This is a genomic window from Bradyrhizobium sp. LTSP885 (genome assembly GCF_000938305.1).
Lineage (GTDB): Bacteria > Pseudomonadota > Alphaproteobacteria > Rhizobiales > Xanthobacteraceae > Bradyrhizobium.
This window is the reverse complement of sequence record NZ_JYMT01000034.1, coordinates 57350-150394: the sequence shown is the minus strand read 5'-3', so window position 1 is coordinate 150394 and position 93045 is coordinate 57350. Positions and strand designations below refer to the sequence as shown.

Below are 93045 nucleotides of genomic sequence, written 5' to 3'. Positions count from 1 at the left end.
CGAGAGCCTCGACACGGTCGACAACCAGTTGGTTCGGTTCGAGCAGGACCCCAACAACGCGAAGATTCTCGATAATATCTTCCGCCTGGTCCACACCATCAAGGGGACCTGCGGCTTCCTCGGCCTGCCGCGGCTGGAAGCGCTGGCGCATGCCGGCGAGACCCTGATGGGCAAATTCCGCGACGGCATGCCGGTCAAGGCTGAGGCCGTGACGCTGATCCTGTCCTCGATCGACCGCATCAAGGAGATTTTGGCAGGGCTCGAGGCCACCGAGGCCGAGCCTGAAGGCGACGACCGCGATCTGATCGATCAATTGGAAGCCATGGTTGAGCGCGGCATGGCCGCTATGGCTGCTGCTGCAGCTGCTGAAGAAACTCCTGTTGTCGCCGCACCTCCGGTGCAACCGGCGATGCCCGAAGGCACGCTGGTGGTGCAGACCCTGGAGCGCCCGTTGCGCCCCGGCGAGGTCTCGCTCGACGAACTCGAACGCGCCTTCCGCGAGACCGCGCCCGAAGTGGTCGCGCCCGCGCCTGTTGCCAAACCCGCAGCGCCCGTGGTTGCTGCGGTTGCCGCAGCGGAGCCCGCCGAGGTCGCGAAGAAGCCGGCCCGCAAGGCGGCTGCCGCCGAGGGCGACGTCCCGGAAGGCGACAAGATCGCCAACCAGTCGATCCGGGTCAACGTCGACACCCTCGAGCACCTCATGACCATGGTCTCCGAGCTGGTCCTGACCCGCAACCAGCTGCTGGAGATATCAAGGCGCAACGAGGACACCGAGTTCAAGGTGCCGCTGCAGCGGCTGTCGAACGTCACCGCCGAGCTGCAGGAGGGCGTCATGAAGACGCGGATGCAGCCGATTGGTAACGCCTGGCAGAAGCTGCCCCGCATCGTCCGCGATCTCTCCGGCGAACTCGGCAAGCAGATCGAGCTGGAGATGCACGGCGCCGACACCGAGCTCGACCGCCAGGTGCTCGACCTGATCAAGGATCCGTTGACGCACATGGTGCGCAACTCCGCCGACCATGGCCTGGAGACCACGGCCGAGCGGGTCGCCGCCGGCAAGGGCGAGCAGGGCACCATCAGGCTCTCTGCCTATCACGAGGGCGGCCACATCATCATCTGCATCGCCGACAATGGCCGCGGGCTCAACACCGAGCGGATCAAGGCCAAGGCAGTCCAGAACGGTCTCGTCACCGAGGCTGAACTGGACAAGATGACCGAAGCGCAGATCCACAAGTTCATCTTCGCGCCGGGCTTCTCGACCGCAGCCGCCATCACCTCGGTCTCCGGCCGCGGCGTCGGCATGGACGTGGTGCGCACCAATATCGACCAGATCGGCGGCACCATCGACATCAAGAGCGTGGCCGGCGAGGGCGCCTCCGTCACCATCAAGATCCCGCTGACGCTGGCGATCGTCTCGGCCCTGATCGTGGAAGCCGGCGGTGATCGCTTTGCGATCCCCCAATTGGCCGTGGTCGAGCTGGTGCGGGCGCGGGCCAACTCCGAGCACCGCATCGAGCGGATCAAGGACACGGCGGTCCTGCGGCTGCGCAACAAGCTGTTGCCGCTGATCCACCTCAAGAAGCTCTTGAAGATCGACGACGGCGCGACCTCCGATCCCGAGAACGGCTTCATCGTGGTGACGCAGGTCGGCAGCCAGACCTTTGGCATCGTGGTCGACGGCGTGTTCCACACCGAGGAGATCGTGGTCAAGCCGATGTCCACGAAGCTGCGCCACATCGACATGTTCTCCGGCAACACCATCCTGGGCGATGGCGCCGTGATCATGATCATCGACCCCAACGGCATCGCCAAGGCGCTCGGCGCCTCCGGCTCCTCGGCCCATGACATGGCCGACGACAGTGCTTCGGCCCATGCCTCGTCCGGCGAGCAACTGACCTCGCTGCTGGTGTTCCGTGCCGGCTCCAGCCAGCCCAAGGCGGTGCCGCTCGGCCTCGTCACCCGGCTGGAGGAGATCGCAACCGACAAGATCGAGCTCTCGAACGGCCGCTACATGGTGCAGTACCGCGAGCAGCTGATGCCGCTGGTGCAGATGGCCGGCGTCAATGTGCAGACGCAAGGCGCCCAGCCGATCCTGGTGTTCGCCGACGACGGCCGCTCGATGGGGCTGGTGGTCGACGAGATCATCGACATCGTCGAGGAGCGGCTCAACATCGAGGTCGCCGGCTCGCAGGAGGGCATCCTCGGCTCGGCCGTGATCAAGGGCCAGGCCACCGAGGTGATCGACGTCGGCCACTTCCTGCCGATGGCGTTTGCCGACTGGTTCTCGCGCAAGGAGATGCGCCCCTCGGCAAGCTCGCAATCCGTGCTGCTGGTCGATGACAGTGCCTTCTTCCGCAACATGCTGGCGCCGGTGCTGAAGGCTGCCGGTTACAAGGTGCGGACCGCGCCGAACGCGCAGGAGGGGCTTGCCGTGTTGCGTTCGGGGCAGGCCTTCGACGTCGTGCTGACCGACATCGAGATGCCCGAGATGAACGGCTTCGAGTTCGCCGAGAGCATTCGTTCCGACAACAATCTGACCGGGCTGCCGATCATCGCACTGTCGGCGATGGTGTCGCCGGCGGCGATCGAGCGCGGCCGGCAGGCCGGCTTCCACGATTATGTCGCCAAGTTCGACCGTCCCGGCCTGATCGCGGCGCTGAAGGAACAGACCGCCGAACTGCGCCGGGCGGCTTAAGGAACTGTCATGATGACCAGCAAGACCGAGACAAGCGAAGGCGCCATGGTCGAATACGTCACCGCCGTGATCGGCGGGCAGCTGTTCGGGCTGCCGATCTCGCGGGTGCAGGACGTGTTCATGCCGGAGCGGCTGACGCGGGTGCCGCTGTCGTCAGCGGAGATCGCCGGTGTGCTCAATCTGCGCGGCCGCATCGTCACCGTGGTCGACATGCGCGCTCGCCTGGGGCTGCCGAAGGCCGATGACGGCAAGCCGCCGATGGCGGTCGGTGTCGACCTGCGCGGGGAATCCTATGGCCTCCTGATCGACCAGATCGGCGAGGTGCTGCGGCTGCCCGACGACGGCTGCGAGGAAAACCCCGTCAACCTCGATCCCCGCATGGCCAAGCTCGCCGGCGGGGTCCACCGCCTCGATGGCCAGCTCATGGTCGTCCTCGACGTCGATCGCGTACTCGAATTGATGCCCGACGCCAAAGCAGCCTGAGAGGGCGGCGTGAGATCAGGGCGAATTGAACTGAAGAACCGAAACATCCCCGTGGGGATGAGGAAGTAGAGGTCGCAAATGAGAACGTGTCTTGTTGTCGATGACTCAAGCGTCATTCGCAAGGTCGCCCGCCGCATCCTGGAAGGTCTCGATTTCCAGATCACCGAAGCCGAAGATGGTGAGAAGGCGCTCGAGGTTTGCAAGCGCGGGCTGCCCGATGCGGTGCTGCTCGACTGGAACATGCCCGTCATGGACGGCTACGAGTTCCTCGGCAATTTGCGCCGCATGCCCGGCGGCGATGTGCCGAAAGTGGTGTTCTGCACCACCGAGAACGACGTCGCGCATATCGCGCGTGCGCTGCATGCCGGTGCCAACGAATACATCATGAAGCCGTTCGACAAGGACATCGTCACCGCGAAGTTCCAGGAAGTCGGACTCCTCTAGAGATTGATCCCTCGCGACAAACGCGTCGTGTTTGCGCGAAGATCATGCTCAAAGCCTGCGTTCGATCCGGCGGCGGAAGCCTCCGGCTCAACGTTCGTAATCTGTGCCGTTGCGTCGCTGGTGAAGTTATGAGTGTTGCGTTGACAAGTGCTACGGCCCCGACATCGACCCGGACCGACAAGGTCCGGGTGATGGTCGTCGACGATTCCGTGGTGATCCGCGGGATGATCTCGCGCTGGATCGGCGCCGAGCCCGACATGGAGGTCACGGCTTCCCTGCGCACCGGCCTCGACGCCGTCAACCAGCTCGAGCGCATCAACCCCGATGTCGCGGTGCTCGATATCGAAATGCCGGATCTCGACGGCATCTCGGCGCTGCCGCAGCTGTTGGCCAAGAAGCGCGACCTTGTCGTGATCATGGCGTCGACGCTGACCCGCCGCAACGCGGAGATCAGCCTCAAGGCGCTGTCGCTCGGCGCATCCGATTACATTCCAAAGCCGGAAAGCACCCGCGAGGCGACCGCCGCGGAAACCTTCCGCCACGATCTGATCCAGAAGATCCGTCATCTCGGCGCCAAGGCGCGGCGCGGTGCGGGTCACAATTCGGCGAGCCCGCCGCTCGCGCCGAGCCAGGACAGGTCGCGTGCGGCGGCTCCGGGCGCTGCACCGGCGCCGGCTGCGGCAGCACCAATCGCCCGCCGCGCGTACGGCCTGCTGTCGCCGAAGGTGCTCCTGATCGGCGCGTCGACCGGCGGCCCGCAGGCGCTGATGTCGCTGGTCGCCGAGATCGGGCCGCTGATCGATCGTTTCCCGGTGCTGATCACCCAGCACATGCCGCCGACCTTCACCACCATTCTCGCCGAGCACCTTGCGCGCACCAGCAAGCGCCCGGCGCATGAGGCTGTTGACGGCGAGACCGTCAAGCCCGGCCAGATCTATCTTGCGCCGGGCGGCCGCCACATGCGCGTGGTCCGCCATGGCATCGATGCCGTGATCGCGCTCGACGACGGCCCCCCGATCAATTTCTGCAAGCCCGCGGTCGATCCGATGTTCACGTCCGCGATCGACGTCTGGCAGGGCAGTATCATGTCGGTGATCCTGACCGGCATGGGCTCCGACGGCATGCGTGGCGGCAAGGACATCGTCGCGGCCGGCGGCAGCGTGATCGCCCAGGACGAAGCCTCGAGCGTGGTGTGGGGCATGCCCGGTGCGGCCGCCAACGCCGGCATCTGCGCCGCCGTGCTGCCGCTCAATCAGATCGCGCCGAAACTTGTTCGTGCGTTTTCGGGAGACCGTTCGTGACGCCCCTGGACTATGAGTATTTGCGTAAGCTCCTGAAAGAGCGTTCCGGCCTCGATCTCTCCGCCGACAAGCAATATCTGGTGGAGAGCCGGCTGGTGCCGCTGGCGCGCCGGTCGAACCTCGCCGGCATCCCCGAGCTGGTCCAGAAGATGAAGGGCGGCGCCGAGGCGCTGACATCAGACGTGGTCGAGGCGATGACCACCAACGAGACGTTCTTCTTCCGCGACAAGATTCCGTTCGATCATTTGAAGGAAGCGGTGCTGCCGGCGCTGGCGCAAGCGCGCGCCGCGCGGCGCAGCCTGCGCATCTGGTGCGCGGCCGGCTCGACCGGACAGGAGCCCTATTCGATCGCGATGCTGGTGAAGGAAATGACCGCGCTGTTCACCGGCTGGCGCGTCGAGATTATCGCCACCGATCTGTCGCAGGCGGTGCTGGAAAAGGCCAGGGCCGGCCTGTTCAGCCAGTTCGAGGTGCAGCGCGGCCTGCCGATCCAGATGCTGGTGAAGTATTTCACACAGAAGGGCGAGCTCTGGCAGCTCAACGCCGATATCCGCGGCATGGTGCAGCACCGCCAGCTCAATCTGCTGCAGGACATCTCCCATCTCGGCACCTTCGACGTGATCTTCTGCCGCAACGTGCTGATCTATTTCGACCAGAACACCAAGGCCGGCATCTTCGCCAAGCTCGTCCGGATGCTCGAGCCCGACGGCGTGCTGGCGCTCGGCGCCGCCGAATCCGTCGTCGGCATCACCAGCGCCTTCAGACCCTATCCCGACAGGCGCGGGCTCTATCAGCCGAACACCGCGCCGGTGGCACGCGCCGGTGGCGCGCCGCATGTGCTGAAGGCCGTGGCCTCGGCTGCGCGCTGAGTTGAAGCGAGGCGATCGCGGTTCTTTCCACGTCATTGCGAGCGAAGCGAAGCAATCCATCTTTCCGCAAGCGGAGGCATGGATTGCTTCGTCGCTTCGCTCCTCGCAATGACGGGCGCGGAAGCGTTCGCCTCTCTCCAGTTACAAGATCGCGTGCGGCAGAAAACGCGACGTGTTTCCCGTGATCGGGTTCTCGTCCTCGCGGATCGACAGGCCGCACGGCGTGTGATCGACCAGCCAGCTGCCGAGCACCGGATACTGTCCTGAAAAATTCGGCAACGGCGCCAGCGCCTGGCGGATGAAGCCCTCGGCGCCGTAGGGCCCATCCTGCGCGGCCAGCGTCGTACCGGCGCTGACCAGCTCGATATTGGCACCTTCGCGCGAATAGATCGGCTTGCGCACAAAGGACGTGCCCAGCTGTGCGGCCTGCGGGTCGTCCTCGAAATAGGCCGGCAGCAAATTGGGATGGTTGGGAAACATCTCCCACAACAGCGGCAGGATGCCCTTGTTCGACAGAATTGCCTTCCACGGCGGCTCGATCCAGCGCGTCGGCGCCTTTGCGAGATCCTTGCCGAACGCGTCGTGGAACATCCATTCCCAGGGATAGAGCTTGAACGCGAGCTCCATTGCGCGGTCGTCGAGGTCGACGAATTGTCCGTCGTCACGCAGCCCGATCTCCTCGATGTCGAGCAGCGTGGTTGTCAGACCGGCCTGGGCCGCGGTGTCTGCGAGATAGGCGAGCGTGCCGGCGTCCTCGGCATTTCCGGTCATGCCGGTGAGATGCAGCGGATGCGAACCACCGAGCTTCTTCCAGGCCTCGATCAGGTGCTCGTGGATCGAGTTGAACTGGTCGGCGCGCTTCGGGATGATGTTGCGTTCGATCGCCTGTTCGAGCCAGGTCCATTGAAACACCGCCGCCTCGAAGATCGAGGTCGGCGTGTCGGCGTTGTATTCGAGCAGCTTGGCCGGGCCTTTGCCGTCGAATTTGAGATCGAGCCGGCCGTAGAGGCTGAGCTGATCGCGATGCCAGCTCTCCGAGATCAGGTTCCAGAAGGCTTCCGGAATTTTCAGCCGGCGCAGATAGGCCTCGTCGTCGACCGCGCGGCCGGCGAGCTCGAGGCACATCGCGTCGATCTCTCCGGTCGGCGCCTCGATGCCGCGTTCGATTTCATCGAGCGTGAAGGCGTAGTAGGCGCGCTCGTCCCAGTAGCGTTCGCCGTCGATGGTGTGAAAATCGAAGCCGGCGCGCTCCGCCGTCTCACGCCAGTCGTCGCGTTCGGAGCATTCAATGCGTTGCATGGGTCATCGCGTTTGCGTCAGACAAGGCGTACGTCAACCGCCGCCATGCGGGTGACCGCCATGGGGGTGGCCGCCGAAGCGACGCGGGGCGGCGCCGAAGCCGCCATAGGCGGGCCGGCAATAGGGCCGGCCGTCGGGACCGGGGATCAGGACGTTGCCGGGACCGCAACCACGCCGCGGCGCAAATCCCATCGAGACTGCGCCAATGGCTGAAGTCCCAATCATTGTCAGCACGACACGTCGTGAGCGTTTCATGGATGCGATCCTCCCCCGGTAAGCGGCCTTAAGTGTCCATCACATGCGACGGCCGGGCAAGCGAAAGCATGCGGTCACACAGCAACGTGCAGCAACGATGTCAGCCACCGCCAAAACCGAACGCGTGCGCGAACGAGCCGAAGCCGCCGCGGCTCACCGAGCTTGCACTGGCGGCCGATGACGATGACGAGCCGCCGCCGGATGAGGAATCGCTGCTGAAGAAGCTGCTGCGCGACGACCAACTGCTGCCGCTACCGCCATGGCCGCCGTATCCGGATGACGAACTGCGCGGCGCGCAGTCGACGCCGGGTTGCGGCACCGCAGGCGCGGTCATGCCCGGCGGCGGTGGCTGCGGGGGCTGGCAAGTCTGGCGCGGCATCAGTGCATAGGCGCTGCCGCCGACCGCGAGCGTGCCCATCACCAATAGCGCAACGTGGTTGGAGCGCTTGACCGGCGGACCCGGCTGCGGCGGCGCAGCGGGCCGGCGCCTGCCGAATTCCGGATTCGGTTTGGTTGCCATGGTCAGTAGATCATGCAGGCCGCGTTCAGCGCGCCTGCGGCCAGCGAGGACAGCCCGAGCCAGATCGCTGCGGCCATCTCTCCGGAGGCGATCCGCGCCGACAGGTTCGGCACCGGGATCTTCACGATGTAGTAGACGATGATCTGCACGATCAGCGCGATCATGCTCCAGATCAGGCAGTCCACGACATTGGCGGAGTGGGCGATGGCGCTGACGACGGGCAGCACGAAGCCGAGCAGGCTCAGGCCCAGCGCAATCGCTGCCGCCGGATCGTTGTCGCGGATCAGCTGAAACTCGTCGTGCGGCGTGACACGCGTGTAGACGAAGAGATAGGCGACCACGGCGATCAGCGCCGTGCAGAAATAGACCAGGAATGCCGGCAGGCCGGCGAGGGATTGCAGGATCATGTCGTGGCGCGCCCCGTGGATCCTCAAGAATCGTGTGCCGGAAGGATGACACGATCTGTTGGTCGGTGCACGTCCGTATCAGGTTCAGGGGACATCGTGTGGAATGCCATGGCGACAAACAGCGCCCGCCGCCAGGCGAGGCGCTGCTCGTTTTATCGCTGTGCGAAATCGTGGCCGCGCGCGGTCATTTTCCGGTCTTGGCTTTCAGCTCGGCAACCTCGCTCGCGAGCTGGTCGACGGTGGCCTGCAACTGACTGATCTGCGCGGCCGGATCGACTCCGATCATGGTTGGATCGGGCGGCAGTTCGGGGGTGTTCTTGAACGCGTCAACGGAAACCTTTGTGAGCTCCGCGAGTGGCTTGTCGATTTCCTTGTCCTTGTGCACCTTGTCGGGGTGGACTTTATCCGGATGCAACTTTTCCGGATGGACTTTCTCCGGCTGAAACTTCTCCAAATGTTGCTTTTCGATATGCTTCGGATGATTGAGCGTCTCGAAGATCTCCTTGTGGGGTTTGTCGGGGTGGGTCTTGTCGAGGTCCTTGTGGATCTTTTCCAGCTCCTTGTCCTTGTGGGCCTTGAGCAGCGCGTTGTGCGTGGCGTTCGCGAGGATCGTGTGCAGGTCGCGCACGCGCAACTCGCTGACGGGCGTGTCGGCGCCGACGGCGGGTCTATCCTGCTGGGACACGAATGGTTCGGAAGATTTGGGGTCTTTGGCCATAATCAATTCTCCAAATGTCGAATGATGAAATTGCCACCCCCGCGAATATCACTATAGCAGCATTGCATGAAAATGCAACCTTAACGAGTTTTGCTGGAAAGCGGTTTGCCGGCAAGGAGATGCGCAAGCGCGGTGCTGATCGGCTGGCCCGTGGCACGCTCGAAGAACAAAAAGCCCGGCGAGGGATTGGCCTCGAAACAGAAATATTCGCCGTCTTGTGTCTCCTTCAAATCGATGCCGGCAAACAACAGGCCCAATCGTTTCGTCAACGCGACGCATCTGTGCGCGACCTCGCAAGGCAGTTCGGTTGGTTGCATCAGGATCGGCTCGCCATCGCCCGCGGCATAGCGGTAGTCGATCGATGGCGTCTCGATGCGGGTGGCAAAGATCCGATCGGCAACGACGTGGACCCGAACATCCGCGCCCTGGATTCGCTGCTGGAACTGCGCCGGGCCGTGACGCAGCAGCGGCAGGCGCTCGGCCTGCTGCGAACCGAAACGGCGAACGATGGAGCGAACCCCGCTGATGGATTTGTAGATCACGTCGTCATTGTGCTCGGCGGCGAACGCAAGCGCCGCGGCGGCATCGTTGGTGATCAGCGTCGCAGGCACCTGGAACCCGCACGCGCGGATCAGCATCGCCTGGTGCGGCTTGCTGCTGTTCGACATTCCGGCGAGCACCGGGTTGACGACCGGGCAGGGCAGGGTGTCGATAATTGCGCTGAGCGCGGCCATCCGCTGTGCCTGAAGCGCCTGCGCCACCGCGGCCGGAATTCCGGGAAAATCCGCTGCCAGCGCCTGCAGCGGCCTGAAATACACGCCGGTCAGGTCATCGACGTCGAGACGCCAATCCGGACCGGAAAAATATCCGCCGTGGAATTCGCCGTTGGTCCATTGTGTGTGCACGGTCGATTGCACAGCGGAGTCGGTCGAGATGTTTGGGCTCAGCACCCGATAGGCGAGCTCCTCCGCCTCAAGGCGCGCGCACACCAGCTCGGTCACGGGTTCGCTGACATTGCCGCACACCAGAATCATGACAATACCCATGACAATGGCTTGGCGTGGCCGGATGGCTCACCGCTCTGTGTCAGCGTATCGGCCACGCCCTCCGCGATGGCCTCTCGTGCGACGGGACCGAACAATTCGAAGCGCGGACGATGTTCGATATCCAGCACACGCGGCCTCTGGTCCGACGTGACGATGAATTCCGCGAACCCAAGGCCTGCTGCGGCGGCGAATGCGCAAAGCCGCGCGGAGACGTCTTTCGCCGTATCCGGCGTTCCGTCATCCCAGACCAAATGCGGTCCGGCCAAGCAGGCGCGCCACGCGCCGTGATGGAGTTCCGTCAGTCGCGCGGGCGCCAGTGGCGCGTGCTCCGCAACCTTCGCTGCATCTGTCTCGGGCACGAGTTGGCGCGCCCCGTGGCCTGTCACGTGCTCAATGGCGGCTCCGCCCTGACGCGCCAGAAACCGCGAAATCTCCCCGGCGTCTCCGGTGATGACGCTGTCGAGCGGCGGCAGGCCATGTCGCCGCAGCAAGGCGCCCCAGACCAGGATGGGCCGCCGCATGCCGTACCACGACCATGCGGGCGGCCGATCGACCACCGGGCATGGCAGGCCCCATAGCCAGCCGAGCAGGGCGGCTTCGGCCTCGGCCTGATTGTAGAACAGGTCCTCCTGCGACCATTCCTCCGATGGCCGGACGGGCCGGGCGACGCGTCGTGCCGCCAGCACGCCGTCAATCGCAACGGTCTCGCCTCCGATCGTCAGGGCGGTGTCCGACCGGTTGCTGTCGAAGCGCCAGGCGGTGCACGCGGGATCCATAAAGGGATCGCTGATCGTCCGCGTTTCGTGCGACCGCCCGGCCAGCGCGCGGCTGACCGCCGCGAGGCATGGATCGTCGGAGGCTCCAAGCAGGATGAACATCGGCGTTCCCTTCGTTCAGCGAACGAAGCCCGGATCAGTTCCCGCCAAAATTGTGCACTAGATATCGATCACTCACAGGTGATATGGCTCACAATGCCCCAAACAAAAACTCCGCCATTTGTGGCGAGCTTGTTGCGCAGCATCGGGGGACGAATTGCCATGTCAGGTTGTGATCCACTTCACAACGGGCTCTGCAATAGCGGTCTATATGACACACAACCTGAAGTATATTGCTGAACGAGATCGGTGATCGCTATGACGACGAGCTATGGCACGGACATCCTGCCGATGTTCCGATCGGGCGACATCGGTTGCATGACTCCGAAAGATGTCCATCTCGGCGACGCCACCTGGATGTGCGACCCGGCCGCCAATGACGATTTTGCCGACCACGCCAACGCGCGCCGCGTATTCGCCGCGCTTTCATCCGGATTCATGCCGCCGGGTCACAAATGGTCGCAGGACCGGCTCGATATCTATTCGAGCTGGATGATGGACGGATTCCAAACCTGAACCCGAGTGGAGAGCAAGATGAGGAGATCGATCAAGACGGCGCTCGCCTGTGGTGTGCTTTTGCTTCCCGGCCTTCCGGTCGCGGCGCAGACGACGCCGAATCCAGCGATGAATTCGCCCGATCAGCTGGCCTGGCAATTCTTCATCCAGGTCAACACCCGCGCCGGCGGCAGCAATGCCCTGTTCGAGACCTGGGCCAGCGATAGCGACACCTTCAAGGTGAATCCGCAGTTCCCGACGACGCCGGCGCCGCTCGCGCTGCATGAACCTGCGGTGCCGGATGCGGGCCGGGTGGCGCTGCAGAGAGCCGGTAAGCTGCTCCCGGCGATTCCGCCCGGCAAGGGCGCGCTGGAGGAATCGCGGCGCAACAAGGAATCGTTCGACTTCATCGTGCAGAACAATTTGTACAAGGTGTCCGGCCTTCGCGCCGCGTTCGGCAAGACCATTTCGTTTCCGGTCGGCGCGATGGAGGTCAAGGCGAACTGGATGCTGGTGACGGATATTCCGGACTTCAGCGGCGGCAAGGTGACGCTCGCCGATGTACCCAAGCTGTATCATGTCAACACCGGCGCCGACGGCAAGCAATATGCCTTCGTGTCGATGCACATCATCTCCAAGGCCGTTCCGAACTGGACCTGGGCGACGTTCGAGCACCAGTTCAATCCGTCGCGATGCGACATCATCGGATGCAGGGACTCCTTCGGTGCGCAAACCAGTCCGGTGGGCCCCAATTCGCAGGCAAAACAGGGATACCCGGATTGCGCGAAGACGCCGGCGTTGAAGGCCATGATCGCGGCCGCCGATTGGGATCCGGCATTTGCCAATTATTGCCTGAAGGGGTCGCAGACGGATTTCACTGATGCCACCGGTCTCGACGTCCGTCTCGGCAATTCGGTCACCGAAGACGGCTTCGTCGATCAATCATCCTGCATTACCTGCCACGGCCGGGCGGCCTGGGACAGCAAGGGGGCCGCCACCTCCCAGGCAGGCTTTGACGACAATGGCGCACCGCTCGGCCCGATCCAGCCCAGCTGGTACTGGAGCTTCTCCAGCCAGCCGCCGATCTTCCAAGGCATGAGCGGCCTCGCGCAGATCGCGACGTCGGCGGACTTCGTCTGGTCCATCCCGTTCTGTGCGCTCGACGACACCCAGACCCCGCCGAAGGTCAACCGGAACTGCAAGGGAAAATGAGCCGGCGGGCGCATCGGTGACCGACCAAAAGGTACAACTCGCCGGCAGTTATCGCGCCGCTCCGCCGGATGCGACATATGTCGGCGAGGTCGATCCGGACGAACTTATCGTCATCACGGTCTATCTGAAGCGGCGCACGCCCGATGCGTTTCAAGCGGGCAGTGCCGGAGACCTCGCCCGGCTGTCGAAGCCGATCACGCGGCGCGCGCTCGCGGCGCAACGCAAACGCACCCATGGCCGCGCCGCCGAGCGCATCAAGAAGCTGGCCGCCAGGTTTCATGTCGCGGTGCTCGATATCGATCTGTCCCAGCGCATCGTCGTGCTGGAAGCCACGGCACGCCTGCTGACCGGGATCCTCGGTGCGACGCTGCGTATCTACGACGACGGTCACAGCCGCTTCCGCGCCCGCGTCGGCGCAATGGCGGTGCCGAAGGAAATCGCGCCATGGGTGCGCGCCATCCTTGGCTTCGATCAGCGGCCGGTGTCGAGGCCGGTGCCGCGGTTGACCGCGCTCGCCGGTGCCGGAGCGGGCGCCGGACTCTGGCCGACGGACGTTGCCGCGCTCTACGGGATTCCGCTTGATCGCGACGTATCGAAGGTCTGCGTCGGCATCATCGCGCTGGGTGGCGGTTACCTCGCAACCGATCTGGCCCAGGCGCTCGCCGCGATGGAACGTGAGGCTCCCAAAGTCATCGACCAGGCCGTTACGATCAAGCCCACCGTGCCCGCCGGCGCCGCGACGTCCGGGGCCGGCAATCAGTTCGGGGGCGGCACGGTGCCCGACGAGGAGATCGCGCTCGATCTCCAGATCCTGGCGAGCCTGCTGCCCAAGGCGCGGATCGTGATCTATTTCGCAGGCAACACCATTCAGAGCATGGTCGGTGCGATCAACCAGGCGATCTTCGACGACGTCAACCGGCCGCAGGTGCTGTCGGTCAGTTGGGGCAGCGCGGAGACGTTCTGGAGTTCTTCGGCCCGCGACGCGATGCAGGGGGTGTTGGCCGACGCCAAGCGATTGAACGTCACGGTCTTGTTCGCGGCCGGCGACCAACTCGCGACCGGCGGATTGAACGACGGTAACGCGCATGTCTGGTTTCCCGCGTCGAGCCCCTATGCGCTGAGCTGTGGCGGAACACAGCCCGCCAGCGGCAACGCCGGCGCGGCGGGCAATGAGGAGATTGTCTGGAACGACGGCACCAGTGGGACCGGCGGCGGGATCAGCGATGTGTTTTCGGTGCCGGCTTTTCAAACCGGTCTGGCGCTGCCGCCATCCGTCAATGACGGCGCCTTGCGGCGCGGCGTTCCCGATGTCGCCGCCGCCGCGTCCGGTACGCCAGGCTACCGTATTGTTCTCAACGGCGCCGTGGTGATCAAGGACGGCACCAGCGCGGCCGCTCCGCTCTGGGCCGGACTGATCGCGATCGCCAATGCAGCGCGCGACAAGCCGCTCGGCTTCGTCAATTCCGCGCTCTATTCCAATGCGGCCCTGTTCAGGCCGATCGAGCACGGCAACAACCGTGTCGACGGCATGGGCTACGATGCGGGCGCCGGCTGGAATGCCTGCACCGGATTGGGTGTTCCGAAAGGCGCCGATCTCGTCACGGCCCTTGTCGCAATCCTGGCGGCGTAAACACCCCAAACAAAAACCCCGCCATTTACGGCGGGGTCCAGTCGGGAGGAGTGAACCCTGAGGTTCGCTGCACGAAGCCCGTAAAGTCTTAGGCCGGAATTCGCTCTTCGACTTCGTGCGGCTCGCGCAGCACATAGCCGCGGCCCCACACGGTTTCGATGAAGTTGCGGCCTTCGGAGGCGTTGGCGAGCTTCTTGCGCAGCTTGCAGATGAAGACGTCGATGATCTTCAGCTCCGGCTCGTCCATGCCGCCATAGAGGTGGTTGAGGAACATTTCCTTGGTGAGCGTGGTGCCCTTGCGGAGCGAGAGCAGCTCCAGCATCTGGTATTCCTTGCCCGTCAGATGCACGCGCTGGCCGCCGACCTCGACCGTCTTGGTGTCGAGATTGACCACCAGATCGCCGGTCTGGATGACCGACTGGGCGTGGCCCTTGGAGCGGCGCACGATCGCGTGGATGCGGGCGACCAGTTCGTCCTTGTGGAAGGGTTTGGTCATGTAGTCGTCGGCGCCGACGCCGAGACCCTTGACCTTGTCCTCGATGCCGGCGAGGCCGGAGAGGATCAGAATTGGTGTCTTGATCTTCGACACCCGCAGCTGCTTCAGCACGTCGTAGCCGGACATGTCGGGCAGGTTGAGGTCGAGAAGGATAATGTCGTAATCGTAGAGCTTGCCGAGATCGACGCCTTCTTCCCCGAGATCCGTCGTATAGACGTTGAAACTCTCGGACTTGAGCATCAGCTCGATCGACTGCGCGACGGCGCTGTCATCTTCAATCAGCAAAACGCGCATGCCAAGTTCCCCATCGTCGCCGCTCCGGGCGTCAGGTCGGCCGCATTCGCGGCACTTACAAAACGCCTTTGAACAACTGATTCGGATCCTGACAAGATATGGTTAACAAAAAATGATTCTGCTTCGCAAGCTCTAACCGTGCAATTTTTGTCGAATCGCCCTAAGATATTGCGTAGAAGAACCTTTTGCTATCCGTTCTCGTTCAGATTCCACATTAAGAGACGGGTCTAACCGACTCTCGTGACTCGCCCTTCCTCAGAACGGGCGAGCAACCCCAGTCACCAAAGACAGTGACGCAATGATTAACGATGCGGGTAAACACGAGGTTAAGCGGCCAGGGCAAAATCTCGGAAACTTAAGGTTTTCGCAATGAAGGCCCTCGCGGAACAGATCGGTGACATCGACGGCGTCAACATTTATGGCCGTGTGGTCGGTGTCCGCGGGCTGATGGTCGAGATCGCGGGGCCGATCCACGCGATGTCGGTTGGCGCCCGCATCGTGATCGACGTCGGCGGTGGCCGCTTCATCGCGGCCGAGGTGATCGGCTTCTCCGGCAGCAATGCCGTGGTGATGCCGTTCGGCGGGCTCGAGGGTGTCAGGCGCGGCTGCCGTGCCGTCATTGCCAATGCTGCAAGTCAGGTGCGGCCGTCGCCGGCCTGGCTCGGCCGCGTCCTCAACGCGATGGGCGAGCCGATCGACGGCAAGGGGCCGCTGGTGCAAGGCGCCTCGCCGATGCCCTATCGAAACTCGCCGCCGCCGGCGCATTCGCGCCAGCGGGTCGGCGCGCCGCTCGATCTCGGGGTGCGCGGACTCAATACATTCCTGACCTGTTGCCGCGGCCAGCGGCTCGGCATCTTCGCCGGTTCCGGCGTCGGCAAGTCGGTGCTGCTGTCGATGCTGGCGCGCAACGTCGACGCCGATATCACCGTGATCGGGCTGGTCGGCGAACGCGGCCGCGAGGTGCAGGAATTCTTGCAGGAAGACCTCGGCGACGAGGGCCTGGCGCGTTCGGTCGTGGTGGTCGCGACATCGGACGAGCCGGCGCTGATGCGGCGCCAAGCGGCGTATCTGACGCTTTCAATCGCGGAATATTTCCGCGACGAGGACAAGGACGTGCTCTGCCTGATGGACTCGGTGACGCGCTTTGCGATGGCGCAACGCGAGATCGGCCTGTCCGCCGGCGAGCCGCCGACCGCCAAGGGCTATACGCCGACGGTGTTCACCGAACTGCCGAAGCTGCTGGAGCGGGCAGGGCCGGGCACTGGCGTCGGCACCATCACCGCGATCTTCACGGTGCTGGTCGACGGCGACGATCATAATGAGCCGATCGCGGATGCGGTGCGCGGCATCCTCGACGGCCATATCGTGATGCAGCGGGCGATCGCCGAGCGTGGCCGCTATCCGGCGGTCAACATCCTCAAGTCGGTCTCGCGTACCATGCCGCGGTCCGCCGATCCCGACTTCCTGTCCTTCATTACGAAGGCGCGGCAGGTGATGGCGACCTATGCCGACATGGAGGAACTGATCCGGCTTGGCGCCTACCGGCCGGGTTCCAGCCCTGAGGTCGACGAGGCGATCCGGCTGCACGAGCCGCTCGAGGCATTCCTGCGCCAGGCCAAGGATGAGGCCACCAGCCTCGGCGATGGCTATCGCCAACTGGCTCAAATCCTTTCGGGTTTGGAAACGGAACGCTAACTTTGTCGGGCCATCATCCGCGGCAGACTAGTAGCGATGCCGGCGGGGCCCAGCCGGGAGCCGGCTTTGTCCCGCGTTCAAAATAGGGACTTCTGGGGAGTATGAGTCGATGAAGTCACGTGAAACGCTGATCCGCCTGAAGAAGTTTCAGGTCGATGAGAAGCGCCGCCGGGTTACCCAGATCGAAGGCATGATCGCCGACTTCCAGCGCATGTCGGTGGAGCTCGAGCGCGAGATCCAGGTCGAGCAGGAACGCGCCGGGATCAACGATCCCACCCATTTCGCCTATCCGACCTACGCCAAGGCGGCGATCCAGCGCCGGGAGAATTTGACCCGCTCGGCCGACGAACTGCGCACCCAGCTCGATGATGCCAAGGCACTGCTGTCGGAGGCATTCGAGGAGCTGAAGAAGGTCGAGTTGCTCGACGAGCGCGACCAGGCGCGCGAGCGCGCCGAAGAGAGCGCCCGCGAGCAGGCCGACATGGACTCGATCGGCCTGATGCGCGCCCGTCTCGGCGTCATCGCCTGACGCATTTCATCCACGTCGAAAGACGGAAAAACCCGGGCCTTCGGCCCGGGTTTTTGTTTGATAATGTCCACAGCCGGCCCACTGGTGGACCGTGTCGTCAGAAACTATGCTACGACCGTCCCGGGCACACGTGACAAGACGATTGACAACGAGACGACGGACGGCGACGCGATGGGGGAAACGGGCTTTGGGGGCGCTGAATGCTGACGCCGGCTGAGCTGGTCGGGCTGATCGCTGCCGTCGCGAAGGGGGATCAAGCCGCCTTCGAGCGCCTTTACGCTGCCACACGCGCGAAACTCTTCGGCGTGGTGCTCCGTATCTTGCGGCGTCAGGACCTCGCAGAGGAGGTCATTCAGGAGGCTTACGTCAAGATCTGGAACAGCGCCGGACAATTCAATCCGGCCCTGTCCTCCCCGATCACGTGGATGGCGTCGATTGCGCGGAACCGCGCCATCGATGTCGTGCGCAAGCGAACCGAGCTCTCGCTGGAAGACGAGCCGGCCGCCATGGAAGCGGCTGCCGACACGCCCGATCCACTGGCGCGCCGGGAGATGACGGAAGAGTTGAAGCGTTTGTTGGAGTGCATTGGTCGTCTGGAGCCCGATCGGCAGAAGCTCGTGCTGCTGGCCTATTACAATGGCTGGAGCCGCGAGCAGCTCGCCGCGAAGTTCGAGACGCCGGTGAATACCGTGAAGACATGGCTGCGCCGCAGCATGATTGATATCCGGGAGTGTCTTGGACTCTAGCGATGGCCTATAGCGAAGACCATATCGCGCTCGCCGCGGAATATGCGCTCGGTACACTCGATGCCGATGAGCGCGCGCAGGTCGACACCATGATGGCTGTCGACAAGGAGTTCGCAGCTGTCGTGCAGGCGTGGGAGTTCAGGCTCGGTTCGCTCAATCAGATGGTCGGTTCGGTCGAGCCGCGCCCGATCGTCTGGGAAAACATCAGGGCGGCGATCGGGCTCTCCGCCGAACCGCAGGCGCCGCTGTTGCTGCCCGAGTCTGCGCCACCACCGCAGGTCGCGCCAGTCGAGATGCGGCAAGTGCGTGTCGTCGATCAAGTGCCCGTCGTCGATAACGACAACGACAACATCGTTGATCTGGCAAGCCGCGTGAAGCGCTGGCGCAGCCTCGCCTCCGTTGCGAGTGCGATCGCGGCCGCGCTGCTCGTGATGTTCGGTCTGCAGATCTACCAGCCCGATGCGCTCCCGCAGGCGATCCGGCCAAAGCCGCGCATCCAAACCGTGGAAGTGAAGGTGCCAGCGCCCGCGCTCACGCCCTCAGCGCAATATGTCGCGCTGCTGCAGGGCCAAGGCGGCGGACCCGCCTTCATCATGACGATCGACGGCGCCACCAGGAATTTCACGGTCCGCAAAGTCGGTGCAACCGCAGAGCCGGGCAAGAGCTTCGAGCTCTGGCTGATTTCCGACAAGCTGCCGCAACCGCGCTCGCTCGGGGTGATCGGGACGGGCGACTTTACGGCACGCCCGGTGTTGTCATCCTATGCTTCTGACGTCGTCGATGGCGCCACCTACGCGGTGACGGTTGAGCAGGCCGGTGGTTCACCCAGCGGCCAGCCGACCTCGACGCCGCTCTTCACCGGCAAGTTGATCGAGACGGTGCCGGGCGCCGCGTCGGCGCCGCGGTAAGTTCGCGCCTTATCTTGTTGTCGTGAGCCTGTGAGTCGTTGTGGCTCCGTCATTGCGAGGAGCGATAGCGACGAAGCAATCCATCTTTCCGGACGGGCGGCGGCAATGGATTGCTTCGCGGAGCCTGTCATCGGGCGCGCATTCGCGCGACCCGTTGGCTCGCAATGACGTGGATGGAGCTATGCTCAATCTTGATCGTCGTCGCGCTCATGCACGACGATGCGGTCTGTTCGTGTGCCCGCACAAAAAGAAAACGCCCGTGGGGAGCGGGCGTTTTCAACAGTCAACTTGGGGGTAGTTGGGGGTCTTAATATCCACGTAGCGACTTTGGGGGGCTGTAAAGAGCCACGTGAATTCGTGAATTCTCCTTTAGCGGACGACCGAGGTGCCCGAGCTGGTGATCGTCACCGGCTTGCCGGCCTTCATCACCCGCGCCGTCTGGGTGTAACCCTCGTCCGACGAATTGTGTGCCGTGATGCCGAAACCCGCGACCAGGATACCCGCGACCAAGGCGACGACCACGATCTTCAGGTGGGTCGTACGGTCTGCGCTGTAGATCGAGTGGTTCATGGAAGTCTCCTGCCGCCTTCCTGCTCTCAGCGGATTTGTCGGGCCGGTCCGCCACCCGGTTCAACGTCTCTCGCCCCACCAACGTAGGATGTGCTGATTCCGTTCCCCAGAGGCGATCACAAGGCAGTGAAAAGACTTGATCGGCCGCGATCGAAAACCGCCGATGGAACCGAAAATTCTACATAATCACAAGTATTTTCAATAGTTTGATTGCACATAGCGTGTCGGCTGCCAAGATCCACCCGTTTCGGCTGATTCCACACAAATCTGTTGCCTGTGGCGCAAAAACACAGCGCGAACGGTCACTGATTTGTGTTCTGCCAGAGCGTTTCGAGCGAAGTGGAAACCAGTTCGCGTCAAGAAAACGCGTCAAAACAAGAATCTAGAGGTCCATTCCGCTTCCATCGGAATCGGCCTCTCTAGACGCTACCGACCGTCTTCAGCCTGGCCCGGGGATGGATTTCGGCTTGCGACAGCACGGTGGTCTGCGAGCGGAACCGCTCGACCAGCGAGCGGACGAACGGCCGGATCGCCGCCGAGGTCACCAGCACGGGCGCCTCGCCTTCACGCGCCGCCTGCTCGAAGGCGTTGCGGACGGCGGTCATGAACTCCGAGAGTTTGGAGGGTTGCATCGCAAGGCTGCGCTCGTCGCCAGTGCCTATGATCGACTCGGCGAACGCCTGCTCCCACCGCGCCGACAGCGCGATCAGCGGCAGGTACCCGTTCGGCGAGGTGTTCTGGGCGCAGATCTGCCGCGCCAGCCGGGCACGGACGTGCTCGACCATGGTGCTCGGGTTGCGCGAGAACGCCAGCGCATCGGCGATGCCTTCGAGGATGGTCGAGAGATCGCGGATCGAGATGCGTTCGGCGAGCAAGAGCTGCAGCACGCGCTGGATACCCGACACCGTGACCTGGCCCGGCACGATGTCCTTGATCAGCTCGGCCTGCTCCTTCGGCAGGTCCTTGAGCAGCTTCTGCACCTCGCCGTAGGACAGCAAGTCCGACATGTTGGTCTTGAGCAGCTCGGTCAGATGCGTCGACAGCACTGTGGCCGCGTCGACGACGGTGTAGCCTTTCAGCGCGGCCTCTTCCTTCAGGCCGGCGTCGACCCAGGTCGCCGGCAGGCCGAAGGTCGGCTCGATGGTGTGGATGCCGGGTACCTGGACCTGGTTGCCGCCGGGGTCCATGACCATGAACTGGTTCGGCCAGATCTTGCCGGTGCCGGCGTCGACCTCCTTGATCTTGATGACGTAGCTGTTGGCCTCGAGCTGCACGTTGTCGAGGATGCGCACCGCCGGCATCACAAATCCCATCTCGACGGCGAGCTGGCGGCGCAGCGCCTTGATCTGCTCGGTCAAGCGGTCGGTGCCGTCGGGGCCGTTGACCAGCGGCAGCAGCGCGTAGCCGAGCTCGATCTTGAGGTCGTCGATCTTCAGCGCGCTGGAGATCGGCTCGTCCGCGGCCGCAGCGGCGGCGGCCGCAGCGGCGGGGGCCGCAGCAGCGGCGGCTTCGGCGGCCACAGCCGCCCTTTTGCGGTTGCGTGCGCTCCAGGCCAGCGCCGCGGCGCCGGAGCCCAGCAGCATGAACGGGAGCATCGGAATGCCCGGCAGCAGCGACAGCACCAGCATGACGCCGGCCGACATGCCGAGCGCCTGCGGATAGCCGGAGAGCTGGCGCATCAGCGCCTTGTCGGCGGCGCCGGTGATGCCGGCCTTGGAGACCAGAAGGCCTGCGGCGGTCGAGACGATCAGGGCGGGCACCTGGGTGACGAGGCCGTCGCCGACGGTCAGCACGGTGTAGGTGCGGGCGGCTTCGCCGAAGCCCAGTCCTTGCTGGGCGACGCCGATGATGATGCCGCCGACGATGTTGATGAAGACGATCAAGAGGCCCGCGATCGCATCGCCGCGGACGAATTTCGAAGCACCGTCCATGGCGCCGAAGAAGCCGCTTTCATCCTCCAGCGCCTTGCGGCGATCCTTGGCGGCCTTCTCGTCGATCAGGCCGGCGGACAGGTCGGCGTCGATCGCCATCTGCTTGCCGGGCATCGAGTCGAGCTGGAAGCGCGCCGCGACTTCGGCGATGCGGCCCGAACCCTTGGTGATGACCACGAAGTTCACGATCACCAGGATCGCGAACACGATGATGCCGATCACGAAGTTGCCGCCCATCACGAAGTTGCCGAACGCCTCGATGACGTGGCCCGCGGCGGCGGTGCCCTCGTGACCATGGCTCAGGATCAGCCGGGTCGAGGCCATGTTCAGCGACAGCCGCATCATGGTCGAGATCAGGAGGATGGTCGGGAACGACGAGAATTCCAGCGGCGCCTGGATGAACAGCGAGGTCATCAGGATCAGGATCGAGATCGTGATCGAAACTGCCAGGAACAGGTCGAGCACGATCGAGGGCAGCGGCAGGATCAGCACCACCAGGATGGTGATGACGCCGAGCGCCAGCGCGAGATCGCCGCGCCTTAAGGTATCAACGATCTCACTGAGGCTCGGCAGTCCGCTCTTGCCTGCCGTACCCTGACCCGCCGTGACGTCGACCATGGTAGCCGCTTTCCCTCGCGATTGACGGCTGCGGCCGCCAAGCGTCTGCGCGACGGCCGCTGGGCCGCCGTTCCGAAAGTGAGGCACCGCACTGGCGTCCACGGGGGATCTCCTCCCGTTATACGCAATCGACGACACTCGACTTCACTCGGCAATTCTTGCCGGGTGTATGGTTAGCAAAGGGTTAATAAAGGCCTTAAGGGCCCGTCATTCCCGGCGTTTTCGGTCGCGACAAGGTGTCAGCGTGGCCGCCAGTCGACGCGAGGGGCCATGGCTGCCCGCGCCGCCGTCGACGCGACGGCCTGAACTTCCGGAACCCGGCGTCAGACGAAACGCTGAAACATCCTCTTGAGGGGATCCATGTCGAACAGAACAGATCGAGTCATGGTCATCGGTCTTGCCGCGGCCCTGACACTTTTGTCCGCGTCAGCGGAGACGGCAACGCTTCCCGACGACAAAGCGTGGATGATCCGCATGCTGGCTTGTGAAGGCGACGGCGTACGCATGGAGGTCTATCTTCCGCAATCGGTTGTCTTTGCCGATCCCGGCATGCGCGCGGGCCAGACGGTGGCCGGCTACTACACGCTCGACCTGACAGCAGCGAACAAGGGCAAGGGTCTCGAGCCGGCGCGCATCACGATGAGTGCGGACAAGAAGACGGTGATCGTCGACCAGTTCACGCGGGGCCTGCCGCCGACACACATTCCCGTTGGCGGAGGTACGGTTGATTTCGACAAGCGGTTCGGAACCGGCGCCAAGTGCGGTCCATTCCAGGCGCAGGATCCGAATTTCGGGAATTGATCTTCCGCGTCGACACACGGCTTGGCGCGGAGCGACGTCCCCTCGCTCCTGCATGCCTAATCCCGCGGCAATGTGGCTTGACCCGGAGGCAATTGCCGACGAAGTTGCGCCCGCCGTGGAAATTTCTTCTCAATTCCTCCCCAAATCAGATCAGTTCATTCCCGACTCTCGCCGGGCATGGCTGCGGCTTGCTGTTGCCGTGATCATCGGCTCGCTCGGCAGCGTCGGCATGTGGTCGGTGGTGGTGGCGCTGCCAGCGGTGCAGTCCGACTTCGGCACAACGCGCGGGACCGCCTCGCTCGCTTACACCATGGTGATGCTCGGCTTCGGCCTCGGCCAGGTGGTGACCGGCAAGATCAGCGACCGCTACGGCATCGTTGCAGCGATCGGCGCCGGGATCGGTATTCTCGGCCTCGGCTACATCCTGGTCGGTTACGCGCCGTCGATCTGGGCCTTCATCTTCCTGCATTTCGCCATCGGCCTGTCGTCGGCGGCGACTTTCGGGCCGCTGATGGCGGAGGCCTCGCACTGGTTCGAGCGCTATCGCGGGCTTGCGGTCGCGATCGCGGCGAGCGGCAACTACATCGGCGGCGCGGTCTGGCCGCCGCTGGTCAATTTCGGCATGCAGAGTTTTGGCTGGCGCACCACCCACGTTGCGATCGGCATCTTCACCGCTGTTACGATGGTGCTCGCGCTTCTGGTGCTGCGCCTGTTGATGGGCGCGGCTGTCAGGCGCAGCCATGTCAACGCGCCGCCGCCGCGGGTCGATCTCAAGCTCTCCACCAATGCGTTGACCGGGATCCTGGCGCTGGCCTCGATCTCGTGTTGCGTGGCGATGTCGATGCCGCAGGTCCACATCGTCGCCTATTGCGGCGATCTCGGCTATGGCGTGGCGCGCGGCGCCGAGATGCTGTCGCTGATGCTTGGCTTCGGCATCATCAGCCGGATCGGATCGGGCTTCCTTGCCGACAGGATCGGCGGCATCCGCACGCTGCTGATCGGCTCGATCGCGCAGGGCTCCGCGCTGCTGTTCTACCTGTTCTTCGACAGCCTGAGTTCGCTCTACCTCATCTCGGCGATGTTCGGCCTGTTCCAGGGCGGCATCGTGCCGAGCTACGCGATCATCGTGCGCGAGGCGATGCCGGCCTCGGAGGCAGCGACCCGCATCGGCATCGTGATCTTCGCCTCGGTGTTCGGCATGTCGTTCGGCGGCTGGATCTCCGGCGTGATCTTCGACGCCACCGGCTCCTACGCCGCGGCCTTCGTCAATGGGCTGGCCTGGAACCTGCTCAACGTCGCCATCATGCTGCTGCTCCTGATGCGCGCGCGGCAGCGGCTGGCGCTCGCCTAGAGCTGCTGGAACGCGGCGAACGCGTCGATCAGGCCGGCGCCGGTTGCGCCGGTGTCGCTGGTCGAGGCCGGTTCGCCGACATTGTCGTCGCTGCTGGTGGGATTGGCCGCTCCCTTGGTCACGCTGCGCGCGGTGCGTCGCAGGATCGCCTTGGCGTCCGCCGGCGACAATTTTGGATTCTTCTCCAGCAGCAGCGCGCAGACGCCGGCGAGTTGCGGCGCCGCCGCGGAGGTCCCGCTGAAGACGCCCCAGCCGTCGTCGGGCGCGGTGCCGTCGCCGGGGCCGTCGTCGGGCGCAGCCTGTTCGCGATCGGTCTCGGAGCCGGGCGGCACCGGCAGCTCGATATAGCTTGCATTCGGCAACATGCCGACCAGCCCGCTGAAATCCGGCACCGCGCGTCCCGGATAGATCTTGCTCTGGAACGCGCTTGCATAGTCGGACGCCTGCATGCTGCCGGTTTGGTCGACGAACACGCCGCCGGCCGAGATCACGTTCGGCATCATGCCGGGGAACGAGAAATGCCCGTTGCCGGCCGAGAACACCACGATGATGCCACGCGCGATCGCGGCCTGGATCTCGGCCTCGAGCGCCGCCATGTTGTTCGGCAACTCGCTCATCTGCGTGCCGTCGGTGTTGCGCAGATCGAAGCCCATGCTGAGCGAGATGATTTGCGGATCGTGCAGCAGCGCCTGCTGGAATCCCTCCAGCATGCTGGCGCCGCCGCGCGGATCGCCGTCGTTGTCGACCTTGATGCCGATGAAGGTGATGCCAGGCGCGACCGCGAGCATGTTGGCGGATTCGCCGGTGCCGTGGCCGTTGACATCGGTTGCGTCATTGCTGGCATGCGGCGCCAGATCGACCGACGTTGTGTAGCCCTTGCCGGCGAAATAGGGATGGCTGTGCGCAAAGCCGGTGTCGACCATCACGACGCGGACGCCCTTTCCCGTGGTGCCGGCCTTGTGGACCTTGTCGGCGTTCAACTGGCCGGCGACGCCGTCGGGCACCGAGAGATGGAAGTAGTTCAGTGTCGGCGGCTTCAGCGACGGGAGCCGCGCCGCGGCGGCGTCTGCCATCGTGTCGGCGCGCCTGGCGCTGCCACGCGCTTTCGCCGCCACCTTCGCGCTGCCGGTGCTGCGGACCTTCGTCTTGCGGCCCATATAGATATGCGGCCATTGGATATAGGCGTCGTCGATCAGACGGCCGAGGTCCGGCGGCATCGACCAGGGCGCGCCCTCGGCGGGGTAATAGAGCGAGGGGAACGCGTAGTCGACCTTGCGGTCGAGCTGCACCGCCGACAATTGGGTGCTGAAGGTCTGCTCGAACAGCGCGCGGCTGCAACGCACCGATGCGGTGAAATTGCCGCGCCGGGTCGGACGGAAGCCGAGACGGCTGAGATGGTACAAGGCCTCGTCGACGGCCATCGGATCAGGCTTGAATTCGGCGACCGTCGACAGCGAGAGCGGCGGCATGAATTTCGTCGGTCCATCATGGCCGCCCGGGCGCTTGAAGGTCACGGCCAGACGAAGCTCTTCGGAGGGAGACGCGAATTTTTCGTCGCGCGGCGACGCGGTGGCGTGCTTGTAGGCATACATGGCTCAAATCCCTTTTCACGACGGGCAAATGATGTCCAAAAGCAATGCGTGACGGCGAAAGCGAAACGACCTTCAATAGTAGGAATGTGATGGCGCTGCCGAAATGCTGTCGACGCATGCGGCGAGCGGGTCTGGGACTTTCAAATCCGGCGAGACGTATCCGCCGGACCGGCCAAAGTCCGCTCGATCAGGCGGCTGTGGCGCGACTTGCGTCGCCTTGACCCCGAACATCTGCTCAAATCTGTCCACCGGGATCGTGGCCGAGATCGTGGCCGCGCCCGAGCCGGTCGGCGTCAGCCCGTTCGCGCGGAGCACATCGAGCGCCTTCGCGACGCCGTCCGGCGTTCGCCATTCGCGGCGCAGCAGGATCTGCAGGGTGATCGATGTGTCGGGCGTTGCGGCCTCCTCCGCCGGAGCAGGGTCCATTGCGCCGCGCGCAGAGCGCGCCGGCGTCCGGTCTAACGATAATGATGCGGCAACCTAGGCGCGAATCACGAATTGTTTTCGCCGGCGCGGCAATCGGCCGTAGCCGGATGTGAAGCAGGTCATACCGACTGACCTGCCTTCAGCAGCGAACAGCCGGTGATCTTCAGGCTGCCGTCGGCTTGCCGCTCCAGCGTATAGAGCGCCTCCCATGCCTCGCCATTGGCGTCGACGATGTGGACCTGCTGTGCGATCCGGTCGCCGTCGGCGCGCGTCTCGCCGAACTCGAAGCTCTTGTGGCGATAGACCGGTGGGTAGGCTTTCTGCACCATCGACATGAAGATGTCGGCCTGCGGAAAGATCGCCTGGACCCCGGGCGAGGCATAGGAATAGGCCGCCGCGGCATCGTCCTGGCCGAGCGCTCGCTCCTGGGCGCGGATCACGCCCCGCGCGGCGGCCGTGAGGTCGTCAGCCGTGGCTTGCGAGGCAAAAGCGAACAGGATGGCGGCGATGAGAGCGATGGCGCGCATGAGGGGCTCCATATCGGATGCAAGCTGTTACGCATGACATCCTAGGCCGGTTTCCGGCACGAGCAACGAAGTTTGCCGCCGGCATCGGCGCCGGATGCGTTGCTGCGCTCACTTTGACGTCAGTGCCGCATGCCGCGCAGGTTCTGCTTCGCCTGGGGATTGCCGAGCGCGGCTGATTTCTCGAACCATTCGCGCGCAAGCTTGGTGTCGCGCGGAACGCCGCGGGCTTCGTTGTAGACCACCCCGAGCCCGTTCATGCAGGCGGCATTGTTGAGCGCGGCGCCCTGTTCGAACAGGCGGTGCGCCTCGGCATAGTCGCGGCGGACGCACTGCCCATCCAGGTAGAGCAGGCCGAGATTGTTCATGGCGTCGGGATTGCCGGTCTGGATCGCGGCGTCGTTCAGCCGGATCGCCTCCGCACAATCCTTGGCCACGCCTTCGCCGGTCTGGTACAGCCAGGCCAGATCGACCATCGCAATTGGCTCGCCGAGTGCCACCGCCTTCTTGTACCAGCGCGCGGCTTCGGCGTTGTTCAGCGCCACGCCGTCGCCGCTCTCATACATCACGCCGATATTATGCAGTGCCAGCGGATAGCCCGACGCAACGGCCTTGTCGAACAGCCGGCGCGCCTCTGCATAATCCTTCCGCGCGGAGGCCACGCGGCCGGCTTCGAAGGCAAAGCGTCCGACATCCGGATAGGTCTGCATCGCCGCGTTGCAGGCCGCTGTCGCCTCAGGGATATTGATCTTGTCGAGATCGACGCCGGGCAGGCTCGCGTCGTGCCCGAGGTCGTAGGGCTGAGCTGCGAGGCGGTCGCAGTCGGTGATGAGGTCGCGGCGTAGCGCCTCGTCCGAGGGCCGTGCCGGCGACGCATTCGTTTCCGGCGTCAGCGCGGCCTGCACGGTTTGCGCTCGTGCCGGTTTGCCGGCGAAGTAAAAGCTGGACGCGATCGGGGAGGATGCGACCCATGGCAACTGGTCGCCATGCGTCGCCTTCTCGACCGCCAGCCCGACCTCGTTGAAGGTCTTGAACAGGCCATAGCCCTGGTGCTGCATGGTGGCGGCAAGCGCGCGCGTGTAGGGGCTGTGGCCGTTGTCGCCGTCGAGGGCGACGCTGCGCGGCTGGGTGGCGAACGAGATCAGCGTGCCGGGCGGTGCCTGCATCTGTGCGAGGCCGCCGGTCGTCGAGCGGACGCCGCGACCGCGAAACGGATTGTTGCGGCAGGCATCGAGCAGCACGAGATTGACCTTGGCGCCGGATTTCTCCATCTGGTCGAGTACGCCGGCCATGCCGATCGCCTGCATGAAGACGTCGCCTTCGTCGGTCGGATTGGCGTCGACTGGCACGAGATAATTCAGGCCGTGCGTCTCGACGCCGTGGCCGGCATAATAGAACAGCGCCACGTCGGCGCCGATCAATTCACGGCCGAAGGCCTGCAGCGCATGGTCGAAGCCGGCCTTGTCGAGATCGGTCTGGGCGCCGCCGCCGACCACGAAGAAGCCGAGCGACAACAGTGTGTCCGACATCAGCCTGGCGTCGCCGGCCGGGTTCGGCAGTTTCGGCGCGGCCTGATAGGCGGAATTGCCGACCACCAGCGCCACGCGTTTTTCCGCATGAGCCGCAGTGCCGGCGCACAGCACAAATGCCGCGACGATCAGGCGCGACAGGATGCCGTTTCGGCCGAACATGGCAATGCGCTCCGCGAGGGGGATTTGGCGATCGTAAGATTGGTCTCGGCGTCGTCGTGCAAGGTTCGAAGGCGCACGCCCGGTTCAAAACGTCGGCGGCGTGCAGGCCGAGATCACCTCGCAGGGTTTTGCGCCGATGCAGCGGAAGCGGTGCGGGCGGCGGCTTTCGAAATAATAGGCGTCGCCCGCGCTCAGCACGCGCCGCTCGTCGTCGACCGTGACCTCGATCCGGCCCGACACCACGATACCGCCTTCCTCGCCCTCATGCACTAGCGGCACCCGTCCGGTGTCGCTGCCGGGCTCGTAGCGCTCCTTGAGGATTTGCAGGCTCCGGCCAAACAAATTGTCGCCGACCTGGCGATAGGAGATCGGCTTCTTGCCGATCTCGGTCAGCTCTTCGGCGCGGTAGAATGCCTTGCGCGGCCGTTCCGGCTCGATCGCGAAGAACTCCGCAAGCCCCATCGGGATGCCGTCGAGGATGCGCTTGAGCGCACCCACCGACGGGTTCATCTGGTTGGATTCGATCAGCGAGATGGTCGAATTGGTGACGCCGGAGCGCTTGGCGAGCTCCCGCTGCGACAGCTTGTGGCGCGCGCGGATGAATCGCAGCCGTCCACCGATATCGACGCTCATGGCCCAATCCCTGTTGCAGGTGTTGCGGATCGCGCAAATATGCGCAGACCGCCCCAATGAGATCAATGGGTTGCGGCACCGCAGAAAAGGACTTGTTGAGTGTCTGGAAGCGTGGTCCGACTAGCTCAGTCAGCAATGGAGCTCCGCCGTGACCGTTCATCAGATTCCGAACACGATCAAGACCGATTCGTTCTGGATGCCGTTCACGGCCAACCGGCAGTTCAAGAAAGCGCCGCGGCTGTTCTCCTCCGCGAAGGGCATGTATTACACCTCCGTCGATGGCCGGCAGGTGATCGACGGCTCCGCCGGCCTCTGGTGCGTCAATGCCGGTCACGGACGTTCGCAGATCGCCGCCGCCGTCGAGCGCCAGCTGACGACGCTGGACTTCGCGCCCTCGTTCAATATGGGCCATCCGCTGGCGTTCGATTTCGCCGAGCGGCTTGCCGAGATCGCGCCCAAGGGCCTCGACCGGATCTTCTTCACCAATTCCGGCTCCGAGTCGGTCGACACCGCACTGAAGATCGCGCTGGCCTATCATCGTGCCAACGGGCAGGGCACCCGCACCCGCCTGATCGGCCGTGAGCGCGGCTATCATGGCGTCGGCTTCGGCGGCCTGTCGGTCGGCGGCATGGTCGCCAACCGCCGCCAGTTCGCGACCCATCTGCCGGGGGTCGACCACATCCGCCACACCCATGATCTTGCCCGCAACGCCTTCGCCAAGGATCAGCCGGAGCATGGCGCCGAACTCGCCGACGACGTCGAGCGGATGGTGGCGCTGCATGGCGCCGACACCATCGCCGCCGTGATCGTCGAGCCGGTGCCCGGTTCGACCGCCGTGCTGCCGCCGCCGAAGGGCTATCTGCAGCGCTTGCGCGAACTCTGCACCAAGCACGGCATCCTCTTGATCTTCGACGAGGTCATCACCGGCTTCGGCCGTCTCGGCACGCCATTCGCGGCCAATTTCTTCGGCGTCACCCCCGACATGATGACGACTGCCAAGGGCATCACCAACGGTACCGTGCCCTGCGGTGCGGTGTTCGCGAGCCGCCAGGTCCATGACGGGCTGATGACCGGCCCGGACAACGCCATGGAGCTGTTCCATGGCTACACCTATTCGGCGCATCCGGTGGCCTGCGCCGCCGGCATTGCCACGCTCGACATCTACAAGGACGAGGGCCTGCTGACGCGCGGCGCCTCGCTCGCCGACTACTGGCGCGATGGCCTGCATTCACTGAAGGGCCTGCCGAACGTCGTCGACATCCGCAATATCGGCCTGATGGGCGCGGTCGAGCTCTCGTCGCGCAGCGAAGGCGTCGGTGCGCGCGGCTACGAGGTCATGACGGATTGCTTCAATCGTGGCCTCTACTTCCGCCAGAGCGGTGACTCGCTTGCGCTGTCGCCACCCCTGATCGTCGAGAAGACTCATATCGACGACATCGTCTCGATCCTCGGCGACGCCATCAAGCGCGCGGCCTGATAATTGCTTCTCTGAAGCATGCTGTCGCCGTTGCGAAAGCAGTTGTTTTCGCAGCGGCGATCGCGTTTCCGCTGCAGGATGTGAGGAAGCGTGAAAGTCCTTGTTCTCGGCAGTGGCGTTATCGGCGTGACGTCGGCCTATTATCTTGCGCGCGCCGGCCATGACGTGACGGTCATCGACCGCCAGCCGAAGCCCGCGCTCGAAACCTCCTTTGCCAATGCCGGCGAGGTGTCGCCCGGCTACTCCTCGCCCTGGGCCGGTCCCGGCGTGCCGGTGAAAGCGGTCAAGTGGCTGTTGATGAAGCACGGCCCGCTGGTGATCCGCCCCAAGCTCGATCCGGTGATGTGGCTCTGGCTCTTGAAGATGCTGCGCAACTGCACCACGGCGCGGTACGCGGTGAACAAGAGCCGGATGATCCCGATCGCGGAATACAGCCGCGATTGCCTGCGCGCGCTGCGTGCCGAGATCGGCATCCGCTATGACGAGCGCGAGCAGGGCACGCTGCAGCTGTTTCGTTATCAGGCCCAGCTCGATCACACCGGCGACGACATCGCCGTGCTCAAGCAGTCGGGCGTGCCGTTCGAGGTGCTCGATCGTGACGGCTGCATCAAGGCCGAACCGGCGCTGGCCGCCGTGAAGGACAAGTTCGTCGGCGGGCTTCGTCTGCCGCAGGACGAGACCGGCGACTGCCACATGTTCACCCAGGCGCTGGCGCTGGAAGCCGAGAAGCTCGGCGTGCGCTTCAACTTCAACGTTGGCATCGACGGCTTGAACGCCGATGCCACCCGCATCACCGGCGTTGCCACCAGCGCCGGCGTGATGCAGGCCGACGCCTATGTGCTCGCGCTCGGCAGCTATTCGCCGAAACTGGTGCGGCCGCTCGGCATTTCGCTGCCGGTCTATCCGGTGAAGGGCTATTCGATCACGGTGCCGATCGCCGATGCCGATGGCGCGCCGGTCTCGACCGTGATGGACGAGAGCTACAAGGTCGCGGTGACGCGGCTCGGCGACCGCATCCGCGTCGGCGGCACCGCGGAAATATCGGGCTATTCGACCAAGCTCTATGATGCGCGGCGCGCGACGCTCGATCATTCGCTGACCGATCTGTTTCCGCGCGGCGGCGATCTCGCCAAAGCGACGTTCTGGAGCGGCCTGCGCCCAATGACGCCGGACGGACCGCCCGTGATCGGTGCGACGCGTTATGCCAACCTGCACCTCAACACCGGGCACGGCACGCTGGGCTGGACCATGGCTTGCGGCTCAGGCCGGGTGCTGGCCGACCTGCTCTCCGGCAAGACGCCCGAGATCGACACCAAGGATCTGTCGATCAGCCGCTACGACCATCGATTTGGGTAAAGGCGTTTTCCCGTCAGCGCGCCGGCATCATCGAAGGAGCCAAATGGATGCAGACGCAGCAGATGCCCGGCGGATACGAGATATCGATCGATCCGCACCGCCTCGACGTGGAGGTCATTCACAAATTCCTGGCGGAGGAGAGCTATTGGTCGCCCGGGATCCCGAGAACGGTCGTGGAGCGAGCGATCGCGAATTCGCTCTGCTTTGGTGTGTATCATGGTGCCGCGCAGATCGGCTTGGCCCGTGTCGTCACCGACAAGTCGACATTCGCATTGCTGGCCGATGTATTCATCCTCGAAGCACATCGCGGCAAGGGCCTGTCGAAATGGCTGATGCGCTGCGTCGTTGAGCACGAGGACTTACAAGGCCTGAGGCGCCTCCTCCTTCTGACGTCGGACGCCCATGGATTGTATCGCCAATTCGGCTTCGAAGCGCTCGGCAACCCGTCGCGCTTCATGGAGATCGTCCGGCCGGATCTCTATCGGTCGCGTTGACGGCCTTGTCAGCAACCGTAGCCCGGATGAGCGAGGCGACATCCGGGTTTTGCGTCCGATCCCGCATGTCGCTTCGCTCATCCGGGCTACTGGCTGCATTTGAAGCGTTTTCATGCTGATGGATTCTCCCCCTTGCGATTCGTTTCAACAAGCCCGCCGACGCGATGTTCCCCACACGCTTTGTCGATCGCTGCGCAGACGGAAGATCCCTTCACATGTTCGGAACGTGTAGGAACGTGGCCCTGCGGCGCACGTTGCCTCCGTTCGAACCAGCTCACAAAAAGGGACTTCGTATGAAGAAATTGGCAACGATCGGGTTGGCTACGGCCATGATGTTATCCACCTCGCTTGCCTTCGCTGCGGGCGGTGGTGGTGCTGGTAGCGGAGCAGGTGGTGCCGGCGGCGCGAGCAGCGGGACTGGCAGTTCCGGAGCAGGAACCGGCGTAGGCTCTTCGGGCACCAGCGGCACGACCGGCACGGGAACAGGCGGCACGACCGGTACAGGAACAGGCGGCACGACCGGTATGGGAACAGGCTCATCCGGGATGAGCAATCCGCCCGGCAGCACCACCGGCAACCTGAACAACACCCCAAGCACCGCGACGCCGAATGATTCGACAACCCCGAACAGCAATCCCGCCACGGGGACCGGGACGTCGAACCTGCCGGGTAACAACACCGGCACGACCACGAATCCGCAGTGATCGCAAAAAGGCCCCGCGCTCAGCGGGGCCTTTCGTAACCCGTGACCGCGCCACGCAAATGTGCGGGCGGCAGGCCCAAGCGCTGACCCTTCGGCACATCTGCCGAAGGGTATCAGGGACAGGTGACGAAAAGCCCGGCGCGATGGCCGGGCTGATCGCGAGTATGCTCAAGACTTGGCAATGCCGACCGTCTAGCGGAACGCACACCAGCTCGTCTGTGCACTTTTAGACATTGGCATGGCCTGTTCCGTAGCCGGCTTTGTTGTGCGCTGAATTCCTGGGCTAGCGCGATGGCTTTCGATTGGCCTTCTTCGCAAGTTTTGCCGTCGAGGTTGCCTCGCTCGCCGCTCGCCGCCCGCACCCGTAAGCCATCCACGAACACATCCAACAGCTAGCTTTGCCGGGATGAGCGAAAGCGACATCCGGGCTGCCGTCGGCCGACCTGCCCGCGATCTTATGCGGCTCATATGCCGCGGCGCATGCAGCGCTCTCGAATTCATATCCCGCCCTGAAGATATTGACCTCTGATTCAAGCGCCCTCGCGCCACAACGTGCCATCCGACGATCGGCCCGAACAGGCGAGAACGAACGAGAACAGGTGAATGTCATGTCTTCGCTTCAGGTTGCCACCGGCGACAGAATTATCGAACCGATGATCGCGCTTGCCGGCTGCTCGACGCAGCAGCGCATCGTCGTGGCCGGCTCAAGGAGCATGGAATTGATGCTTGAACTGCATCGGCGCGGCTATCTGCGCGCGACAGCGACGGGCAATTGCGGCCGTCCGGCCGGTCAATATGAGGTCGCGCTGGTCGATTGGCGTCGGCGCACGCTTCACGCACTTGAACCGACCTTGGACTGGTTGACGAATTTCCTTAGTGCCCGTGCGGTGCTGGTGGTCTGGGTCGATGCGCAGAAGTCCTCGGCCAACCAGAGCCTGCGTGCGTCGCTGGAGAGACGCGGCTTCGTGGTCGAGCAGGGCATCGTGCATCAATGCGGTTGCGCGCTGTCGGCGAGCAGATCGCAGGCCTATCCGCTGCAATTGGCGGCCTGACGCGCCGCCGGTTGCACAGCGCAGAACACCGCTCCGCCCAGAAAGGAAAATCCAGATGTCCAAGGTACGACGCGCCGTCATTCGTGAGTGGATGTTGCTGGCGCACGAAAAACGACAATCCAGTGAGCAGGCATCGGGCTTCGCAAAAGCCGCGCTGCAGCGGCACGATTTGGCGCGCAGCCGGCGAACGCCGCACGAGATCATTATGAGATGGCTGCAGCCACGCACCGGACGCCCGTAGCTGGAAGGGCGGTGGCCGTCGTCGACCGTAGCCCGGATGAGCGTAGCGATATCCGGGGCAGTCGTCCCGCATATCTCTTCGCTCATGCGGGCTACGCGAACCGCCGGCTAGTCTAGCGCGATGATTTGAGGCTGGTTTTCTTGCGCGCTGGTTTCGGTCGTTGCGAGCCTGCCATCGTATCCATCGGCCACACGCGCAGCCCATCCACGAACACATCCAATAGCCGCAGCGCGGTCGCCTGCCAGCCGGGCTGGTCGTGCATGTAGCACATGCCGATCAGGGCGCGCAGCACGTCGTCGGCGCTGATGTCGCCGCGGATCTCGCCGGCTGCGACCGCGCGTGCGAGTAGCGTGCCGATGGCCTTGGTCAGGCGATCGAACGAATAGGCGTGCAGTTCGCTCGAGCCGGCCGCGACCAGCGCCAGCGCGGCCACCATGCCCTTCTTGGTGGCGACGAATTCGACATTGGCGCGCAGCCAGCGCCGCAGCGCGTCGACAGGTTCGGGCGCGCATTGCAGTTGCTCGGCGAGATCGCCGAGCTGCTCGACCTCGCGGCGATAGACCGCCTCATACAGTGCTTCGCGGGTCGGGAAGTGACGATAGAGCGTGCCGATGCCGACGCCGGCCTGCCGTGCGACGGCTTCCAGGCTAGCCTCACTGCCGCCGGCTGAGAACACCGTCTTTGCCGCTTCCAGCACACGCTCGCGGTTGCGCACGCCGTCGGCTCGCGGCTTGCGGACAATGTCTGTTGATGGACCGGCCATTGTTTTTTCTTTTCACCCTCCCTTGTTAACCGGAGGACGCCTCCGTATATGGCGACCAGCACCCGGCCTGACAAGGCGCGCCGATTTTGGATCGGCAGCCACGGGACGGCGTTGCCTCGATTCCACCGACCATACACGGATCGGAGCCCTGCATGAATCTCCCCATCAGTCTGACCATCAATGGCGTTCGTCGTGACATCGCGCTCGATGATCCCCGCGTTACCCTGCTCGATCTGCTGCGCGAGCGCCTCGACCTCACCGGAACCAAGAAGGGATGCGACCGCGGCCAGTGCGGCGCCTGCACCATCCTGGTCGACGGACGCCGGATCAATTCCTGCCTCGCGCTCGCGGTCAGCCATGACGGCGCCGAGATCACGACGATTGAGGGCATCGCGCGCGGCGACCAGCTGCATCCGGTGCAGGCCGCCTTCATCGCGCATGACGGTTTTCAGTGCGGCTTCTGCACGCCGGGCCAGATCATCAGCGCGATCGGCCTGATCGAGGAAGGCCAGGCCGGTGACGACCCGGAGCGGGTGCGCGAAGGCATGAGCGGCAATCTCTGCCGCTGCGGCGCCTATCAAGGGATTACCGAGGCCGTGCTCGAGGCACAGGCTGACATCACCGCTAGCAAACAGAGGCGCTCCGCATGATGAATTTCGATTATATCAGGCCGGCCAGCGTATCCGAGGCGATCGCGGCGGCATCCGAACAGGGCGCGACCTATCTCGCCTCCGGCACCAATCTGCTCGACCTGATGAAGGGCGGGATCAGCCGGCCGAGCCGCCTGGTCGACGTCACGCGCCTGCCGGGGCTCGACCGCATCGAACGTCTCGCCGACGGATCTCTGCGCATTGGCGCGCTGGTGCGCAATGCGGACCTGGCGCATGACGCCGAGTTTGCGCGCAGCTATCCGGCGGTCGCCGAGGCGCTGTTGTCGGGCGCCTCTGCGCAGTTGCGCAACGCCGCGACCGTCGGCGGCAATCTGATGCAGCGGACGCGCTGTGCCTATTTCTACGACGCGGCCAGCGCCTGCAACCGACGCTGGCCGGGCGCTGGCTGCGATGCACGGCACGGCGAGAACCGCCTGCATGCGGTGCTCGGCTGGAGCGAGGGCTGCATCGCGACCCATCCGTCCGATTTCTGTGTGCCGCTGGTTGCGCTCGATGCGGTCGTCGAGATCGAGGGCAGAAGCGGGCGGCGCGAGCTGCCGCTCGAGGCGTTGCATCGTCTGCCCGGCGATACGCCGGAGCGCGAGACCGCGCTGGAGCCCGGTGATCTCATCGTCGCGCTACGCCTGCCGGCGGAGGCGCAAGGCTTTGCCGCGCATGCACGCTACATCAAGGTGCGCGAGCGTACGTCTTACGCTTTCGCCGTGGTGTCGGCCGCGACCGGCTTGCGCATCGAGGATGGCAAAATCCGCGAGGCGCGGCTTGCGCTCGGCGGTGTCGCGGCAAAGCCGTGGCGGGCGCGCGAGGCCGAGCAGGTGCTCGCAGGTGCCGCGCCGGATATTGCTGCCTATCGCGAGGCGGCACGCGCCGCGCTCGCAGAGGCAAAACCGTCCGGCGACAATGCGTTCAAGATCGAGCTCGCGCAGCGCATCGTCGTGCGCGCGCTCGCGCTCGCCGCCGCAGGCACGCCGGATCGTATTGCTGCGCTGCCCGGCTCTCCCTTCTCATCGGTTACAGGAGCGTAGCGCATGACATCAGAGATCCATCTGACCCGCGACCCCGCCCATCTCAGGCACGGCTCCAGCATCGGCCAGCCGCTGACCCGCACCGACGGCGTCTTGAAGGTGACGGGCAAGGCCCGCTATGCCGCCGACAATCATCCGCCCGGCATGCTCTACGCTGTGATTGCGACCTCGTGCGTCGCGCGCGGCCGCGTCAAATCGCTCGATGTCGCCGCCGCAAAACGCCATCCCGGTGTCATCGACGTGATGACATCAGCGCATAAACCACGACTCGCCGAAGACCCCGATGCCAAGGGCAATCCGTTCGCGTTCCGCATGGAGCTCTTGCAGAACGACGAGGTGCGCTACGCCAACCAGGCGATCGCCGTCGTGATCGCCGAGACGCTGGAAGCCGCGACCGAGGGCGCTGCGCTGTTGTCGCCGCGCTATCAGGTCGAGATCGCGCGGGTCGGCCTCGACGCCGGCGAGAGCTACGTGCCGCCGGTGGTCGGGATCGGCAATCCGGCCGAGGTCGTTCACGGCGATATCGATGCGGGTTTCGCGGCGGCATCAAAGCAGATCGACGCGACCTACGAGACCCCGGTGCAATATCACAACGCGATGGAGCCGCACGCGATCGTCGCGGTGTGGGATGGCGACCGCCTGTTCATCGACACGCCGAGCCAGGGCATGGCGATGGCGCAGATGCGGATCGGCGGGCTGTTCGGCATTCCACCAGGCAACATCCACGTCAACAGCCCGTTCCTCGGTGGTGGCTTCGGCTCCAAGGGGCTGGTGTCCGGGCCGCAGGTGCTCGGCGTCATGGCCGCCAAGCTGGTCGGGCGTCCGGTCAAGCTGGTGCTGCGCCGTGGCCAGATGTACGGCCCGGTCGGCCATCGCGCGCCGACCCGGCAGCGGCTGCGCATCGGCGCTGACGATGATGGCCTGCTGACCGCGATCGATCATCACGCCAAAATCACCACCTCCAGCTTCGACGATTTCTATGAGCCCGCGGCCGATGCCTCGCACACGCTGTATGCGAGCCCGGCGATCCGGACTTCACATGAGGCCGTGCGCGTCGACACCGGCACGCCGCTGTTCATGCGCGCGCCGGGCGAGGCCACCGGATCGATCGCACTGGAGAGCGCGATCGACGAGATGGCGCTCGCCTGCGGCATCGACCCGCTGGCGTTCCGTTTAAAAAACTACGCCGAGGTTGAGCCGACCACCGGAAAGCCGTTCTCATCGAAGGCGCTGCGGCAGTGTTACGCCAAAGGCGCCGAACGATTCGGCTGGGCGCGGCGGCCGCTCGCACCAAGGCAGATGCGCGATGAAGCCGGCCATCTGGTCGGCTGGGGCATGGGTACCGCGACCTTCCCCGCGCTGATGTTCCAGGGCAATGCACGCGCTGTGCTTCGTGCCGACGGCGGCGGCGTGATGGAGACCGGCGCGCATGACATGGGGCAGGGCGCCTGGACCGCGCTGGCGCAGATCTCGGCCGATGCGCTCGGGCTCGATTTCGACCAGGTCGCATTCAGGTCCGGCACCTCGGATTTGCCGGACGCCGGCATCGCCGGCGGCTCGGCGCACACTGCAACCGTCGGCGCTGCGATCCACAATGCCGGCGCGGCCGTGATCGCCAAGCTCGCCGATCTCGCGACCTCGGATGAGCGCTCGCCGCTGTTCGGCGCCGGCAATGCCGGCGTGGTCGCGCGGCAAGGACGGCTCTATCGCCGGGATGACGAGACGCGCAGCGACGGCTATGCCGATATCCTCATGCGCGCCGGCCTTGCCGAGATCGACGCCAGCGGCACTGGTGCTGCCGATCCGGCGGCGCAGTCGCAATATGCGATGCACGCGCATGGCGCCGTGTTCGCCGAGGTCAAGGTCGATCCTGATCTGGGCCAGATCCGCGTAACGCGGATGGTCGGCGCGTTTGCCGCCGGCCGCATCATCAATCCCTTGATGGTGAGGAGCCAGCTCTATGGCGGTATGATCTGGGGGATGTCGTTCGCGCTGCACGAGGAAGCGGTGACGGACCATCGCTCGGGCCGCATCCTGAACGCCAACCTCGCCGAGTATCATGTGCCTGTGAATGCCGACGTGCCGCCGATGGACGTCATCACGGTCGACGAGCACGATCCGCATGTCAACGCACTCGGCATCAAGGGCGTCGGCGAGATCGGCATCACCGGCAGCGCCGGTGCCGTGGCCAACGCCGTCTGGCACGCCACCGGCATCCGCGTCCGGCGGTTTCCGATCCGGATCGAGGAACTGGTGATGGGTGATATCGCGCGCGACTAAACTTACGGTAACTTCTGCGGTGGGACTACATCTGCTATCCGTATCGCGAGCGCGGTCAGCGCATGCGATACGGAGGGGACATTGAACGGCCATCGTGCAATCCGGGCTGCTCGCGGAATCGTCTTCGCCCTCGCGGTGCTCGTCCTCGGCACCGCCGCGACGCAAGCGGATCAATCCGTCGCCATCGCCGACAATTTTCCCGGCGCAGCGTTCGAAACCACCACGCCGGAAGCGGCCGGCTGGTCGGCCGAGACACTCGCCGAGGCCAAAGCCTGGTCGCAACAGCTCGCGCCGACCGCCGCGGTCATGATCGTTCAGCACGGCCGTATCGTGGCCGAGTGGGGCGACACTGCGGTCAAGTCCAACCTGCATTCCATCCGCAAGAGCCTGCTCAGCGCGCTGATCGGGATCGCGGTCGACAAGCACGAGATCGATCTCAACGCAACGCTCGGCAGCCTCGGCATCGACGACAATTCTCCTGGTCTCACCGAGACCGAGAAGGCAGCAACCGTCGTCGATCTCCTGAAGGCGCGCTCGGGCATCTATCACGCCGCGCTTTATGAAACGCCGGGCATGGCGAAGCTGCGACCGCCGCGCGGCAGCCATTTGCCGGGGACGTTCTGGTACTACAACAACTGGGACTTCAATGCGCTCGGCTCGATCTACGAGCGCGCCACCATGCAATCGATCTTCACTTCTCTCGACCAGAAGATCGCCCGCCCGATCGGCATGCAGGACTATCAGCCGGGTGACGGCGAATATTTCAGGGGCAAGGACTCCGATCACCCCGCCTATCCGATTCGCATGAGCGCGCGCGATCTCGCCCGCTTTGCGTTGCTCTATCTGCACGACGGGCGCTGGAAGGACCGTCAGCTGGTGCCGAGCGCGTGGGTGCGCGAGAGCACGCAGTCCTATTCGGACGCGTTTGCCGAGATCGGCCCGGGTCTCGGCTATGGCTATCTGTGGTGGATCGGATTTCCCCGCGACATGGGTGCGCCGACGGTGAACGTGCCGGCCGGCAGCTATGAGGCGATCGGCGCGGAGGGGCAGTACGCGTTCGTGATCCCGGCCTACGATCTCGTCATCGTCCACCGGGTCAACAGCGACCTGCCGCACAGACCGGAGCCGAACTTCCGTCAGATGGCGCGGCTGCTTTGGCTTGTGCTGTCGGCCGCCGGCGACCGCGACGCCGGCCCCGATGTCGCGCTGGCGCATGCCGCCGGCACGCGCCTTTCGGGCGGTGCGCTAACGTCGGCACTGTCAGGCAAAACGCTCGCGGTCGGCAAATGGCTCAAGGGCGGCCCTTTTGCCTGGCAGTTGCGCGCCGACGGCACCATGTCGATCCTCGCCGGCCCCGCGCGGCGCGAGCGCTGGACGGGGACCTGGCGCGTCGATGACCGCGACCGCTTTTGCCGCACGCTGAACGAAACCGACGCGCGCGAACTCTGCCTTGTGGTCGTCGCGAACGACGCCAGGCTTCAGTTGTTCGACAGCGACGGCCTGATGCGGCTCGATGCCGAGGTGGAGTAAGTGCTCGTTCCGGCCCTCGTGCGCAATTGCGCACAAGGCCGGGACGACGGGCTACCCCGCAGCCGTCACGCAGTTCACCCACAGCACCACGGCCTTCGCATCACCGTCCGGATTGGAAAACCGGTGCGGCCTCCGGCTCGCAAATCGAAAGCTGTCGCCCTGCTTCAGCGTCCAGGTCTCGGCGTCGACTGTCAGAATCATCTCGCCCTCGAGCACGAGGCCGGCTTCCTCGCCGTCATGGGTATAGAACTCGTCGCCGGTGTTGCCGCCGGGTTCGAGACGCACCAGGAACAGATTGAGCCGGCTCTCGGTGCCGGCCGGGCTCAGCAATTGTTTTGAAATCCCGGTGCGCCACAGCTTCAGCTCGGCGCGCTGCACCTCGCGGGTGACGACGCCGTTCGAGGCGCCGTCATCATTCGGCGTCGCGCCGAACAGCCCGGCGATGCCGACGCCGAGCACGTCGGCCAGCGTCGCCAGCACGCGCAGTGAGGGCGACGACAGGCCGCGCTCGATCTGGCTGATGAAGCCGATCGAAAGATCGGCGCGCGCCGCGACCACCTCAAGCGACATCGCTCGGGCACGGCGCAGGTCGCGGATGCGGCGGCCGACCGCGAGATCCACCGCCGGTTCGGCCGGCTTTTTCGCCGCGCGCCGCGTGGCCGCGGGCCGAACTGCCGTCCCTTTGCGCATTCTCTTGCCGCCGCTCACGTCAGGCCGCTTCCTTCATGTGCATGAAAACCGCTTGCATTGCTCGCGATTCCGTGACCACAATTTCATATTGGTGAAAATAGGCCGGAACAGCGTCGTTCGCAACCATAAGCTCGAAGCAAACGGGCGACGCGGCGCCGGGGTCAGCTTCGGGAGCACTTGCGATGTCCTTTCAGCGTCTCGTCACGGCCGCCGCCGCGGTCCTTGCCATTGTCTCGACCCTGGCCTTGAGCGCGCCGTCCCAGGCGCAGCAAACGCTGAAGGTCGGCTCGACGCCGACCGGCATCCCCTTCACCTTCCTCGACACCAAGACCAACACCATTCAAGGCATCATGGTCGATCTCGCCACCGAAATCGGCAAGGACGCCGGCTTTGCCGTGCAGATCGAGCCGATGCAGTTCTCGGCGCTGATCCCCTCGCTGACCGCAAACAAGATCGACATCATCGCGGCCGCGATGTTCGCCACCGCGGCGCGCAAGGAGGTGATCGACTTCTCCGATGCCGTCTACACCTATGGCGAGGGCCTGGTGGTGCCGAAGGCCGACGCGAAGGCGTACATGTCGCAGGAGGAGTTGAAGGGCACGGTGGTCGGCGCCCAGGTCGGCACCGCGTTCGTCGACGCGCTGAAGAAGACCGGGCTGTTCAGCGAGGTCAAGGTCTACGACAACATCCCGGACATCCTGCGCGACGTCAATGCGGGCCGCCTCAAGGCCGGTTTCGCCGACTATCCGATCCTCGCTTACAATCTGCAGCAGGGCAATTTCGCCGACGTGCGCCTGGTCGACAGCTACAAGCCGGCTACCGTCGGTACGGTGGCGATCGGCATCCGCAAGAGCGACACCGAGCTGCTGGCAAAGATCAACGCTTCGCTTGCCAAGCTGAAGGCCAACGGCACCATCGCAAAGATCCTGGAGAAATGGGGCCAGAAAGCCAACGCGTCCTGAGAGCATGTGTCCCCTCCACGTCATTGCGAGCCAAGCGAAGCAATCCATTCGCGCCGAACGCTCCGAAAGATGGATTGCTTCGTCGCTGGCGGTCCTCGCAATGACGCTCGCGTGATATGATCAAATGCAAAAATTCTTTAGCGACGCCGTCGAGTTTGTACCGATCCTGCTGCAGGGCGTCTGGCTGACCGTCGTCGTCACGATTGGCTCGCTCTTGCTGTCGACCGTGCTCGGGTTGCTGTGGGCGATGATGCGGGTGTCGGGCATCGGCATCCTCGTTGGCGTCAGTGCCGTGGTGATCAATGTGATCCGCGGCATTCCGATCATCGTGCTGCTGTTCTACATCTATTTCGTGATGCCCGATTTCGGCGTCGCGCTGACGGCGCTGCAGGCCGCGATCATCGGGCTCGGCATCGCCTATTCGGCCTATCAGGCCGAGAACTTCCGCGCTGGCATCGAGGCGATCGACAAGGGCCAGATCGAGGCGGCGCAGACCATCGGGATGGGCTGGTGGCTCACCATGCGCCGCGTGGTGCTGCCGCAGGCGGTCAAGATCGTGCTGCCGCCCTACGGCAACGTCATGATCATGATGCTGAAGGATTCCTCGCAGGCATCCACGATCACGGTCGCGGAGCTGGCGCTGCAGGGCAAGCTGATCGCCTCGTCGACGTTCAAGAACACCAGCGTGTTCACGCTCGTCGCGCTGATGTACCTGACCATGAGCATTCCGTTGATCCTGCTGGTTCGTCATTTCGAGAACAAGGCGAACCGGAAATGATCGAGCTCAAGGACGTTCACAAGAGCTTCGGCAAGGTCGAGGTGCTGAAGGGCATCACCGCCTCGGTCGCCAAGAGCGAGGTGGTCTGCATCATCGGTCCGTCGGGCTCTGGCAAGTCGACGATCCTGCGCTGCATAAACGGGTTGGAAAGCTACGATGCCGGCGACATCTCGGTCGAGGGTGCGCGGGTCGATCGCAACGACCGTTCGATCGTCGCGGTCCGCACCCAGGTGTCGATGGTGTTCCAGCGCTTCAATCTGTTCCCGCATCGCACCGCGCTGGAGAACGTCATCGAGGGGCCGCTCTATGTCAAGAAGGAGCCGCGCGCTGCGGCGCTCGCGCGCGGCCGCGCGCTGCTCGCGCAGGTCGGGCTAGCCGAGAAGGCCGACGTGCACCCACCGCAGTTGTCCGGCGGCCAACAACAACGCGTCGCGATCGCGCGTGCGCTCGCCATGCAGCCGAAGGCGATTTTGTTTGACGAGCCGACCTCGGCGCTCGATCCTGAATTGGTGGGTGACGTGCTCTCGGTGATGCGCAAGCTCGCTGACGACGGCATGACCATGGTCGTCGTCACCCACGAAATGGGTTTTGCTCGCGACGTCGCCGACCGCGTGCTGTTCATCGACGGTGGCGTCATCGTCGAGCAGGGCGCCGCCAAATCCGTTCTCAACCAGCCGCAGCACCCGCGCACCCAGGATTTTCTGCGCCGCGTGTTGCATCCGCTTTAAATCATCCGGTCCGCTTCCATGAACGCACCCGTCCGCCTGCCGCTGCCGCCGAGCCTTTATGCCGACACCGCCGTGCCGCCGGTGCCGACGCCTCAGCTCACAGTGGACAAGAGCGTGCCGGTCGCGATCATCGGCGGCGGCTTCACCGGGCTCTCCACCGCGCTGCATCTTGCCGAGCAGGGGGTATTAGCCACCGTGTTGGAAGCGCAGGAGCCGGGCTGGGGCGCCTCCGGCAACAATGGCGGCCAGATCAATCCCGGGCTGAAGCACGATCCGGATCAGATCGAAGCCGATTTCGGTGCCGATCTCGGCCGCCGCATGATCGACTTCGCCTATGGCACCACCAATTTCACGCTCGACCTGATCCGCCGCTACCAGATTCCGTGCGAGGCGCGGCAGAACGGCACGCTGCGTGCCGCCTATAACGAGGCCAGCGCCGCCGCGATCGCGACGACAGCGAAGCAATGCATCGCGCGCGGCATGCCCGTAAAACTGCTCGATGCAGCCGAGATGCGCGAGATCACCGGCAGCGACCGCTATCTCAGCGCCATGCAGGATGCGCGCGGCGGCGATCTGCATCCGCTGAGTTATGTGCGCGGGCTGGCGCGCGCCGCGATCGGCGCCGGTGTTGCCGTCCATGGCGAGACACAGGCCGTGTCACTGCGCCGCGATGGCGGCCGCTGGCGGATCGAGACTCCACGCGCCGTCGTGCATGCCGACAAGGTGTTGCTCGCCACCAACGGTTTTACGGACGATCTCTGGCCGGCGCTCCGCCGCACCATCGTTCCGGTGTTCTCGTCGATCGCCTGCACGGCGCCGCTGTCGGACGACGTCGCACGCGCGATCATGCCGAGCCGTCCGGTGCTCTACGAGAGCGGCCACATCACGGTCTATTACCGGATCGACCAGCGTAATCGCCTGCTGATGGGCGGCCGCGGCCCGATGCGCTGGATCGATCGCCCATCTGACGTCGCCTATCTCATGCGTTACGCCGAGCGGCTCTGGCCGCAGCTCAAAGGCGTCAGCTGGACCCATGGCTGGAACAGCCGTCTTGCGATTACCGCCGATCACTATCCGCATGTCCATGAGCCAGCGGAGAATCTGCTGGTCTCGCTCGGCTGCAACGGCCGCGGCGTCGCGCTCTCGACCGCGATGGGCGCCCAGCTCGCGCGCCGTTTGATTGGCGGCGACAAGGCCGAGATCGACATGCCCGTGACCGGCATCAAGCCGATCCCGATGCATCCGTTCTGGCGCGTCGGCGTCACCGCCGCGGTGCTGACCGGGCGGGTGCGGGACCGGCTGGGGCTTTAGCGAACGCGTATCTCGCAGCTCGCGCAGACCGCCACGCTATTTCCGCTCAAGAATGCGCAGCTTTGCCGTAGCCGGCGGGCTGTCCAGAACTCCACCAAGCCTATTGCATCGCGAGGTGTTCCGTTGGAGGCTGCAGCATTCCAGGCTTGAGACGATTTGTGCGGGGAGAAGTTTACGCGATCGATTAGGGAGGAGCCCACATGCGCATATCGCTTTTTGCAATTGGCATCGCAGGCGTGACAGCCCTTGGATTTCCCGCGCCGGGCATCGCACAGGAAAGTGCCGATCAGCGGTTGGGGACCGTTCACTTCGAAACGTCGTGCAACGAAATCGCGCAGCGGCGGTTCGACCGCGCCATGCGGTATCAGCACTCGTTCTGGTACACGGCATCGCGGGACATTTACGAGGAGGTGCTCAAGGCTGATCCGGCATGCGCCATCGCCTATTGGGGCATCGCGTTGTCGTATTTGAATAACCCGCACGGCCCGATTCCCGCGCCCAATCTCCCGCTCGGTCTCGCGGCGATCGAACAGGCAAAGGCGGTCGGTGCCGGCACGCAGCGTGAGCGCGTCTACATCGATGCCTTGTCGGTAATGTATCTCGACTACGAGAAAGTCCCGCACCAGGCGCGCGTCCAGTCCTACCTCAAGGCGATGGAAGCGCTCGCCGGCCGTTATCCGGGGGACGACGAGGCGCAAATCTACTACGCGATCGCACTCAATGTTGCGGCGTCGCCCTCCGACAAGACCTACGCCAATCAGCTCAAGGGCGCGGCCATTCTCGAGCCGATCTTCCTGCGCCAGCCGCAGCATCCGGGCGTCGCTCATTACCTGATTCATCTGTACGACTATCCGCCGATCGCCGCCAAGGGGCTGCCTGCCGCGCTCCGCTACGCGAAGATCGCGCCGAACGCGCCTCACGCGCAGCACATGCCGTCGCATATCTTCACGCGGGTCGGTTACTGGAAAGAGTCGACTGCCGCGAATCTGGCATCGGTTCAGGCCGCCAAGCAGGGCAAGGAGGTCGGCGACCAGCTGCACGGCGAGGATTATCTCGTCTACGCCTATCTGCAGCTTGGCCAGGACCAGGAGGCGCTCGCCGTCATCAGAGATATTGAGGCTGCGCAACCGGATCCGGATGCGTTCGCGGCCGCGTTTTCGCAGGGTGCCGCGCCGGCGCGTTACATGGTGGAACGCGGCGATTGGGGCGGTGCAGCTAGTTTGGACGTCAAACCCAGCAAGTTCCCCCACGCCATGGCTATCTCGCATTTCGCCCGGGCGATCGGCGCTGCGCGTTCCGGCAAGATCGACGCCGCCAAACTCGATACCGCTAAACTCGCCGAACTACGAGACAAGCTTCGCGAAGCCAAGAACGACTATTGGGCGGGCCAGGTCGACGTCCAGGCGAAAATCGCCGGCGCCTGGGTGCTCTATGCGACCGGCCAGCGTGACGACGCGCTGAAGGCGATGAGCTCCGCGGTCGATGCCGAAGATGCGACCGAAAAGGCGCCGGTCACGCCCGGTCCGCTCGCGCCGGCACGCGAGTTGTATGGTTTCATGCTGCTTGACTGCGGCATGGCCAAAGAGGCGCTTGCCGTCTTTGAAGCCACGATGGCGAAGGAGCCGAACCGCTTCAACGGCTATGTCGGCGCCGCGACGGCTGCGCAACTCTCGGGCGACGCGGCCAAGGCGAAGGCGTTCTACGCCAGGCTGATCGACCTTGCGGCCGAGTCCAATTCGGATCGGCCTGCATTGGCGGCAGCCCGATCGTTCGTTGCAAGCAATTAGTGAAACGGCAATCTCGGCAACGATCCGATGAGACGAGGTCTGCTCATAACCATTATCGCAGGCCTTTGCCTCGGGGGCTCAATTCCGTTTGTCTATGATGGATGGCGCTCGGTCACCGATGACGGCAAGCTGGCAACGCCTCACCATCCGCTCTGGGCCGAGGCGGAATGGCCGTTTCCAATCGACGAATGGGGAAAGGGCAGGGCGTTCCGTTGCGCGGCCAAAGATTGCGGCGTTGAGGTCAACGTCTACATCAGAGCCAAGATGGGCTTCTGTAACTGCACCACGGGCGTTGCAGATGACGAGGAGCTCGATCGCATTGCCGATCTCGGATTCATCGGCGAACGGCGCCTGGCGTCGCCCGCCGGAACTGCCATCACCGTTGGCCGAATGAAGGGTCGAAGCCGGGTCTACACGACCGCGGGCTCTCGGGGCTCAGCGGTGGCCATTGCATTCAATGATCGGTGCGATGCCGTCGTCGCAACGGCCCTCGTCGCGCACCCTGACGCAATCGCGATTGAGCCGACCGTGATCGCATTCCTCAACAGCGAAACTGTCGTTCATTGGGTCGAGATCACACTTGGTCTTTAAAATTGAACTTCTTCTCAAGCTGATCCGCGCAAACATTCCGCTCACCTGGCCACCGCTTCACCCAGATGATTCCTGAAGAACGCAATCGCCTCAGTGTGAAACTGCCCGTGAAAGGCGACGCGATCGAAGCCTGGCGCGTCGGTGCAGATGCGGGCCATCGCCTCGGCTTCCTTCGGCGTGCAGAGCGCAAGGAAGGAGAAGTGTTTTGCGTCCTTCACCAAATGATAGTCCGGCTTCGACGGGAGCTTGTCGTTGACGGTAACGGCACAACACCCGGACAGGCCGTCGCCATTCTGCGCGGGATCCGAGCTCCACAATTGAACCGGGATCGTCACGCCTTTCAGATTCTCCTTTGGGAAGACGAAATCCGGAAACGGATCGACGATGATGGCGGCCTTGATGCGCGGATCATGGACGATCGCATGCGCGGGAATCTCGCCGGCCTCCAGTTCCTTGCAGGCGCGCAAGGTCGATGTTTGGCATTTCGGCAGACCCTTGCGGAGGTCGGGGTTGCCGCCAATGACAGCCAGGCCGGTATACCCACCCCAGGAGAAGCCGTAGAGCCCGATGCGCCCGGCATCGATGCGTGCCGCGTCCGGCCATCGCTCGAGCATGTAGTCGATCGAACGCTTGATGTCGGTGGGCCGTTCGACCAGGACGGCAAGACTGTCCGTGCCGCTGGTGTCGCTCCCGGTGTCGGTCGGATGATTGATCGCCAGAACGATGAAGCCGGCGTCCGCCAGGGCGGCGCCGGTGTCATGATGGCCGCCGAGCCATCCCGTCCTGCCATGCGAGATCACGATGAGCGGCAGTCTGTCTCCCACGATCGGACAGTCGTTCACGCCGAAGAACGTTCGGCCGCCGCGGGCGTCGATTTCCTGCGGTGCCTGCGCGCAGGGATGCCAGACCAGCCCTCTGATCGCGGGTCCGTCGGGGCTCGCAGGGACGTTGAACGCTTTCAGCCCGGCCGCCTGTGCCGTGGAGACTGCAAGGTAGCAAAGGGCGGGGAACACGAATGGAGGGCAGCGCATGATTGCTTCCAGGGCGGGACGGAAAGTCCCACCGTGTCGGCCGTTCGTGTCGAACGTGTGATCTTGGCGGTTGCGGGGGCGTTTACTCCGCGGCGCTGGCCTGGAGCGCAGCCACGACGCGGCTCTCGTTGCGCGTCCGTGCGAATGTCGCTGACACGATGATGCCGCCGAACAGCACGGCCGATACTGCGACAATACTGAACAGCGTCGGCAGTCCGGCGCCCCATGAGGCGACCGCGAACCAGCCGATGCCGGCGGCCACGATCAGGCGGACGGTGCCGGCGAGCAGCGGGATCAGCACGCGCTTGGCGCCCTGGCCCGCGAAATACAGCGCCATGCCGGCGCCGACCACGCCGTAGAACGGCGCCACGGTGTGCAGATAGAGCGAGCCGTCCGCCAGCACCTGCGGCGCGCTCGAGAACAGGCCGAGCCACGCGGTGGGGAACAGCGACGCCGCCACCCCGATCGTTTCGGTGATGACGAATGCAATGCCCGCGCCGGTCCAGGCGATGCGCGTTGCGCGCGCGGTCTGGCCCGCGCCGGTGGCGACGCCGACCATCGTGACCAGCCCGGTGCCGAGCCCGAACATCACGGGGATCTGCATGTAATCGATGCGCGACGCGAGGCCATAGCCGGCGATCGCGTCGGCGCCGAAACGGCCGACGGCGGCGGTGACCAGTGCGACCGTGAGGTTGGCCATCACGGTGCCGATCGCCGATAGAAAACCGACCCCGAGAATGTCGCGGAACAACCGCCCGCTGAGTGGCGTGATGCGCAGCCTGATCGGGCTACGCGCCGACCGCATGAATCCGACCAGCATCGCGAGGCCGATCAGATAATAGGTCACGACCGCCACGCCGCCGCCGGCCACGCCGAGCCGCGGCATCGGACCAATGCCGAAGATCAGCGCCGGCGACAGCGGTATGAGAAGGATCGCACCGGTCAGCGTCACGATTGCAGGCACCCGGACATTGCCTGCGCCGCGCAGCACCGCCGAGAGCAGCGCGACGATCCAGATCGGAATCGAGCCTGCGAACACCGCGTTCGAATAGGTCAGCGCCGCGGCGAGCGTGTCGTGCTCGCCGCCCATCGCGCGATAGAGCCGCGGGCCGCTGGCGATCGCAGCGATGCAAAACACCGCGCCGATTACCATGGCGATCACGACCGCATGCCACGCCAAAGCCTCGGCGTCGTCGCGGCGTCCGGCGCCGATCGCGCGTGCCACCGCGGAGGCGACGCCGCCACCGACGCCGCCGTTCGACATCATCTGCATCAGCATCAGCACCGGGAACACCAGCGCGGTGCCGGCAAGCGCCGCGGTGCCGAGAAAGCCGATGAAATAGGTTTCGAGAACGCCGACCAGCGTCTGCACCACCAGGACCACGATCGTCGGCAGCGCCAGACGTAGCAGCGTCGGCACGATCGGGCCATCGAGCACGCCGGGCGGTGCGCGCATCGCGGCCGGGTCGGCGGCGGCGCGGCCGGGAAGCGAGGTCTGCGACATCGTGAATCTCCGTTCGACCATCAGGCCGGAAGCTTTGCGTTGGCGAGGTCGAGCAGGCCGTTGAGCGCCAGCATCGCTTCGGTGCCGAGCGCGCTTTCGACCTCACGCTGCGCCTTGCGCCATTCCGGTGCGGCCTCGGTCAGGCGCTTGCGGCCCGCCTCGGTCAGCGCCACCGTGCGCACGCGGCGGTCGGCGTCGTCGCGGCCGTTGCGCACCAGTTTGGCATCGAGCAGCAGTTTAAGGTTTCGCGTCAGCGTGGTCGGATCCATGCCGTGCAGTTCGGCGAGCGTGCCGATCGGCAACGCCGGCTTGCCCTGCAGGCTTGCGCCCTGTAGCCGGGCCAGCAGCCCGTGCTGGCCCGACGTGAGGCCGACCGAGGCAAGGTGACGGTCGTAGAGCTGGGTGACCCGGCGGCCGGCGCGGCGCAACCGCATACAGGTGCACGCCTCGCGCATTTCGATCACGGTGTCGCGGCTCATCGCAAGCTGTCTCCCGGGTCCGGAGATGCCATATATGTTCCGGCCACTTTATGTGCATCTACAGGTAAGATATCTGTATGTACAGACAATAATATGCGGGAGTGCCATGCGTACGTGCCTCTGGTTTCCGCGTGACGCTCAATCACTGAGTTGCCCGACGGCGCAAGCCCTTCGCGCAAAAATATTTCGCTTTATCGGAAGTGAAACTCAGTGTATGAATTGGCCGTCCCACCCGATTGAGGGGCGAGCGCACGTCACGAACGCGCGGTGGGATGCGGTGGACGCCGATGTCACGACTGACGAGCGTGGCAGAGGCGGACGGTGAAATCGTGTGGTCCCGACGCCCCAGTGGCAGGCAAAAGTTCGCAAGACGCATCCGCGTCTCGTGGACGACGGTGACAAACAAGCCCGGTCTTCGCCGGGGAGAGCACGTATAAGCCGTAACCCATCGCGCAGGGAAAGCCGGAGTGCCTCCGCTGAACCTGTATGCTCGTGTGCGCTTTCTTTCTCTACCTTTGCACACGGGACCGCGGGTGCAGCGTGCACCCGGCTTTCCCTGCGCCCTCTATTCGATGAGAGGGCGAAACGAAATGCAAAGCTCGGGCGAAACATGTCGCGAGAATTCGAAAGTGTGACTCGCAGGAAGCGCAACAAATTCAGTGTCGTCCCGGGCTTGACCCGGGCCCCATAACCACAAATGGCAATTGATGCGCGACGCTGGGGCTGCAGCCTACTTCAACAACACGCCCTGTGGTTTTGGGTCCCTGCTTTCGCAGGGACGACAGTGAGTTACTCCGCCACCGCATCGCCCCACGGCTGGAACGGCTCGGTGGCACCGCTGTTGGTGGTGCCGTCGCGCAGCACGAGGCTCGGGCAGGCGAACTTCATCGGCAGGGTCTGGGTGCGCGCTTCCTCGAAGTCGAAACGCCCGCGCAAGGTGTCGCGGGTGGCGGCCGGAAGGCGGACGTCGCCGATCACGACCGCGCCTTCGCTGGCATCGATCCGCGGCTGATGGATCGCGGCGTCGAGGTCCATTCCGAAATCCATCACAAAGGACAGAAGCTGCGACACCGCGGGCAGGATGCGGCGGCCGCCCGATGCACCGGCGGCAAGGCGGCGGCCATCGGCGGCCTGCGCCACCACGGGGGTGTAATTGGTCAGGCAGCGCTTGCCTGCTGCGAGCGAGTTCGGATTGCCTTGTGTCGGATCGAACCACATGATGCCGTTGTTCATGGTCAGCCCGGTGTTCGGCGTCACGAATTTCGAGCCGAAGTTCGACAGCAGCGTCTGCGTCACCGCGGCCATGTTGCCGTCGCGATCGACTGCGGAGAAATGCGTCGTGCAGCTTGGTGCGATCGCCTCGGCACCGAGCGCGCGGCGGCCGTCAACGTCACCCATGTCCTTCAGCCGCTCGCGATAGGCGGCCTGCAACGCCTCCGCATAGGCCGCGTAGGCCACAGCATCGGGACCGCCACGCGCGGGCTCGAATGCCTTCTGCAACAGGCCGAGCGTCCGCGCCATGGTCGGGCCAGCAGTCAATTCCGGCGTCGCGTAGACCGTGCCGCCGCGATAGGGGATCGCCAGCGGCTCGCGCAGATGGGCGCGGAACGCGGCGAGATCGCGCACCGACAGCGCGCCACCGGCGGCCTGGATGTCGTCGGCGATGCTGCGCGCCAGATCGCCCTCGTAGAAGTCGCGCGCGCCTGCCGCGGCGAGTTGCGCCATCGTCGCCTTCAGCCTGTCCTGCGGCATGCGGACGACCGATCTGATGCCCCATTGCGCATTCGGCGGCAGGCCGTCCTGCAGATACGCCGCGGCACTCGCGGGATAGCGCCTGAGATCGGCGGCGGAACTCGCGATCATCGCGGTGGTCCACCAATCCACCAGCAGGCCCTCGCCGGCGAGCTTGACGCTCGGCGCCAGCAACTCCTTCCACGGCAGTTTGGCGTGGCGGCGATGCGCCTCCTCCATGCCGGCGACCACGCCGGGCACCGCGATCGAGCCGGGCCCGTGCAGATTGCGGTCGTCCTTGACCCGCGCCCAGGGAAAGATGTCGGAGGCGGTGCCGCCGGTCAGCGGATAATCCTCGACGCGCAGGCTGTCGGGCGCGCGCATGCCGTAGTCGATCACTTCATACCGGTTCTCGCGGGCGCGATAGAGTACCATGGCGCCGCCGCCGCCGGCGCCGCTCATCCACGGCTCCAAAACGCCAAGGGCAAACGTGGTTGCAATCACCGCATCGACGCAATCGCCGCCCGCTGCCAATACCGCCGCGCCGACCTCCGCCGCCTTGCGCGACTGCGCGGCAACGATGCCGCCGCTGGAGGTGACGGCGGGCTTGCGGATCACTTGCGAGTTGGAGAACTGGTCGGACATGACGTTGCTTTCGCTGTTCTTGTTGCGGGTGGGGCACGTTGGCATAGCATGCCAAGCATGGCACAGTCAGTGCAACAACAAGCTATTCCGGGGAGAGGAAAATGACCGCTGTGAAGCGCGAGCGCGACGGCAATATCGGTATCCTGACGCTCAACGATCCCGCCAGCCTGAACGCGATGACGCCGGAGCTGCTCGGCGATCTCGCGGCCGCGATCGGCGAGATGACGGGTGACGCCACGATCCGCGCGCTGGTACTGACCGGGGAGGGTCGTGGCTTCTGCTCGGGGCAGAACCTCAAGGCGTTCCAGTCGCTCGGCAATGACATCGTGACCGGCGTCATGACGCATTATTGGCCGGCGTTGCGATCCTTGCGCGAATGCCGCGTGCCGGTCGTGGTCGCGGTCAACGGTGTTGCGGCCGGCGGCGGCTTCAGCCTCGCGATGTCCGGTGACATCATCCTCGCGGCGCGCTCGGCAAGCTTCATCCAGGTGTTCAGCCGGATCGGCCTGGTGCCCGATCTCGGCTCGACCTGGCTGTTGCCGCGTCTGATCGGCCGCCAGCGCGCGCTCGATTTGATGCTGTTGAACGAGCCGCTGTCGGCGGAGCGGGCGAAGGAGTGGGGACTGGTGCGCGACGTCGTCGACGAGGCAAGACTGCTCGATGAGGCGAAGACGCTCGCCCGCCGTCTCGGCGACGGGCCGACCCGGGCGATGGTCGCAACGCGGCAATTGCTCGAGGAGAGCGAGCACGCCAGCTACGCGGATCAGTTCCGTCGTGAGATCGAGGTGCAGTCCGAGATTCGCCAGAGCGCGGATGCGCTGGAAGGCCGCAACGCCTTCGTCGAGAAGCGCAAGGCGCAGTTCACGGGGCGATAGGCCTTGATGCAGGGTGTCACCCTAGCCGATCGCAATAGCGACTTTGCCGAAATGGGCACCGCTCGCCATATGGGCGAACGCCTCCTTGACCTGGTCGAACGCGAACACCTTGTCGATCACCGGCTTGACACCGTGCACGCTGATACCGTCGCAGAGCGCCTGCAAATCCTCGACCGATCCGACGGTGACGCCTTGCAGCCGCTGCTGCTGCATCACCATCAGCGGCAGGCGGGTGTCGGACGTGGCTGGACCGGCGAGCACGCCGATGAAGGCGATGGTGCCGCCAATTCTTGTTGCGCGGATCGATTCGTTCAGCGTGCCGACGCCGCCGACTTCGACGACGAGATCGACGCCGCGACCGGTCAGTTCGCGCGCCTTCTTGCCCCAGTCGGGCGTGGTCTTGTAGTTGAACGTGACGTCGGCGCCGAGCTGCTTCAGCCGTGCGATCTTGGCGTCGCTGGAGGAGGTCGCGATGACGCGGGCGCCGCACATCTTGGCGAATTGCAGTGCGAACAGCGAGACGCCGCCGGTGCCCTGCGTCAGCACCGTCTGCCCGGGCTTCACATCGCCGAGCTTGACCACCGCGCTCCACGCCGTGACGCCGGCGCATGGCAGCGCCGCGGCCTCGATGTCGCTGAGATAGTCAGGCGTGCGCACCAACGCACGCGCGGGGAACACCCGGTATTCGGTCAGCACGCCGTCGACACTGCCGCCGAGCGCGGCGCGCATCCGGGTCTCGCTCGGCTCGCCGCCGAGCCAGTTTTCGAAGAAGCTGCCGATGACGCGGTCGCTGGGCGCGAAATTCTTCACGCCCGCGCCGACCGCCTCGACGCGACCCGCGCCGTCGGAGACCGGCACCAGCGGAAATTTCTGGCGCGAGCCGTAGCCGCCCTTGACCGTCAGCAGGTCACGATAGTTCAGCGTTGCCGCCTTCAACCGCACCAGCACCTCGCCGGGGCCGGCCTGCGGAACCGGCTTGTCGACCAGCGCCAGCGCGTCGATGCCGCCGGGGCCCTGCAACTCATAGCATTTCAAGGGACGTCTCCTGCAAGGAGGCTCGTTATGGGCAACGCTTCCGGCGCCGCCGCGCGTCGCTGGAGCATATGTCAGGCCGGCCGCGCGTGGCCATAGCGCGCAGCGCAACCCGCAGCATGGGCTCATGTCGGAATCGGTTGGCGTTGCCGCGAAATGCGATCAATCTGCACTCAAAACCGAACAATCGTGAAGCGGGAGGTGACCATGGCAGCCTTGCTGGAAACGGGACGGAATTTCATCGCGATCCTTGCGGCAGCTGTGATCTGTTGCAGCAGTGCGGCTGCTGCTGAAGACAATCTCTACCGCGCGCAAACCGTCGTCACCGGTCAACTTGAGCCCAACCGCATCCTCGGCTTCGGCACATGTCTCGTGGACGTCCTGATCAAGGTCTCGGGTCAGCCTGAGCTCGCGGGCGACGGTCGGCTCGCGGCGTACAAGGCGAAGGCCAAGGAGTTCGTCAGCAACTTCAGCTATCACGACCAGTTCGCCGGCAAGCCGCATCGCGACGAGCAGGGCACCCGCGACCGTCCCTACGATCTGACGGTGGAGTTTGATGGCAAACAAGTCGACGGCATCCTCGGGGAACTCGGCCTCAAGCCGTGGACATCGCAGCGGCCGGTGCTCGGCGTCTTTGTCGAGATGCGACAGGGTGCGAAGGACTACATTGTGACATCAGACGGAACGGAATCCGACCTGCAGCGCGATGCGCTCGCGGCTGCCGCCGACAAGCGCGGCATGCGCGTCGTGCTGCCGAGTGCGGCCGAGCTCGCCGCATCGAACATCACCGCAGCCGAACTCTCCACGGTGCCAACGGCGAAACTGACTTCTGTTGTCGTGCCGCAGGGAGGCCAGACGGCGTTGGTCGGGCGGCTGGTCTGGAATGATAAGGAGTTCGGATGGGCCACGCAGTGGCAAATCGACTGGCGCCGCAAGTCGTACAAGTGGCAGGTGCGGGGCGTGAGCTTCGATGAAGCCTTCCGCCGCGCCATCGGCGGCGCGGCGCAGGTGCTGTCAGGCAACGGCGATCCGGCGCGATCCAAATGAACCTGCGCGCCAGCTTCCTAGCCGGTCGCGCGCGGCAGGCTGCCATTGCTGGCGATTTCGGCCGAGATCTGCTCGATGGTCTTGCGCTGCTCCATCGCGGCGCGGCGGATCAGCGCAAAGGCGGCGGGTTCGCCGACGGCGTGCGAATGCATGACTTGAAGCACGGCGGCAAGCACGACGCGGCGCGAGCGCAGGCGCTCTTCCAGCTTGACGACCTGCTGCTTCAACTCGCCGGTGCGCTCGGCCCGCTCGAACGCCAGAACCAGCGCGGCATAGATGCCGGCGGAGCGCAGCGGCTTGACCAGAAACGACGCCGGATCGAGCTCCAGCACCAGCTTCAGGCGGCTCGGCGTTTCGGTGCCGAGCAGCGCGATGACCGGACCTTGCCCGAGGAACGCGCGCTGCGCGGGCGAGGTCAGCGGCAGAAAATCGTCGTCGATCAGCGTCACATCCGGACGGAAGTCGACGGCCGCGCCCGGCTCCCATGCGACGAAGTCGATGCCGAGACGTTCGAACTGGCGTCTGACGATCGAGGCGTCGCGTTCGTCCTTGATGGCGACCAGTGCTTTGCGTCCGCGCAGCGAAAATGACGACGGTTTGCTCATTTCACAACCCGCAAATGCGGCGCATTCGGCGCTCCGTCCCGTGCGGTCTCTCGCGCGGGGCTGACGGCGACGTCGAGCTGCGTCAGATAGGGATCAGGCTTAACGGGGGCATCGGCTTCCCAGAAGATATCGAACTGTCCTTCCGCGTTCGAGACCGCGAGCCGCGGCGTCAGGACGCAGTGGTTGTTGGCGCCGTCGATCCAGACCGGGCCTTGCGGCGAATTGTAGCGATGGCCTGCAGCCGCGCGCCTGACATCACCGATGTCGGTTGTGCCGGCGCGCTGCAATGCGCGCGCCAGCAGATAGACCGCGACATAGGTCGATTGGCCGTCGACGGAGGGGCTGCTGTCGTCGCCGTAACGCGCCTTCCAGCGCGCGACGAAGGCGCGGTTCTCGGGCAGGCGGATGCTTTCGAAATACGCCGACGAGGTGATGCAGCCGGCCGACGCGGGTCCGACGATCTTGAGCTCCGGTTCGCACAGGCTGCAGCTCACCATCGGGATGTTGAGGCCGGCAGACGTGGTCGCAGCGTGGAAGGCGCGGATGAATTCATAGCTCGAGCTGCCAACCAGCGTGTTGAAGACCACCGGCGGCCTGCGGCGGACGATCTCGTCGACGATGTGCCCGACCGCGCCTTCGCCGAGCTCGAGCAGCCGTTCAGCGAGGATGCGCCCCTGCGCCGCCGCCACCAGCTCGCGGGTGACGCGATTGGTCTCCCAGGACCAGACATAGTTGGAGCCGACGCAAAAAATCTCGCGCGACAGATTGTCCAGCACGTAGCGCACCAGCGGCAGCACATTATGGTTTGGCGCGGCGCCGACATAGATGATGTTATCGGAGCATTCGAACCCTTCATAGCGCGCGGGGTGCCAGAGCAGGCGGTCGGTGCGCTCGACGATCGGCAGCACTTGCTTGCGCGATGCCGAGGTGTAGCAGCCGACGATGTGCTCGACGCCGATGTTGCGGATGAGGTCGTCGCAGGCGGTGTGGTATTCCGAAACGATGCCACGCGGATCGCGGATATTAGGCGTGATCGAGAAGTCGAACTCGGCTTCATTGTTGATCTCGTCGACCGCCATCAGGGCGCTCTTGAGCAGCTCGCGTCCCATGGCCTGATAGGGCCCGGACTGCGAGCATATGATGCCAACTGGAATGGACGGCTTCGTCATTGACGGCTTTCGGCAGCGTTGGACACGGAGGAAACCATCATCGCCGATGCCGGTGCAAGAGGTTTTGAAGTGGTCTTGAAGAGGTCTTGCCGATTTGCTGCGCAACGGCATCGTGAAATTTGTGCAACTAGCCTCGTTGACAATGCGCAGCACACTTCCGTACAATTTTCTCCCACAGGGCTTCCTGTCGAACCTTGCGTGCTTTGATCTGGCCGATGACGTCCGGATTGTTGCATGACGTGCTCCGTTCGATCCTGGGCCCTCGCGATAGATCATAGCCGCGGCATTTGAGCCATTCGTCACCTCATTTGGGAGGGACGGGTGGCTTTTTGCTTTTGCCGCCGAAGAAGTTGGCGACGCATCCGCGTCGCTAAGCCGGAGACGCATGCGCAGCGATTGGCCGTGCTTGCGATTGGGTAGAGCGCGGGGATGAAAGCGATGCCGACGACAGATCTTCACTATCTCGGGCTGGTTGAGGTCGGGCAGCAGATCCACACCAGGAAGCTGTCGCCGGTCGAAGTCACAAAGGCGATGCTCGAACGGATCGAGCGGCTCGACGGCAAGCTGAAGAGTTACGCCTACGTCATGGCCGACTCCGCGCTTGCCGAAGCGGCCGCGGCCGAGAAGGAGATCGCATCCGGCAAGATCAAGGGCCCGCTGCACGGCGTGCCGATTGCGGTCAAGGATCTCTGCTGGGCCGAGGGCGCGCCGGCCGCGCACGGCATGACGATCCATCGCGACTTCCGTCCGAGCGAGGACGCCACGGTGGTCGCGCGCTTGAAGGAGGCGGGTGCGATCATCCTCGGCAAGCTGCAGCAGACCGAGGGCGCCTATGCCGACCATCACCCTGACATCGATCCGCCGAAGAATCCCTGGAACGCGGATCTGTGGCCCGGCGCATCATCGAGCGGTTCCGGTTCCGCCACCGCGGCCGGCCTCTGCTTCGGATCGCTTGGAACCGATACCGGCGGATCGATCCGCTTTCCCTCGGCCGCCAATGGCATCACCGGCCTGAAGCCGACCTGGGGGCGGGTCAGCCGCTACGGCGCCTTCGAACTCGCGGCGACGCTTGACCATATCGGGCCGATGGCGCGCAGCGCGGTCGATTGCGGCGCCATCCTCGCCGTGATCGCTGGCCAGGATCCCAAGGACACGACGTCGGTGCCATTGCCGGTGCCGGACTATCTCGCCGGCCTGTCCGGCGATCTGCGCGGCGTGGTGATCGGTGTTGACAGGCGCTGGACCAGCGAGGGTACCGACGAAGCCGCGAGCAAGGTGCTCAGCGAAGGGCTCCGCGTCGCCGCCGATCTGGGTGCCAAGATCCAGGACATCAGCTTCCCCGATCCCACGGCCGTGATCGACGATTGGTTCCCGCTGTGCGGCATCGAGGTGGCCGTCGCGCATGAAGAGACCTATCCCGCGCGCAAGGACGAGTATGGCCCCGGACTTGCGGGGCTGCTCGATCTCGGCCGTCAGCAGTCGGGCATGGACTATCAGAAAATCGTGTTGCGGCGCGAAGCGTTCCGCGGCGCGTTGCGGCTGCTGTTCGAAAAAGTCGATCTCATCGCGGTTCCCGCCCAGGCGTTCGCTGCTCCCACGCTCGCCAAGATGGCGACGCTCGGCGAGGACGCGTCGCTGATCGGCGGACTGCTCCGCTTCACCTGTCCGTTCGACATGACCGGAAGCCCGACCGTCACGCTTCCCGGCGGCTTCGCCCCGAACGGCGGTCCGGTCGCCTTCCAGTTCGTCGGCCGCCATTTCGACGAGGCGAAGCTGGTCCGCGCCGGTGATGCATTCCAGCGCGTCACCGACTGGCACAAGCGCCATCCCGCGATCTGAGTTGAGGAGCCGTTCGTATGACTGAAGATTGGTTGAAGAGTTCCATCATGGCCAAGCGGGCCGTCGCCAAGGGCGCGACCGGCACGACGCATGGCCTGACCATCGAGCAGCAGGGCGCGTTCCACTATGTCTACGGCCCTTACGTGAAGCCGACGCTCTCGATCGATCCCGGCGGGGTCGTCGTCGTCGAGACTGAAGACGCATTCGGCGGCGTGCTCACCAGCGAGAGCGATAGCCCGACAGCCAAGTTGAATTTTCCTTACCTCAACCCGCAATGCGGGCCGATCGCAGTCAACGGTGCAAAGAAAGGCGATTGCCTCGCCGTTTATATCCGCGACGTCGAAACCCGCGGCGAGCAGCCGGCCGGAACGACCTGCATCATTCCGGAGTTCGGCGGCCTGGTCGGGACCAGTTCGACGGCGCTGCTCAATCCGCCGCTGCCCGAGCGCGTGAGGAAGCTGCATGTCGACCGCAACGGCATACGCTGGAACGACAAGATCACGCTGCCCTACGAGCCGTTCATCGGCACGATCGGCGTGTCGCCGGAGATCGAGGCGATCTCCTCGCTGCAGCCCGACTATCACGGCGGCAACATGGATCTGCCCGACGTCGCCCCCGGCGCGATCATCTATTTTCCCGTGCATACGGACGGCGGGATGCTCTACGTCGGCGACTGTCACGCCACGCAGGGCGATGGCGAGCTCTCCGGCGTCGCGCTGGAGCAGCGCGCGACCGTCACGCTGCAGATCGATCTGATCAAGAACTGGAGCTTCGCCTGGCCGCGGCTCGAGACCCGCGACTTCATCATGACGATCGGCAGCGCGCGCCCGCTCGAGGACGCGGCCCGGATTGCCTATCGCGAACTCGTACGATGGATGAGCGCCGATTACGGCTTCGACGAGATCGACGCCTACATGCTGCTCAGCCAGGCCGGCCGCATGCGGCTCGGCAACATGGTCGATCCGAAATACACGATGGGGGCGTCGATCCTGAAGAACTACCTCAAGCCATGACTTCCAACAGCCTTCAAAACAAAAGGACATCACGATGAATTCCGGACGTATGCTTGGAATGGCCGTTCTGAGCGCTGTGCTCGGGGCGACGGCGCTTTGTGCTGCTCAGGCAGCCGAGCCGCTGAAGGTCGGTTTGCTCGAAGATGTCTCCGGCGACCTGGCGTTCATGGGCATGCCGAAGCTCCACGGCTCGCAATTGGCGGTCGAGGAGATCAACAAGAGCGGCGGCATTCTCGGACGCCAGATCGAGTTGATTCACCTTGATCCGCAAGGTGATAATGCCCGCTATCAGGAATTCGGTCGCCGGCTGCTCAACCGTGACAAGGTCGACGTCCTGATCGGCGGCATCACTTCGGCGTCACGCGAGGCGCTGCGTCCGATCGTCGATCGCACTTCTACGCCGTACATCTATACGAACCAGTATGAAGGCGGCGTTTGCGACGCCAGCATGATCAGCATGGGTGCGGTGCCCGAGCAGCAGTTCTCGACTTTGATCCCGTGGATGGTCGAGAAGTTCGGCAAGAAGGTCTACGTCATCGCCGCCGACTACAATTTCGGTCAGATCTCGGCGGAGTGGAACCGCAAGATCATGAAGGACCTCGGCGGTGAGGTCGTCGGCGAAGAATTCATCCCGCTCGGTGTCTCGCAGTTCGCACAGACGATCCAGAACATCCAGAAGGCGAAGCCGGATTGGTTGTTGACGATCAATGTCGGCGCCGCGCAGGACTCGTTCTTCGAACAGGCCGCAGCGGCGAATCTTAATCTGCCGATGGGTTCGTCGATCAAGGTCATGCTCGGATTCGAGCACAAGCGATTCAAGCCGCCGGCGCTCAACAACATGCATGCGACCGCGAACTGGTTCGAGGAGATCGATACCCCCGAAGCCAACGACTTCAAAATGCGCTGGCACGCCAAGTTCCCCGACGAGCTCTACATCAACGACATGGGCTACAACGCCTACAATGCGCTCTACATGTACAAGACGCTGGTCGAGAAGGCGAAGTCGACCAAGCTCGATGACCTGCGCAAGGTGATCGCAACGGGTGATGCCTGCATCGACGCGCCCGAAGGCAAGGTCTGCATCGATCCGAAGAGCCAGCACACGTCGCACCGCATGCGCCTGATCTCGGTCGGCCCCAAGCACGAGGTCACGGTCGAAAAGGACTACGGAACGATCCAGCCATATTGGCTGGGCCAGATCGGCTGCGACCTCACCAAGAAGAACGACAAGGATCAGTACACGCCGAGCCATCTTCCCAGCAAGTCGTGACACGCACCGGGCACGAATCTTGCTCGTGACAAATGTTGTGTGAATGTGTCGAGACTCTGACCAGTACCGGCGCCGCAATGATGCGGCGCCGCGATCAGGGAGACCAGAATGTCGGCTGAACTCTTCTCGTTGTTCTATCAGTTCGCCGACGTCTTCGCGTTTCTGATCCTCTCGGCCGCAGGCCTTGCCATCGTGTTCGGCATGATGGGCGTCATCAACATGGCGCATGGTGAGTTCATCATGTGCGGCGCCTATGTGACCGTCGGACTGGTCAATCTCGGCGTGCCGCTCGTGATCGCCCAGATCCTGGCGGCCCTGACGGCGGGGCTCATCGGTGTCGCCGTCGAATTCCTCATCGTGCGGCGCTTCTACAAGCGTCCGCTCGACTCGTTGCTCGCGACCTGGGGCCTCAGCCTGATCGTGACGCAGTCGATGCTGCTGATCGTCGGCTCTGCGGTGCGCGGCATCGGAACGCCCGAGGGGAGCTTTGCGATCGGCGGCTATACGTTTTCAAGCTACCGGCTCGTGCTGTTCGGCTGTGCAGTGGCGGTGCTGGCTGGTCTCTACATCGTCTTCATGAAGACGCGCTTTGGCGTGATCGCACGCGCGACGATGCAGAATGCGGCGATGGCGAAGGCGTTGGGTGCGCGCACCGGGCGGATCTATGCGATCAGCTTCGGCATCGGCACCGGGTTGGCGGGCCTTTGCGGAGCGTTGTATGCGCCGACGATGACGCTGATCCCGACCATGGGAGCGACCTTCGTGGTCGAGAGCTTCGTCACCGTGGTGATCGGTGGGGCGAATGTCCTGCTTGGAACGGCGCCGGCGGCGGTGTTCCTGGCGGTGATCCGGATGACGTTGAATGCGAGTTACGGGCAGATCATCGGGCAGATCGGCATGCTGTTTGCAGTCATCCTGATCATACGTGTGCTGCCCGAAGGACTGTCCAGCGTGCTGGTTCGTCGTGGGCGCTAGGCAGGGATTGCGGATGTTCAAGCTGCTCGATGGTCCACAGACGCTCGGACGAGGCAAGATTTTCTGGTCCTGCTTCTTCGTCGTGCTGGTCTGCGCGCTGATCTATCCGCTGTTCGCCGACTCCTATGATGTCGGCAACTTCTCCTACTTCCTGATCTGGATCTTCATGGCGCTCGGCCTCTGCCTGATGTGGGGATACGGCGGGATGCTGTCATTCGGCCAGACCTTCTTCTTTGGCGTCGCCGGCTACAGCTATGGCGTGCTCGCCATCAACATGGGCGGCGGCACCGCCACGATCGCCGCACTCGTCCTTTCCGTTGTCGTCGCGATGATCGCGGCCGGGATCCTTGGTTACTTCATGATCTGGGGCGGCATCAGCGGCATCTTCTTCGGCATTGTGACGCTCTCGGCGACTTTGGTCCTTGCGTTCTTTCTCGGACAGACCGCGGGGCCGGAATGGCACATCGGCACGGCGCGGCTGAACGGCTTCAACGGCATGAAGGGCATGGACCCGCTCGCGGTCCGCGATTTCTATATTGAAGGGTCTGCGCTCTATTACGTCATGATCGCGCTCATCGTGGTCGTCTATATCGCGCTGCGCATGCTGGTGAACTCTGGTATCGGCAACGTGATCGTCGCGACGCGGGAGAATCCGCAGCGCGCCGAGATGCTCGGCTACGACGTCCGGAAATATCAGCTCCTGACATTCGTCATCGGAAGCGGCCTCGCCGGGCTCAGCGGCGCGCTCTATACATCCTGGGGACAGTTCATCACGCCGTCGAGCATCGGCCTGCCGGCGGCGGCGATGCCGATCGTCTGGGTCGCGTTCTCTGGTCGCAGCGATCTGACCGCGACATTGGTTGGATCGTTCCTGCTGCTGTTCGGCTTCCAGACCATCACGGTCTACAGCCAGCAGACGGCGCTGGTGCTGATGGGGGCGCTGCTGCTGGCGACCGTGATGCTGGCGCCGCAAGGTTTTGTGCTCGGCATCGGCAAGCTTGTTGTCGATCGCTGGCCCGGACGCCGGCCGCGTGATGCGGGTCCCGCGCTGGCAGACGCAGTTCGCCTGCAATCGGACGAGACCTGATCATGGCGCTGGTCGAAGTAAAGGACGTCAGCAAACGCTTCGGGGGATTGACCGCCGTCTCCGACGTCGATCTTACGGTCAACGCCGGTGAGGTTCACTGTTTGATCGGACCCAACGGGGCCGGCAAGAGCACGCTGTTCAAGCTGATCGTCGGCCTCTATCCGCCGACCAAAGGCAGCATCTTCTTCGATACCGTCGATATTACCGCCGAGCGTCCCTATGCACGTGTGCAGCGGGGCATGAGCATCAAGATGCAGGCACCGAGCGTCTTCAAGGAGCTGCCGGTGCGGCAGAATATCCAGATCGCGCTGCAGGCGCGCTTTTCGGGGGCTGAACGAAGCACCGAAGAGGATCGGCTGCTGACGCTGCTCAATCTGGCACAGGACGCCGGCAAGCTTGCTGGCGCGCTGTCGCACGGCCAGCAACAATGGCTCGAGATCGGCATGGCGCTGGCGCTGCAGCCGCAGCTCCTGCTGCTGGACGAGCCGACAGCCGGAATGTCGCCGGAGGAAACCTTCAAGACCGGCGAACTCATCAAGTCATTCAATGCCGAGGGCATGACGGTTCTGGTCGTCGAGCACGACATGGCGTTCGTGCGCCAGGTCGCCCAGCGCGTGACCGTGCTTCATCTCGGAAAGATTTTTGCGCGCGGCAATCTTGAAGCCATTTTGCAGGACGACAAGGTCGCCGAAATCTACCTGGGTAAGACCCATGCCCACTGATCGAATCCTGGACGTATCGGAACTATGGGCGGGGTACGGCGCGACGCCGATTCTGCAGGGCGTCAGCATGTCAGTCTCCCGTGGCGAAATCGTCGGCGTGATCGGCCGCAACGGCGTCGGCAAGTCGACCCTGATGCGGTGCCTGATCGGCCTGCTGCAGACCTGGCGCGGCACCATCACCTTCATGGGTCAGGATGTGACGCAGCTCGAGGCCGACGCTCGGGCGCGCGCCGGCTTCGGCTACATTCCGCAGGGCCGTGACGTGTTTCCGCAAATGAGCGTCGAGGAGAACCTGCAGGTCGGCGAATTGATCGGCGGCCCTGACGGGAAGAAGCTGCCGGACCTCGTCTACGAGTATTTTCCGCGGTTGAGGGAGCGCCGCCGCCAGGTCGCGGGCACCATGTCGGGCGGCGAGCAGCAGCAGCTCGCAATCGGGCGCGCACTGATCGGCAATCCGTCATTGATGATCCTCGACGAGCCGTCCGAGGGCGTCCAGCCGTCGATCGTCCAGCACATCTGCGAGGCGCTGAAGTCGTTCCGGAACGAGCTCGGGACCACAATCATCTTCGTCGAGCAAAATCTCGATACCATCCTGGCGATCGCCCAGCGCTGCTACATCATGGAAAAGGGCACGATCACGCGATCGCTGGCCGGCGACGACGTCAACGAGGACAATGTCCGTGCGCAGCTGTTGCTTTGACCAGCCGGGTCACGAGGAATTTCACGTTCTGCAATCAATAATGATGGAGGGAATGGACCATGGATCTGGGACTCAAGGGAGCAAAGGTTCTCGTCACGGGCAGCACCAAGGGAATCGGCAGGGCGATCGCCGACACTTTTGCCGCGGAAGGCGCCGATGTCGGAATTTGCGCGCGCAATCAGGCCGACGTCGACAGCGCGGTCGCCGCGCTCAAGGCGAAGGGCGTAGCGGCGTTCGGCGGTGTGGTCGACGTCTCGAACGGCCCGGCGCTTAAGGCCTGGGTCGCCGACATGGCATCGAAACTCGGCGGTATCGATGTCGTCGTCGCCAATGTCAGCGCGCTGTCGATCGGACAGGACGAGGAGAGCTGGGAAAAGGGCTTCTCCACCGACATGATGGGAACGGTTCGCCTGGTCAATGCGGCGATGCCGTATCTGGAAAAGAGCAGCGCGGCCGCGATCGTGACCATCTCCAGCGTCTCCGGCCGCGAGGTCGACTTCGCGAGCGGCCCCTACGGCACCTTCAAGGCCGCGATCATCCACTACACACAGGGCCTGGCCAATCAACTTGCCGCCAAGGGCATAAGGGCCAACTCGGTATCGCCGGGCAACACCTATTTCGAGGGTGGCGTCTGGAACATGATCAGGGATGGTAACCCCGAACTGTACAAGACCGCGCTGGCGCTCAACCCGACCGGACGGATGGGCACGCCGCAGGAAATGGCGAATGCCGCCGTGTTCCTTGCGAGCAAGGCCGCGAGCTTCATCACTGGAACGAATCTCGTGGTGGACGGCGCCTTGACGCGCGGCGTTCAGTTCTAGGTGCTTTGAGAAGCAGAAGAGACGAAACCGCGCCGCTCAACGGCTTCGGCTTGCGTAAGCATTTCCGATAACAACAGGGCGTCAGATGTCTGAGGATCCGTTGCACTACAAGTCGATCACCGAAATCTCGGAATTGATCCGCCGCGGCGAATTGCTGTCTGCAGAGGTCACCGAGGCGATCCTGACCCGGATCGCGAAGCTCGACGGCGAGTTTCATGGTTATACGCTCGTCCTTGCGGAGCGGGCCATGGCGCAGGCCAAGAGCCTCGACGGCGAAATCGCGAAGGGGATCTGGCGCGGCCCGTTGCATGGTGTTCCGATCGGGCTGAAGGACCTCTGCTACACGAATTTTGCGCCGACCGCGGGCGGCACGACGATTCACGCGAAGTTCGTGCCGCCGTTCAATGCCACGATCGTTGATCGGCTCGAGCGCGCCGGCGCGGTCACGCTCGGCAAGCTCAAGATGACGGAGGGCGCCTATACCAGCCATCATCCTGACGTTCAGGCTCCGCTCAATCCATGGAATACGAATTATTGGGTCGGCTCCTCATCGAGCGGATCGGGCGTGGCGACGTCGGCAGGGCTTTGCTACGGCTCGATCGGCAGCGACACCGGCGGCTCGATCAGGTTTCCGTCGGCGACCTGCGGGCTGACCGGGATCAAGCCGACCTGGGCCCGCGTCAGCCGGTATGGCGTCTTCCCGCTGGCGGATTCACTGGACCATGTCGGGCCGATGTGCCGGAGCGCCGCCGATGCGGCTGCGATGCTTGGCGTCATCGCTGGCGCTGATGTCAATGATCCCACCGCCTTGCAGGCGCCGGTGCCGAACTATCTGGCGCGGATTGGCGACGGCATTCGAGGGCTCAAGATCGGAGTCGACCGCAAATACACCCAGGACGGAATCGACCCGCAGGTCGTGGCGGCGCTGCTGGAAGCCGAACGCACGCTCGCGGAGCTCGGTGCCGACATTCGTGAGGTGCAATTCCCGTCGTACGAGAAGCTGGTCAGCATGTGGATTGCGATGTGCTCGGTGGAGACGGCGGAGGCGCATCTCGAAACCTATCCGTCGCGCAAGTCGGAATACGGTCCTGATCTCGCGCAGTTGATCGAGCAGGGCAGGTCGATGAGCGGCGTCGACATTGCCGCGATCCATCACCAACGGCTGAAGTTCAGCGGCAGCCTCGCTGCATTGTTTGGAGATATCGACGTTCTGCTGATCCCGACGATGCCGGTGCCGATCCCAACGCTCACCAAGATGGGCGAATACGGTGCCGATCCGAATGTGCTGTTGAGCATCCTGCGCTTCACCGCGGTGTTCGACTTCTCGGGCAGCCCGACGATCACGCTGCCGATGGGCATGGCGTCGGACCAGATGCCGCTCAGCATGCAACTGGTCGGCCCGCATCTGTCCGAGGACGTGCTGGCCCGCGCCGGCCACGCGTTCCAGTCGAGGACGGACTGGCACACACGGCGGCCGCCGATCGGGTGATTTGCTCTGCCATCATGTGTCGACCTTCGCGTCCTGCCGGCGAACCAGACCAGGTGGATTCCGCTCCAGTTCCTCGAGCGCCCGCCGCACGGTTTCCACCAGGTCCAGAGCCACCGGCGAAGGGCTGCGCTGTGCCGGAAAGACCGCCGCAAATTCGAAATCGATCCGTGGCATGAAGCGACGCACCGCAACGCCACGCGTTGCGAATTCCTGCGCCGTGAAGGGATCGCAGACTGCAACGCCGAGGCCGGACGACACCATCCCGCACATGATCTCCGAGAGATGGGTTTCGACCCTCAACACGCGGCGGACATCGTCGCGGTTGAAGGCCTGATCGATCAAATGTCGGCCCGTCGTTCCGGCCGACAGCGACACGAACGTCTCGCCCTCGAAATCGCGCGGCTCCAGAACCTCTTTTGCTGCCAGGCGATGTCCTGAAGGCAGCACCGCGACACGCGCCGGCGCCGGCAGCCGCAGGCTCGGCAGGCCGGAATGCGCGATCGGTACCTCGGCAAAACCGAGGTCGCACTGATTGTTCAGTACCCAGTCGACCACGATCGGCGAAATCACCCCGAAGAAGGCGAGGTTGAGGTTTGGTCGTTCTTTCAGGAAGTGCCCGGCGAGCCGCGGCAGATAACCGTTCGACAGCGCCGGCAGCGCCGCGATCCGCAAGGTGCCGGTGCGTCGGCCGCGGATTTCCTCGGCTGCCGCCGTGATGCGTTCGAGGCCGACAAAGGAGCGCTCGACCTCGGTATAGAGCGCTGTTGCCGCGGCGCTCGGCACCAGTCCCGTGCCACGCCGCTCGAACAACTCCATCTTCAGGAGCGCCTGGAAGTCGCGGAGCAACCGGCTGACCGCCGGCTGCGTCACGGCCATCAGTTTGGCGGCCTCGGTCACGCTGCCGGTCATCATCATTGCACGGAAGGCTTCCACCTGCCGCGGGTTGATCCGCACCATCCCAGATCCCATTCATAACATTTCAGCATGCAGAGGGTGCCATTATTCATTGGACGACGGAAGTGCGCGCTGCGATCTTTTTCATCAGTGCTGGAGACAGCCCGTTTTTACGGCAGATTGGGGCAAAGCGGCCCCCTTTGGTTGGAGATCGGTCCATATGAAGCCTTTCAGCCTTTTGACAGCGATCAGCATTGCGGCACTCGCCGCGCTTCCGTCGGCCGTCTCGGCTCAGCAAAAGACCCTCTATGTCGCCGGCTATGGCGGCTCGTTCGAGAAGACGATCCGGGACGAGGTGATCCCGGCCTTCGAGCAGGCGAACGGCGTCAAGGTCGAATATGTCGCCGGCAACTCGACGGACACGCTGGCCAAGCTGCAAGCGCAAAAGGGCAACCAGCAGATCGACGTCATCATCGTCGACGACGGTCCGATGTACCAGGCGATCCAGCTCGGCTTCTGCGGCAAGGTCGAGAGCGTGCCTGCCGATCTTTATGACGCGGCGCGCTTCAAGGACGATCGTGCCGTCGGCACCGGCCTGGTCGCGACCGGCCTGATGTACAACACCAAGATCTTTGCCGAGAAAGGTTGGGCGCCGCCGACCTCCTGGAACGACCTTAAGGATCCGAAGTACCAGAACAAACTGGTCATACCGCCGATCAACAACACCTATGGCCTGCATGCGCTGCTGATGCTCGCCAGAATGAATGGCGGCAGCGAATCCAACGTCGATGCCGGATTCAAGATCTTCAAGGATGAGATCAATCCAAACGTGCTGGCCTATGAGCCTTCGCCGGGCAAGATGACCGAGCTGTTCCAGTCCGGCCAGGCGGTGCTGGCGGTCTGGGGCTCCGGCCGCGTGCAGAGCTTTGCCAACACCGGCTTTCCCGTCGACTTCGTCTATCCGAAGGAGGGCGCGGCCACGCTGCTGACGGCCGCATGCCCAATCGCCAAGCCCAACGCCTCGCCGCTTGCGTCGAGCTTCATCCAGAAGCTGCTCGATCCCAAGATCCAGCTCGTGTTGCTGAAGGACTATGGCTACGGACCGGTGCTGAAATCGCTGGTGGTGCCGCCCGAGCTCGGCAAGATGGCGCCGATCGGCGAGCGCGCGGCCAAGCTCTACACGCCCGACTGGAGCATCATGAACGACAAGCGCGAGGAGTGGACCAAGCGCTGGAATCGCGAGGTCGAGCGCTGAGCCGATCGCAGCACCGGAACAAGAGCCATGGCCTTTCTCGAGCTCGATCGCCTCTGCAAGCAATTCGGGGCGCAGACCGTCGTTGACGACTTCAGCCTTGCGGTCGGCAAGGGGGAGTTCGTCTCCTTCCTCGGTCCGTCCGGTTGCGGCAAGACCACGACCTTGCAAATGATCGCGGGCTTTCTCGATCCTTCGCGCGGCGCGATCCGCCTGGAAGGGAAGGACCTGACCGCGGTGCCTCCGGCCAATCGCGGGCTCGGCATCGTGTTCCAGAGCTACGCGCTGTTTCCGCACATGACTGCGGCGGAAAACGTCGCTTTCGGCCTCGAGATGCGTCGGGTGTCGCGCGCCGAGTGTGCCGAGCGTGTTCGCTCTGCGCTGGCGATGGTCGGTCTCGCCGGTTACGAGGAACGCTATCCGCGCCGCATGTCCGGTGGCCAGCAGCAGCGTGTGGCGCTCGCCCGCGCGCTGGTGATCCGGCCGAGCGTGCTGTTGCTCGACGAGCCGCTGTCGAACCTCGACGCCAAGCTGCGCGAGGGCATGCAGATCGAGCTCCGCCAGATCCAGCGCACGCTCGGCACCACCACGGTCCTGGTCACCCATGACCAGAACGAGGCGATGTCGCTGTCGGACCGGATCGTGGTGATGAGCCAGGGCCGCATCGAGCAGATCGGCACTCCGCAGGACACCTATGAGCGGCCGGCCTCGGCCTTCGTGTCGCAGTTCCTCGGCAAGACCAACGACTTCGCCGCGACGATCGATCGCACGGTTGCTCCCGCGCGGCTGGTCGCGGGCTCTTGGAACGCGCCGGCACCGGCCGGGCTGAGCGGCCCCGTGACGATCAGCATCCGCCCGGAGCGGATCGGGTTCGCAGATGTTGGCCTCGCCGCGAAGATCATGACGCGGATATTCCAGGGCAATCACTGGCTGTTCCAGTGCGCGAGCGAATGCGGTCCTGCGATCGTGATCCGCCAGAACGACGGCCAGCCGCAGCCGGCGGAAGGCGATGCGGTGCGCCTTGCCTGGCGACAGGATGACATGAGCCTGCGCGCCGGAGGCGCTGCGTGAGCGCGGTCGTTGACACAGCTCCGGCGGCCTCCGCGGATGAACGCGCCGCGCGTGCGCCCTGGGTGCTGACCGCGCCCGCGCTGATGCTGTTCGTCGGCGTGCTGGTGATTCCGCTCACGATGACCGTGATGCTGTCGTTCCACGACTGGGGCCAATACAAGGGCATCGAGCCGGTCTTCATCCTGAAGAACTGGCGCGAGATCGCGACCGATCCCTACTACGCCGAGATGTTCTGGCGGACATTCCGCATCGCGTTGCTCACCACGTTGATCACCGCCGTGTTCGGCGCACCGGAGGCCTACATCCTCAACCGCATGAGCGGGCGCTGGAAGAGCTTCTTCCTGCTCGTGATCCTCGGGCCCCTGCTGATCTCGGTGGTGGCGCGCACGCTCGGCTGGGCGCTGCTGTTCGGCGGCAACAACGGGCTCGTCAACAAGCTTCTGATGTCGCTCGGCCTAATCGGCACGCCGCTGCGCTTCATGTTCACCGAGACCGGCATGGTGGTCGCGCTCGCCCATGTCATGATGCCGTTCATGGTGCTGTCGGTGTGGGCTGCGCTGCAGCGGCTCGATCCGCAGATCGAGAATGCCGCGCTGTCGCTCGGCGCCAGTGCGCCGACCATCATCCGCCGCATCGTCCTGCCGCAGATCGTGCCGGGTGTGCTGTCGGGTGCCATCATCGTGTTCTCGCTCTCGGCCAGCGCGTTTGCGACGCCTGCGATCATCGGTGGCCGCCGCCTCAAGGTCGCGGCGACGCTGGCCTATGACGAGTTCCTCAATACGCTGAACTGGCCGCTCGGCGCGGCGGTCGCAATCCTGCTGCTGGTCGCGCTGGTGCTGATCGTTGTCGGCAGCAACGCGCTGATCGAGCGGCGCTATGCCGAGGCGTTCCGATGAGACAGAACGGCCCGCTCGCGCTGATCTTCCATACGCTCTTCGTCATCTTCATGCTGGCGCCGATCGTCGTGGTCTGCCTCGTCGCCTTCACGCCCGAGGGGTATCTGTCGCTGCCGACCCACGGCTTCTCGCTGCGCTGGTTCAGGGCGATCGCGAACTATCCGGAGTTCGTCCACGCTTTCTGGATCAGCCTCGGCCTCGGCGCGCTGTCCTCCTTCGTGGCGCTACTATTCGCGGTGCCGGCGGCGCTCGCAATCGCGCGATATAAATTCCGCGGCCGCGATGCGCTCGCAGCGCTGTTCCTGTCGCCGCTGATGATTCCGCATGTCGTGCTCGGCATCGCCTTCCTCCGCTTCTTCACCTCGATCGGAATGGGCGGCGGGTTTCCGGCGCTGATTATCGCCCATGTGATCGTGGTGTTTCCGTTCGCGCTGCGGTTGACGTTGGCGGCGGCCACCGGGATGGATCGTTCGGTCGAAATGGCGGCGATCTCGCTCGGCGCCGGCGGCTGGATCCTGTTCCGCCGGGTGACATTGCCGCTGATCCTGCCGGGCGTCATCTCGGGCTGGGCGCTCGCCTTCATCCAGTCCTTTGACGATCTGACCATGACCGTGTTCCTGGCCGCACCCGGCATCGAGACGCTGCCGGTGCGCATGTTCCTCTATGTCCAGGACAACATCGATCCGCTGGTGACGTCGGTCTCGGCCAGCGTGATCGCGGTCACCATGGCCGCGCTCATTCTGCTCGACCGCTTCTACGGGCTCGACCGCGTGCTCGCCGGCAAGAGCGACACGGGGCGATAGGAGAACTCATGCACAGGGATTATGACGTCGCCATTGTCGGCGGCGGGCTGCTCGGCTCCGCCATCGCCTGGGGTCTCGGCCGGCTCGGCAAGACGGTGGCCGTCCTCGACGAGGGCGACATCGCCAAGCGCGCCTCGCGTGCCAACTTCGCGCTGGTCTGGGTGCAGAGCAAGGGATTGGGCATGCCGGCCTATACCGGCTGGACCGTGCGGGCCTCGGAAACCTGGAGCAGGCTTGCTGCCGAATTGAAGGAGCAAACCGGGCTCGACGTTTGCCATCAGCGCAATGGCGGCTTCCATCTGACGCTCAGCGATGCCGAGTTCGAGCAACGCGCTCAGCTCGTCACGCGGATGCACAACCAGGTTGGCGCGGCCGACTACAGCATGGAGATGTTGTCGGCATCCGAGGTCAGGAAGATGCTGCCGCTGATCGGTCCCGAGGTCTCCGGCGGCAGCTTCTGTCCGCTCGACGGCCATGTGAATTCGCTGCGCACCTTCCGTGCGTTCCATACCGGCTTCAGGCAATTCGGCGTCGACTATTTTCCGGAGCAGCCGGTCTCGGCGATCACCCGTGATGGCGGTGAGTTCCGGCTGTCGACGCCGAAAGGCGAGATCCATGCCGGCAAGATCGTGCTCGCCGCGGGGAATGCCAACCAGACGCTGGCGCCGATGGTCGGCCTGTCGGCGCCGATGGGCCCGACTCGCGGCCAGATCGTGGTGACCGAGCGCACCATGCCGTTCCTGCCGCATCCGCTGACCACGATCCGCCAGACCGACGAAGGCACGGTGATGATCGGAGACAGCAAGGAAGACCAACTCGACGACCGCGTGCTGAGGCATCCGATCAACGCTGCGATGGCCGATCGCGCCCAGCGCATGTTCCCGCATCTGGCGCGGCTCAATGTCGTCAGGAGCTGGGCCGGCATCCGCGTCATGCCGCAGGACGGCTTCCCGATCTATGACCAGTCGGAAACTCATCCGGGCGCATTCGTGGCCTGCTGCCATTCCGGCGTGACGCTCGCCCCCAACCACGCCTTCGACATCGCGCGGATGGTCGCAGCGGGCGCACTCGAGCCGGAACTGGTCGGCGCTTTCTCGGCGAGTCGCTTTGCAGGCGACAGCGCAGGGACGACTGACATCAGATAGAGGCATCTCAATGTTCAAGCGATCCGATCAGGACAACAGACCAGCTGTAAAGATGTTCGTGGACGGCGCCGCCATCGCGGCGCGCGAGGGCGACTCGGTTGCTGCGGCGCTGCTCGCATCGGGCCGTGACATCCGCCGTGCGACCGCGGTGAGCGGCGCGCCGCGACTGCCCTATTGCATGATGGGCGTGTGCTTCGACTGTCTCGTCACCATCGACGGCGTCGGCAACCGCCAGGGCTGCCTGGTGCCTGTTACCGAGGGCATGCAGATCGAGATCCAGAAGGGCAAGCGGGAGATCGGGAAATGACCACGATGCCAAAGCGCGACAGCTACGATGTCGTGGTGATCGGGGCCGGGCCCGCCGGGCTCGCCGCGGCTGCGACGACGGCGGAGGCCGGGTTGTCGACGCTGGTGCTCGACGAGAATGTCGGCCCCGGCGGCCAGGTCTGGCGCGCGATCACATCGACGCCGGTGGTGGCACGCGACCGCCTTGGTGCTGACTATTGGGCGGGCGCGGAGCTCGTGCAGGAATTGCGCGCGAGCGGCGCCGAGATCATCCAGCAAGCGACGGTCTGGAGCCTCGATCGTCATCTCGAGATCGCTATCTCCGCCGGTGGCGCCTCGGCCTTCGTCAAGGCGCGGCGCGTCATCCTGGCGACCGGTGCGCTGGAGCGGCCGTTTCCAATTCCGGGCTGGACGCTGCCCGGAGTGATGACCGCGGGTGCCGCGCAGACGATGCTGAAATCATCGGCGCTGGTGCCGGACGCGCCTACGGTGATCGCAGGGCAGGGACCGTTGCTGTGGCTGCTTGCGGCGCAGATTCTGCGGCTCGGCGGCCGCATCGATTGTATTCTCGATACGACGGAGCGGCGGAATTATCTCGCGGCATTGCCCCACGCCCTTGGCTTCGTGACGTCGCCCTATTTCACCAAGGGCCTCGCGATGATGCGGGAGGTGAAAGCGAAAGTGCGAGTTGTCAGCGGCGTCAGTGAGCTCGCCGCGCTCGGCGACAGTCAGCTTGCCAGCGTGAGCTACGTGTCCCGCGGGCGGCGCGAGACCATCCCTGCGGAACTGTTGCTGCTGCATCAGGGCGTCGTGCCGAACGTCAATCTCGCGATGTCGGCCGGAATCGAACATCGCTGGGACGACCGGCAGCTCTGCTGGTCGCCGGTGCTCGATCCCGACGGCAACACATCGGTCGCAGGCATTGCCATTGCCGGTGATGGGGCCGGCATCGGCGGCGCAAGCGTTGCGGTGGCGCGCGGCCGCATCGCCGCGCGCGGCGCAGTCGAAGTGCTTGCGCCTGATGCCGCTGCGGCGCTCACCGCCGAGAACGTGCTCAGAACGACGCTGGCGCAGGCCGAGCGCGGCCGCGCCTTTCTCGACGTGCTGTTCCGTCCGGCGCCGCAGTTTCGTATCCCATCGGGCGATACCGTCGTCTGCCGCTGCGAGGAGGTCACCGCGAAGGATATTCTCGATGCGGTTGCGATCGGCGCAACCGGGCCCAACCAGCTCAAGGCCTATCGCCGCACCGGTATGGGTCCGTGCCAGGGCCGGCTGTGCGGTCTCACCGTCACCGAGCTGATGGCACAGGCGCGCGGCAAGAGCCCTGAAGAAATCGGCTATTACCGCCTGCGGGCACCGGTGAAGCCGATCACGCTGGCGGAGCTTGCCTCGGTTCCGAAGACTGAGGCCGACGTCAAGGCGGTGGCGCGCCAATGACCAGGCTGGTGGATGCGATCGTCGTCGGTGGCGGTATCCACGGATGCTCGACCGCGCTGCATTTGTGCCTCGCCGGCATGAAGCCCGTGCTGATCGAGAAGGATTACGCCGGCCGGCATGCGTCGGGCGTCAATGCCGGCGGTGTCCGCCAGCTGGCGCGGCATATCCCCGAGATTCCACTCTCGATCCGCTCGATGGGAATCTGGGAACGGATCTCGGAGCTGCTCGACGACGACTGCAGCTTCGAGAGCCACGGCCAGGTTCTGGTCGCGGAGGATGCTGCCGAGCTTGCGACCTGCCGCGCGCGCGTCGCGGAGCTGAACGCGCTCGGTTTCACCCATGAGGAGCTGATCGACGGAGCCGAGCTGCGGCGGCTGGTGCCTGCGGTGGCCGACAGCTGTCCCGGCGGCGTGGTCTCGCGGCGCGATGGCGCGGCCAATCCGGCCCAGACGACGACGGCGTTTCGGCGCAAGGCGGCCTTGCTGGGCGCTACGGTCTGCGAAGGTGTGGCCGCCAGCAATATCCGGCAGCGCGACGGGCTCTGGCAAGTCGATGTCGGCGCGGACAGCTTTGCCGCGCCGGTGCTCGTCAACGCCGCCGGCGCGTGGGCCGGGCGGATCGCCGCTGACCTCGGCGAACCGGTCCCGGTCGAAACCGTGGCGCCGATGCTGATGATCACGTCACGCGTGCCGCATTTCATCGATCCCGTCGTGATCCTGCGTGGCCGCAAGCTGTCCTTCAAGCAATTCGCCAACGGCACGGTGCTGATCGGCGGCGGCCATCTGGCGACGCCGGACCAGGACCGCAACGAGACGGTGCTGGATTGGCGCGGCCTTGCGGTGAGCGCGCGCACTGTGTTCGAGCTGTTTCCGGTGATGCGTGATGCAACGATCGTACGCGCCTGGGCCGGCATCGAGGCCAAGACAAAAGACGATCTGCCGGTGCTGGGGCCCAGTGCGCGTCACAAGGGGCTTTATCACCAGTTCGGCTTCTCGCTGCACGGCTTCCAGCTCGGCCCCGGTGCCGGCGCCGTCATGGCGGAGCTGATCGTCAATGGCGGCACCCAGACCCGGATCGGCGAGCTCGGCATCGACCGTTTCCATCCTTCCACATCTTAGAGCCAGGACGAGGACATCATGAGCATCACCCGCAACATCCGCACCCCGATCATGCACCGCGCGGTCGAAGCCAACGGCTTTGTGTTCGTCGGCGGCACGATCGCCGACGACACCAGCGTCTCGATGGGCGAGCAGACCCGCAACATCCTCGGCAAGATCGCGGGCTATCTGAAGGAGGCGGGAACCGATCGGTCCCGCGTGGTCAGCGCGTCGATCTTTGTCACCGATCTCTCCAAAAAGAAGGAGATGGATGCGGCCTGGACCGAATTCTTCGGCGACAATCTGCCGGCGCGTGCGACGGTCGGCGTTGCCGATCTCGGCGGCGGTGCTCTCATCGAAGTGGTGGTGACTGCGCTCAAGGGCTGAGGCAGCGCCGCCGCTCGTGCCATTGCGGTTTCAACCGGCCGGCGGGTCGGCCTGGTGCAGCGTGGTCACCCAGATGACGCGCGCGACCTGCTGTGTCGGGTTGTCGAACATGTGCGGCACGGTGCTCGGGAAGCGGAAGCTATCGCCTGCCTCGAGCAGATGGGCCTGATGGTCGAGCCACAGACGCAGGCTGCCGGCCAGGATGTAGCCGGCCTTTTCACCGGTGTGCTGGAAGAAATCGGTGCCCGAGGAGCCGCCGGGATTGAGCGTGAGTTCGTAGAATTCGAGCTCGCCTTTCCCGGCCGGCGTCAGCGCTTCCTTGACGACGCCGCTGGCGGTGAGCCGAAGCAGCCGTCGATTGCTCTTGCGCACGATGTAACGCTGAGGTTCGCCGGCATCGCTCGCTTCGAAGAAATAGGAGATTGGCACGTCGAGGGCGATGCTGAGGAGACGCAGCGTGCGCACCGACGGCATGGCGCGCGCGCGCTCGAGCTGGCTGATCATGCCGGTGGACAGGCCGGTCCGGGTGGCGACGTCCTGAATCGAGAGGCCAGCACGCTGGCGAAGCAGGCGCACGGTTTCGCCGAGACGCTGGTCGCCCGCCTCATCGCGTTCGATCGTTTGGGTGTCCTTTGGAGCGATCGTGCTGCCGTCACCCATGTCGTTCTCCTGTGCCCATCGTCTCGCCGCTCATCCACTCGTCCGCTTTGGGGAGTTAGCCTGATTAAACAAATCATCGTACTCATCAGTAGCATTGACACAAATATTTAGCTGTGATGAAATTTTGATTAGAAGATTTATGCTGCTTAAAGCTTGGTCGCTCGTCCCGTACGGGATTTGCGAGGTTCGGGCGAGGAAGCCAGCGGGCGCGTGCAGGAACGGAGGCGGGTCGTGGCAGACGAAACCAGCAACTTCGGCCGTCCAGTTCCGGGACTACCGTCCGGCGTCTCCAACCGCCGCCAGTTCATCCAGCTCGGCGCGAGCGCCGCGGCGGGATGGACCATAGCGGGCTCCGCATTTGCGCAGACCGAACGTCCAGCCAATCCTCCGGCCAAGCCACGCGGGCAGGTGATCGCGGCTCTGTCACAGGAGCCGACCGTGTTTCATCCGCTGATGCCCAGTATCGAGGTCGATCAGGGCGTCTGGTGGCAAGTGTTCTCGCCGCTTTGGTTCATCGACAGCGAGGGCAACTTCGTTCCTGATCTCGCCCGCGAAGTTCCGACCATCGAGAATGGCGGCTTATCGGCCGATGGGCTGACCTGGAAGATCAAGCTGCGCAGTGACGTGAAGTGGCACGATGGCACGGCGTTTACGGCTGAGGACGTGAAGTTCTCGCTCGAGCTGAACAACAACCCGGATTTCCGCGCCCGCAGTCGCGTCGGCCACAGCCTGCTAAAGGACGTCAAGGTCGTCGCGCCCGACGAGATTCATTGGCGCATGGAGGCGCCTTATTCGCCCTACATGTCGATCCTGTCGCTGACCTTCATCGTGCCAAAGCACATCCTGGAGAAGCTGCCGGATCCGAACGCGTCGCCGTTCCACAACGCGCCCGTCGGCACCGGACCGTTCCGCTGGGGCGAGCGCGTGCCCGGCGACCATATTCTGCTGAGCGCCCATGCCGGCTACCACGGCAAGGGGCCTTATCTGGAGCGCGTCGTCTTCAAATATATCCCCGACCTCACCGTTCTCTACACCCAGTTCCGCACCGGCCAGGTCGATTACACCGGCCTGCAAGGCATCCTGCCGAACTTCGTGCAGGAGGCGAAGGCGCTGCGCGGCCACAAGGTCTTCGTCTCCTCGACCTCCTCGGTGGAGCATCTGGCGCCGAACCTCGAATTCGGCCCGTTTGCCGACCGCACGGTGCGCGAGGCGCTCTACCTCGCGATCAACAAGAAGGCGATCATTGATGCGCTCAACTACGGCCTGCCGACGCAGACCGAGAGTTTCGTGCCGCAGCAGGCCTGGTCGTTCCAGCAGGGCCTGCCTCAGCACAATTACGATCCGGCCAAGGCCAATGCGCTGCTCGATGCCGCCGGATGGACGCGGGGCGCCGGCGGCGTGCGCGAGAAGGGCGGCGTCAAGCTCGAATTCACCAACTCGACGACGTCGGGCAACGCCGTCCGCGAGCAGACCCAGCAACTGCTGATGCAGGATTGGCGTGCGATCGGCGCCGCGATGCGGGTGAACAACATGCCGGCTGCCGTCATCTGGGGGGACTACTGGCTGCAATCGAAGTTCAATTCGGTGCTGGTGGGGGTGAACTTCATGCTGGGCAGCGACCCCGACGTGACGCCGCGCTTCGGCTCGGGCGCTATTCCCGCCAAGGGCGGACGCGGCTACAACACCTATCAATACCAGAGCGCGGAGGCCGACCGGTTGCTCGCCGAGGGCGCCAGGCAGTTCGATCTTACACAGCGCAAGGCCACCTACGGCGATCTGCAGAAACTGATCCGCAACGACCTCGCCATCCTGCCGCTGTTCCAGGGCTTCATCGCCGAGGGCGTGAAGGAGGGGCTGCAAGGCTTCCGCCCCAACATCAACACCTCGAGCAATTGCTGGAATATCCGCGAATGGTACTGGGCCTGATGCGTCCGGTCCGCGGGATCGCCTGAGATGGCCCGCTACGTCGCCAATCGCGTGGCGCAGGCCATCATGCTGCTGGTGGTCGTCTCGGCGATCGGCTTTGCCATCCTGCATCTGGCGCCCGGCGGTCCGCTCTCGCAATACGCAGCCTCCGCGCAGATGACGCAGGAAGACCTTGATCGCGTCTCCAGGCAATTGGGCCTCGATCGTCCGCTGCCGATCCAATATCTCGACTGGTTCGGCCGCATGCTGCGAGGCGACTGGGGCCACTCCTACCGGGATGGTGGAGACGTGCTGTCCGTCATCGGTTCGCATCTCGGTGCCACCTTCGAATTGATGGCGACCGCGACCATCATTGCGGTGCTGCTCGGCTCGTGGATCGGCGTGCTCGGTGCGCTCCGCCGCTATTCGCTGTTCGACACGCTTGCGACCGTTGGAGCGATGATTGCGCTGTCGATACCGACCTTCTGGTTCGGACTCGTCGCGATCTATGTGTTTTCGGTGAAGCTCGATTGGCTGCCGTCCGGCAACCAGGAGACGATTGGCGACGGCTCGCTGCTCGACCTGCTGCATCATCTGATCGCGCCGGCGCTGGTGCTGGCGCTGGTCGAGACCGCGATGTGGGGGCGCTTCATGCGCTCGTCGATGCTCGAGGTCATCAATCAGGATTACATCCGCACGGCGCGGGCCAAGGGGATTCCGGAATGGCGCATCCTGACGCGGCATGCATTGCGTAACGCGCTGCTGCCGATGATCACGGTGGCGGGCCTTCAGTTTCCGACGCTGCTTGGAGGCGCGCTGGTCACCGAGACCGTGTTCACCTGGCCCGGCATGGGCCGCCTGTTCCTCGATTCCATCGGCTATCGCGACTATCCGGTGGTAATGGGCATTCTGATGTTCTCGGCGACGATGGTGCTGCTCGGCTCGCTGCTCGCCGACATTCTCTATGCCGTCGCCGATCCGCGTATCCGGGTGGGATAGGCGATGAGCACGGCAGTCCTTTCAATCGCTCATCCCACGCCCGGTCAGGCCGCCTGGCGGCGGTTCCGCCGTCATCGGCTCGCCCTGGCGGGCGCCGTGATCATTCTCGTTCTTGTCGTGGGCTCGACGTTCGGTCCTTATCTGCTGCCGTTCGACGATACTTATATCGACGTCATGAAGCGGTTCGCGCCGCCTCTGTCGGGAGCTCATCTTCTTGGTACCGACGAGCTCGGCCGCGACGTGCTGGCGCGGCTGATGATGGGTGGTCGTATCTCGCTTGCGATCGGCATCGTCGCAATGGTGATTGCGATGGCGGTCGGCATTGTCGTCGGCGCGTTCGCCGGCTTCTATGGTGGCGTTGTCGGCGCGGTGCTGATGCGGCTTGTCGATGCGGTGCTGTGCTTCCCGTCGATCTTTCTCTTGCTGGCGCTCGCGGCGCTGACCGAGCCGGGCCTTGTCACAACCACGGTGCTGATCGCGGCAACCGCGTGGATGGGCGTCGCCCGCGTCGTGGAGGCCCAGGTCCGCTCGCTTCGAGAGCGCGACTTCGCGATCGCCGCGATAGCCTTCGGCTCCTCGAACCTGCGGATCATGTTCCGCGAACTCGTCCCCAATGCGATGGCGCCGATCGTGGTGGCGGCGACGCTCAACGTCGCCAAGGCGATCCTGCTGGAATCCTATGTCAGCTATCTCGGCTACGGCATCCAGCCGCCGGCCGCGAGCTGGGGCAACATGCTCAACAACGCCCAGATCTATCTGACCAGCGCGCCCTGGCTCGCGATCGCGCCGGGCGTTGCCATCACGCTTGCGGTAACCAGCTTCAACTTCCTCGGCGACGGGCTGCGCGACGCGCTCGATCCGCGGATGAATATCCCATAAGGAGCCAACAGGCTTCGATCAAACCGATTGTCAGGAGAGCATCATGTCCCCGCCGCTCAACCGTATAACAAGCGACGAGCGCTTGCCGGCGCAGGTGGATGTCGTCGTCATCGGCGGCGGCGTCATCGGCGTCTCGGCCGCCTATCATTTGGCGAAGAAGGGGCATTCCGTCGCCCTGGTCGAGAAGGGGCATGTCGGCGCCGAGCAGTCGAGCCGCAACTGGGGCTGGTGCCGTCAGCAGGGCCGTGCGCGCGCCGAGATTCCGCTGGCCCGCGAGGCACTGCGCCTGTGGGACGACATGCAGATCGATGCCGGCGTTGATGCCGGCTTTCGGCGGACCGGCGTCTTGTTCCTGACCAAGAATCCGCAGGAGCTGGCCGCCTGGGAGAAATGGGCCGAGACCGCGCGCGAACTGCAGGTTCACTCGACGATCCTGTCGCGCGCCGAGATCGCCGAACGCTTGCCCGGCAATACTGATCCCTGGATCGGCGGCCTGTACACGCCGAGCGACGGGCGCGCCGAGCCGTCGATGGCGGTACCCGCGCTGGCAACGGCTGCGCGCAAGCACGGGGTGACGATCCATCAAGGCTGCGCCGCGCGCGGGCTCGAGACCCAGGGCGGCCGGGTCAGCGCCGTCGTCACCGAGAAGGGCACCATCCGCGCGCAGTCCGTGCTGCTCGCTGGCGGGGCGTGGTCGTCGCTGTTCTGCCGGCGCCACGGCATCGAATTGCCGATCGGTCTGGTCAACGCAACCGCGTGCCGAACCACACCGGCGCCGGAGATTACGTCAGGTGCGCTCGGCACCGACTTCTATTGCATCCGCCGCCGCCTCGATGGCGGTTTCACGCTCGCGCTGCGCGGCCGGGGTACAGTGGAACTGTCGCCCGACCTCTTTCGCTATGCCCGGACCTTCTGGCCGACCTACAAGCACCGCCGCAACGGACTGAAGCTGTCGTTTGGAAAGTCGTTCTTCGATCAGATCATGCGCGGCACAAGCTGGAGCCTCGACACGCCGTCGCCGTTCGAGGCGGAGCGCGTGCGCGATCCGGCGCCGGATATGTCGCTGGTCAATTCGGCATTGGCCGCACTGATCAAGTCGAATCCCGAGCTGAAGGACATCGAGATCGCGGAGGCCTGGGGAGGGACCATCGATACCACGCCCGACACCATTCCGGTGATCTCTCCGGTCGATACGCTGCCGGGCTTCTTCCTTGCGACCGGTTTCAGCGGCCACGGATTCGGCATCGGTCCCGCGGCCGGCAAGCTTGCCGCCGACATCGTGACCGGCGGTGCGCCGCTGGTCGATCCGGCCGCTTACAGCCACACGCGCCTGATCGACGGCCGGCCGCTCGCGCCGGTCAGCCCGTTCTAATGGTGTTGGATCAGGGCTAAGGCATGACATTTCTCTACAAGGCAAACACCGTTCGCGGCATGGAATGGGCCAGCCTCTTCTCGCGGCACGCCCCGGACCTGCCGTTCCGGCTGTGGCCCGATATCGGCGATCCCGCCGAGGTGCGCTATCTGGCGGTGTGGAAGCCGCCGGACGACATCGCGGCAACATTCCCCAATCTCGAACTCGTCTTCTCGGTCGGAGCGGGGGTCGATCAGTTCGATGTTTCGAAGCTTCCAGCCCATGTGCCGCTTGTTCGCATGCTGGAGCCCGGCATCACCGAGACCATGGTTCAATATGCCACCATGGCCGTGCTGGCGCTGCATCGCGATCTCGTGGCGTTCATCGCTCAGCAGCGCGACCGCGTCTGGCGCGAGATCCGGGTCACGCCGGCCGCGAAGCGCCGAGTCGGCGTGATGGGCCTTGGCCTGCTCGGCCAGGCTGTGCTCGAGGGACTGAAATCATTCGGCTTTCCGCTTGCGGGCTGGAATCGCTCGCCACGCAGCATCGAAGGCGTCAGTTGCTATGCAGGCAACGACGCACTGCCGGAGTTCCTCGCCCAGACCGACATCCTTGTCTGCCTGCTGCCGCTGACCGATGAGACGCGCGGCATCCTGAATGCATCGCTCTTCGCGCAGTTGCCGCCCGGCGCCCGGCTCGTCAATGTCGGCCGCGGCGCGCATCTGGTCGAAGCCGATCTGATCGCGGCGCTCGAACGCGGCGTGCTGTCGGCCGCCGTTCTCGACGTCGCCGAAGCCGAGCCGCTTCCTGCGGACCATCCGTTCTGGAACCATCCGCGCATCCTTCTGACGCCGCATAACGCAAGCATGACGACACCGGAAACCGCGGTTGAATTCGTGCTCGACACCATCGCTCGCCATCGCCGCGGTGAAGCTTTGCCAGGCCGCGTTGATCGCGAACGCGGCTACTGAAACCATGCATTGAAGGCTTCAGGATGAGTATCAGCTCTCATGGATCTGACCAACTCGCTGCCGGCGCAACGCCGGCCGGCGCCGCAAGTTCACCTGGAGCTGGGCAGGTCCCGGTGCTGTCGATCTCGGGCCTGACCACCTCGTTTATGCGCGATGGGCAATGGCTACCAGTGGTCCGGAACGTGTCGTTCGACGTTGCCGCCAGGGAAACCGTGGCGATTGTCGGGGAGTCGGGCTCCGGCAAGAGCGTTACGGCCCTTTCCATCATGCGGCTGATTTCGCAGGAGAGCGGGCGCATCGAGGGCAGCATCAAGCTCGCCGGCCGCGATCTCCTGACACTGCCCGAGCAGCGGATGAAGGAGGTGCGTGGCAACGAAATCGCGATGATCTTCCAGGAGCCGATGACGAGCCTCAATCCGGTGCTGACGATTGGCCTTCAGATCGCCGAAGCACTGGTCCACCACCGCGGCCTGTCGCGCGCGGCGGCTGAGGCCGAGACCATTCGTCTGCTCGAGCGCGTGCGCATCCCCGCCGCGAAATCGCGCTTCCATGAACATCCCCATCGGTTCTCCGGTGGCATGCGTCAGCGCGTGATGATCGCGATGGCGCTGGCCTGCAAGCCGAAGCTGCTAATTGCCGACGAGCCGACGACCGCGCTCGACGTCACGATTCAGGCGCAGATCCTGGATCTCCTCAAGGTGCTGCAGGAGGAAGAGGAGATGTCGATCCTCTTCATCACGCACGACATGGGTGTAGTCGCCGAAATCGCTGACCGCACCGTGGTGATGTATGACGGTCAGGCGGTGGAGACCGACACCACCGCACGGATCTTCGCCGCTCCCGCGCATCCTTATACCCGTGCGCTGCTCGCGGCCGTGCCGCGTCTCGGGTCCATGGAGGGCCGGCCGCGGCCGATGCGTTTCCCGGTTGTCGACAAGGTAACCGGGACGTCGGACGAGCCTGTGGAGACGCCTGATACGGTCGATACCGTCGGGCGCCCGGTGCTCGAGGTCAGCAACCTGACCACGCGCTTTGCGATCCGGTCGGGATTGTTCGGAAAGGTTTCGGGCCGCGTTCACGCGGTCGAGAACATATCCTTCAGCCTCCGGGCGGGCGAAACGCTGGCGCTGGTCGGCGAGTCCGGTTGCGGGAAGTCGACCGCAGGCCGATCGATTCTCAAGCTGGTTCAGCCGGACAGCGGAGCGATCGTGGTCGATGGCCAGGACGTTCTCGGCATGAATGCGCGCAGGTTGCGCGAGTTTCGCAAGCAGATCCAGCTGGTTTTCCAGGATCCATTTGCAAGCCTCAATCCCCGCATGTCGGTCGGCACGGCGATCGCCGAACCGCTGCGTGCTCACGGGCTCGCGTCGGCATCGCAGGCACGCGACATCGTTGCCGATCTGCTCGTTCGCGTGGGGCTGACGCCTGATATGGCCTCGCGTTTTCCGCACGAGTTCTCCGGCGGCCAGCGCCAGCGCATCTGTATCGCCCGCGCGCTGGCGCTTGGGCCCAAGCTGATCATTGCCGACGAAGCAGTCTCGGCCCTTGATGTGTCGGTCAAGGCGCAGGTCGTCAATCTGATGCTCGACCTTCAGGCGAGCATGGGTCTGGCCTATCTCTTCATCTCCCATGACATCGCGGTCGTGGAACGGATGAGCCATCGCGTCGCGGTGATGTATCTCGGCGAAATTGTCGAGATCGGTCCCCGCGCGGCGGTGTTCGGCAATCCGCAGCACCCCTATACGAAAAAGCTGATGAAAGCCGCGCCGATCCCTGATCCTGCGCGCCGTGCCGCGAGACGTGGTGTCTCGAACGAGGAGATCAGGAGTCCCGTGCGTGCTCCTGACTATCAGCCGCCCGCGCGGCAGTACCGCGAGGCCACGCCGGGCCATGTCGTCCAGATATGGGGTGAAGAATGGCAGAACTGATCGAGGAAGTGCCGCTTTGGGCGCTCTAGGAAATTGATCTGATCAGCCCTATTGGGGCGGCCTTAGTTCGCCGTCGCACCAGCGCAAAGCTTCGGAACTGATCGGATCCGCAGCGGCCTGGGCTTGATGGACCAGCCGGCATCTGTTGCACCTCAAGGTCCAGTGCTCGAAACCCGGTCGTCCGGATACGACATGAAGGACTTCCATGGCGCCGTAACACAGCGGACACCGCGGGCTCGCCGTTTCGCGAACCGAGAGCTTGTTCGTGAGTTGCGCGTCGGGCATGCGACACTCCCTGTTTGCCGGCGGGAGCACAACACTCTCAGTCACCGATGGAGACCAAAGACCTGATGGTGATATCCGATACCCTACACCCAAGGCATGTTGGCGTATGTCGAAAAGTGTACCAAAGGGAAGCTGCTAGATTCTTGTTTTGACGCGTTTTCTTTACGCGAACCGGTATCCACTTCGCTCGAAAACGCTCTAGCCTTGCTTCCGGAAATCAATACTGCGCAGGATGATCCCCGGTGGCGTGCCCTCGAGCTCGGTCGCGCGGTATTTGCCGTCGGCGCAGGCTTCGATACGCTCGCGCAGCCGGATGAACTGCGCCTCGCGTTGTTCCGCCTTCGCCCGGACGGGACCTTCCAAATCGTCCATGGCAGAGGTCGAAATTGCGCAAGGAACTTCCCTCGCGCCGTCGAGCATCGAGAATCGGACGACCATCCTGTCGTATTCATAGCCGATGAAGCGGCCGGGTATCAGCGTCATGTGTTCCATTCCTTATCGAAGCGACGCAGCGACCAACGCCTCAGTTCTGCTCGGTCAATCGGGCAAAATCGTCGAGGATGGCGGTGACCAGCGCGTGATGTTTGGTGTCTTCCGGCGGCAGTCCCGCGGCATACAGCTTCAGGACATAGCGCGCCTTGACGGCCGCCTCCGCCCACGACGTGGCGGGGGACGACAGCAAATGTTGTTCGATCTCGGCTCGGCGCTCCCGCAGCTCTCTCGCATGGGTCTCAACCTCAGCCAGCGCACGGCGGAGGTCGGTCGCCTTCTTTGCCGCCATGCCGCGATGCTTGTCGAGGTCGAGCGGCTCGTCAGACATCGGAAGCGCTCGCGTCGTTGCGTTGCGCGTCAGCGAGATCAACCGAGCCGATCGAGACCATCTCGGTCGCAAGCCCCCGCGAACCTTCTGCCGGCACGATGATCATGGTGGCAATGCGGCGGAACGCTTGAAATGAAAGTCCCTCGATCGTCTCCTCGTCGGTGATGACTTCGTACGCACCGGCGGGCAATAGGCGATCGATGCCCCTGATCCGACAGGGGTGCTTGAAGGTAACGACCTCACGTCGAGAACGGATGGTCACGCGCCTGCCTTTTCGCGAACGATTACGCCAGCGCTGCCGGTATGCCAGCATGCGCCCCTTCGGCCACAATAGCCATTGCTATCTTATTCGAGTGGCGAGGGAAGCGGCTCCTGCGCTGCGTGATTCCGCCGCCGGCGCCAGATGCTTTAGCACTCGCTATTGGCTGGATGCCGGCGTACCATCGCCAATCACCGCAATTCCCGCGGCATTCGCCGGTGGCTGAAGGGTGCGCGCAAATCTCGGCGGCGGCTGCGCTCAGGAAAGCCACGCAGCTCCTGCAGCAAGGCTACATCGATGTGAGGATCTGCACCCCGCGCGGTCAGGTCCATTTGCCGGACGAATTGAATTGTCTCGAAGAGCAGGAGAAGACCGATATGACGAGCAAGGGCGAGCGGCGAGGCACTCGGGAAACCAAGAAACCCAAGAAGGAAAAGATCAAGGTCATTGCCGCGGCGCCGAGCCAGAAAGCGGCCGGCTGGCAGCCGGGCTTTGCTTCAGGGAAGAAGAAGTAGCGCCGGTCAACGATCGGTTTCCCCGAACGCGATCGCATCGGCGATTCGCGGCTGTGCGGGCTGACTTGCCCGCCGCTGTCGCTCCGGACGTCAGCTCGGCCCGGATGCGTGAGCCATTCGGTCGGCTGCCACGAGCGGCGCACCCATCAACAATGTAGTGCCGCTCGTAACCGCGCGCAGCGTTAACGCTGGTGGCCGAGGCCGATACCGAGTTGAAGCGCCTTTTGGCGCAGCGCACCGACCGTCCGCTTTGTCGTCTTGGCTATTTTGACGACCGGCGTCCGTGCCTTTGAATGCGCCTTGAGGTCCTTGATGTCGTTCTTGGTCCACTCGCGCCGCTTAACGCGTTTCTTGGTTGCCTTCTTCACAATGCGTGCTCCTTTGGATCAGAGCGGGCTTGTTATCACAGCTTTCCCGCAGTGACGACCGTCAAAAAAGGCAGACGATCACAGGAATTCGCGCAATCGGGCCAACTCAACGACGTGCTCGTGAGATAAAACGTCTGTCACCAAAGGCGGCTGCGGCGTGCAGTGGATTTCGTACAGATGACGCGCCGACGCAGGCTTCGACATGAAGCCGCGTATGCAGTCATCGAGCGTGCCGTCTACGACCACGTAGGGCCCCGAACCGGGGCGGCGCTCATTGTTGAGCGATGGCCATTTGCGAAGATTCGCCGGCGCCTGGAAATTGATCTGAAGATCATCACTCATGTTGGCATGTCCCGAACTGATACCGGCTCAGTCTAATCCGGATAATTGATGTCAACCAGACATTGAATGGCTGAGCGGCTCGGCCGGATAAATACCCATCGCCGCCGACAATTACAAAGCTCGCCGTCTCCTGCGCGAGACAAACTCGCAAAGCCGCCGCTCGCGCCCTCAATAGCCTCATTGAACGTTCAGTAAAGTCATTTGCTAAACATGTTGGGCGCGCTCAACCTTTTGGTTCTTCTGCTATTTGCGTGGTCTGGATGGCTCTCGCCAGGCCCGGTCGACGATCGCAAACGCACGAAATGACCATGTATAATGCTGCATTGCGATCGTGCCGTTTGCGCGCGCGAACGTCGCAAATCATTTCGTCAGGCTCACGAGAACCGGCTTGACGGCTTACAAAATTTAGTAATACGTTTAGTACCACAAGAAAACTAAACATCGCGCATCGAGCCGATGCGGGGGAGGAGGCATTCCATCCGGACATTTTTCCGGAGCGGGGCCGTCTCGTTCTCCATCATCGCTCATCAACTCGGTTTCAGGTCTCGGCGTCGTCCCTCGCAGGGCTCGCCGAGCGGGTGAGGTGCTTCAACGATAGGGAGGAAACGGATATGCGAAGATTGAATTGGCTAGGCAGTGCAGCGGCGTCTGCGGTCCTTGCGGTCGCTGCGTTGGGAGTATTCGGCGGCGGCGAAGCCGCTGCACAGAACAAGCAGCTCACGCTGTGCTGGGCGGCATGGGATCCGGCCAACGCTTTGGTCGAACTGGGCAAGGACTTCACCAAGCAATCCGGCATCGAGATGAAGTACGAGTTCGTCCCCTGGACGAGCTATGCCGATCGCTTCCTCAACGAGCTCAACTCGCACGGCAAGCTCTGCGACCTGATCATCGGCGACAGCCAGTGGATCGGCGGCGCCGCCGAGAACAAGTGGTACGTCAAGCTCAACGATTTCTTCGACAAGGAGAAGATATCGATGGACGACTTCGTCCCGGCGACGGTCGTCGGCTATTCGCAGTGGCCGAAGAACACGCCGAACTACTGGGCGTTGCCGGCGATGGCCGATGCGGTGGGCTGGACCTATCGCAAGGACTGGTTCTCGCGGCCGGAGATTCAATCCGCGTTCAAGGCCAAGTATGGCCGCGATCTGGCGCCACCGAAAACCTATGACGAGTTGAAGCAGATCGGGGAGTTCTTCCAGGGCCGCGAGATCGACGGCAAGAAGGTCTATGGCGCCTACATCTTCACCGAGCGCGGCTCGGAAGGCATCACCATGGGCGTGACCAACGTGCTCTACAATTACGGCTTCAGCTACGAGAATCCGAAGAAGGCCTATCAGATGCAGGGCTTCGTCAATTCGCCCGACGCGGCCAAGGGTCTCGAGTTCTACAAGGAACTCTACAAGTGCTGCACCGCGCCAGGCATGACCAACGCCTACATGCAGGAGGGACTCGATGCCTTCAAGTCGGGCCAGGTCGCGATGCAGATGAACTGGTTCGCCTTCTTCCCCGGCCTCTACAAGGATCCGAATGTCGGCGGCGACAAGATCGGCTTCTTCGTCAATCCGGCCGGTCCGAACGGACACTTCACCCAGCTCGGCGGACAGGGCATCTCGGTGGTAGCGACCTCCGACCACAAGGACGATGCGCTCACCTATATCAAATGGTTCGCGCAGCCGGCCGTGCAGCAGAAATGGTGGCAGATCGGCGGCTACTCGGCGCTGAAGGCGGTGGTCGATGCGCCCGATTTCCCGAAGAGCGCGGCGTTCGCGCCGCAATTCCTGGAGTCGATGGGGATCGTCAAGGACTTCTGGGCCGAGCCGTCCTACGCGCAACTGCTGCTCGACACGCAGAAGCGGGTGCATGACTACGTCGTCGCCGACAAGGGCACGGCGCAGCAGGCGCTCGATCTCCTGGTCAAGGACTGGACCAAGGTCTTCAAGGAGCAGGGCAAGGAAGTCGCGTCGCAATAGCCCTGTGACCCACGTGACCTAACTGAACTGGCTTCCCCGAGCGCCGTCTCGGGGAAGCCGAAACAGCCAGCCGATGGACCCGATGACGACGATCCTTGAACCTGATCATGCTATGATCCCGCGCGTGAGCGAACCCGCTAAATCCCGCGCCGCGTGGCGTGTCCGTGGCCTTTCGGACCGCACCATCGCATGGCTGTTCATTGCGCCGACGATCACGCTGTTGCTGGCGATCAACATCTTTCCGCTGGTGTGGATGATCCGGCTGTCCTTTACCAACCTCAACCTCAGCATGTCCTATCTGCCGCTGCGGTTCGTCGGGCTCGACAATTTTATCGACATCCTGACCGACGAGGAGGTCTGGATCCGGCTGCAGACCACGGCGCAATTCGTGATCTGCTCGGTGGCATTGCAGGTGGTGATCGGGTTCGGCCTGGCGCTCCTGATCAACCGCCAGTTTCGCGGCCACAGCTTTTGGACCACGATCATCCTGCTGCCGATGATGCTGTCGCCGGCGGTGGTTGGCAACTTCTGGACCCTGCTGTTGCAGCCGCAGATCGGGCCCTTCAACTCCCTGATCAGTCTGTTCACGGGTGTGCCGCCGAGTTCGTTCAGCATGACCGGGCAGGTCGCGCTGGCGCCCTGGACCATCGTGCTGGTCGACACCTGGATGTGGGCTCCCTACGTCATGCTGATCTGCCTTGCCGGGCTTCGATCGATTCCCGACTACATTTATGAGGCGGCCGAAGTCGATCGTGCCTCGCCCTGGCGGCAATTCTGGTCGATCACGCTGCCGATGGCGGTGCCGTTCCTGATGCTTGCGGTGCTGTTCCGTGCGATCGAGAACTTCAAGATGTTCGACATGGTCAATCTCCTGACCTCGGGAGGGCCGGGGTCGACCACCGAGCTGGTGTCGATCACGCTGAAGCGCGCGGCGTTCGAGAAATGGCGCACCGGATATTCCTCTGCGCTCGCCATCATCCTGTTCGTGACCGTGTTCGGTGCCGCCAATATCTACGTCAAAGCGCTCAACAAGGTGAAGCAACGATGACCGCTGCCGCCGCCAAACCTGTGGTCAGGTCCACCGCCCACTCCATCGTCGAAGCCACGCCGCGCGCAAGGACCGTGGCCGGCGGCCTCGTCATTCTCTACGCCGTGATCACGATCCTGCCGCTGCTCTGGATCGTTGCCACCGCGTTCAAGTCGCAGAGCGATGCCATCGCCTATCCGCCCAAGGTGCTCTTCCAGCCGACCCTCGAAGGCTACGTCAATTTGTTTACGGTGCGCACCCGCCAGACGCCGGACTTCATCGCCAAGTTGCCGCCGCCGCAGACCTGGTACGACAGACTGGTGCGCCAGCGCGACATGGTCATCGCCGGACCGTCGAAGGTCGTGCCGCGCTTCGTCAACTCGCTGATCATCGGCTTCGGATCGACGTTCCTGGCGGTCTTCCTCGGCACGCTCGCGGCCTACGCCTTCTCGCGCTTCCGCATCCCCCTGGCGGATGATCTCCTGTTCTTTATCCTCTCGACACGGATGATGCCGCCGGTCGCGGTCGCGATCCCGATCTATCTGATGTACCGGGAGCTCAACCTGACCGACACCAGGCTCGGCATGATCCTGCTCTACACCGCCGTGAATGTCTCGCTCGCGGTGTGGCTGCTCAAGGGGTTCATCGACGAGATCCCGCGCGAGTATGAGGAGGCCGCCCTCGTCGACGGCTACACGCGGCTGCAGGCCTTGCGCAAGGTGGTGTTGCCGCAGGCGGTCACCGGGATAGCGGCAACCGCGATCTTCTGCCTGATCTTCTCGTGGAACGAATACGCCTTTGCGGTTCTGCTGACGAGCGGCGAGGCGCAGACGATGCCGCCTTTCATCCCCTTCATCATCGGCGAGGGCGGGCAGGATTGGCCGGCCGTTGCGGCCGCGACCACGCTGTTCGTCGTCCCGATCGTCCTGTTCACCGTGGTGTTGCGCAAGCACCTGCTCCGCGGCATCACCTTCGGAGCTGTGCGCAAATGAGCGATTCTGCTGCAGCCAAAGCCGGTCTCTCTCGCTGGTTCCGTCGCGGGCCCTGGGAGAACGGCGCGATGATCCTGATCGGGGGCGGCATCTTCATGCTGGTGCAGCCCTGGTCGATCGACCTGTACAGCTACTCCTTCATAACCATCCTCGTCGGCACGATCGGGTTCATGATCGTCAGTCATTTTCCGGAATAGGGCGGCAGAGATGGCTCAGATCCGCGTCGAGAACCTCCGCAAGTCGTTCGATCAGTTCACGGCCGTGCAAGGCTCGAACTTCACCATCGATGACGGCACCTTCTTTGCGATGCTGGGACCGTCGGGCTGCGGCAAGACCACCACGCTGCGCATGATTGCGGGCCTCGAACTGCCGACCGAGGGGAAGATCCTGCTGGATGGCGAGGACGTGACGTTCCGCCGCGCCGCCGCGCGTGACATCGCGTTCGTCTTCCAGCTGTTCGCGCTCTACCCACACATGAATGTCGCAGAGAATATCGGCTTTCCGCTGAAGTGCCAGGGCATGGGCCGGCGCGAGATTCGCGAGCAAGTGCAGGAGACCGCGCGGCTGTTGCGGATCGAGCATCTGCTGTCGAGCAAGACCTCGAAACTGTCCGGTGGCGATCGGCAGCGGGTCGCGCTCGGTCGCGCCATGGTCAGGCGGCCGAAGGCGTTTCTGATGGACGAGCCGCTCGGCGCGCTTGATGCCGAGTTTCGTCATCTGATGTGCGGCGAGCTTCGCGACCTGCACGATCGCATTGGGGCGACCACGGTCTACGTGACGCACGATCAGCTCGAGGCGATGTCGATGGCGGATCAGATCGCCGTCATGAACAAGGGACGCGTCGAGCAGATCGGTTCGCCGCAGGAGGTCTATGACCGGCCCGCGAGCATGTTCGTGGCCGACTTCATCGGCTCGCCCCCGATGAACTTCCTGCGCTTTGAGGGAGGTCTGCATTCCGGCGATCGCGCGATCAGCTTCCACGA

At 64.2% G+C, this 93045-nt stretch carries 92 protein-coding genes (1 of these 92 running past the window's edge); 61 read left to right on the top strand and 31 right to left on the bottom strand.

Features of this window, described 5'->3' with window-relative positions:
• The 5 genes from UP09_RS21500 to UP09_RS21480 form a co-directional block, all read left to right on the top strand.
• Nucleotides 1-2695 (top strand): hybrid sensor histidine kinase/response regulator (locus tag UP09_RS21500; RefSeq protein WP_044540271.1); only part of this gene is annotated, 2695 nt, incomplete at its 5' end.
• Between the two features lie 12 nt (nt 2696-2707).
• Nucleotides 2708-3178 (top strand): chemotaxis protein CheW, encoded by a 471-nt coding sequence (locus UP09_RS21495; RefSeq protein WP_044540291.1) that lies wholly within the window; start codon nt 2708-2710, stop codon nt 3176-3178.
• 78 nt (nt 3179-3256) lie between these two features.
• A complete protein-coding gene (locus UP09_RS21490; RefSeq protein WP_044540270.1) occupies nt 3257-3622 on the top strand; it encodes a response regulator in 366 nt (121 codons plus the stop codon).
• 128 nt (nt 3623-3750) lie between these two features.
• Nucleotides 3751-4923 carry a protein-glutamate methylesterase/protein-glutamine glutaminase gene (locus UP09_RS21485; protein ID WP_044540269.1) on the top strand — a complete coding sequence of 391 codons (1173 nt, stop codon included), beginning with the start codon at nt 3751-3753 and terminating at the stop codon, nt 4921-4923.
• Nucleotides 4920-5792: a CheR family methyltransferase gene (locus UP09_RS21480; protein WP_044540268.1), complete on the top strand. Its 873-nt coding sequence runs from the start codon at nt 4920-4922 to the stop codon at nt 5790-5792. The genes UP09_RS21485 and UP09_RS21480 overlap by 4 nt, the downstream gene beginning before the upstream one ends.
• A gap of 141 nt (nt 5793-5933) precedes the next feature.
• On the opposite strand, the gene UP09_RS21475 is transcribed toward UP09_RS21480, so the two are convergent.
• The 7 genes from UP09_RS21475 to UP09_RS21445 form a co-directional block, all read right to left on the bottom strand.
• Nucleotides 5934-7091: a glutathionylspermidine synthase family protein gene (locus tag UP09_RS21475; RefSeq protein ID WP_044540267.1), complete on the bottom strand. Its 1158-nt coding sequence runs from the start codon at nt 7089-7091 to the stop codon at nt 5934-5936.
• Between the two features lie 33 nt (nt 7092-7124).
• A complete protein-coding gene (locus tag UP09_RS21470; protein ID WP_044540266.1) occupies nt 7125-7346 on the bottom strand; it encodes a hypothetical protein in 222 nt (73 codons plus the stop codon).
• Between the two features lie 100 nt (nt 7347-7446).
• Nucleotides 7447-7866: a hypothetical protein gene (locus UP09_RS21465; RefSeq protein ID WP_044540265.1), complete on the bottom strand. Its 420-nt coding sequence runs from the start codon at nt 7864-7866 to the stop codon at nt 7447-7449.
• Between the two features lie 2 nt (nt 7867-7868).
• Nucleotides 7869-8273, bottom strand: coding sequence for a DUF350 domain-containing protein (locus UP09_RS21460; protein ID WP_044540264.1), 405 nt, complete (start codon nt 8271-8273; stop codon nt 7869-7871).
• A gap of 184 nt (nt 8274-8457) precedes the next feature.
• On the bottom strand, nt 8458-8991 hold the full coding sequence (locus UP09_RS21455; RefSeq protein WP_044540263.1) for a hypothetical protein: 534 nt from the start codon (nt 8989-8991) through the stop codon (nt 8458-8460).
• Nucleotides 8992-9071: 80 nt separating this feature from the next.
• Nucleotides 9072-10037: an ATP-grasp domain-containing protein gene (locus UP09_RS36395; RefSeq protein ID WP_156164708.1), complete on the bottom strand. Its 966-nt coding sequence runs from the start codon at nt 10035-10037 to the stop codon at nt 9072-9074.
• Nucleotides 10022-10915: a hypothetical protein gene (locus UP09_RS21445; RefSeq protein ID WP_044540262.1), complete on the bottom strand. Its 894-nt coding sequence runs from the start codon at nt 10913-10915 to the stop codon at nt 10022-10024. The genes UP09_RS36395 and UP09_RS21445 overlap by 16 nt, the downstream gene beginning before the upstream one ends.
• A 255-nt stretch (nt 10916-11170) precedes the next feature.
• On the opposite strand from UP09_RS21445, the gene UP09_RS21440 reads away from it, so the two are divergent.
• The 3 genes from UP09_RS21440 to UP09_RS21430 are packed head-to-tail and all read left to right on the top strand — an operon-like array spanning nt 11171 to nt 14249.
• Nucleotides 11171-11428, top strand: a complete 258-nt coding sequence (locus UP09_RS21440; RefSeq protein ID WP_044540261.1) for a hypothetical protein — start codon at nt 11171-11173, stop codon at nt 11426-11428.
• Between the two features lie 18 nt (nt 11429-11446).
• Nucleotides 11447-12619 (top strand): hypothetical protein, encoded by a 1173-nt coding sequence (locus UP09_RS37720; RefSeq protein ID WP_156164707.1) that lies wholly within the window; start codon nt 11447-11449, stop codon nt 12617-12619.
• Between the two features lie 16 nt (nt 12620-12635).
• The gene (locus UP09_RS21430; protein ID WP_052833162.1) at nt 12636-14249 is read left to right on the top strand and encodes a S53 family peptidase; all 1614 of its coding nucleotides are present in this window, start codon (nt 12636-12638) and stop codon (nt 14247-14249) included.
• 88 nt (nt 14250-14337) lie between these two features.
• Here UP09_RS21430 and ctrA read toward each other — a convergent pair whose 3' ends face one another.
• Entirely contained in the window at nt 14338-15039 is a 702-nt protein-coding gene (ctrA, locus tag UP09_RS21425; RefSeq protein WP_007600544.1) for a response regulator transcription factor CtrA, read from the bottom strand.
• A gap of 369 nt (nt 15040-15408) precedes the next feature.
• Between ctrA and fliI the strand changes: the two genes are divergently transcribed.
• From fliI to UP09_RS21405, 4 genes are all read left to right on the top strand, one after another.
• On the top strand, nt 15409-16734 hold the full coding sequence (gene fliI / locus UP09_RS21420; protein WP_044540260.1) for a flagellar protein export ATPase FliI: 1326 nt from the start codon (nt 15409-15411) through the stop codon (nt 16732-16734).
• A gap of 109 nt (nt 16735-16843) precedes the next feature.
• On the top strand, nt 16844-17263 hold the full coding sequence (fliJ, locus tag UP09_RS21415; RefSeq protein WP_044540259.1) for a flagellar export protein FliJ: 420 nt from the start codon (nt 16844-16846) through the stop codon (nt 17261-17263).
• Nucleotides 17264-17463: 200 nt separating this feature from the next.
• Nucleotides 17464-18009, top strand: coding sequence for a sigma-70 family RNA polymerase sigma factor (locus UP09_RS21410; protein WP_044540258.1), 546 nt, complete (start codon nt 17464-17466; stop codon nt 18007-18009).
• Nucleotides 18010-18011: 2 nt separating this feature from the next.
• The gene (locus UP09_RS21405) at nt 18012-18917 is read left to right on the top strand and encodes an anti-sigma factor (protein WP_044540257.1); all 906 of its coding nucleotides are present in this window, start codon (nt 18012-18014) and stop codon (nt 18915-18917) included.
• A gap of 369 nt (nt 18918-19286) precedes the next feature.
• Here UP09_RS21405 and UP09_RS21400 read toward each other — a convergent pair whose 3' ends face one another.
• Together UP09_RS21400 and flhA are read right to left on the bottom strand one after the other, a co-directional pair.
• Complete coding sequence (locus UP09_RS21400; RefSeq protein WP_044540256.1) at nt 19287-19487, bottom strand: hypothetical protein; 201 nt, start codon at nt 19485-19487, stop codon at nt 19287-19289.
• Between the two features lie 419 nt (nt 19488-19906).
• Entirely contained in the window at nt 19907-22036 is a 2130-nt protein-coding gene (flhA, locus tag UP09_RS21395) for a flagellar biosynthesis protein FlhA (protein ID WP_044540255.1), read from the bottom strand.
• A 384-nt stretch (nt 22037-22420) separates the two neighbouring features.
• Here flhA and UP09_RS21390 point away from each other — a divergent pair, with 384 nt between their 5' ends.
• Both UP09_RS21390 and UP09_RS21385 read left to right on the top strand, forming a co-directional pair.
• The gene (locus tag UP09_RS21390; RefSeq protein WP_245302100.1) at nt 22421-22837 is read left to right on the top strand and encodes a hypothetical protein; all 417 of its coding nucleotides are present in this window, start codon (nt 22421-22423) and stop codon (nt 22835-22837) included.
• Nucleotides 22838-22952: 115 nt separating this feature from the next.
• Nucleotides 22953-24188 (top strand): MFS transporter, encoded by a 1236-nt coding sequence (locus UP09_RS21385; RefSeq protein WP_044540287.1) that lies wholly within the window; start codon nt 22953-22955, stop codon nt 24186-24188.
• Here UP09_RS21385 and UP09_RS21380 read toward each other — a convergent pair.
• The 5 genes from UP09_RS21380 to UP09_RS21360 form a co-directional block, all read right to left on the bottom strand.
• The gene (locus UP09_RS21380; RefSeq protein WP_044540253.1) at nt 24185-25780 is read right to left on the bottom strand and encodes a S8 family serine peptidase; all 1596 of its coding nucleotides are present in this window, start codon (nt 25778-25780) and stop codon (nt 24185-24187) included. The two genes, UP09_RS21385 and UP09_RS21380, sit on opposite strands and share 4 nt — an antisense overlap.
• 72 nt (nt 25781-25852) lie before the next feature.
• Nucleotides 25853-26206 (bottom strand): hypothetical protein, encoded by a 354-nt coding sequence (locus UP09_RS21375; protein ID WP_044540252.1) that lies wholly within the window; start codon nt 26204-26206, stop codon nt 25853-25855.
• A 119-nt stretch (nt 26207-26325) separates the two neighbouring features.
• On the bottom strand, nt 26326-26733 hold the full coding sequence (locus UP09_RS21370; protein WP_044540286.1) for a DUF4864 domain-containing protein: 408 nt from the start codon (nt 26731-26733) through the stop codon (nt 26326-26328).
• 119 nt (nt 26734-26852) lie between these two features.
• Entirely contained in the window at nt 26853-28421 is a 1569-nt protein-coding gene (locus UP09_RS36385; protein WP_052833161.1) for a caspase family protein, read from the bottom strand.
• A gap of 84 nt (nt 28422-28505) precedes the next feature.
• Nucleotides 28506-29054, bottom strand: a complete 549-nt coding sequence (locus UP09_RS21360; protein ID WP_044540251.1) for a cupin domain-containing protein — start codon at nt 29052-29054, stop codon at nt 28506-28508.
• A 148-nt stretch (nt 29055-29202) separates the two neighbouring features.
• On the opposite strand from UP09_RS21360, the gene aptA reads away from it, so the two are divergent.
• From aptA to UP09_RS21335, 5 genes are all read left to right on the top strand, one after another.
• Nucleotides 29203-30531 carry an omega-aminotransferase AptA gene (gene aptA, locus UP09_RS21355; RefSeq protein ID WP_044540250.1) on the top strand — a complete coding sequence of 443 codons (1329 nt, stop codon included), beginning with the start codon at nt 29203-29205 and terminating at the stop codon, nt 30529-30531.
• A 90-nt stretch (nt 30532-30621) separates the two neighbouring features.
• Nucleotides 30622-31887: a D-amino acid dehydrogenase gene (locus UP09_RS21350; protein ID WP_044540249.1), complete on the top strand. Its 1266-nt coding sequence runs from the start codon at nt 30622-30624 to the stop codon at nt 31885-31887.
• Nucleotides 31888-31934: 47 nt separating this feature from the next.
• Nucleotides 31935-32381 (top strand): GNAT family N-acetyltransferase, encoded by a 447-nt coding sequence (locus UP09_RS21345; RefSeq protein WP_197082712.1) that lies wholly within the window; start codon nt 31935-31937, stop codon nt 32379-32381.
• A 293-nt stretch (nt 32382-32674) separates the two neighbouring features.
• Complete coding sequence (locus UP09_RS21340) at nt 32675-33085, top strand: hypothetical protein (RefSeq protein ID WP_044540248.1); 411 nt, start codon at nt 32675-32677, stop codon at nt 33083-33085.
• Nucleotides 33086-33692: 607 nt separating this feature from the next.
• Complete coding sequence (locus UP09_RS21335; RefSeq protein WP_052833160.1) at nt 33693-34136, top strand: hypothetical protein; 444 nt, start codon at nt 33693-33695, stop codon at nt 34134-34136.
• A gap of 353 nt (nt 34137-34489) precedes the next feature.
• Here UP09_RS21335 and UP09_RS21330 read toward each other — a convergent pair whose 3' ends face one another.
• Complete coding sequence (locus tag UP09_RS21330) at nt 34490-35140, bottom strand: TetR/AcrR family transcriptional regulator (protein ID WP_044540247.1); 651 nt, start codon at nt 35138-35140, stop codon at nt 34490-34492.
• Between the two features lie 152 nt (nt 35141-35292).
• Here UP09_RS21330 and UP09_RS21325 point away from each other — a divergent pair, with 152 nt between their 5' ends.
• The 4 genes from UP09_RS21325 to UP09_RS21310 all read left to right on the top strand — a co-directional run bounded on the left by UP09_RS21325 (nt 35293) and on the right by UP09_RS21310 (nt 40643).
• The gene (locus UP09_RS21325; protein ID WP_044540246.1) at nt 35293-35790 is read left to right on the top strand and encodes a (2Fe-2S)-binding protein; all 498 of its coding nucleotides are present in this window, start codon (nt 35293-35295) and stop codon (nt 35788-35790) included.
• Nucleotides 35787-36833 carry an FAD binding domain-containing protein gene (locus UP09_RS21320; protein ID WP_044540245.1) on the top strand — a complete coding sequence of 349 codons (1047 nt, stop codon included), beginning with the start codon at nt 35787-35789 and terminating at the stop codon, nt 36831-36833. Before UP09_RS21325 ends, UP09_RS21320 begins: the two co-directional genes overlap by 4 nt.
• A 3-nt stretch (nt 36834-36836) precedes the next feature.
• Nucleotides 36837-39113, top strand: coding sequence for a xanthine dehydrogenase family protein molybdopterin-binding subunit (locus UP09_RS21315; RefSeq protein WP_044540244.1), 2277 nt, complete (start codon nt 36837-36839; stop codon nt 39111-39113).
• An 81-nt stretch (nt 39114-39194) separates the two neighbouring features.
• Complete coding sequence (locus UP09_RS21310; protein WP_063840153.1) at nt 39195-40643, top strand: serine hydrolase domain-containing protein; 1449 nt, start codon at nt 39195-39197, stop codon at nt 40641-40643.
• A gap of 51 nt (nt 40644-40694) precedes the next feature.
• On the opposite strand, the gene UP09_RS21305 is transcribed toward UP09_RS21310, so the two are convergent.
• Nucleotides 40695-41333, bottom strand: a complete 639-nt coding sequence (locus UP09_RS21305; protein ID WP_044540243.1) for a cupin domain-containing protein — start codon at nt 41331-41333, stop codon at nt 40695-40697.
• Nucleotides 41334-41515: 182 nt separating this feature from the next.
• On the opposite strand from UP09_RS21305, the gene UP09_RS21300 reads away from it, so the two are divergent.
• From UP09_RS21300 to UP09_RS21275, 6 genes are all read left to right on the top strand, one after another.
• Nucleotides 41516-42295, top strand: a complete 780-nt coding sequence (locus UP09_RS21300) for an ABC transporter substrate-binding protein (protein WP_044540242.1) — start codon at nt 41516-41518, stop codon at nt 42293-42295.
• A gap of 124 nt (nt 42296-42419) precedes the next feature.
• A complete protein-coding gene (locus UP09_RS21295) occupies nt 42420-43073 on the top strand; it encodes an amino acid ABC transporter permease (protein WP_044540241.1) in 654 nt (217 codons plus the stop codon).
• A complete protein-coding gene (locus UP09_RS21290) occupies nt 43070-43801 on the top strand; it encodes an amino acid ABC transporter ATP-binding protein (protein WP_044540240.1) in 732 nt (243 codons plus the stop codon). The genes UP09_RS21295 and UP09_RS21290 overlap by 4 nt, the downstream gene beginning before the upstream one ends.
• An 18-nt stretch (nt 43802-43819) precedes the next feature.
• Nucleotides 43820-45112: an NAD(P)/FAD-dependent oxidoreductase gene (locus UP09_RS21285; protein ID WP_044540239.1), complete on the top strand. Its 1293-nt coding sequence runs from the start codon at nt 43820-43822 to the stop codon at nt 45110-45112.
• A 200-nt stretch (nt 45113-45312) separates the two neighbouring features.
• Nucleotides 45313-46899 (top strand): tetratricopeptide repeat protein, encoded by a 1587-nt coding sequence (locus tag UP09_RS21280; RefSeq protein ID WP_044540238.1) that lies wholly within the window; start codon nt 45313-45315, stop codon nt 46897-46899.
• 27 nt (nt 46900-46926) lie between these two features.
• The gene (locus UP09_RS21275) at nt 46927-47490 is read left to right on the top strand and encodes a nitroreductase family protein (RefSeq protein WP_044540237.1); all 564 of its coding nucleotides are present in this window, start codon (nt 46927-46929) and stop codon (nt 47488-47490) included.
• 41 nt (nt 47491-47531) lie between these two features.
• Here UP09_RS21275 and UP09_RS21270 read toward each other — a convergent pair whose 3' ends face one another.
• From UP09_RS21270 to UP09_RS21255, 4 genes are all read right to left on the bottom strand, one after another.
• Nucleotides 47532-48521, bottom strand: a complete 990-nt coding sequence (locus UP09_RS21270; RefSeq protein WP_044540236.1) for an alpha/beta hydrolase family protein — start codon at nt 48519-48521, stop codon at nt 47532-47534.
• A gap of 82 nt (nt 48522-48603) precedes the next feature.
• Complete coding sequence (locus UP09_RS21265; RefSeq protein WP_044540281.1) at nt 48604-50025, bottom strand: MATE family efflux transporter; 1422 nt, start codon at nt 50023-50025, stop codon at nt 48604-48606.
• A gap of 20 nt (nt 50026-50045) precedes the next feature.
• Nucleotides 50046-50504 (bottom strand): MarR family winged helix-turn-helix transcriptional regulator, encoded by a 459-nt coding sequence (locus UP09_RS21260; RefSeq protein ID WP_052833159.1) that lies wholly within the window; start codon nt 50502-50504, stop codon nt 50046-50048.
• A 789-nt stretch (nt 50505-51293) separates the two neighbouring features.
• Entirely contained in the window at nt 51294-52880 is a 1587-nt protein-coding gene (locus UP09_RS21255) for a gamma-glutamyltransferase (RefSeq protein WP_044540235.1), read from the bottom strand.
• Between the two features lie 101 nt (nt 52881-52981).
• Here UP09_RS21255 and UP09_RS21250 point away from each other — a divergent pair, with 101 nt between their 5' ends.
• Nucleotides 52982-53755 (top strand): enoyl-CoA hydratase-related protein, encoded by a 774-nt coding sequence (locus tag UP09_RS21250; protein ID WP_044540234.1) that lies wholly within the window; start codon nt 52982-52984, stop codon nt 53753-53755.
• 21 nt (nt 53756-53776) lie between these two features.
• Here the strand turns inward: UP09_RS21250 and UP09_RS21245 are convergent, their stop codons facing one another.
• Nucleotides 53777-54790 carry a zinc-dependent alcohol dehydrogenase family protein gene (locus UP09_RS21245; RefSeq protein ID WP_044540233.1) on the bottom strand — a complete coding sequence of 338 codons (1014 nt, stop codon included), beginning with the start codon at nt 54788-54790 and terminating at the stop codon, nt 53777-53779.
• A 204-nt stretch (nt 54791-54994) separates the two neighbouring features.
• Here UP09_RS21245 and UP09_RS21240 point away from each other — a divergent pair, with 204 nt between their 5' ends.
• The gene (locus UP09_RS21240) at nt 54995-55834 is read left to right on the top strand and encodes a DUF2066 domain-containing protein (RefSeq protein ID WP_052833158.1); all 840 of its coding nucleotides are present in this window, start codon (nt 54995-54997) and stop codon (nt 55832-55834) included.
• A gap of 17 nt (nt 55835-55851) precedes the next feature.
• On the opposite strand, the gene UP09_RS21235 is transcribed toward UP09_RS21240, so the two are convergent.
• Nucleotides 55852-56439, bottom strand: a complete 588-nt coding sequence (locus UP09_RS21235; protein ID WP_044540232.1) for an ANTAR domain-containing response regulator — start codon at nt 56437-56439, stop codon at nt 55852-55854.
• The gene (locus UP09_RS21230; RefSeq protein WP_044540231.1) at nt 56436-57608 is read right to left on the bottom strand and encodes a transporter substrate-binding domain-containing protein; all 1173 of its coding nucleotides are present in this window, start codon (nt 57606-57608) and stop codon (nt 56436-56438) included. The genes UP09_RS21235 and UP09_RS21230 overlap by 4 nt, the downstream gene beginning before the upstream one ends.
• 438 nt (nt 57609-58046) lie before the next feature.
• Here UP09_RS21230 and UP09_RS21225 point away from each other — a divergent pair, with 438 nt between their 5' ends.
• The 9 genes from UP09_RS21225 (at nt 58047) to UP09_RS21185 (ending at nt 67524) form a co-directional block, all read left to right on the top strand.
• A complete protein-coding gene (locus UP09_RS21225) occupies nt 58047-59447 on the top strand; it encodes an amidase (RefSeq protein WP_044540278.1) in 1401 nt (466 codons plus the stop codon).
• A gap of 17 nt (nt 59448-59464) precedes the next feature.
• Complete coding sequence (locus UP09_RS21220; RefSeq protein WP_044540230.1) at nt 59465-60460, top strand: acetamidase/formamidase family protein; 996 nt, start codon at nt 59465-59467, stop codon at nt 60458-60460.
• 34 nt (nt 60461-60494) lie between these two features.
• A complete protein-coding gene (locus UP09_RS21215; RefSeq protein WP_044540229.1) occupies nt 60495-61730 on the top strand; it encodes an urea ABC transporter substrate-binding protein in 1236 nt (411 codons plus the stop codon).
• A gap of 108 nt (nt 61731-61838) precedes the next feature.
• Entirely contained in the window at nt 61839-62705 is an 867-nt protein-coding gene (locus tag UP09_RS21210; RefSeq protein ID WP_044540228.1) for an ABC transporter permease subunit, read from the top strand.
• A gap of 13 nt (nt 62706-62718) precedes the next feature.
• On the top strand, nt 62719-63792 hold the full coding sequence (locus UP09_RS21205; RefSeq protein WP_044540227.1) for a branched-chain amino acid ABC transporter permease: 1074 nt from the start codon (nt 62719-62721) through the stop codon (nt 63790-63792).
• A gap of 2 nt (nt 63793-63794) precedes the next feature.
• A complete protein-coding gene (locus UP09_RS21200; protein ID WP_044540226.1) occupies nt 63795-64514 on the top strand; it encodes an ABC transporter ATP-binding protein in 720 nt (239 codons plus the stop codon).
• Entirely contained in the window at nt 64504-65214 is a 711-nt protein-coding gene (locus UP09_RS21195; RefSeq protein WP_052833157.1) for an ABC transporter ATP-binding protein, read from the top strand. The genes UP09_RS21200 and UP09_RS21195 overlap by 11 nt, the downstream gene beginning before the upstream one ends.
• A 59-nt stretch (nt 65215-65273) precedes the next feature.
• Nucleotides 65274-66035: an SDR family NAD(P)-dependent oxidoreductase gene (locus tag UP09_RS21190; RefSeq protein ID WP_044540225.1), complete on the top strand. Its 762-nt coding sequence runs from the start codon at nt 65274-65276 to the stop codon at nt 66033-66035.
• An 85-nt stretch (nt 66036-66120) separates the two neighbouring features.
• The gene (locus tag UP09_RS21185; RefSeq protein WP_044540224.1) at nt 66121-67524 is read left to right on the top strand and encodes an amidase; all 1404 of its coding nucleotides are present in this window, start codon (nt 66121-66123) and stop codon (nt 67522-67524) included.
• 12 nt (nt 67525-67536) lie between these two features.
• Here the strand turns inward: UP09_RS21185 and UP09_RS21180 are convergent, their stop codons facing one another.
• Entirely contained in the window at nt 67537-68481 is a 945-nt protein-coding gene (locus tag UP09_RS21180) for a LysR substrate-binding domain-containing protein (RefSeq protein ID WP_044540223.1), read from the bottom strand.
• A 157-nt stretch (nt 68482-68638) separates the two neighbouring features.
• Here UP09_RS21180 and UP09_RS21175 point away from each other — a divergent pair, with 157 nt between their 5' ends.
• From UP09_RS21175 to UP09_RS21135, 9 genes are read left to right on the top strand one after another with little or no spacing between them, the layout of a single operon-like run.
• On the top strand, nt 68639-69673 hold the full coding sequence (locus UP09_RS21175) for an ABC transporter substrate-binding protein (protein ID WP_044540222.1): 1035 nt from the start codon (nt 68639-68641) through the stop codon (nt 69671-69673).
• Nucleotides 69674-69700: 27 nt separating this feature from the next.
• Complete coding sequence (locus tag UP09_RS21170) at nt 69701-70741, top strand: ABC transporter ATP-binding protein (RefSeq protein ID WP_044540221.1); 1041 nt, start codon at nt 69701-69703, stop codon at nt 70739-70741.
• Nucleotides 70738-71637 carry an ABC transporter permease gene (locus tag UP09_RS21165; RefSeq protein WP_044540220.1) on the top strand — a complete coding sequence of 300 codons (900 nt, stop codon included), beginning with the start codon at nt 70738-70740 and terminating at the stop codon, nt 71635-71637. Before UP09_RS21170 ends, UP09_RS21165 begins: the two co-directional genes overlap by 4 nt.
• Entirely contained in the window at nt 71634-72440 is an 807-nt protein-coding gene (locus UP09_RS21160) for an ABC transporter permease (protein WP_044540219.1), read from the top strand. Before UP09_RS21165 ends, UP09_RS21160 begins: the two co-directional genes overlap by 4 nt.
• Nucleotides 72441-72448: 8 nt before the next feature.
• Nucleotides 72449-73585 (top strand): NAD(P)/FAD-dependent oxidoreductase, encoded by a 1137-nt coding sequence (locus tag UP09_RS21155; protein WP_044540218.1) that lies wholly within the window; start codon nt 72449-72451, stop codon nt 73583-73585.
• Between the two features lie 10 nt (nt 73586-73595).
• The gene (locus UP09_RS21150) at nt 73596-73892 is read left to right on the top strand and encodes a (2Fe-2S)-binding protein (RefSeq protein WP_044540217.1); all 297 of its coding nucleotides are present in this window, start codon (nt 73596-73598) and stop codon (nt 73890-73892) included.
• On the top strand, nt 73889-75307 hold the full coding sequence (locus UP09_RS21145) for an FAD/NAD(P)-dependent oxidoreductase (protein WP_044540216.1): 1419 nt from the start codon (nt 73889-73891) through the stop codon (nt 75305-75307). Before UP09_RS21150 ends, UP09_RS21145 begins: the two co-directional genes overlap by 4 nt.
• Entirely contained in the window at nt 75304-76425 is a 1122-nt protein-coding gene (locus UP09_RS21140) for an NAD(P)/FAD-dependent oxidoreductase (RefSeq protein ID WP_044540215.1), read from the top strand. Before UP09_RS21145 ends, UP09_RS21140 begins: the two co-directional genes overlap by 4 nt.
• Before the next feature lie 18 nt (nt 76426-76443).
• Complete coding sequence (locus UP09_RS21135; protein ID WP_044540214.1) at nt 76444-76791, top strand: RidA family protein; 348 nt, start codon at nt 76444-76446, stop codon at nt 76789-76791.
• A gap of 30 nt (nt 76792-76821) precedes the next feature.
• On the opposite strand, the gene UP09_RS21130 is transcribed toward UP09_RS21135, so the two are convergent.
• Nucleotides 76822-77451: a helix-turn-helix domain-containing protein gene (locus UP09_RS21130; RefSeq protein ID WP_044540213.1), complete on the bottom strand. Its 630-nt coding sequence runs from the start codon at nt 77449-77451 to the stop codon at nt 76822-76824.
• Between the two features lie 231 nt (nt 77452-77682).
• On the opposite strand from UP09_RS21130, the gene UP09_RS21125 reads away from it, so the two are divergent.
• From UP09_RS21125 to UP09_RS21100, 6 genes are all read left to right on the top strand, one after another.
• Entirely contained in the window at nt 77683-79377 is a 1695-nt protein-coding gene (locus tag UP09_RS21125) for a peptide ABC transporter substrate-binding protein (RefSeq protein ID WP_044540212.1), read from the top strand.
• A gap of 27 nt (nt 79378-79404) precedes the next feature.
• Nucleotides 79405-80355 (top strand): ABC transporter permease, encoded by a 951-nt coding sequence (locus UP09_RS21120; protein ID WP_044540211.1) that lies wholly within the window; start codon nt 79405-79407, stop codon nt 80353-80355.
• A 3-nt stretch (nt 80356-80358) separates the two neighbouring features.
• Nucleotides 80359-81234 carry an ABC transporter permease gene (locus UP09_RS21115; RefSeq protein ID WP_044540210.1) on the top strand — a complete coding sequence of 292 codons (876 nt, stop codon included), beginning with the start codon at nt 80359-80361 and terminating at the stop codon, nt 81232-81234.
• A 43-nt stretch (nt 81235-81277) separates the two neighbouring features.
• On the top strand, nt 81278-82606 hold the full coding sequence (locus tag UP09_RS21110) for an NAD(P)/FAD-dependent oxidoreductase (RefSeq protein WP_044540209.1): 1329 nt from the start codon (nt 81278-81280) through the stop codon (nt 82604-82606).
• A 23-nt stretch (nt 82607-82629) separates the two neighbouring features.
• Nucleotides 82630-83556 (top strand): 2-hydroxyacid dehydrogenase, encoded by a 927-nt coding sequence (locus UP09_RS21105; protein WP_044540208.1) that lies wholly within the window; start codon nt 82630-82632, stop codon nt 83554-83556.
• A 146-nt stretch (nt 83557-83702) separates the two neighbouring features.
• Nucleotides 83703-85484 (top strand): ABC transporter ATP-binding protein, encoded by a 1782-nt coding sequence (locus tag UP09_RS21100; protein ID WP_502689069.1) that lies wholly within the window; start codon nt 83703-83705, stop codon nt 85482-85484.
• Between the two features lie 483 nt (nt 85485-85967).
• On the opposite strand, the gene UP09_RS21095 is transcribed toward UP09_RS21100, so the two are convergent.
• Genes UP09_RS21095 through UP09_RS21085 form a run of 3 tightly spaced genes read right to left on the bottom strand, consistent with a single transcriptional unit; the run spans nt 85968 to nt 86851 of the window.
• Nucleotides 85968-86252, bottom strand: coding sequence for a DUF1488 family protein (locus tag UP09_RS21095; protein WP_044540276.1), 285 nt, complete (start codon nt 86250-86252; stop codon nt 85968-85970).
• Nucleotides 86253-86292: 40 nt separating this feature from the next.
• Nucleotides 86293-86589, bottom strand: a complete 297-nt coding sequence (locus UP09_RS21090) for a hypothetical protein (RefSeq protein WP_044540206.1) — start codon at nt 86587-86589, stop codon at nt 86293-86295.
• On the bottom strand, nt 86582-86851 hold the full coding sequence (locus UP09_RS21085; RefSeq protein ID WP_044540275.1) for a hypothetical protein: 270 nt from the start codon (nt 86849-86851) through the stop codon (nt 86582-86584). The genes UP09_RS21090 and UP09_RS21085 overlap by 8 nt, the downstream gene beginning before the upstream one ends.
• Before the next feature lie 119 nt (nt 86852-86970).
• On the opposite strand from UP09_RS21085, the gene UP09_RS21080 reads away from it, so the two are divergent.
• Nucleotides 86971-87363, top strand: a complete 393-nt coding sequence (locus UP09_RS21080; RefSeq protein WP_156164703.1) for a hypothetical protein — start codon at nt 86971-86973, stop codon at nt 87361-87363.
• Between the two features lie 182 nt (nt 87364-87545).
• Here UP09_RS21080 and UP09_RS21075 read toward each other — a convergent pair whose 3' ends face one another.
• Together UP09_RS21075 and UP09_RS21070 are read right to left on the bottom strand one after the other, a co-directional pair.
• Nucleotides 87546-87731 (bottom strand): hypothetical protein, encoded by a 186-nt coding sequence (locus UP09_RS21075; RefSeq protein ID WP_044540204.1) that lies wholly within the window; start codon nt 87729-87731, stop codon nt 87546-87548.
• Between the two features lie 78 nt (nt 87732-87809).
• Nucleotides 87810-88073: a hypothetical protein gene (locus UP09_RS21070; protein WP_044540203.1), complete on the bottom strand. Its 264-nt coding sequence runs from the start codon at nt 88071-88073 to the stop codon at nt 87810-87812.
• Nucleotides 88074-88684: 611 nt separating this feature from the next.
• Between UP09_RS21070 and UP09_RS21065 the strand changes: the two genes are divergently transcribed.
• The 5 genes from UP09_RS21065 to UP09_RS21045 all read left to right on the top strand — a co-directional run.
• Nucleotides 88685-90043 (top strand): ABC transporter substrate-binding protein, encoded by a 1359-nt coding sequence (locus tag UP09_RS21065; protein WP_044540202.1) that lies wholly within the window; start codon nt 88685-88687, stop codon nt 90041-90043.
• A 112-nt stretch (nt 90044-90155) separates the two neighbouring features.
• Nucleotides 90156-91091: a carbohydrate ABC transporter permease gene (locus tag UP09_RS21060; protein ID WP_044540274.1), complete on the top strand. Its 936-nt coding sequence runs from the start codon at nt 90156-90158 to the stop codon at nt 91089-91091.
• Complete coding sequence (locus tag UP09_RS21055) at nt 91088-92062, top strand: carbohydrate ABC transporter permease (protein ID WP_044540201.1); 975 nt, start codon at nt 91088-91090, stop codon at nt 92060-92062. The genes UP09_RS21060 and UP09_RS21055 overlap by 4 nt, the downstream gene beginning before the upstream one ends.
• Nucleotides 92059-92259, top strand: a complete 201-nt coding sequence (locus UP09_RS21050) for a hypothetical protein (RefSeq protein ID WP_044540200.1) — start codon at nt 92059-92061, stop codon at nt 92257-92259. Before UP09_RS21055 ends, UP09_RS21050 begins: the two co-directional genes overlap by 4 nt.
• Before the next feature lie 10 nt (nt 92260-92269).
• Nucleotides 92270-93045 carry the 5' portion of an ABC transporter ATP-binding protein gene (locus UP09_RS21045; RefSeq protein WP_044540199.1) on the top strand. Its footprint extends 322 nt past the window's final position, so only the first 776 of its 1098 coding nucleotides appear in the window; it begins with the start codon at nt 92270-92272; its stop codon lies off the right edge, out of view.

Coding starts and splice junctions, on each gene's coding strand:
- UP09_RS21495 (WP_044540291.1), top strand. CDS start 2,708: ATGACCAGCAAGACCGAGACAAGCGAAGGCGCCATGGTCGAATACGTC.
- UP09_RS21490 (WP_044540270.1), top strand. CDS start 3,257: ATGAGAACGTGTCTTGTTGTCGATGACTCAAGCGTCATTCGCAAGGTC.
- UP09_RS21485 (WP_044540269.1), top strand. CDS start 3,751: ATGAGTGTTGCGTTGACAAGTGCTACGGCCCCGACATCGACCCGGACC.
- UP09_RS21475 (WP_044540267.1), bottom strand. CDS start 7,091: ATGCAACGCATTGAATGCTCCGAACGCGACGACTGGCGTGAGACGGCG.
- UP09_RS21470 (WP_044540266.1), bottom strand. CDS start 7,346: ATGAAACGCTCACGACGTGTCGTGCTGACAATGATTGGGACTTCAGCC.
- UP09_RS21465 (WP_044540265.1), bottom strand. CDS start 7,866: ATGGCAACCAAACCGAATCCGGAATTCGGCAGGCGCCGGCCCGCTGCG.
- UP09_RS21460 (WP_044540264.1), bottom strand. CDS start 8,273: ATGATCCTGCAATCCCTCGCCGGCCTGCCGGCATTCCTGGTCTATTTC.
- UP09_RS21455 (WP_044540263.1), bottom strand. CDS start 8,991: ATGGCCAAAGACCCCAAATCTTCCGAACCATTCGTGTCCCAGCAGGAT.
- UP09_RS36395 (WP_156164708.1), bottom strand. CDS start 10,037: ATGGGTATTGTCATGATTCTGGTGTGCGGCAATGTCAGCGAACCCGTG.
- UP09_RS21445 (WP_044540262.1), bottom strand. CDS start 10,915: ATGTTCATCCTGCTTGGAGCCTCCGACGATCCATGCCTCGCGGCGGTC.
- UP09_RS21440 (WP_044540261.1), top strand. CDS start 11,171: ATGACGACGAGCTATGGCACGGACATCCTGCCGATGTTCCGATCGGGC.
- UP09_RS37720 (WP_156164707.1), top strand. CDS start 11,447: ATGAGGAGATCGATCAAGACGGCGCTCGCCTGTGGTGTGCTTTTGCTT.
- ctrA (WP_007600544.1), bottom strand. CDS start 15,039: ATGCGCGTTTTGCTGATTGAAGATGACAGCGCCGTCGCGCAGTCGATC.
- fliI (WP_044540260.1), top strand. CDS start 15,409: ATGAAGGCCCTCGCGGAACAGATCGGTGACATCGACGGCGTCAACATT.
- fliJ (WP_044540259.1), top strand. CDS start 16,844: ATGAAGTCACGTGAAACGCTGATCCGCCTGAAGAAGTTTCAGGTCGAT.
- UP09_RS21410 (WP_044540258.1), top strand. CDS start 17,464: ATGCTGACGCCGGCTGAGCTGGTCGGGCTGATCGCTGCCGTCGCGAAG.
- UP09_RS21405 (WP_044540257.1), top strand. CDS start 18,012: ATGGCCTATAGCGAAGACCATATCGCGCTCGCCGCGGAATATGCGCTC.
- UP09_RS21400 (WP_044540256.1), bottom strand. CDS start 19,487: ATGAACCACTCGATCTACAGCGCAGACCGTACGACCCACCTGAAGATC.
- flhA (WP_044540255.1), bottom strand. CDS start 22,036: ATGGTCGACGTCACGGCGGGTCAGGGTACGGCAGGCAAGAGCGGACTG.
- UP09_RS21390 (WP_245302100.1), top strand. CDS start 22,421: ATGGTCATCGGTCTTGCCGCGGCCCTGACACTTTTGTCCGCGTCAGCG.
- UP09_RS21380 (WP_044540253.1), bottom strand. CDS start 25,780: ATGTATGCCTACAAGCACGCCACCGCGTCGCCGCGCGACGAAAAATTC.
- UP09_RS21375 (WP_044540252.1), bottom strand. CDS start 26,206: ATGGACCCTGCTCCGGCGGAGGAGGCCGCAACGCCCGACACATCGATC.
- UP09_RS21370 (WP_044540286.1), bottom strand. CDS start 26,733: ATGCGCGCCATCGCTCTCATCGCCGCCATCCTGTTCGCTTTTGCCTCG.
- UP09_RS36385 (WP_052833161.1), bottom strand. CDS start 28,421: ATGTTCGGCCGAAACGGCATCCTGTCGCGCCTGATCGTCGCGGCATTT.
- UP09_RS21360 (WP_044540251.1), bottom strand. CDS start 29,054: ATGAGCGTCGATATCGGTGGACGGCTGCGATTCATCCGCGCGCGCCAC.
- UP09_RS21345 (WP_197082712.1), top strand. CDS start 31,935: ATGCAGACGCAGCAGATGCCCGGCGGATACGAGATATCGATCGATCCG.
- UP09_RS21340 (WP_044540248.1), top strand. CDS start 32,675: ATGAAGAAATTGGCAACGATCGGGTTGGCTACGGCCATGATGTTATCC.
- UP09_RS21335 (WP_052833160.1), top strand. CDS start 33,693: ATGTCTTCGCTTCAGGTTGCCACCGGCGACAGAATTATCGAACCGATG.
- UP09_RS21330 (WP_044540247.1), bottom strand. CDS start 35,140: ATGGCCGGTCCATCAACAGACATTGTCCGCAAGCCGCGAGCCGACGGC.
- UP09_RS21325 (WP_044540246.1), top strand. CDS start 35,293: ATGAATCTCCCCATCAGTCTGACCATCAATGGCGTTCGTCGTGACATC.
- UP09_RS21320 (WP_044540245.1), top strand. CDS start 35,787: ATGATGAATTTCGATTATATCAGGCCGGCCAGCGTATCCGAGGCGATC.
- UP09_RS21315 (WP_044540244.1), top strand. CDS start 36,837: ATGACATCAGAGATCCATCTGACCCGCGACCCCGCCCATCTCAGGCAC.
- UP09_RS21305 (WP_044540243.1), bottom strand. CDS start 41,333: ATGCGCAAAGGGACGGCAGTTCGGCCCGCGGCCACGCGGCGCGCGGCG.
- UP09_RS21300 (WP_044540242.1), top strand. CDS start 41,516: ATGTCCTTTCAGCGTCTCGTCACGGCCGCCGCCGCGGTCCTTGCCATT.
- UP09_RS21295 (WP_044540241.1), top strand. CDS start 42,420: ATGCAAAAATTCTTTAGCGACGCCGTCGAGTTTGTACCGATCCTGCTG.
- UP09_RS21290 (WP_044540240.1), top strand. CDS start 43,070: ATGATCGAGCTCAAGGACGTTCACAAGAGCTTCGGCAAGGTCGAGGTG.
- UP09_RS21285 (WP_044540239.1), top strand. CDS start 43,820: ATGAACGCACCCGTCCGCCTGCCGCTGCCGCCGAGCCTTTATGCCGAC.
- UP09_RS21280 (WP_044540238.1), top strand. CDS start 45,313: ATGCGCATATCGCTTTTTGCAATTGGCATCGCAGGCGTGACAGCCCTT.
- UP09_RS21275 (WP_044540237.1), top strand. CDS start 46,927: ATGAGACGAGGTCTGCTCATAACCATTATCGCAGGCCTTTGCCTCGGG.
- UP09_RS21270 (WP_044540236.1), bottom strand. CDS start 48,521: ATGCGCTGCCCTCCATTCGTGTTCCCCGCCCTTTGCTACCTTGCAGTC.
- UP09_RS21265 (WP_044540281.1), bottom strand. CDS start 50,025: ATGTCGCAGACCTCGCTTCCCGGCCGCGCCGCCGCCGACCCGGCCGCG.
- UP09_RS21260 (WP_052833159.1), bottom strand. CDS start 50,504: ATGAGCCGCGACACCGTGATCGAAATGCGCGAGGCGTGCACCTGTATG.
- UP09_RS21255 (WP_044540235.1), bottom strand. CDS start 52,880: ATGTCCGACCAGTTCTCCAACTCGCAAGTGATCCGCAAGCCCGCCGTC.
- UP09_RS21250 (WP_044540234.1), top strand. CDS start 52,982: ATGACCGCTGTGAAGCGCGAGCGCGACGGCAATATCGGTATCCTGACG.
- UP09_RS21240 (WP_052833158.1), top strand. CDS start 54,995: ATGGCAGCCTTGCTGGAAACGGGACGGAATTTCATCGCGATCCTTGCG.
- UP09_RS21235 (WP_044540232.1), bottom strand. CDS start 56,439: ATGAGCAAACCGTCGTCATTTTCGCTGCGCGGACGCAAAGCACTGGTC.
- UP09_RS21230 (WP_044540231.1), bottom strand. CDS start 57,608: ATGACGAAGCCGTCCATTCCAGTTGGCATCATATGCTCGCAGTCCGGG.
- UP09_RS21225 (WP_044540278.1), top strand. CDS start 58,047: ATGCCGACGACAGATCTTCACTATCTCGGGCTGGTTGAGGTCGGGCAG.
- UP09_RS21220 (WP_044540230.1), top strand. CDS start 59,465: ATGACTGAAGATTGGTTGAAGAGTTCCATCATGGCCAAGCGGGCCGTC.
- UP09_RS21215 (WP_044540229.1), top strand. CDS start 60,495: ATGAATTCCGGACGTATGCTTGGAATGGCCGTTCTGAGCGCTGTGCTC.
- UP09_RS21210 (WP_044540228.1), top strand. CDS start 61,839: ATGTCGGCTGAACTCTTCTCGTTGTTCTATCAGTTCGCCGACGTCTTC.
- UP09_RS21205 (WP_044540227.1), top strand. CDS start 62,719: ATGTTCAAGCTGCTCGATGGTCCACAGACGCTCGGACGAGGCAAGATT.
- UP09_RS21200 (WP_044540226.1), top strand. CDS start 63,795: ATGGCGCTGGTCGAAGTAAAGGACGTCAGCAAACGCTTCGGGGGATTG.
- UP09_RS21195 (WP_052833157.1), top strand. CDS start 64,504: ATGCCCACTGATCGAATCCTGGACGTATCGGAACTATGGGCGGGGTAC.
- UP09_RS21190 (WP_044540225.1), top strand. CDS start 65,274: ATGGATCTGGGACTCAAGGGAGCAAAGGTTCTCGTCACGGGCAGCACC.
- UP09_RS21185 (WP_044540224.1), top strand. CDS start 66,121: ATGTCTGAGGATCCGTTGCACTACAAGTCGATCACCGAAATCTCGGAA.
- UP09_RS21180 (WP_044540223.1), bottom strand. CDS start 68,481: ATGGTGCGGATCAACCCGCGGCAGGTGGAAGCCTTCCGTGCAATGATG.
- UP09_RS21175 (WP_044540222.1), top strand. CDS start 68,639: ATGAAGCCTTTCAGCCTTTTGACAGCGATCAGCATTGCGGCACTCGCC.
- UP09_RS21170 (WP_044540221.1), top strand. CDS start 69,701: ATGGCCTTTCTCGAGCTCGATCGCCTCTGCAAGCAATTCGGGGCGCAG.
- UP09_RS21160 (WP_044540219.1), top strand. CDS start 71,634: ATGAGACAGAACGGCCCGCTCGCGCTGATCTTCCATACGCTCTTCGTC.
- UP09_RS21155 (WP_044540218.1), top strand. CDS start 72,449: ATGCACAGGGATTATGACGTCGCCATTGTCGGCGGCGGGCTGCTCGGC.
- UP09_RS21150 (WP_044540217.1), top strand. CDS start 73,596: ATGTTCAAGCGATCCGATCAGGACAACAGACCAGCTGTAAAGATGTTC.
- UP09_RS21145 (WP_044540216.1), top strand. CDS start 73,889: ATGACCACGATGCCAAAGCGCGACAGCTACGATGTCGTGGTGATCGGG.
- UP09_RS21140 (WP_044540215.1), top strand. CDS start 75,304: ATGACCAGGCTGGTGGATGCGATCGTCGTCGGTGGCGGTATCCACGGA.
- UP09_RS21135 (WP_044540214.1), top strand. CDS start 76,444: ATGAGCATCACCCGCAACATCCGCACCCCGATCATGCACCGCGCGGTC.
- UP09_RS21130 (WP_044540213.1), bottom strand. CDS start 77,451: ATGGGTGACGGCAGCACGATCGCTCCAAAGGACACCCAAACGATCGAA.
- UP09_RS21120 (WP_044540211.1), top strand. CDS start 79,405: ATGGCCCGCTACGTCGCCAATCGCGTGGCGCAGGCCATCATGCTGCTG.
- UP09_RS21115 (WP_044540210.1), top strand. CDS start 80,359: ATGAGCACGGCAGTCCTTTCAATCGCTCATCCCACGCCCGGTCAGGCC.
- UP09_RS21110 (WP_044540209.1), top strand. CDS start 81,278: ATGTCCCCGCCGCTCAACCGTATAACAAGCGACGAGCGCTTGCCGGCG.
- UP09_RS21105 (WP_044540208.1), top strand. CDS start 82,630: ATGACATTTCTCTACAAGGCAAACACCGTTCGCGGCATGGAATGGGCC.
- UP09_RS21100 (WP_502689069.1), top strand. CDS start 83,703: ATGCGCGATGGGCAATGGCTACCAGTGGTCCGGAACGTGTCGTTCGAC.
- UP09_RS21095 (WP_044540276.1), bottom strand. CDS start 86,252: ATGACGCTGATACCCGGCCGCTTCATCGGCTATGAATACGACAGGATG.
- UP09_RS21090 (WP_044540206.1), bottom strand. CDS start 86,589: ATGTCTGACGAGCCGCTCGACCTCGACAAGCATCGCGGCATGGCGGCA.
- UP09_RS21070 (WP_044540203.1), bottom strand. CDS start 88,073: ATGAGTGATGATCTTCAGATCAATTTCCAGGCGCCGGCGAATCTTCGC.
- UP09_RS21065 (WP_044540202.1), top strand. CDS start 88,685: ATGCGAAGATTGAATTGGCTAGGCAGTGCAGCGGCGTCTGCGGTCCTT.
- UP09_RS21060 (WP_044540274.1), top strand. CDS start 90,156: ATGATCCCGCGCGTGAGCGAACCCGCTAAATCCCGCGCCGCGTGGCGT.
- UP09_RS21055 (WP_044540201.1), top strand. CDS start 91,088: ATGACCGCTGCCGCCGCCAAACCTGTGGTCAGGTCCACCGCCCACTCC.
- UP09_RS21050 (WP_044540200.1), top strand. CDS start 92,059: ATGAGCGATTCTGCTGCAGCCAAAGCCGGTCTCTCTCGCTGGTTCCGT.